Origin of the sequence: Dickeya parazeae Ech586, from assembly GCF_000025065.1 — a bacterium.
Classification (GTDB): Bacteria; Pseudomonadota; Gammaproteobacteria; order Enterobacterales; family Enterobacteriaceae; genus Dickeya; species Dickeya zeae.
In genome coordinates, this window is the sequence record NC_013592.1 from 1,441,788 (window position 1) to 1,557,130 (window position 115,343).

Here is a 115,343-nt window from a genome sequence, read left to right on the forward strand (position 1 = left end):
CGCTGCCGGCGGAACTGAAAATCCGCCCGGATTCGTTCATGCTCAATTGTGTACCGGCTATCAACCTGTTCCGCCATGACAGCGAACCGATCAACCTGGATGGTCGCCAGACGGACTACCCGTTGAAAGCCAGCTACCGCCACGCCGACAGCTTCGAGATTTTCTCCATCGATAAAGTGGAGGGGTGGGTGGAAGGTAACAGTGGACGCGCGCGCGGTATCCCACGGCTTTACCAACCTTTCGAGAGTTTTCAGCACCAAATCGAGCGGGCCAAAGGTCGACTGGCGCTGTATTACCGCATTCGGGTGCGCGAAGCCGTCAATGGTGATGGTTTCGATCACTTATTGTCGTTCGTGCGGGGCGACGAAAAAGAAGTCATCGACCTGGACGAGTCCATTTCGGTGAGCCTGACCTGCACCAACCGTTCGCGGGCGGCGCAGTTGCCTGTGGGGGCGATTTGCGTGCCGACCGGCAGTTCACCGTCCTTTGCCACCTTCCGTAACCTGATTCGGCCGACCCGTCCATTGCGCCCGGCACTCGATGGCAGCCTGCACTGGACGCTTATCTCCAACCTGTCATTGAACTATGTGTCGCTGCTGCGACGCGATGCGCTGGTGCAGATCCTGCGTACTTACGACTTCCCGGCACTGCATGACAAGCAGGCCGAGCAGGCATCGCGTAAACGGCTGGCGGGGATAGAAACGATCGAGACCACACCGGTAGACCGGCTGGTACAGGGGATGCCGGTACGCGGGCTCAAGTCAGTTCTCTCCGTGCGGCAGTCGGCGTTCGCCAGTGAAGGCGAGCTCTATCTGTTCAGCACTGTGCTGGCGCATTTCTTCTCGTTGTATGCCAGCGTTAACGCCTTCCACCTGCTGGAAGTGGTCAACATCGATAACAAGGAGCGCTACCGATGGCCGGTGCAGATAGGTCAGCACTCGATGATGTGACCGCAGGGCAGGCGATGTTTCGCCAGGATGCGCGCCACTTCAACTTTTTCCAACTGGTGGAGTTACTCAACCAGATGGAAGGCGTCGATCTGGAGCAGGCGCTCGACTTCCGGCCAGAACTGGAGCGCATTCGCTTTCGCTCCACCGCCTCGATTGGCTTTCACCCCAGTGATGTTCTGCGGGTAGGGGAAGATACCGACGGCAGGCAGGAGCTGGAAGTGGCGTTCCTCGGGCTGCACGGCAGCCAGTCGCCGATGCCGGGGTACTACCTTGAAGAGCTGGCGTGGGAATACGCCCAGGGCGAGCAGAAACTGGGGGTGTTCCTCGATTTCTTTCATCACCGCTTGCTGACGCTATTGCACCGTGCCTGGCGTAAGTACCGCTATCACGTGCGTTTCCAGAATGATGGCGAGGATGGCTTCTCCCGGCTGATGTTCGCGCTGGTGGGGCTGGGTAACGACGCGGTGCGCGACAGTCTGCCGGTCAACCGCGCCAAGATGCTGTCTTACGCCGGTCTGCTGGCCAGCCCCAGCCGCTCGCCGGAAGTGGTGGCTGGTCTGGTGATCCACTGCTTTGACCTGGAAGACGTCGAAGTCATCGCCTGGCAACACCGCAAAGTACCGATTTTTGAAGACCAGCAAAACCGCCTTGGGCGCGCGAATAGCCTGCTGGGTGGGGATTTTGTCATCGGCGACAAAGTAAACGACTGTGCCGGTAAATTCCTGCTCAAGGTGGATAACCTCAGCTTTAGCCGTTTTCTCAGTTTCCTGCCCAACGGCGAACATTTTCAGCCGCTGGTGCGTTTTGTTTCCTTCATTTTGCGTGATCAACTGGCCTGGGACTTACGCCTCGGTTTCGCCGAAGGGGAGGCCAGAGGGCTAAGACTGGGCGATGACCAGAGCAGCCGTCTGGGATGGAGCAGCTTTCTCGGGCAGCCGCCCGCCGACCCGTATGTGACGATTTGTGTGCAGGAGTAATTGTGAACGAAAACAACCCACTCACTCTGGTGGTGCTCAACAGCGAACAACTGGATATCAACTCGCAGGTGCAACACCGCTTTGACCACCGTGGCGGCACGCTGGGCGCATCGGAAAAAGATCAATGGCAGTTGCGCGACCGGCTCGGCGCAGTTTTGCCGGAGCATGCACGTATCGAATTACAGGATGGCTATTTCTGCGTCTGCGACTTGAGTGGCCAGACCTTCATCAATGGCGCGTTGTCGCCCATCGGTCGTGATCGCCGGGTGCGTTTGGCGCAGGGTGACGAACTGGTGATTGGCCCATTCCGGCTTGGGGTTTACCTCGACGATCCCGCTTTCGAGCAGGATATCGATCAGGTGCTGGGGCAACGCCCCGGTGATGTGCTGGAAGGGTGGCTTGGGGAAGAACAACGCCGTGCGCCCGCCGATGACACGGCGGCGGACCGATTTAATGACCCGTTGTGGGCGCTGCAGCAGGAACAGAGCCGCTCGCTACTGGCAACGGAGGCTGAGCGCGGTGATGAACTGCCGACCTCGCTTTCTTCTTTTTCTGCCGTTGAGGACACCATGGATCAGAAATTTGTGGAATTACCGACCATTGACAATCCGCATACCGGTACCGCGTTTGGCGCATCGGTGGATGCGGTGACGCTGGCACCGCTGTTGCGCGGGCTGGGCGTATCACTCAATACCGGCGATGAGCAACAACTGCGCGAGATGCTCGAAGAGATGGGCAAAAGCCTCAAAGCGATGGTGGAAGGCTTGCTGACGTTGCAGGCCGATCAGGCAGCGCTGGCGGATACCCATTTGCGGCCAATCGAAGATAACCCGTTGCGTCTGGGGCTGGATTACACCGACACCCTGTCGCTGCTGTTCGCCGACGATAAAAGCCCGGTGCACCTGTCCGCCCCGGCGGCTATCAGCGAAGTGCTGAGTAATATGCAGGCGCATCACCGGGCTAACCAGCAGGCGATCGCCGTGGCGCTGGAGAGCATTTTACAGGCGTTTTCACCGGCGGCGCTGCTGGGGCGTTTCGAGCATTATCGCCGCAGCGGCGAGCGTCAGGCGCTGGATGACGGTTGGGCGTGGCAGATGTATCAGCACTATTACCGCGAACTGACCTCACCGCGTCAGCAAGGGTTCCAGAAACTTTTCCATCAGGTGTATGCACAGGCGTATGACCGCGCCGTTCGTCAGCAACAGGAGCAGAAATAATGCTGCGAGCCTTAATGCTGCGAACCGGGTGGTTATGCGTCCTGATGCTGCTGCTTCCCGGTTGTACCACGCTCGGCAAAATGGCGAAGGTGGCGGCCAATCCGGACATTCAGATTGGCAGCAATGATAACCAGCCTTCGACCGTCGGCTTTAGCCTGCTGGCCGAGCCGGACGTTAACCCCAGTGAGAGCGGCGACGCGGCACCCATCGAGTTTCAGGTGGTGATGCTGGCGGAAGACTCCCGCCTGCTGGCGACCGACTATGACCAGGTGACCGGCGACATCGAAAAAGCGCTGGCTAAAAACTACGTCAGCCACCAGGACTACACGCTGCTGCCAGGGCAGTTCAAATACCTGCCGCCGGTCAAACTGGACGAGAAAGTGCATTACATCGGGGTGATTGCCAAATACGCCGACCCGGACAGCGCCGAGTGGCGCAAGGTTATCAAACTGAAAAACACCGGCCGCACTTATCAGCTTCTGGTGCATCTGCGCCGTGAAGAAGTCGAAATCAAGAAAGATCAAGAAGAAGAATAACTATGTCGAGCCGAAATCGGATTATTTGGCGGGAAGGGCTGTTCATCAAGCCGCAGCATTTCCAGCAACAGCAACGACACACCGACTACGCGCTGCACGCCCGTCTTAGCGCGCTCAGTGATTATTTCTACGGCCTGCAATCGCTGGCTATTAACGAAGAATACCTTAACTTCGGGCGTATCGCGCTGGTGAACGCCACCGGCGTGATGCCGGATGGCACGGTCTTCAATATCCCAGGGGATGACGCGCTGCCGCAACCGCTGGAGATTACCGATGTGGCGCTGGCGAACCAAAAGGTCTATCTGGCGCTGCCGTTGGCGGTGAACGGTGTGAGCGAAGTCGGGCAGGCCGGTGCCGGTATTGCCACCCGGTTGCAGTCGCACCGGCATGATGTGCGTGACTTGCACAGCGAAGGTGGTGACGTGGTATCGGTGGAAGTGGGCAAGGTCAGTCTGCGGCTGATGCTGGAGCGTGATGACCGTAGTGCCTACGCGTCGCTGGCGATCGCCAACATCCTCGACAAACGGCCGGACGGTGGGCTGGTTCTTGACCCTAACTTTATGCCGTGCAGCATCAGCGTCACGGCGATTCCGAGCCTGAAACGCTTTCTGGGGGAATCGGCCGGTCTGGTGGCAGAACGCGCCCGCAGTCTGGCTCAGCGTATCGCCGCGCCCGGTCAGCAAGGGGTGGCGGATGTGGCGGAATTCATGATGCTGCAACTGCTTAACCGCGCCCAGCCGCAACTGTCGCATCTGGCGCGCCTCGGCACGTTACACCCGGAGCGGCTGCATGAAGCGCTGGTGCAACTGTGCGGTGAGCTGATGACCTTTACCGATGAATCGCGCCTGCCGCCGGAGTTTCCCGCTTATCGTCATGAGCATCAGCAATCGAGCTTTGAGCCGCTGATGATGGCGCTACGTCAGGCGTTGAGTACCGTGCTGTCGCCACGTGCGGTGTCGATTCAGATGAAGGCACAGCCTTACGGCGTCAGGGTGGCGCTGGTGGGCGATGCCGAACTGATGGCCAGTGCCGAATTTGTGCTGGCGGTGCGCGCCCGTATGCCGCAAGAACATTTGCGCAAGCAACTGCTGCAACAAACCAAGATCGCCTCCAGCGACAAAATCCGCGAGCTCATCAGTCTGCAACTGCCTGGCGTACCGTTGCTGCCGCTACCGGTGGCACCGCGTCAGTTGCCGTACCACGCCGGTTACAGCTACTTCCAGTTGGACAGGCAAAGCCCGGCCTGGAAATCGCTGGTCACCAGCAACACGCTGGCGTTCCACATCGCTGGCGAGTTCCCGGAACTGGATATGCAACTGTGGGCCATCCGCGGCCAGTAGTTAACAGGAGGAACCTGTGAGTACCGACATCATTAAAAATGACCAGTTAGGCGACCTGCTGTATGACAACGCCCGGCAACTGGATATGGATTCCGATTACTGGTTCCGCCTGCGCGGGCAGAGCATCAACCCGATGATCGATGCTGTGACCCCGCTGCTGGGCATGGTGGAGCGGGTGCGCCAGCTGTCTGAATACGATGGCGTGGCGGAGCTGTACCAGCGGGTGCAGTCCGAAATTCAGGCCATCGAGCAGGAACTGCATTCCCACGGTTACGAAAACGGCGTGATCCTGTCGTTTCGCTACATTCTGTGCACGTTTATCGATGAAGCGGTGATGGGACGGGAGTGGGGAGGCCAGAGCGTGTGGTCGGCCCATTCGCTGCTGACCCGTTTTCACAATGAAACCTGGGGTGGCGAGAAGGTGTTCGTGCTGCTGGAAAAACTGCTGGATGACCCGGTGCGTTATCGCGACATTCTGGAGTTTATCTACCTGTGCTTGTGCCTTGGCTTTGAGGGCCGTTACCGGGTGATGACGCAAGGGCGAGAAGAGCTGGACCGGGTGGTGCGCCGCTTGCATGACACCCTGCGACCAGAGCCGGAAAACTCGCCGACGGTGTTTCACCTCAATCTGGGACAGCAATCTTCCCGTTACCACCTGCGTAAACAGATTTCGCTGCGCGCCTTGTTCCTCGGCCTGTGCGTGGTGATGGCGGTGGCGTTTGGCCTGTATCACTACCAGCTAACCAACCAGACCCAGGACGTACTGCGTCAACTGGGCGAATTATTACAATAACAGGAGCGTATTCTCGTGATTCGAATCGAACTGCCGATCCTGGTTGAGCGACTCAACCCGCTGTGCCGCCACATGATGGAAGAAGCGGCCGCGCTGTGTATTCAGCATCAGGGCGCGGAGATCCGCATTGAGCACCTGTTGCTGAAAATGCTGGAAACACCGTTGTGCGACGTGCGCCAGATCCTCAAACGCGCTGGGGTAGAGGCCGACGAACTGGCGGCATTGCTGCAACCCAATGCGGCGGATAAAGGCTTTGAGTCAGGCTACCCGTCGTTTTCACCGCTGCTGGTGGAGTGGTTACAAGACAGCTGGTTGCTGGCTTCGGCTGAGCTTCAACACGCCCGCCTGCGCAGTGGCGTACTGCTGCTGGTGCTGCTGATGACGCCGACGCGTTATCTGACGGCCGCGGTAACTCGCCAGCTGGCACAAATTAACCGTGAGCTGCTGCGCCAGCAGTTTGACGAGTGGGTGAAAGACTCGGCGGAAACCGAGGTGGTGACCGCCGCAGGCGTCGCACCGGAGCAGGCTGCGACGGCGACCACCCAGCTCTCCCGTTACACCCAGAATGTCACCGAGTCGGCCCGTCAGGGCAAGCTGGACCCGGTGTTGTGCCGCGATCACGAAATCGACCTGATGATCGATATCCTCTCGCGCCGCCGTAAAAATAATCCGATTGTAGTCGGTGAGGCGGGGGTAGGGAAAAGCGCGCTGATTGAAGGGCTGGCACTGCGTATCGTCGCCGGACTGGTGCCGGAACGGCTGCGGGATGTGGAATTGCTGACGCTGGATCTGGGTGCCATGCAGGCCGGTGCGTCGGTGAAAGGCGAATTCGAGAAGCGCTTTAAAGGGGTGATGCAGGAAGTCAAAGAGGCACCGAAGCCGATTGTGCTGTTCATTGACGAGGCGCACACACTGATTGGTGCGGGTAATCAGGCCGGGGGGCTGGATGTATCCAACCTGCTGAAACCGGCGCTGGCTCGGGGGGAGTTGCGCACCATCGCGGCGACCACCTGGAGCGAGTACAAAAAATACGTGGAAAAAGACGCCGCGCTGTCGCGCCGTTTCCAACTGGTGAAGGTGGGTGAGCCGAACGTCGAACAAGCCACGGTGATCCTGCGTGGGCTGCGCAGAATTTACGAACAGTCACACGGCGTGTTGATTGACGAGGAAGCGTTGCAGGCGGCGGCCAATTTGTCTGCGCGCTATATCTCCGGGCGTCAGTTGCCGGATAAAGCTATCGACGTGCTGGACACCGCCTGTGCGCGTGTCGCCATCAATCTGACCACACCACCGCGCGCGGTCAGCCAGTTGCAGACCCGTCTGCACCAGCAGGCGCTGGAAATCGCCCAGTTGGAACGGCAGGGCCGTATTGGGTTGGGTGATACGCAGGAGCGGCTGGTCACGCTGCGTGAGGCTCGTGAAACCGATGCGGCGACACTGGCGCAACTGGAAGCCGACTGGCAACACCAAAAAACGCTGGTGCAGCAGATTGTTGCCTTGCGTACCGCGCTGCTCAATGATGCGCCGCCGGAGGATTTTGATGCCGCCGCCGCGGCGGCGGAGCTGGCCGATAACGAGCGGGCGCTGGCTGAACTACAACAGCCGTCAGTACTGGTGTCACCGCATGTGGATAAAACCCAGATTGCCTCGGTGATCGCCGAGTGGACCGGTGTGCCGCTAAACCGCATTTCCCAGGGGGAACTGGATGTGGTCACCCGCCTGCCGGATTACCTTGGCGAGAGCATCAAAGGGCAGCAACTGGCTATCGCTCAGTTGCACAAACATCTGTTGACCGCCCGTGCCGACCTGCGCCGTCCCGGCCGACCGCTGGGGGCCTTTTTGCTGGTGGGGCCGAGTGGGGTCGGTAAAACCGAAACCGTGGTGCAGATTGCCGATCTGATGTTTGGCGGTCGTCATTACCTCACCACCATCAACATGTCCGAATACCAGGAGAAACACACGGTATCTCGCCTGATCGGCTCGCCGCCGGGGTATGTCGGCTTTGGCGAAGGCGGGGTGCTGACCGAAGCGATTCGCCAGAAACCCTATTCGGTGGTGCTGCTGGATGAAGTGGAGAAAGCCCACCCGGATGTCCTCAACCTGTTCTATCAGGCGTTTGATAAAGGCGAACTGGCCGATGGCGAAGGGCGACTGATCGACTGTCGCAACGTGGTGTTCTTCCTGACCTCCAACCTCGGGTTCCAGACGATTGTCAATTTTGCCGACCGGCAAAGCGAACTGCTGGATGCGCTCTACCCGGAACTGGCGGCGTTCTTCAAACCGGCGTTGCTGGCGCGTATGGAAGTGATCCCATACCTGCCGCTGGACCACGACACGCTGGTTGAGATCGTACAGGGCAAGCTGTCCCGTCTGGTGACGTTGCTACAACAGCGCTTTGGTGCCGAGGTAGTCATCGACGATGCCGTGCCGGAAGAAATTCTGCGTCTGGCCAACCGCAGCGAGAACGGGGCGCGCATGCTGGAGTCGGTGATCGACGGTGCGCTGCTGCCGCCGGTGTCGTTGCAGTTGCTGCAACGTCTGTCAGCCGGTCAGCCGGTCAGCCGTATTCATTTCCGGGTGGAAGACGGCCAGTTCCGGTCTGAGGTGGAGGGCTGAGCATGCAAGCGGCCCTCTCTCTGGCGTTCTCGCTAACCCGTCACCGGGACGAAGCCGGTCTGTGTGACTGGCTGCTCGGCACGCTGCGCTCGGCATGGCAGCCGCAAGGGGTGTTGCTGGGAATGGTGGACGTTAGCGGGCGTCAGTTGGTTTGTAACGGCTGGGTGCATCGCACTCCATTGTCGTTGTCGCTCGGTGTGGATGATTTCAGCCATCCGCTGGCCTATGTGCTGCTTAAGAATCAGGTGCGCAGTTGGGCCTCGCTGTACGGCGGTGCCCGTGTTGAGCACGAAGGGTTTCGCCAGTTACTGGCTGATGCAGGCACCGCCTGTGGCCTGCACGCCATGCCGTTGCTGGCCGAGGATGGCCGTGCACTGGCGGTACTGGCGTTGCTGGATACGCCGGAGCGGTTGCAGGCGCTGGGGCGACGTGATGACTACGTGCAACTGGCACAGATATTTTGCAGCCAGCTGGCGTTGATCCGCGATCTGGGGCGCAGCCAGCGTGAGCAGACCGCGCTGCGCGATTCGTTACGCCAGATGAAAGACGAAGGCGCACTGCGGCAGGAACGGGAAAAACGGGTGGCGGACGCGTTGATTGGGCAGTCCGTCGCGGTGCGGCAGCTGCATCAACAGATTTGTCAGGCAGCCGCTCATCGCCTGGCGGTGTTGATTCACGGCGAAACTGGGGTGGGCAAAGAGGTGGTAGCACGGTTGTTGCACCAGTGCTCCGATCGCGCCGGGCGGCCGTTTATCGCCATCAATTGTGCCGCTATTCCGGAAAACCTGATTGAAAGCGAGCTATTCGGCTATGAGAAAGGGGCGTTTTCCGGCGCGCAGAGCAACAAAATCGGGCTGGTGGCGCAGGCCAACGGTGGCACGCTGTTTTTGGATGAAGTGGGCGATATGCCGCCGTTGATGCAGGCCAAATTGTTGCGGGTGCTGGAAACACACAGCTTCCGCCCGCTGGGAGCCGGGAAGGAGAGTCACTCCGATTTTCGGCTGATCGCCGCCACGCACCAACCGCTGGAGCAGCGGGTCGCTGAAGGGCAGTTTCGCCAGGATCTCTATCACCGGCTGTGCCAGTGTCTGGTGCAGGTGGCACCGCTGCGCGATCGCCCGGACGACATCAGCCTGTTGTGCGAGCACTTTATCGGGCAGTTCGCCCAACAACAGCAAAAACCGTTGGGGCCGCTGCATCGCACTTTTCTTAAGCAACTACTGGGGTATGACTTCCCCGGTAATGTGCGCGAACTCCGCAACCTGCTGGAAGTGGCGTGCGCCCATACGCCGGAAGGTGAGCCGATCCGCCTGGAGTCGTTGCCGCCTGAATTACACCAGCGGGTATGCAGTAGCGCTGCCGCCGACAGCGACGCGTTCCACCATATTCAGGACCTGCGTATCGCCACCCAACAGTACGAGGCGGCGGTGATTGCCGCGCGTCTGCGCCAGTTTCAGGGTAACCGCCTGCTGGTAGCGGAAAGCCTGAATATTCCTAAACGAACCCTGGATCACAAGTGCCAGAAACTGGAGGTGAATTGATGATGCTGACGATGGTGCCGTTGCTGATGGCGGCAGTCGGCTCGCCCGACCCTGCCTGGCAATCGCTGTGGGAACAGTGCCGTAATGAGACATCGCCGCAGGTGCGTCTGGCCTGTTATGACGCGTTGGGACGCGAGAGCGCGCGAGCAAACGACCCTTCGTCCGCGCTGAATCATGGCGGTACGGCGGAGAATGCGTTTCGTCTTAACCGTGAGGCGGCCAATGGCGATATCACCCTGACGCGCACGCTGGCGGATGGCAACACGCTGGTGATCAGTTGCGCCAGCAGCATTACCCACCTGCGGCTGACGCTGAGCCAGCCGTGGTCAGGTGACAACGTGACCTCTCAGTTGGATGGGGCCAGCGCACCGGATAACTGGTTCGTGCGTAATCGCGGCACCTTGCTGGAGTTTGGCCGTGGTCTGCCCGCTATCGATGCGCTCAAGCGTTGGGTCGGCCATCAGGAACTGGTGCTCAACGGCGAACAAAACCAGATAGTGCGTATCGACCTCACCGGGTTGGGTGACGCGTTGACACCGCTGCGCCAGCAGTGTCGCTGGTAGGGGCGATGAGTATGCATGCACACCCCTGGTGTAAACGATTACTGACGTCATTGCCTGATGAGGCGCTACGTGCGGCGGTAGCCGCGGATGACCCGTTGTGGGAGCAGGTGGAAACCGAGCTGGTCAAGTTGGGGTCGCTGGCGCACAGCCAGGTGGATCTTAACGCGGTTGCCGGTCAATGCCTGACGTTGCTGGAGAGCCGAACCAAAGACATGCGGGTGCTGGTGCAACTGCTGCGTTGCCTGCAACACCCGGCCAAGGCGACACCATTCGCCACCGCCATCATGTTGCTCGATAGCTGGCTGGAGGCTTACTGGACGGTGGCGTTTCCGGCCAGTCCGGCACAAAAACAGAAGCTGATGGTGCAAATCATCCGCCGTTTTGAAGGCGTGCTGCCCCGTATGACGGAGCAGGCCTCGGGGGCGGAATTAGGCCAGTTGCATCAGCTGGCGGAACAACTGGCCTCGCGCTGGCGTGGGCTGGCGTCCAGCAATGCGGACCTCACCGATGAACTGGTGGCAGCGCTTCACCGTGCCCGGCAACGCCATCAGGCGCAGGAGAAAGCCAACCAAGCGGCGACGGCACCGACGTCGGGCGCGCAAGGCGCAACCAGCGCGGAGGGGGGCACCGGGAACAGTGGTCACAGCAGTACAGCCAGTGTGGCGGCGACGGTCGATATCAACAGTTCGGACGATCGTAGCTGGAAGCAGACGCAACTTACCGTAGCGACGTTGCTGATCGAGCGCCAGCCGGAAGCGCCGGTGGGATATCGCCTGCGCCGTAATGCTATCTGGGCGGGGATTACCACCCCACCGATGGCGGCGAGAGGTAACAAAACCCAGTTAGCGCCGGTATCGCCTGACCGGGTGGATGAATACCACAGCGCGCTTGGACAGGCAGATCTGGCGCTGTGGAACAAGATTGAACAGAGCCTGACGCTGGCACCGTACTGGTTTGACGGCCACATGCTGTCAGCGACGGTAGCGACCCGGCTGGGGCATGGCGCTGTCGCCAGTGCCATCGCCGATGAACTGGCGGCGTTTCTCACCCGGCTGCCGGAATTACGCGAGCTGTCGTTTAGCGATGGGTCGCCGTTTCTGTCGGCCAAATGTGCCCAGTGGCTGCAATCCGCCCAGCCAGGGCGTGGTAGCGGTGGCATTCAGCGACAGGACGACCTGGCGGCAGAGGCGGCGGCGTGCTGCGCCGAGCAAGGGCTGAGCGCCGCGCTGTCGTTACTGGATGAACGCATTCGACGTTTGAAAGAACCGCGTGAGCGTTTTTTGGCCGAGCTGGTATTGGCGGATTTACTGGCGGAAGAAGGCATGAAAGCACTGGCGGCACAGCATTATCAGCACCTGTGGCAGGAAAGCGAGCGATTGGGCCTGATGCAGTGGGAACCGGGAATGGTCAGTCGACTGGAGCGGCTGAGCGCGTCCCGCAGGAAATAAGACATTCGGAGTTGAATGGTCACTTATGTTGAAAATAATCATTACCTTTCTGCGGCAACAGCTGCCGAAACTGAAACCGTCCTGGCTGCTGTTGGGGGTGGTGGTATGGGTAGTTGCGTTGGTGCTGGCTTGGTGGCTGGGGCCGCGTCTGCTGCTTGGCGAGATGCGCCCACTGCAAAGCGTGTGGGGTCGCGTGGTGTTCACGCTGGTCTGGCTGTGGCTGGGGTTTGCCTACAGTGCCTGGCGTGTCTGGCGTCGGGTACAGCAACTGCGTGCGGAACGCCGTGAACAGCAGACTATCGAGCAAGACCCCTTGCAGGTATACGTTGATAGCCAGCAAACCTTTCTGGACCGTTGGCTACAGGCGTTTCAAACCCAGCTCGGCAAAAAGGCGTTGTACGCCATGCCCTGGTATCTGGCGATTGGTTTGTCCGGCAGCGGTAAAAGCAGCCTGATCCATCGTGCTAACCCGGCCAATAAGCTCAACCCGAAGCTGGATGCGGAGTTGCGTGAAGTCGCTGGCGGCCAGCAGGTGAACAGTTGGGTTGGTGAGTCAGCGGTTATCTGGGATCCGAGCGGTCACTTGCTGGCGCAACCGGAGATCGGCGCAGAGCCGTCGGCCGGGCGTCACGCGCGTCTGTGGCAGCATCTGCTGCAATGGCTGAGCCTCAACCGTCGTCGCCAGCCGCTCAACGGGCTGGTGCTGACTATCGACCTCTCCTGGTTGTCGCAGGCCAGCGTGTCGGAGCGCAAGGCCTATGCGCAGGTGATGCGCGCCCGCCTGCAGGAGATTGCGGTCAACATCAATACCCGTTTGCCGTTGTATGTGGCGCTGACCCGTCTGGACATGCTGCGCGGTTTTGACGTGGTGTACCGTTCGCTGAACCGGGAGGCACGTCAGGCGGTGTTGGGGGTGACGTTTACGCCACAGGCCAGCCACGGCAAAGGCTGGCTGGAAGAGCTGGAGCGCTTCTGGGATGAGTGGATCACCAGCCTTAACAATAACCTGCCGGAAATGCTGCTGACGCAGTCGGACAGCGGTGTACGCAATACGCTGTTTACCTTCGTGCGTCAGTTGGCCGGGCTTAAGGATTATGTGACGGAAGTGTTGAACGAAACACTGGCGACCGGCGACGACCGTGCATTTTTGGTACGCGGCGTTTACGCCAGTTCGGTGTATCAGCAGGGGGTGCCGTTTGACGCCTTCGCTCAGTCGGCTTCGCGCCGTTACCAATTGCCGGAGCCGATTAATGCGGCGATGCGCGGCGAATCTAATACCTTCTTCGTACAGAAACTGTTCCCAGAGGTGATTTTCCCGGAGGCCAGTCTGGCAGGGGAAAACCGGCTGCACAGCCTCTATCGCCGTCGCCGCATGAGCATTGGGGTGACCTGCATGGTGCTGTTTGGGCTGGCGATGATCGGTAGCTGGCACCATTTCTACCGGGTCAACGAAGAGGCCGGTCGTAACGTGCTGACCAAAGCGCAGGCGTTCATCGGCACCAACGAGCTGGAAGGGCAGGCGGGATACGGCTACCAGCAGTTGCCGCGTTTGAATTTGATCCGCGACGCTACTCTGTCGTTCGGTAACTACCATGAACGTACGCCGATGCTGGCGGATCTTGGCCTGTATCAGGGCGATAAGATTGGCCCCTACGTGGAAGGTTCGTACCTGCAAATGCTTAACCAGCGCTTCTTGCCTGCGGTGATGCAAGGGCTGCTGGAAGACCTGAATCAGGCTCCGGCGGGTAGTGAACAAAAGCTCACTATTTTGCGGGTAATGCGGATGCTGGACGACGCCTCCGGGCGTAACAAGACGCTGGTGGAGCAGTTTATGGCGCTGCGCTGGCAGAAGGCGTTCCCCGGTCAGGGCAAGGTGCAGGAACAACTGATGCAGCATCTGGATTACGCGCTGGATCATACCGACTGGCATCAGTCCCGCGAGCAAAAGGATACGGTGGCGATCTCGACGTTTGCACCGTTTGTCGACCCGATCGCCAGTGCCCAGCGCGAGCTGAGCAAGCTGCCGATGTACCAGCGTGTCTACCAGAGTCTGGTGATGAAAGCGACGCAGGTGCTGCCGCCGGATCTGGCGCTCCGCGACGAGGTCGGGCCGACGTTTGACTCGGTATTTAGTTTGCGTAATGACAAGGCAGGCACCGTACCCCGCTTGTTGACCTATCCCGGTTTCAGCGATTTTTACCTCAAGCAGGATAAGACACTGCTGGACCTGACCGCGCTGGATGCCTGGGTATTGGGGCAGCGTGAGCGTGCTCACCTGAGCGAGGCAGACCGTAAGGAAATTCTGCGGCAGGTGAATGACCGCTATATCACCGACTACATCAACCAGTGGCAAAAAGCGCTGGCGAATATCGATGTGCAGCCGTTGGAAAGCCCGGAGCAGGCGCTGAACATACTGACCGACATTACCGGTAATGATCAGCCGTTCCAGCGGGTGCTGACCACGGTGAGTGACAACACCCGTATCCGCAAGCTGGCGGATGACGAGAACGACACCGCGCAAGGCATCAATACCCGTATTGGTCGTCCGTTCATGACGATTAACGCCGCGTTGAGCGGGCGGGGTGAACAGGGGCCGCTGGTGCAGGAGGTCAATCAGAAGCTGACCGATCTCTACCACTATCTCGATCAGATTGTGAATGCGACGGATCCGGGGCAGGCAGCACTGAAAGCGGTGCAGGCGCGTCAGGGCAACAAGTTCGCTGACCCGGTGTTCGCGTTGCAGCAGTATGCTCGCAGCCTGCCGTCGCCGCTCGATCGCTGGGTCGGTCAACTGGCGGGAGAAAGCGCCAGTCTGGTGACCGGTCTTGCCATGTCGTCACTGAATCAGGAATGGCTGGACAAGGTGGTGACGCCGTTTAATGAAAAACTGGCGGATCGCTACCCGTTCAACCCATCCTCTGACAAGGATGTTCCGCTCTCCGAGATGGAACGCTTCTTCGCGGCTGGTGGCACGCTGGATAACTTCTACCAGACCAACCTCAAATCCATCATGGAAGGCGGGATGCTGGAAGGGGAAGGTGCGTCGGTAATGCAAACCGATCTGGTGAAACAGCTTGATCGCGCGACCCGTATCCGCCAGACGCTGTTTAACGCACAAGGCAGCCTGGAAATCCACTTTGTGGTGGAACCGGTGGAACTGACCGCTAACAAGCGTCGCAGTGTTCTGAACCTTGACGGACAGTTGCTGGAATACAGCCACGGACGCCGCACCAAAACGCCGCTGGTGTGGCCGAACAGCATGCGTGACGGCGCTGAAAGCAAGCTGACGCTGGTGCCGGATGACCGCGAGCGCTCGCCACGTAGCCTGAGCTTCACCGGACCGTGGGCCATGTTCCGCCTGTTGACCAACGGCCAGCTAACCCAGGTCAACGACAATACGTTCGACGTGCGCTTCTCACTGGAACAAGGTGGCATGACCTATCGGGTGTATACCGATGCCAGCCATAACCCGTTTGCCGGTGGCCTGTTTAGCCAGTTCAAGCTGCCTGATTCTCTCTATTAACCCAGAGGGCGAGCGGGCATCGGCCTGCTCGCCCGTAGCCGGATGACGTGATATGCAAGATGCACAACAGGCCCTGAAAGTGGGCCGTGATCCACGGATGCTGCCTGAGTACGAGGCGTTACGCGCGGAAATCAACAAGCTAAGCCATGCATCCCGCCCGGAAGTGGACTGGATGCGGGTGCACGATATGGCGACCGCGATTTTTGAAAAGCAGGGCGTCGACCTGCAAACCGCTATCTATTTCACCCTGGCGCGCTCGCGTCTGGCCGGGTTGAACGGTTTTACCGAAGGGTGCGAGTTTCTCGCCAACCTGATCGTGACCCAGTGGGAGAATTTCTGGCCGCCGGTGCATCAGGAACGGGCGCGTATCGAAGTGTTGGACTGGTTTATCGCCCGCATCAGCGAGGTGATCCGCCAATACGCTATCAGCCACGAACATAAGCGGCTGGTGTATCGCTGCGAGCGCGCGCTGCAATTAATGAGCGAAAAGCTGCATAACTCGGGCCTGAGCCGTATTCCGCGGGTGGAAAACCTGCTGCACTTTATCGAAGGCTATACCCATCTGTTCGATGAAACCGAGATTGTGATTGTGTCTGACGATCAGACACTGAAGAAACAGCAGGACATGCAGATCCCGCCGATGGTGTTCTTCCAGTCTGATATGGAGCCGGGCGGCATGGCGTCTGCGGCCGCCGCCGCCCAGCCAGCGCTGCCGTCGGGCAGTATTTTGGTCGGGCGGGAGAAAGGGCAGATGAAACCTACCGTATTGAAAATTGAAGCGCACCGTAAGCCGAAACCGGGCTGGTTCTGGTTTGCTTGCGGTGTGCTGAGCTGTGCGCTGCCGGTAGCGGCCATCACCGGCTGGCAGTACTGGCAGAATCAGAAAGCCGAGGCGCTGGCGCTGTTACAGCAACCAGCGTACACGCTGCCTGCTGCACCGGATCATAACGACATTCGCCGGGTACGCATCGTGCTGGGTGAGCAGAAGCTGCAAAGCATGGAAGGCGAACTGATCAACCGCTATCAGGCGCAACTGGAGCAGGTGAAAAACGCCTCGTCGTTCTACCTCTACCAGTATGGCGAGGGGCTTAAAGGCGTGATGCAACAACTGTATCCCGATTCGCTGGCGGTGAAAGAGATGGACCGACAGTGGCAGATAGCCCTCGACCGTCAGCAAGGTGACAAGCCGCCGCGTGTCAGCGGTTACGAGCTGGCGCGCGCCGAAGTGGGCGATACCCTGCAACAGTTGCTGGATTTGGAAAAACAGCGCCGGACGGTAACCATTTCGTACCTGAAATCTCAACTTTATGATATCCAAAAAGATTTGTCCTCCGACGTGCCTTTTGGCATTCGCCTGCGGACGCTGGAGGCGCGCAAAGCCGCCAGTCAGTCGCTGACCCCGGCGGAATTACGCGGTATGGAAGACGAACTGCGTGCTTTCACCATCCGGCTGTACCGCTTGCAACAAGGCGAGAGCGGCAGGTAAAGACTGTCGTGAAGTAAATACTGGCGCGCCGGGCGGCATCGTCGGCCGCCCGCCGGATATCACCAGGGTAATGACGGTAACATGATGAGAAAAATACGATTAGTGGCGGCGCTGTCCTGTAGTTTGCTGGCCGCCTGTCAGGCACCGGTGTCGTCGCTGTCCGACGCGGATTTGCGCCAGTCGGCGGAGCGGGGCAACGGTGAAGCGCAGTATCGGCTGGCGAAGCAACTCGCTTCCCACTCGCATTACGTTGAAGCGATGAAGTGGATGCAAAAAGCCGCCGCCTTGACGGATGTCTCCGCTGCCAGCAAAGACACCCGCGCCGCAGCGGCATTACAGGTGGGTGACTGGTATCAGGCCGGATTGGGTGAGCCGAAAAATACGCCGCTGGCACGCCAGTGGTGGCAGAAAGCCTCACGGCTGGGGAGTGGCGAGGCGGGTTACCGGCTGGGGACCGATTGTCAGGCACAGCATCAGGGTAAACTGGTTGCCGCCTGTCTGGATGCCTTCGAACGTGCGGCGGATAACCAGTATGCACCCGCGCAACTGGTGGTCGCACAGTGGTATACGGCGCATCCCGGTGCGGAAAAAGAAGCGACCGGATGGATAGAGAAGGCGGCGGATTTGGGCGATCGGGACGCGCAGTACCAGCTTGCCCAGCGCTATGAGCAAGGCAAAGGTGTCGCGAAGCGTACCGATCTGGCCGAGCGCTGGTATTTCCGGGCGGCAGACCGGGGGCAACCGCAGGCCCAGTTGTGGATGGCAAAACATGCCGAGGGGAAAGACGCGCTCGACTGGTACCAGAAAGCAGCGGCTAACGGCGAAGCCGATGCACAGCTGTGGCTGGCACAGGCTTACCGTGACGGCAATAAAGGGCTGGTGAAGAACGACAAACAGGCGCACTACTGGCTGGATCGCGCTTCTGGCAAGGGCAATGGCGAGGCGGATTACAAGCTGAGCCAGATGCAGTCAGACGCTACTAAACGGGAATACTATCTGGTGCTGGCGTCGGCGGCGGGGTATGTCCCGGCGTCGCGAGAACTGGGCAACTGGCTGCTCAAACGCGGCGAACTGGAGCGGGCCCGCGAGGTGTTCGCCAAAGCGGCGGCGACCGGTGATACCGAATCCCGGCTGGCCTATGGCGAGATATTGCGACTGGGGCAGGGCGGTAAAGCGGATTATGTGGAAGCGATGAAGCAATATCGCTTCGCGGCGCATGACGGCAACCGCATGGCACAGTATCGTATGGGCATGATGCGCCAGGATGGGCTGGGCGCGTCACGTAATCGTATCCACGCCTACGCCTGGTATTCGCTGGCGGCGACCGAAGGCATGGCGGAGGCGCTCGCTGCCCGTAATGACCTGGAAGCGACCATGCAACCGGATGAGATTAAGGCTGCCCAAAAACTGGCGATGCACTGGTCAAGCGGGAAAGAGACCGATACGCAGTGATGTGTGCGCTATGCCGTCGAAGGTGGGTCGGTAGTAATGATAAAATCAACGTTGCCAGCAATAACGTTGCCAGCAATAACGTTGCTAAAAATAAAACCAATAAAACCAATAAAACCAATAAAACCAATAAAACCAATAAAACCCAAGGAAATTGTATGAAACGGAACGGATATCTTGCTTTGCTGCTGGGTATGACGGCGTTGTCGTCGCAGGCGGAGGTGAAGACACCTTATCAGGTTGAACAGGGTAAGGTGGTCTACCGGGTGTCGGTGAATGCCGATCCGCAGGTGTTGGCCGGTGCAAAACCGGACGATTTTCGGGTGTTACTGCGGGAAAAGCGCGTTGCGCTGGCGGTATCCGGCTCACGTTACTACTGCAATCAGCAACCGCTGCCGAATGGCTTCAAGCCGGAAAGCGCCAAATTGCGCTATGACACGTTTCTGATTACCAATGTCGGGTCCTATGTTGGTTGCGAGCGCATGAAACAGGACATTGACGCCGACAGTTTTCAGGCGCTGGATTTTCCGTTTTTCCGCGATCGTCACCACATCTGGTTGCCTGATGGTGAAGAACTGAGTGGTGTGGATGTTGCCAGTTTTAAAACACTGGCCAGAAATCAGGCGTTCGACAAGCAGAATTATTATTTTGTGGAGAACGAAACCAGCGTCATTCCCTATCAGAAATCGGCACCGAGCGCGGGTCAGTGTTTTGGCTGGGCGACTATCGACGGCAACCTGTATTACCGGGGTGAGCCGCGATCCGATGGTGATGCCGCCAGTTTCCGCTGTCTGACATTCAATACGGCGCTGGATAAAACCGGGTTCTATGTATTTGGGCGGGCGTATCCCGGCCTTCCTGACGGCGTGAAAGCGGCGGATATCCACATGTTGCCGAATAATGAAAAACTGGCGACCGACGGCGAACACCTCTGGTTTTTGGGTGTGGAGCCGGTGCAACTGGCCGGGTTGAGCCTGCGTGATGTTAAGGTCGAGCCGGACGCCAACGGTTATACCATCACCGATGGCAAGGCCCGCTGGTTGTGTGGTTCCGGTAAGGTCAATGGTCGTCCACTGTGCCGCAAGGGATAGCATAGCGGCTGTGCAGCAAGAGAAGTCATCATCCGCTCATTGATGATTGAGCGGATGATAGCAATGTTACCCGGCGGTCTGCTCACGGATCATGGCGATATAGATGTCCCGCAACTGCCGTGCCAGTTGGCCGGGGCGACCTTCCCCGATGGTGACACCGTCTATCTCCACCACTGGCCAGACAAAGGTGGTGGCGGAACTGATAAACGCCTCTTTGGCGACCCGTGCTTCCTGTGGGCTAAACGCCCGTTCTTCTACCGTCAAACCGTGTTCGGCGGCAAGTTGCAGTAATGCCTTGCGGGTGATGCCGTGCAGGATGTCGTTACTCAGCGGTCGGGTGATCAGGTGATTGTGGGTATCGACGATAAAGCAGTTACTGGAGCTGCCTTCGGTAACCATGCCGTTTTCCACCAGCCAGGCGTCATCGGCACCCTTTGCGTGCGCCCACTCTTTCGCCATGCAAGCCATCAGCAGGCTGACGGTTTTGATGTCGCGCCGGTGCCAGCGCAGGTCCGGGCAGGTGATGACGCGAATACCTTTCTCTGCACACGGGTGATGAATCACCGGGCGTGACTGGGTAAACAACACCAGTGTCGGCGCGGCGTCAGTCGGGAAGGCGAAATCACGATCACCGGTACTGCCCCGCGTGAGTTGCAGATAGATACCGCCTTCTTCCAGCCGGTTTTGCTCGATAAGCGTCAGATGAATCTCCCGCAGCGCGGCCTGGCTGACGGGCAGATGCAGGTTCAATTCACGGCAGGATCGTGCCAGCCGCGCCATGTGGCCGTCATATTCCGCCAGCCGACCGTTGACCACGGCTGTGACCTCATACACCGCATCAGCAAACAGAAAACCACGATCGAACACCGAAACCGTCGCGTGTTCCTCAGGCAGATAGTGCCCGTTGACATAAACAGTACGTGACATTACACCGCTCCCGTTAAACAAGGGCGAGGGTGGCCCCACAGCCCGGTTTCAGATAAATACAGTTGGCTGCCACGCCACTCCAGCCCGCCGACCCGGTCTTCCGCCAGCAGTAACGGCCCGTCAAGGTCGACAATATGCGCACCCTGCGCCACCAGCGAGGCCGGTGCCATCGACAGCGAGGTACTGACCATGCACCCCACCATGATTTTCAGCCCCTGCGCCCGTGCCGCCTGACGCAGCAATAGTGCTTCGGTTAGTCCACCGGTTTTATCCAGCTTGATGTTGACCATATCGTAGCGTGTCGCCAGCCCCGGTAATGTCCGGCGGTCATGGCAGGACTCGTCGGCACACAGCGCAATAGGGCGTGGCAGCGTGGCCAGTACTTCATCGTCGTGAGCCGGCAACGGTTGTTCAATCAGGCTCACCCCAAGACGTTGCAGTTCGGGTACCAGCTTCAAATACAGATCGGCGGTCCAGCCTTCATTCGCATCCACGATGAGCTGTGCCTGCGGTGCCCACTGGCGTACCGCCGCGACGCGCTCGATATCGTGTTCATCCGCCAGTTTCAGTTTCAGCAGTGGGCGGTGTGCGTGACGTTGCGCGGCCTGCGCCATCCGTTCCGGGGTATCCAGCGACAGGGTGAAGGCACTGGCAACAGGCTCCGGGCGCAGTAACCCGGCCAGTTGCCAGACCGGTGTTGCCTGTCGCTGGCTGTCGAGATCCCACAATGCGCAGTCCAGCGCGTTACGTGCCGCACCCGGCGGCAGCAGTGTCTGTAAGGTTTGCCGGTCGAGCCCTTGCCGAACCTTGCCTTGTAACGCCGTCAATTGCGCTGTCACATCACTGATACTTTCACCGTACCGGGCGTAAGGGACGCTCTCGCCATGTCCTTCAAGATGCCCGTCACGTACCGTGACTTTGATGACATCGGCGTGGGTTTTACTGCCACGTGAAACGGTGAAGGTTTCTTTCAACGCCCACCGCTCATGGGCGACGATTAACTCTGCCATCATGCGGTCCTTACAGTTGGTCGACGATGCGGCCCACACCCTGACGGAAGGGGTCAACCACCGGCAATCCCAGTTGTTGTTCCAGTTTCGCCATATAAGCCAGCGCGTCCGCTTCGCTTAACTGCGCACTGTTGATAGAGACCCCAACGAAGCGGGCGTGTGGGTTGGTTAACCGCGCCATCGCCAGATTGAGGTCAATACAGGCTTGCAGGTCCGGCAGCGGATAGTCCACGCCCCGCATATGGGTGCGGGTTGGCTCGTGGCACAGCACCAGCGCGTCGGGCTGGGCGCCGTGGATAATCCCGGTGGTTACCCCGGCGAAAGAGGGATGAAACAGCGATCCCTGACCTTCGATAATATCCCAGTGGTCAGCGTCGTTATCGGGGGCGAGGGTTTCCACCGCACCGGCGATAAAGTCAGACACCACCGCGTCAATACTGACTCCCGCACCAGAAATCAGAATGCCGGTCTGGCCGGTGGCTCGAAAGGTGGCGTTAGCGCCGCGAGCCAGCAGTGCCTGTTCAATTGCCAGCGCGGTGTACATTTTCCCGCAGGAGCAGTCGGTGCCGACCGGCAACAGACGTTTGCCGCTGCGTTTGCGGCCACTGGCTACCGGGAAATGCTGGTTCGGATGGCGCACATCAAACAGCGAACGTCTGAGCTGGGTCGCCAGCGTGTTGATGGCTGGCACGTCCGCCAGTTTATTGTGCAGACCGGCCGCCAGGTCCATGCCGTACTCCAGCGCCTGACGCAGTATGGCTACCCAGGCATCAGAAATGATACCGCCTCGGTTTGCTACACCGATCACCAGTGTGCGTGCGCCTGCTGCCCATGCCTCCTCAAGTGTCATATCCGGCAGGCCGCAATCCGCCTGGCATCCTGACATGCGATACTGGCCGACACAGTATTCCGGATGCCATTGTTTAATGCCTATCGCCACTTTGGCGGCCAACTGGTCATGGGCATCACCCAGAAACAACAAATACGGTTTTTTGATTGTCATCGCCAACTCCATCATGAGAATAAAAAACAAAAAGAACCAACGCAATGCGCTGTATTCATCAACTCAAATTATTTTGGGTGTGGATAATTAAAACCATAAAAATAATGAGCACTCGCGTCTTTTCTTTAAAAGAATAAGACGAAGGCATAGGACCAATGTGCTGTTGTTTGATGCTATCAAACAGTTTTATATTGTCAATGATGGTTAAAAATAAGAATCATATTCTGTCTTTTTGGTTTTTTATTTTGTATTTATGGTTTAATTTCTTTTTTATGTAATGTAAAAATCTGCCAGGTGTTGAAAATGAAATGGTCGACAGTTTTTTATAAAACGAGATGTCGGGAGAATTTAATTTGATTATTTCAGTGCGCTAATTGCATTATTTTAGTGCCGCTGCACATTATCAGAAAAAAACATCTGTCCTTTTTCTTGAAATGTTAAAATAATCTAAAACAGCTATCATTGTTGGGTTAATAAAAGGCACGGATAGCGTGCAGATGTGAGTGCTGACGATGATATCGGGCGAATGGACTGCACCGAGATGGTTCAGCACTGCATCGCGGGCAGAAAATAAATCCTGATGCAGGATGATGAGAGCATGATGGCCGCCTTGTGTTTACGCATCTGAAAGGGTGGCGGTGTCAGCGCTAGCACCGACAGGACACCGGCTGAAGTATCAGGTAGCATGACGAGTAGTATGACGAGTAATGGGAAGTATGACGGGTATAGATAAGTTGTTGCCCCATTGAGAACGCCTATGTCAGATAATAATCATTTTCAGTCCAGTGTTTTGCGTTTCCTTCGCGCATTGCCTTTTCGTTCTTCTCCCGGCATGGCTACCGTGGTGTTTCTGGTGGCCTGTAGCCTGATTTTTATTACCAGTAGCGTCTGGAATTTCTGGAACTCGTATCACCGTCTGTTGATGCATGCAGAGAAAACGGTCGTCAATTTATCCGTGGCAATGTCACGTCAGGCACAGGATACCTTTGTGCCCATTGAAGTGGCTATTGACGACATGCTGCGGGAATTATCACAAACCGGCATGCTGGATTCCATGCAGGTCAAAAGTGTACTTGATGCCCACCGTTCGGTATTGCCGCAATTAGTCGGGTTCTACCTCTTTGACAAGAATGGGACGCTGGTTTCATCTACCGGCAAAGGGCCGCTGTATATCTATAATGCCAGCCGACGGGAATATTTTTCCTGGCTCAAGGAACATAATACGACATCGCTATTTATCGGTAAGGTGACGACCAGCGCGCTGACTGGCAAACGTATTATCCCGGTGGCAAAACGAATCAATGGGCCGAACGGTGAATTCAAGGGCGTTTTCCTTGCCTCTATCGATCACAATTACTTCGGTAATTTCTACAGTTATTTCATTTTGGATTATAACGGTGTGCTGTCATTGATGAATGCTGACGGGCATGCCATCTACCTCTATCCCAATAGGGAACAATACATTAACAGTAACTTCTCTGATGGTGGCCTGTTTGAAAAATCCCGGCTGGAGCAGGGCAGCGGCACGGGGATCTGGCGCACTACGTTGGACAACAAGGTGCGTATTGTCGGTTATGTCAAACTGGATCGTTATCCGCTGGTGGTGGCGGCAAGTCTGGAGCGAGAGGCATTACAGGCTCGCTGGCTGAAGGAAAATATATCGGCGATAGTGATTAATCTCATGGTGTTACTCGCCATGTTTTTCCTGGGGAACTTTGTTTTAAAGCAAGTCCGGCAGACGGTAAAGAACAAGGATGCGATTAGTCGTCTGCATCAGGAGGAAAGCGACAAGAATAAAATTTTGCAAAAACTGGCCCTGATCGACCCACTCACCAAGCTGGCTAACCGTCGGCGTTTCGATCTCTACCTGGAGCAATCGCTGAACCGTGCTCGTGATGAAGGCGGGCCGTTGTCATTGATTATGTTGGATGTGGATTTCTTCAAGCGTTACAACGATACCTACGGTCATGTTTTAGGCGACCGTTGCCTTAACCAACTGGGCAGCGTATTGAACAGCCTGCCGTTGCCGGACAACGCGCTGGCGGCCCGCTATGGCGGTGAGGAGTTTGCGATTATTTTGCCTGGGATGAATGGTGAACAGGCCGCGGTATACGGTGAGAAAGTGGTGGAGAATATACGCTGTTGCGCATTGCCGCATGAGGCGTCGCTACTGCCTGAGCAGGTGGTGACGGTGAGCGTAGGCGTCTATTCACATTCCAACGATAACCCCTGCGATATTCAGCGCCTGAAAGAGGGGGCTGATCAGGCGTTATATCTGGCGAAGAAGAAAGGCCGCAACCGTTGCGTACGACTGTAATGTCGGTGGATAATTGCCAGACGTGTTCATCGGTTTTTCATATAATATATTGATTAATAATAAATTATTATGCCATTAACTGGTCGTAATGTCCGCATTGTCGCTGACCAGTATCACTGACCGCATTGAAATATTTGATTAGAAAAAATTGAGTTACCCCCTCCTTCCCTTTTTATATTAATAAGAACTATTATCATTCTTTGTGTGATTCGCATCATTTGCGGCTGCAGGTATGTGCAGGCTGCTTAAGGAGTATCCATCCATGTTTGTGCCGTTACTGATCATGTTCCGTGAAGGTCTGGAGGCCGCACTGATCGTCAGCCTGATTGCCAGCTACCTAAAACGTACCCAGCGCGAACAGTGGCTGGGAGCCGTCTGGGCGGGGGTGGTACTGGCGCTGGCGTTATGTCTGGCACTCGGGGTCTTTATCAACGCCACCACTGGTGAGTTTCCGCAAAAACAGCAGGAACTGTTTGAAGGGATCGTGGCGGTGGTAGCGGTGGTCATCCTCACCTACATGGTGTTTTGGATGCGCAAAGTCTCTCGCTCGGTGCGCGTTCATCTGGAAGGGGCTATCGATCAGGCACTCAATGCCAGCAAACGTCAAGGGTGGGCGCTGGTGGCGATGGTGTTCTTCGCCGTGGCGCGTGAAGGGCTGGAATCAGTGTTCTTCTTGCTGGCCGCTTTCCAGCAGGATGTCGGGATTTACGCACCGATCGGCGCGGTACTTGGGCTTGTGTGCGCCATTGCGGTCGGCGTGATGATCTACTGGGGCGGGGTGAAACTGCATCTGGCCCGTTTCTTCAAATGGAGCAGCCTGTTCATTTTGTTTGTTGCTGCCGGTCTGGCTGCCGGGGCCATCCGCGCCTTTCACGAAGCCGGGTTGTGGAATCAATTCCAGCAGATTGCGTTTGATTTCAGCGCCACGCTGTCGACCCACACCCTGTTTGGCACCGTGTTAGAAGGCCTGTTCGGTTATCAGGAAACCCCGACGGTCAGTGAAGTGGTGGTCTATTTCCTGTACCTGATCCCGGCGCTGGTGTGTTTTTTCCTGCCCCAGCGTATGGAGCCGAGTGCGATGGCAACGGCACGTAAGCATCATCACTAATCATTCGAATTTTAAGAAACTATCACCATAAACAATGAATGCAAAAAGGGATACGTCTATGTCTACACCTGTTTTTCGTCGTACGGCGCTGTGCGCCGCTCTGCTGGTTATGCCTGCGTTTGGTGTGCTGGCTGCGGATATTGCGCAGGTTAAGATAACCGTCAATGACAAGCAGTGCGAGCCGATGCAGGTGACGGTCGCAGCAGGTAAAACACAGTTTGTGGTCACCAACGCCAGCCAGAAAAACCTGGAGTGGGAAATCCTCAAAGGGGTGATGGTGGTGGAAGAGCGTGAGAACATCGCGCCAGGCTTTACCCAAAAGATGACCGCGAATCTGGAGCCGGGTGAGTATGACATGACCTGCGGGCTGCTCAGCAACCCGAAAGGTAAGCTGGTGGTCACCGCCAGCGCCGAGGCGACTACGGCCAAAACCAACGTACTGGACCTGGTTGGGCCTATCGCCGAATACAAGGTGTATGTGACCAAAGAAGTGGACGGGTTGGTTCAGCAGACCAAGCTGTTCACTGCCGCCATCAAGGCCGGTAAGCTGGATGAAGCGCGCAAACTGTATGCGCCGACCCGTCAGCACTACGAGCGTATTGAGCCGATTGCCGAACTGTTCTCTGATCTGGATGGGAGTATTGACGCCCGCGAAGACGACTACGAGAAGAAAGCCGACGACCCGAAATTCACCGGTTTCCACCGGCTGGAGAAAGCACTGTTCGCCGATCATTCCACCAAAGGGATGGAGCATTACGCCGATCAACTTAATGCCGATACGCAGGAGTTACAAAAACGTATCGCCAGCCTGACCTTCCCGCCGAATAAAGTGGTAGGTGGTGCCGCGGGCCTGATTGAGGAAGTGGCGGCAACCAAGATCAGCGGCGAGGAAGATCGCTATAGCCGTACTGACTTGTGGGACTTCCAGGCCAACGTTGATGGCGCACAGAAGATTGTTAACCTGCTGCGTCCGTTGCTGGAGAAGGCCAATCCGACGTTGCTGGGCAAAATTGACGCCAATTTCAAAACCGTTGATAGCGTACTGGCGAAGTACAAAACCAAAGACGGGTTTGAGTCTTACGAGAAGCTGAGTGATGCCGATCGCACGGCGTTGAAAGGGCCGATCACGACGCTGGCGGAAGATTTGGCACAGTTGCGCGGCGTGCTTGGGCTGGATTGAGGCGAGCGATCATGAGTCATACCACGGGCCCGCAAGGCGGGCCGAAGTCTTCTCATCCCTCTGCGTGTCCGGCTCATCCTGACCTGGCCTCACCGTCACGCCGCCGCTTATTGCAAGGGCTGGGGATGATGGGCGGTGCGCTGGTGCTCGGTGCGGACCAGCTGGCGCAGGCACAAGAGAAGCCGCAGGCAGTGCAGGATGAACGCTGGGAAAAGCAGCCGTTCCTGGGCGAACATCAGGCGGGTGTCGTCACGCCACAACAGGCGGCGATGATGCTGGTGGCGTTTGATGTACTGGCGACCAACAAAGCCGACCTGGTTCGGTTGTTTCGGTTGCTGACCCAGCGTATTGCGTTTTTGACGCAAGGGGGCAACGTGCCGGATGTAGACCCGCGCTTACCACCGCTGGATTCCGGCATCATGGGGCCGGAAATCTACCCGGATAACCTCACCATCACCGTGTCGGTCGGTGGATCACTGTTTGACGAGCGTTTTGGTCTGCAGGCACTCAAGCCGCTGAAGCTGCAACGCATGACCCGTTTTCCCAACGATTCGCTGGACGCCAGCCTGTGTCATGGTGATCTGTTGTTGCAAATCTGCGCCAACACCAACGAAACGGTGCTGCACGCGCTGCGTGACATCATCAAACAAACGCCGGACCTGCTCAGCGTGCGTTGGAAGCGCGAAGGATTTATCTCCGCACATGCTGCGCGCAGCAAAGGCCAGGAAACGCCGGTTAACCTGCTGGGTTTCAAAGACGGCACCGCCAACCCCAATACCGGGGATGACGCCTTGATGAACCAGATAGTGTGGGTCGATGCGGCATCCGGCGAGCCAGCATGGGCGACAGGTGGCAGCTATCAGGCGGCGCGTATCATCCGTTTTCATGTTGAATTCTGGGACCGCACACCGTTGCAGGAGCAGCAAACTATTTTCGGGCGGGACAAGCACAGCGGTGCGCCGTTGGGTATGGTGAATGAACATGATGAGCCGGATTACAGCCGTGACCCGGAGGGGAAAGTGATCCCGCTGGATGCGCATATTCGTCTGGCTAACCCGCGCACGCCGGAGACCCGCGCCAACCTGATGTTGCGTCGTGGCTACAGCTACTCGCTGGGGGTATCCAATTCCGGCCAACTGGATATGGGGCTGTTGTTCGTTTGCTATCAGGCCGATTTGGAAAAAGGTTTCCTGACGGTGCAAAAACGGCTTAATGGCGAGCCGCTGGAGGAGTACATCAAACCGATCGGCGGTGGCTATTTCTTCGTGTTGCCGGGGATAAAAAGCACGGATGACTGGCTGGCGAGCGGCTTACTGAACGCGTAAAGTCAGTGATCATGAATCATCCCTGAAAAACCGGAGAGCACACACCATGCTGGAGTTACGGCCCAACTGCGAATGCTGTGATGTCGATCTGCCGCCGGACTCATTGCTGGCGCGGATTTGTTCGTTTGAGTGCACGTTTTGCGCCGATTGTGCGCAGGATAAACTCAACGGGCACTGCCCCAATTGTGGCGGTGAACTGGTTCGCCGCCCGATCCGACCGGCGGAAAAGCTGGTGAACAACCCGGCATCGACCCGACGGGTACTTGCTCGCTAGTGGGGGTATGGCATGGTGGCAGGTCGCATGGGCTTTCAGGATGGCCGTTGATGGTGAGTTAGCCTGTAACATGTGCGTTAACGCGTAAACATGCCCGTCTTCCTTTTGGCCGACGGGCATGTTTTATACTGGCAGATGTTTTATACGGACATGCTGTTTTATATAGGCATGTCTGCTAGCCATTAATCCGCGGATGCTGTGCTATCAGCAGGTTGCGTTTCTCTTCCAGCTCGGCGATCTGTCGGGCGAGCTCGTCAATTTTCTGTTCAATACTGTCGTGATGCTCTCGCAGAATCGCTTTGGCTTCTGACAGGTCGGATGCGGCCGGGGTGGCACCTTTCAGCGGTTTGTTGGCCGTTTCTTTCATAAACAGGCCGGTCAACAGGCCGATGACGGCGATAACCATCAGGTAATACGCAGGCATATACAGGTTATGGCTGATCTCGACCAGCCAGGCGGTGAGGGTCGGTGTCAGACCGGCTATCAAGACCGAAATGTTAAAGGCGCTGGCCAGTGCGCTGTAACGAATCGGGGTGGGAAACAAGGCCGGTAGGGTTGATGCCATCACCCCGGTAAACGCGTTCAGGATCACCGCCAGTAGGAGCAGACCGGCGAAAATCAGGCCGATCATGTGGCTGTTGATCAACATAAAGCTCGGTATCGCCAGCACAAACAGGGCGATGCTACCGATAATCACAAACGGCTTGCGGCCGAAGCGGTCGCTAAGCAGCCCCATCATCGGTTGTACGAACAGCATGCCGATCATAATCGCGACGATGATCAGCACGCCGTGGTTTTCTGAATAATGCAGGCTGTGTGACAGATAGCTGGGCATGTAGGTCAGCAGCATGTAATAGGTCACATTGGTGGCTATCACCAGCCCAATACACACCAGCAGGCTTTTCCAGTGATGGGTCGCAATATCCCGAAACGAGGTTCCCGGCCCGCTGGTTAGCCCATCGCGGCTGTCTTGCTCCAGTTTGTTGACATGTTGCTGAAAAGCCGGGGTTTCTTCCAGTGCATGACGCAGATACAGGCCGATGATGCCGAGCGGCAGCGCCAGGAAGAACGGCAAACGCCAACCCCATTCCAGAAACGCCTGTTCGCCGATAAGTGTAGAAATCAGCACCACGACGCCAGCACCCAGCACGAACCCGGCGATAGAACCGAAATCCAGCCAGCTTCCCATAAAACCGCGCTTGCGATCGGGTGAATACTCCGCCACGAAAATTGACGCGCCGGTATATTCGCCGCCGACGGAGAACCCCTGCGCCATTTTAGCCAGCAGCAGCAGGATAGGGGCCCAGATACCGATGCGTTCATACGAGGGAATCAGCCCGATACAAAAGGTACTGATCGACATGATGATGATGGTGATAGCGAGGATTTTCTGGCGGCCGTACTTGTCCCCTAATGCGCCGAAAAACACGCCACCCAGTGGACGGATCAGAAACGGTACCGAGAAGGTCGCGAGTGCGGCGATCATCTGTACACCGGGGTCGGCACCGGGGAAAAACACCTGGCCCAGTGCATAGGCAACGAAGCCGTAGACGCCAAAATCGAACCATTCCATGGCGTTGCCGAGTGCGGCGGCGGTGATGGCTTTACGCAGACGACTGTCATCAATAATGGTGACATCGTCCAGCGCAATGGGTTTTACACGTTTTCTCTTCAATTTCATAAAGTAACTAACCTTTTTATTATCGTGACATGAAAAGGGAGGTGAAGCGTGGGGAAAACACCGTCTGGCCGGGTATGACGTCAGGTGCTATCGGGTAGTGTGGTGAGAGAGTTTTGCGCGCTTGCCGGTGGCATGCGCTTCCCATCGGTGATGGTGGTACGACACCCTCTCATCCTCCCCCTTGAGCATCCGCCGGGTCGGGTCATCAGGGTGATGTTGACCTGGCGTGATCGCGTATCACGTCCTGCGGTGATACCGCTCTGGCAGGCATCGTCAATACGCAATATCGTTAATAATATCATAATTTTTTAATTTATAAAAATAATAGACATTTTTTGATATTTTATGTGGTTTTAAATGTTGGTTTATTGGTTTTTTATTGGTGTTTTATGCTGGTGTTGAGTGGGGTTTTCTGGTGGTTCAAGTGGGGGGATAACCACGGACTTGGCTGGAAAAGCTTGTTGAATGTCTCAGGGCGTGAAGCTGACGTGCTCCTGAGTCTCAGTTAGAGTCAGCTTTGCATCTGATTAGGGTTAATGATGAAGAAGCAGGGTTAACCTTATGGCGGCTGCTATCTGTCAGCTTGGGGAAAGAGTAACCCAAAGGCATGAGCTGGACACTGCGAGAATGTGTCTCGTTGAGTAATCATGTGAATTCACAATATTCATTTGAGTTCCTGTATAAAATATTCCTCCACTAAACAGCGGAGGGGATATGGGGAATTACTCAAAGGCAGCCATCGCTGCATATAGCATGATCATTGAGAGAGCGCTTACACCGCGTGATGCCTGGAATGAAGCTATCGCTTCGGTAACTAAAAGCCTATCAGCGAGAAAGAAGGGATGTCCTCGAGCAACGTTTTTAGCGTTGGCTTACTGTGGGTATTTAAAAGACGTCATTTCCCACCAAACCTTACAACGTCATACGGTTCTTGCTTCCAGGGCGATTGCAGCTGCTGATTTGGTTCTCTCACATCCTGCTGCGACGCATCGCTATCTTTCGGATGCTTTGGGTTATGTCGATAAGCAAGGGGCATATGACATTGTGATTGAATTGGCTAAAAATGGATTTCTTACGCAACCGAGGTGACAATACATCACAACGGGCATTCACTGAGCGCCTATGATAATGTCACTCCCTTAATGTAATTGTTCAACTTATCCTCGGTGCAATTAGATGATAATGAAAAAGTCAGAGCGTGGGGTTGGGGTATATGAGCGTGCTTTTTATGATGAAAATGCAAATCGTGATTTTTTTAGTGTCATAAAAGATGACATAGAGAAAACGTTATCTGTAATACGAGAAGAGGATGGTGAAATTAAATGGTATGAGCCTAGGCTCATGTTCCATGGGATCAACGGCAAGAACTCTGTTGGTGTTTGGATATACGCCGTTCTGAAACAAGATTAAATTCATATTTAATTCCATTCTGGCCCCAGCATCTTCTGGGGCTTGCTGTTTTCGACAATTATTACTCAATGCATGTATTATGATTTACGGTAATCATGTCTGTTGCATTTGGTAACTATTATATGATTAATAATTTATTTGTTTAGGTGCTCAGGGGACGTGTTAGATTGTGCAGTCATGTCTTGGGATTCCGTCAGGTCTTGTATCTGCGCAGATTCGATAGTTTGAAGTATATTATTAGTTTGACTATTGAAACCTTTGAATTTTATGACCCTTTTGGTTATCTTTCGTCCGTCCCCCTGCAAACCAATAGAGGTCGATTCTTTGCTGACTTTTGCACCAGCGTTTGCTGACCCCGATGCATCATAAAATTCTTCGATCTCGACCTCTTCGGCAATTAAAATACGTCGAGCAATTGATAATTCTTGTTGGACTTTTGCCTGTGTTTGTAAAACTGCTGACTTAATTTCAGCTTTTTGAGCTTCGTCTAGTAGTTCTGTCGATGTTTTTGAGGCGTCATCAGACTTTTGAGTGAATGCTTCAATTGCTTTTTTTATTGCGAGTTCAATGACAACGCCAGTTGCCCCGAATCCTATAGACCAAGGTGAGATGGACACTTTTGTATTCCTCTAATAATTATCACGAATTTTGATATCGACTTATTCTTTTAAAACTTGATACATCAGGTGTTGATTCTCACATTAATTTTCCATTTTCAGGAGCGCTATCGCTTATGTAGCTTCCCGACCAGTGCTGTACCACGGGGCTGGCGTGTGAGCATCCCGGTAAATAGAACCATTCACTTTTAGAGATCTTCCGACATACTGATTATGTCCCTTTGAGGAGATCGCTATGCGCAAGGCTCGATTCACTGATGAACACCAGATTATTGCCGTTCTCAAGTCCGAGGAAGTCTGACGTACACACTATAGTCCGCAGTTTATTTGCATGCACCGAGTATTCGTTATCGAGCGTGGAGCACTTACTGGCTCGAAAGCAAAGCGGCAATCATCAAGTCACATGATTCTGGCTCAATATTCGTAACCAGTAAGCGCATACCCTGAATCACTTAAAAGTGTAACTCTCCCTGGCTCGAAGCAGAGTCTGCTCCAAACACACAAAAATCGTACCTGCGGTCATAGCGTAATGGGATAACCGCACAATGAGAGCGGCGACGTGCCGTTGCTTTCCAGCCTGTCGCCGCTCCGATGGGGTTAGTGTGGGGCGTTTACGTGCGTTGTCCTGCGTTTTTCACGCCAGTGGTTGTAGCGCTCTTGTATCCGCATCACCGTCACAAAAAACACCGGGACGAAAAACACCGCCAGCACGGTAGCGCTGATCATGCCGCCGAACACGCCGGTGCCGATGGCGTGCTGGGTTTCGGCGCTGGCACCGGATGCCACCATCAGCGGCACCACGGCCAGCACAACTTTCTTCACCTGATTGTTCCTCTGAAAAAGAAATCCATAAATTCCTGACAGCAGGCAATGGTCCAGCCCTGCCACGCTAAAAACATTCTGCTCAGGCTGCGTCCAGAGCGGCGAAAAAGTTTGCAGAGATTGTTTGCACAGGATTTCAAAAAATAAACGTCCCTTCGACAACAGCAAACTTACCGCTGCGTGAAGCAGTAAAAAAGCCCGCAATATACATTCAGTTCTACTAAATTGCGGCCAATAAGAAATAAAACCTTGAAGATTTGATTCCAGTCGCATAATGACAGGCTAACCTGTCATTAGTCTGTTATCCCTTATTAAGCGCCTGCTTTATATGCAGAAGATTTGAGAGAGTAATATCAGATTAACGCGATATCAGCCCATCAGTAGTTTATGCTCTGAGATCTCAGGGGGTGTTATATTACGCCCGTAAAATGAGGTTTTGTATCTTCAGGCACATTAAGGAAAGGGAACGTTAACTTATTTCAACGTAATTAAACCGGAGTCTGAAATGAGCACCATAGGAATGATTTTCGCCATAAACAAGTTCTGCGGCTTCACTGTGTAACTCCATAATTTTTCTGACCAGATCGAGACCTAAACCGGCCCCTTTGTCGTCGTGTATCAGTCTGTGAAATAGCTCAAATACTCTTTCACGCTCAGAGACGGGAATGCCTTTACCTTCGTCCCGGACGTCAATAGAGCCTTCAGACCCGACAGATACCGATATCAGGCCAGAATGGCCTCCGTATTTAATGGCATTCTGAATGAGGTTTGTCAGGGAATGCGTGATCTGATCCTTCAACTCAGCAAAAGTTAGATTTATTCAACAAAGTCGATATACAGGAAAGTTTTCATCGCAAAATACATAACAGATTAGTGGCGATATCGGAGCGTTTCTACGAGTAAAGAGAACGCAGAAGAGTGGTGCCTGCGATTAGGATAGTAAAGATGATAACCCGGTATGTCCGGCGTGAATTTATCGAGTACCTGGATAAGTTCTCCGCTGTCTATAAAACCCTGCACCTGGTCAAGGTGGATATATCCCAGACCATGACCATCAAGCACTGCGTTGACCAGTAGCTCAATAGTATTCACGACCAGTTGTCCTTTACCTTTAACTTTTATTTCACGTCCGTCACTCATAAGGCGCCATCCTATTACTGTGCCAGATGTTGGCAGCCGGAAGTTGATGACGTTATGATTGACTATCTCAGTGGGTATTTTTGGCGCTGGAAATCTTGTCAGATAGGCCGGACTGGCAACGATTGCCATTGGGATGTCTGGACCAATTCGCATAGCAATCATGTCCCTGTCGATCTCTCCTCCAAGGCGGATGCCAGCATCAAACTGATTGGCCACAATGTCCACCAGTGCATGATCAACATTGATTTCAATATGAATTTCTGGGTTTTCTGGTAGCAATCTCTTAATGGCAGGCATGAGTATCGTCTTTGCCGCATGTTCCACCGTCGTGAGCCGAATCGTTCCGGAAGGCCGGTTGCGCAGATCACCGAGAGAGCTAATCATAAGGTCGAGGTCATGAAGCATCGGGCCAAGCTTCGCAAGCAGGCGCTCTCCAGCCTCTGTTGGCGCAACACTTCGTGTCGTGCGTGCCAGAAGTCGTAGACCCAGGCGTTCCTCAACACGGCGAATTATCTGGCTCAGGGCTGATTGCGCCATCCCCAGGCGGAGGGCAGCTTTGGTAAAGCTACGTTCTTCAGCAACAACCACGAACGCTGTCAGATCTGCAATTTCGTCGCGACGCAAAGCTTCCTCTCTATATCATTTATCATTTAAATGATAAGGCTAAGTGTTTTTATGCATCTAGTCTACTTAATCAATCCCCTTTATGTTAAGCGAATGCATTGTTTCCTGGCCCTCCCGGGTCAAAAAATTTAACAGCTCTAATACCGAGAAAATCTTGTGAATTATTTAAATTCCCTCTTTGATGCTTTTCGCTTAAAGAATGGTATGACGCTCAGAAATCGCGTCATCATGACACCGATGACAACCTGGTCGGCAAACCCAGACGGGACCATCTCCGATCAGGAAATAGCCTTTGTACGAGCGCGTGCAAAAGATGTTGGTATGGTCATTACGGGATGTACGCACGTCACCCCGGAAGGCGTCGGCTTTACCGATGAGTTCGCTGCCTACGATGATCGCTTCATCCCCAGCCTGCGCAAGCTGGCACAAGCAGCGAAGAGTGGTGGTGCTCCCGCCATCCTGCAGATCTTTCATGCCGGCAGTAAGGCTGTGCCAGAACTCGTTCCGAACGGTCGGATAGTTGGCCCCAGTGAGATGGACGTGCCCGCCGGTCTGTTCAACCGAGGAGGAAACGCTGTCACTGCTCTGGAACATAGCGAGATTGAAAGCATAATCAAGGCATTTGGTGATGCAACACGGCGGGCCATCGAAGCTGGCTTTGATGGCGTTGAGCTGCATGGCGCGCATGGATTTCTCCTTCAGGACTTTTTCTCACCCCTGGCTAATAAACGTGACGACAAATGGGGCGGCTCTGTGGACAAAAGGCTTCACTTCCCTCTGGCGGTCGTTCAGGCCATTAAGCAGGTCATTGAGGTTCACGCGGATCGGCCATTTGCTTTGGGATATCGTATTTCGCCAGAAGAACATGCTGATGGAGGCTTACGGATAGCCGATACGAAGGTGCTGCTTAACGCTCTGGTCAACGCTGGTGTTGATTATATCCACGCCTCTTTGCACGACGTACTCAATGGAAAGCCGAAAGAGGATGATCGCGGTAAGACGACCACACAATTACTTATTGAGCATGTGGACAACCGCGTTCCTTTGATTGCAGCAGGAGGATTGAGGACACCTGCGCAAGCTCAGGCAGCATTAGACCTGGGCCTCTCATTAACAGCAATCGGCCAGGCACTGGTTATTAATCCGGATTGGGTCGCACTGGCCAAAGCTAATCGCGCAGATGAAATTGTGAATACCCTCAATACATCCTCTGTACCGGCTCTGAGTATCCCGGACAAACTTTGGGGGATGATTCAGAAGTCAGAGGGCTGGTTTCCACTGGCTGAGAATGAGCAGGCAACCAAGTAACGTTTATCAAATCCAAATCATTTCTTAGCAGTGCAGATACTGAATAGAAGACACACGGGGTTGCACTGCAGCATAAATTTATCGGGTATCGTGTCCAGCGAGTTTTAAGTCGCCAACACTCATGGCTGCCAAAATCAGGGTCCCGATACCACTCGCACACTTAGTGAGGAATAATAATGAGTAAGACATTGAATGAAGAGCTGGTGAAAATTGAAGCGGCAGCAGTAGCTTACCTGACTGCATTCAATCGTACCGACATCCCTGCTTTAATCGAAACCTATACTCATGATGGCGTGCTTATGGGGCCGGGCAGGCCAGCGTCAATAGGCAAGGATGAGCTTGAGCTGGCCTATCATAGCGTATTTGAAACAACCGGCTTCAGTATGAAATATGAAATAAAGGAAGTGGAGCAAATCAGCCCCGACTGGGCATTCGTTCGAAGCGCGACGGAAGGAACAGAAACAGACAACGCGACGAGCATCGTCACTCCAGCAGCTTATCAGGAACTGTTTCTGCTACATAAGCCCGCTGCTGGAGCATGGAAGATTGCGCGATACTGCACTACCAAGATAAGTTCATAAGTATGCCCTAGGACTGACGGTAAGATGAGTAGCGGACAAGGCAGCAACAGCCTATGCTATCTCAGTAATATCAGTACGTTAAAGCGTCCGTTTTATGATTTTTCATAAAACGGACGCCCTGTTTATGGAATGACTAAATCTGTGTTTCCGAAATATTTGGTACTGAGCAGACAGTCAACGCGGGAATATTGGGTATATACATGCATTCAGAATCATTTTTTCCTGCCTTTACCCAGAGAATGGTTCTCCGGGTGGTATTAAACTTCCGCGCAATGGCGCTTATACTGACCCCAGCCTTAATACGCACATGAGCGGAAGTTGGCGCTAAAAAGATGACTACCGATGCCGTGTCGATTCACTGCTCAAAGCAAAAATTACAGGGTAAAACCACCATCACCCACTTGCGCCAGTGCATACCATTTCATCAACTCAGCCGTTCCCGGCTCGTTTTCGGCGGGGGCCCATGGGGCCATATCTTGCTCAGCTACTGGCTGGTAACCCCCGTGTTTTACCTCAAAAATAACGCCTCCTTTATCCATCGACAACACTGCATGCCAGGTCCCAGCATCCATTTCCAGCACCTTGCAGTCTTCACCTAACACAACGCGGTGGGTCACGTTGCCTTCGTCATCAAAATTCAATACCAAAAAGCGTCCGATGAGGGATGTCAGCAGCTCAAACGTGTGCGGGTGGCGGTGAGGGCGAACATAGGTACCCGGTTCCATAGCGATAGCCAGGCGCTGAACTGGATCGCTCAATTCAGGGTGGAGATTACGATGAGCACGTAAGCGAGGGGAATTTTCAGCCTGTTCGCTTTGTTCTTGTAGATCACTGAACGTAATTTGTTTCATATTAGCCTTTGTGAATGTAGGTCGCTCACAGGAACCCGGATGCCGTGAGGTTTTATGCTATCAATATCTTTTAATCATGAGTGTTTCAACTTTCCAAAGCAGAAACAGGATTTGTTACTTTTACTGAAAATAGCTTATCAATTTTTCGCCTATGTATCAGATCATTCATTGCATGGTGTCAACGGGGTATGTTCTGCTCTTCGGTGAAAATTACATATTATCGATAGTAATGTCCGCTCATGGCACGCAGCAGACAGAGGCAGAGGGCCTGCTTTAAACATACAGCGATGGTCCCTGGCGATCATTGGTCATGGCGTGATGATAACCGCACAATGAGAGCGGCGACGTGCCGTTGCTTTCCAGCCTGTCGCCGCTCTGCTCGGGTTAGTGTGGGGTGTTTACGTGTGTTGCCCGGCGTTTTTCACGCCACTGATTGTAGCGCTCTTGTATCCGCATCACCGTCACAAAAAACACCGGGACGAAAAACACCGCCAGCACGGTAGCGCTGATCATGCCGCCGAACACGCCGGTGCCGATGGCGTGCTGGGTTTCGGCGCTGGCACCGGATGCCACCATCAGCGGCACCACCCCCAGCACAAACGCCAGCGAGGTCATCAGGATGGGGCGTAAACGCAAACGCGCTGCCGTGACGGCGGCATCCACTAACTCATATCCTTGTTCGCGCAACTGTCTGGCGAACTCGACGATCAGGATGGCATTCTTGGCCGATAAGCCGATAACGGTAATCAGCCCCACTTTGAAGAACACGTCGTTAGGCATACCACGCAGGACGACGGCCAGCACCGCGCCGAGCAGCCCCAACGGTACCACCAGCATCACCGAGACGGGGATAGACCAGCTTTCATACAGCGCTGCCAGTACCAGAAACACCACCACCATCGACAGCAGCAGCAACATCGGCGCCTGGGCGACGGATTGCCGTTCCTGCAATGATTGCCCGGTCCATTCAATGGTGAAGCCGGGTGGAAGCTGCGCCGCCAGTCGTTCCATCTCGGCCATGGCCGCCCCGCTGGATACGCCGGTGGCGGCCATGCCGGAGAGGCGGGCTGCCAGCACGCCCTGATAGCGTGTCAACTGCAACGGGGTATCGCTCCACACCGGCGTGACCACTTCTTTGAGCGAAACCATACCGCCTGAGCTGTTACGCACGTAGAGTTTGAGCACGTCATCCAGTTGCATACGCGCTGGCGCATCGGCCTGAATGATCACCTGTTGCATACGCCCGGCATTGGGGAAGTCGTTCACGTACAGTGAGCCGATCGCGGCAGACAAGGTGTCGCTGATAGTACTGAACGAGACGCCAAGTGCTTCCGCCTTTTGGCGGTCGATTTTTAGCTGAACCGCGCTACCGGGCGGCAGGCTATCCGGGTAGACACTGGTGACAATCTGGCTGTGGGCCGCCAGCGTCAGCAGTTGTGCTTCCGCCGCTTTGAGCGCCTGATAACCCCGGCCGGTGCGATCCTGCAGACGCAGGGTAAAGCCTGACGACGTGCCAAGCTCATCGATAGCCGGTGGCATCAGTATCATGCTGGTGCCTTCACGGATGGTCGACATCGCCTGTTGCGCCAGCGCGATTTCAGCGCGCGTGGTGGTGTCGCCACGCTCAGACCAGCCTTTTAAGGTGGTAAAGGCCATGGCGGCGTTAGGGCCGGAACCGGAAAAGCCAAAACCGAGAATCGACATGTTGGATTCGATATCCGGGCGCGAGGCAATGTGCTGTTCGTAGGTGTTGACCACATCCAGCGTTCGCGCTGCTGTGGCGTCCGACGGTAACTGGAATGACGTCATAAAGTACCCCTGATCTTCTTCTGGCAGAAAATCGGAAGGCAGCTCACGGAGGATCCACGCCAGTGAACCGGTCAGTACGGCAAACAGCAACAGCATACTGCCGCAACGGCGCAGTAGCGCACGGGTACCGGTGGCATAATGATGCGTCAGTTGCTCGAAACGGCGGTTAAAACCGCCGAAGAAACCGCGTTTGGTGTGGTGGTCATCGGCGACGGGCGTGAGCAGTGTGGCGCACAACGCAGGCGTTAGCGTCAGTGCCAGAAACGCCGAAAACAGGATCGACACCGCCATCGATAAGGTAAATTGCCGGTAAATCACGCCTACCGAACCACTGGCGAATGCCATGGGGATGAATACCGCCGACAGTACCAGTGTGATAGCGATAATCGCGCCGGTGATCTCCTTCATGGCACGGGTGGTGGCCGCCTTGGGGGATAATCTCTCCTGCGCCATTAATCGCTCAACGTTCTCCACCACCACGATGGCGTCATCCACAATGATGCCGATCGCCAGCACCATGCCGAACATGGTCAGCACGTTGATGGAAAATCCCGCCGCCAGCATCACAGTGAAGGTGCCGAGCAGGGCGATAGGGGCCACAATCGCTGGGATCAGGGTATAGCGTACGTTTTGTAAAAACAGATACATCACCAGAAACACCAGCACCATCGCCTCAATCAGCGTCCTGAGCACCTGCTCGATGGAGAGTTTGACGAAAGGCGCGGTGTTGAACGGCAACGAATAGTCCATGCCCGCTGGCATGGATATTTTCAGTTCGGCCATCCGTTGGGCGATGGCATTGGCGGTACGCACCGCATTGGCGCCCGGTGCCAGTTGCACCGCGGCAGCGCTGGCATCTTTGCCGTTTTCTCGCACAGAAAAGCCGTAAGACTGGGCACCCAGTTCAACGCGTGCCACATCGGCTAACACCACCCGGGAACCGTCTTCTCTGGCGCGCAGCACGATAGCGGCGAATTGCTCCGGGGTTTCCAGTTGCCCTTGTACCGTCAGTGGGATCGTCACCTGCTGCCCTGGCAAGGTAGGGGCATCGCCGAGCCGCCCGGGAGCGATTTGCATGTTTTGCTGGGTAATGGCGGTCGACAAATCGTTCATGGTCAACCCGTAAGACAACAGCTTGTTGGGATCGACCCAGATACGCATCGCCTGTTCCGCGCCAAATAGCTGGATGCGGCCCACCCCGTCAATCCGGCGCAATTCCTCGACAATGTGGCGAGCCAGATAGTCACCCAACTCAACCTCATCGTAGCGCCCGTTATCCGAGGTCAGGCTGACCATCAGCAGAAAGCCAGAGTCGGCAGATTCCACCTGCATACCGTTTTGTCTGACGGTTTGCGGTAACCGCGGTTCTATCGACTTGAGGCGGTTTTGCACATCCACCTGTGCCAGCTCCGGGTCGGTGCCCGGTTTGAAGGTGACGTTGATCTGCGCCAGTCCGGCTGTATCTACCGATGACTCGAAGTACAGCAGGTTTTTCACACCGGATAACTCGCGCTCCAGCAGCCCGACCACCGCATCGTTGAGCGTTTTGGGTGTGGCACCGGGATAAGACGCGGTAATGGAAATGGTTGGCGGTGCCACCGACGGATAACGGGCAATCGGCAACTGGGGAATGGCGAGCGTTCCCAGCAGCACGATAAACAGGGCTATCACCCAGGCGAACACCGGGCGCTGGATAAAAAATTGCGGCATGGTACCTAACTCCTTTGCGCTTAGCGTGAGGCCATGTCAGTGGCGGACGGCACTTTTTTCCAGTGCTGGGTTGCCACCCAGGCACCGTCGTTCAACCTGTCGCCACCTTCGATCACCACCACTTGACCGGCGGTCAACCCGGCGCGGATGCGGTATTGCCGGTTGACCAGCTCGCCAGGCTCAACCGTGACGATGTGCGCTTTGCTGCGGCCATCAACCACCCAGACTTTGGCCTCGCCGCCATTGCGTGTGACGGCCTGTTGCGGCACCAGCAAGGCATCGGTGTAATGGCTGAGCGGCACGCGGGCGCGAACAAACATCCCCGGTAGCAGTTGTCGTTGCGGGTTGTCGACCAGAATCCGCAGCAGCACGTCGCCGGTGCTCGCATCCACATTGATGCCGGAAAACAGAATTCGTGCCGACATCGGGTAGGGCTGGCCATCGCTACGCAGGATCTCCACCGGTATACCGTCACTGTCTTTAGCCCGCTTGTTCAGCATGTCGCGTAGCTGTTCGAGCGAGGAGGCGGGCTGGCGCACATCGACGTACACCTGATCAATTTGTTGAACCCGTGCCAGTGGCGTGGCGTCGCTGGTGTTGACCAGCGCGCCTTCAGTAACCAGCGCCTGATCGATACGCCCGGTAATGGGGGAGTCGACCGTCGCGAAGCTCAGATCAAGCTGGCGACGCGCCAGTGTGGCGCGTGCCTGTGCGACATCGGCGGCGGCCTGTTCGCGCTGTGCCGTCGCATCGTCGTAGCTCTGCTGGCTGATAGCGCCGGTGCTGAGTAAGGGCTTAAGGCGAGCGACCTGAATCTGTGCCCGGTTTAATACCGACAGGGCACGTTGCAGCGTGGCGTGGGCGGTATCGACCTCGGCTTTGAACGGTGCAGGGTTAATCTGGAACAGTGGTTGTCCGGCACGGATCTCGGCACCCTGTTCAAACAAGCGGCGCTGGATAATGCCGCCCACCTGCGGGCGGATTTCCGCTGTTCTTACCGCCGTCACCCGGCCGGGCAGATCGTCAGTCAGGGTGATGGGGGTCGGTTTTACGGTCATGATGGTGACCTTTGCCGGTGGCGCTTCGACCGGGATCTCGGGTTGGTCGCAACCGGTGAGCAGCATGCCCACCAGTGCCAGCAGTACGCCGTGTCGGCACAACTGTTTGAGCGACACCGGCAGGCGCGTCGTTGCGCCATTCGCTTCGGTTTGACCCGGTACGGCCAACAGCAAGGCCGATAACATGCAGGCGATCGAATATTGATGCGATTTCTTGGTATTCATATAACGTCGTAATCCCTGTTTACCGGCCATAAGGTGGCCAGACTGCGGGAGTGTGCGACAGCTGTGTGCGGTTTCCGTTGGGGAAATATGGAGATATGATGGAGAACCTGCATTTTTTATGATGAGTCGACTAATGACTGTTCATGCGCAATCCATGCCGATGAACGACGAAATTCATGGGGTGGTGCTTATTGCCGAAGATGAGCCGGAAATTGCGGATATTCTTCGCGCTTACCTGACTCGCAGTGGTTTACGCACGCTTCACGCCGCCAATGGTCGTCAGGCGCTGGAATTACACCTCGCCATGAAACCGGATCTGGTGCTGCTGGATGTACAGATGCCACTGGTTGATGGCTGGCAGGTGCTGTCGGGGATTCGCCTGCGCGGAGATACCCCGGTTATCATGCTGACCGCCCTGGACCAGGATATCGACAAGCTGATGGGGTTGCGTATTGGGGCGGATGATTACGTGGTTAAACCGTTTAACCCGGCTGAGGTGGTGGCGCGCGTGCAGGCGGTGTTACGCCGCGCCGGGCTGCGTGCCGAGCGTCAGGCCCCGCAAACGCCGCGCTTTTTGCGTACCGACCTGTTTCAGATAGACCTGGAAAACCATGAGGCGACGGTAGCGATCAGCGGGGTCAGCCAGTCGCTGGAACTGACGCTGACCGAATTTCGTCTGCTGGCTCATATGGCACGCGCACCGCGTCGCGTCTTCAGCCGTGAGGAACTGCTGGTAGCCTGCCTGCCGGAAGGGGATTCGCTCGAACGCACGGTGGATAGCCACATCAGCAAATTGCGTAAGAAACTCGAGCGGTTGGGGTTAAACGGTGTCCCGTCCAGCGTGCGCGGTGTCGGTTACCGGTTAGGCGAATCGTCATGAAGCACAGCGGTAGCCTGAGCCGACAGATTATACGTTCCATGATCCTGCTGGCGCTGTCCGTCACGCTGATGATGGTGGTCGGATCCTACCTCTTCTATGGGCTCATGCTGAGTGTTTCGCCGGAAAGCCTCTCGCCAGACAATCAGTGGATGCCGACGACGGCCGAGTGGTTCTGGATGGGCGGAACGTCCTTACTGGCGTTGCTGATAGCGGTGGTGTTAGCCGTTCGACTGGCCCGCCGCATTCTGGTGCCGTTGAATTCGGTGGCGCACAGCCTGCGCCAAATCGCTGAAGGCGAGTTGAAGGCGCGTGCCGAAACCGATGATTACTCACTGGGGGAAGCGGCCTTACTGGTGCGCGACTTCAACACGATGGCGGAACGGCTGGAGCGCATGGAGCAAGAGCGGGCGTTCTGGAACGCGGCCATCGCCCATGAGTTGCGCACACCGGTCACGATTTTACGCGGCCGTTTGCAGGGGTTGACGGAAGGGGTGTTCGAACCGGATATCGGGTTATTTCGCAATCTGTTGACGCAAGTGGAAGGGCTGGGACGGCTGATTGAAGATTTGCGAGTGGTGGGGCTGGCAGAGAGCGGTCATCTGGAACTGCGCTGGATGCCGACCCGTTTGTCTGATGAGGTAACAGCGGTGGTCAATGCGTTCGGCCCGGTACTGCAACAGGCGGGATTTACGCTGTCGCTGGCGTTGGATGACCACCCGGTGCCCTGCGACCCGGTACGCATCCGCCAGGCTGTGCTGGCACTGCTGGAAAATGCGCAAAAACACGCCACCCCCGGCCCGTTAGGTATTCAGGCCGGTGTGGAGCAGGAACAGGCATTTCTGCGCGTGGAAGACAGCGGACCGGGTATTGCCCCTGATTTTGCCGGGCGCATTTTTGAGGCGTTTACTCGTGGGGAACCCTCGCACCCGGATAACACCAAAGGCAGCGGGCTGGGGCTGGCGGTGGTGCAGGCGATTGCACAGGCGCACGGCGGACAGGCACGTTGTTACCCGGCACCGTCCGGTGGCGCAGTGTTTGAACTACGCTGGCCGATTGCCGGTCGCCAACCGTGAAGGCCCGACCATGGCGCGATAACACCTTTATCACTCAATCACGCTCTGGTGACGGGGTGGGGGCGGCATCACCAGCGCGTGTTGGTACTGGCTGGCGCAGGTGTGCCAGCAAATTGGCGGCTTCAGGCTGCAATATCGCACCGGATTTAATGCCCAGCCACAGTTTGCGGGTGGCCCAGTCATCGGTCAGCCGAATGGCGTGCAGCCCGACGCCGAGAATTTCCGGGCGGACAGCGCCTTCAGGCAGAATGCTGATACCAAGCCCGGCTTCGATCATACGGCACACGGCATCGAAGCTGCTGACCTGAATGCGCAGGCGCAGCAGGTTTCCGTATTCTTCGGCGGTGTCCTGCAACAGTTTTAGCAGTGAACTGCCGTCGTTGAGGCCGACGAAATCGTACGGCAAGGTGTCGGCGAAGGGGATGTCCCGGCAACCGGCGAGCGGATGCTGAGGGGAGACCAGCACCACCAGTTGATCCTCCCGGTAGGGCATTTTTTCGACGCCGGGCGAGGGGACGTTATCAGCGAAAATGCCGATGTCGGCTTGCCCGGTGAGCAGCGCGGTGACCACCGTTTCACTCAGTTTTTCTTCCAGATTGATACGCACCAGCGGGTGACGTTGCAGAAAATCGGCCAGTTCCTGCGGCAAAAATTCGATGATGGCTGAGGTATTGGCCCAAATATGCACGTGGCCGCGTACGCCCACCGCGTAATCCTGCATTTCGCCCGCCATGCGATCGACGCTGTTTACCACCTGACGCGCGTGGTGTACCAGCTCTTTTCCCGCCGCAGTCAACGCCAGACCGCGCGGCATGCGGATAAACAACACACAATCGACGGTGCGCTCCAGCTCCGCCATGCGCTTGCTCAGGGCGGACAGCGTCATGTGAAAATGGGCGGCCGTTTTGGTCAGGCTACCGATTCTGGCGACCTGCAAAAACAGGCGTAGTGACTGCAAGTCAAAGTGCGTGGGATTGATCATGAGCGGGTGACGGTCCTTGAAAGCGTGAGCAGAGTAAGCCTACCACAGCAGTGACCCTTTCCTGACAGGAAAGGGTGATTGACGATTAAGGCATTATCAAACGTGTCGCCAACGCTTAGGATGTCATTCTATTGCCTTTGATCTTAGTTCCTTTGATCTTATAGCCTTAACGACAGGAAACGTCTCGTTGATTAGTCACATTGACCATATTGTGCTGACCTGTGTTGATCCGGCGGCGACGCAGCAGTTCTACACGCAGGTGTTACAACTGCGGCAGGAAACCTTCGGTAATGGCCGCATTGCGTTTTGCTTCGGGCAGCAGAAAATCAATCTTCATGTCAGGGGAAGTGAGTTCGCGCCGCATGCTCATCTGCCTGCTCCAGGGGCGCTTGATCTGTGTTTTATTGCCAGCGAGCCGCTGACGCAGGTGATTGCGCATGTGCAGCGCTGTGGCTGGCCGATTATCGATGGGCCGGTTGAGCGCACCGGTGCGACCGGGAAAATCCGCTCGATTTACCTGCGTGACCCGGATCTGAATTTGATTGAGATAGCCGAACCGTTGTCAGACAACTCGTTATCAGATAACTCATTATCAGACAGCGCGCGCTAAGCGACGCCTGTTTTTTATTCAGGGTATGAATGGGTATTCCATGCTCTATTTCTCACCAACGATTTTTCATCAACGGTTTTTACCAACGATGTAACAGGATGCAGTAGCGGTCTATGACGAGTGTATTGATAACCCAGGTGGCAGTGTGCCTGATACTGGGAATGGGGCTTGGGGTGTGTGGCGGTATGTTGGGCATTGGCGGCGGGTTGATAGCCATCCCGGTGCTGGGAATGCTGTTTGGTATGAACCAGCATCTCGCGCAGGGAACGGCGCTGATCATGATTACGCCGAATGTGCTGATAGGGTTTCTGCGCTATCGGCAGCGCAACAAAATCGATACCCGAATGACATTGATGTTGTGCGCCTTTGCCACCGTATCGGCCTATATCGCCGCGCACATGGCGGCGGCTATTCAGGTTGATAACCTGCAACAGGCGTTTGCCATTTTTCTGCTGGTGCTGGCGGCTTACTACATCTGGCAGTGGGTGAACAGCCAACGTAGCCGTACACCGACGTCAGTATTATCAGCACGTTATCTTCCAGTGCTGGGGGTGGCGAGTGGTTTTATGTCCGGTATTTTTACCGTCGGCGGCGGGCTGGTGGTGGTCCCGGCGCTGGTAACGCTGTTTGGTTTCACCCAGACACAGGCACAAGGTATCGCGCTGGCGCTGGTGGTCCCCGGCGCGCTGGCGGCGCTGGTGTCGTACACGCAGGCCGGGAACGTCGACTGGGCGACCGGCATTCCGCTGGCGATTGGCGGCATTCTCAGCGTGTCATGGGGCGTGGCGCTGGCGCATAAGTTGCCGGTGGTGGCGTTGCGATTGACGTTCTGTCTGGTGCTGGTTGGCGTTGCGGTAGTAATGCTGGTAGGAAAATAACGCGCGGAAAATGTCGCGGGCGGGTGGTGTCAACCGCCCGTTGCCGCTACAATCCGTTCATCGATTAACCTTTGGATAACAATAAGGAGGACTATTATGCTGCGCTGTGAAATGTTTAACACTTCACATCCTTTTGGCGATCGCCGCTGCTCAAGCGTTATCGATATCGTGCTGCGATAACGGTGGCTTGAGCGAAGCAAACCGCATTTTCCCTTCTCTCGGGCTTACCGGGTTATCGTCAGCGTTGTGTTGACGAGGCACACTTGTGCCTGTAACTCTTGAGTAAGCAATGAGCACTTTACTGACTGTACACGCCCTGAGCGTGGATACCCCTTTCGGCCCTCTGCTGAACGACATTTCTTTTACCCTGAATCAGGGTGATCGCCTCGGTCTTATCGGCCATAACGGTTGTGGCAAAAGTACGCTGTTAACGCTACTGGACGGTACGCTATCGCCAGGTCGCGGCAGTGTGACGCGCGCTAATCATTGCCTGCTGGCTCGTGTGGAACAGCATCTGCCGATGGATCTGCACCCGTTGACGATGCTGGAGGCGGTGCTGGCCCGCCTTCCCGAGACGGAACGCCTCAGCGAACGCTGGCGGGCGGAAACCTTGCTGGCGGAGATGGGCTTTGGCGAACACGACTGGCGACGGTGTGCCGGTACCCTCAGCGGTGGACAGCATACCCGACTGCTGCTGGCGAGAGCCTTGATCACCTCGCCGGACCTGCTGTTGCTGGACGAGCCGAGTAACCACCTGGATTTGCCGACGCTATTGTGGCTGGAGCAGTTCCTGCAACACTGGAGTGGCAGCTTTGTGCTGGTTTCCCACGACAGCCAGTTGCTCGATAACGTCACCAACGGCAGCTATATCCTGCGCGACCGACAACTGCATTACTTTGCACTGCCTTGTAGTGCGGCCCGCGCGGCGCTGGTGGAGCGCGATCGCAGCGATGCCTTGCGCCACAAAGCGGAACAGAAGGAAATCGACCGCGTGACCGCCAGTGCTAAACGGCTGGCTATCTGGGGCAAGGTCTATGATAACGAAGACCTGGCGCGCAAGGCCAAGCAGATGGAAAAACGCATCGAGCGGCTAAAAGAGGATCAAACCGAACTGAGCGCCGGTAGTCAGTGGCGGCTGTCGCTGAAAGGCGAAGCACTGAGTGCCGATCGTCTGTTGGAGATGACAACGCTGGACGTCAGCCCGGCACCGCAGCACCCGCCGTTATTCACTGTGCCGTTACAGCGGGTGAAAAGCGGCGACCGGGTGGCGATTATCGGTCGCAATGGCTGTGGTAAGTCTTCGTTGTTGCGTCTTTTGTGGCAACAGTACTCGAGTACGATGCCGGATGGGGCGATTCGTCTGCATCCCCGTGTTCGACTGGGGTATTACGACCAGACGCTGCATCAACTGCGTGATGACGACACGCTGTTCGATGCGCTGGCACCGTTCGCACCGGTGGCGCAGGACCGCAAGATGGCCTTAATCAGTGCCGGTTTCCCGTGGTCGCGCCATCAGCAAACCGTTGCCACCCTGAGTGGCGGCGAGCGTGCCCGGCTGTTGTTTGTCGGGCTGTCGCTGGCGCGTTACGGATTACTGATGCTGGACGAGCCGACCAACCACCTGGATATGGAAGGCAAAGAGGCGCTGGCCGATACGCTGCAAGATTTTGACGGCGGTGTATTGCTGGTGACGCATGACCGGGCGCTAATCAGCCGCAGTTGCAACCGTTTCTGGCTGATTGAGCACGGTGTGTTGAGCGAGTGGCACGATCTGGACCTGATCTATCAGCGTCTGGGGGCCGCGCCTGCTGACACCGCACCCTCTTTGGCACCGCCACCAGCGGCGGCGTTGCAGGTGACATCAGAGCGTATCGATGAAGCTGACAGGCTGCTGGCGCAACTGGTTGAACTGGAAAACCGGCTGGCTGAAGACCTGGCGCGCAAGGCGAAGCACCAGAAACCCGCGCTACAGACGCAGTGGCGGCAAGAAATCGCCCGCCTCAACGCCTTGCTGGGATTGGCACAACGTTGACCGTGCCTGTTTGCAGAGGCATAAAAATACCGACGAATTATTTTGGTTACACGGTATTGGGTTTTCTGGCGTAAAAAACTGCGCTGAGGTGGGTGGCTTCGCCGGGTGAGCGGCAGGACGCCGCGAAAGCCCGTGCCGCGTCTGGAACGCGTCACGGGCGGCCCGAACAGCGAAGACGAACACCGAAGGTACCGCGAAGCGGCACAGTTTAGCCCTCAAGCCAGTGGTCAAGGAGAGGTGGCGCTTGCACCTCTCCTTGTCGTGCGTGCGATGATGTTACAAAGGAAGGCATGAAATCATCACGCACGAAACCTCTCACTGTTCCACCATAACCCGACACCTCATGCCGCAGGCAGACTATCAGCAATCCTCAATAATCAGGTACGCGGCATTTAACGGCCCGTGTACCCCCACCACCTTAATCAGTTCGATATCGGCGGTAGAACTGGGGCCCGCTATCAGGTTGATACACGACGGTAAAGGTTCACCCCGTTGCGCCCGCTGGCGCAAATGCTGGGCCAACTGTGCAACTCGCGGCAACAGGCAGCTTTTGCGGACAATAAACAGTGTTGATTCTGGCAACAGGCTCAGGCCGCGTCCTTGTTGCGGGGTAGAGAACAGCACCACACCACCAGATTCAGTCAGGCCATAATCGGCGTACACCACGCCGATACGCGCCTGTGTGGCGAGTTTTAGGTTGTCTTCCCCGGCAGCCGGGTCCCAGCACTGTGCCTGATAGTGCTGTTGCAGGTAGTCGGTGACCCCCAGCTCTATCAGTCGTTCATCGCCACTGATCAGTACCGGCGCGCCGCCATAATGCTGGCACAGCTTTCCGGCGGCCTCTGCGACCTGATTAAGCGGCGTGACCTCGCAATGCGCCAGCATCACGTTACTGGCGTAATCAATGAAGGCATCACAGCGCTGTTGCGCTGTCAAATCGGTCAGACGGGTCGGGGCCGGGTTATTGTCCAGCGGCGGCAACGGCAGCGGTGTTTGACGTGGCTCGCGCCCCAGTCGCCGGGCCAGGTTAGACAGAAAGGCGTCACGGTTTTCCATTAGCGTTTCTCCTTAGTCTGACGCTGATGCTGTTTGAACCAACTGCGGAAGCTCTGACCATCGGCATCCGGCAGGTCGCGGGCTTCGGTCCACTCGCTGATCGCACCGATGTTAAACGGTATCTTGCCGTTACGAATGAGCAAGCGGGCGGCACGCGCGCCTGCCACCATGCCGACTTTCCACAGGCCAGGGTGGCTATTGGCGTAGTTGAACAACCCGACGATGCGCCGCTCGGCGGCAGGCGTCATCCCATTTTCTGCCAGCGTGCGTCGGTGTTGCACAATCAGTGAGGACAGCGGAATGCGTACCGGACATACGTCATCGCAGGCGGTACACAGCGAACAGGCGTAAGGCAGGTTCTTGAAGTCTTCATAGCCACCCAGTAGCGGTGATAATACTGCGCCGATAGGGCCGGGATAGATAGAACCGTAACCGTGACCACCGATATGGCGGTAGGCCGGACAGGTGTTGATGCAGGCACCGCAACGAATACAACGCAGAATATCCTGGAACGGCGACCCTAGGATCTGCGAGCGGCCATTATCGACGATCACCAGATGAAACTCTTCCGGGCCGTCAACGCCGCCCGGGTCGCGGGGGCCGGTCAGCCAGGTGTTGTAACCGGTCAGACGGGCACCGACTGCACTGCGCGCCAGCATGGTGAGCACCACATCCAGTTCCTCAAAGGTCGGAACGATACGCTCCATGCCCATCACGGCGATGTGCGTGCGGGGCAGGGTGGTGCATAAGCGGGCGTTGCCTTCATTACTCACCAGACTGACGGTGCCGGTTTCCGCGACAGCAAAGTTACAGCCGGTGATCCCCACGTCGGCGCTGAGGAAGTCGGCACGGATTTTCTGGCGAATAAAGCGGGTCATGGCTTCCGGCGTTTCCGGGCCGTCATAGCCCAACTGTTGTTGCAGTACGCGCTGGATTTGGTGGCGATCTTTGTGGATGGCCGGTACTACTACATGGGAGGGGGCATCTTTGTCCAGTTGCAGGATGTATTCGCCGAGATCGGTTTCGATGACCTCGATACCGGCATTCTCCAGCACGGCATTCATCCCGATCTCTTCGGTCACCATCGATTTGGATTTCACTACCTTGCGGGCTTGTTTAGCCTGTGTGACTTGCAAGATGTAACGGGTAGCGTCTTCGCGTGTTTCGGCAAAGAATACCTTGCCGCCGCGAGCGGTGACCTGTTCGGACAACTGATACAGGTAGGCGTCGAGGTTATCGAGCACATGGGCGCGAATCTGCGCCGCACGGGTGCGCCAGACATCCCACTCGCCCAGTTCATCGACCATCTTCTGGCGGTTGGCGCCGATACGCTCCTGCGCGTTGGCAACCGCCTGGCGCATGATGGGGTCGTCTATCTGCTGGCGGATACGCTCATGAAACGGGGTATTGCTGGTCTTGAGGTACATGGCGTCTCCTTAGCGGCTCATCAGTACTTCTGCGATATGCATCACCCGAACGGCATGCCCTTCGCGCTGTAGTCGCCCGCCGATGTTGAGCAGGCAACTGACGTCGGCACCGATCAGGTAGTCCGGTTTGGCCTCCATGATGTGCGCGACTTTTTCTTTCACCATTTCACCGGAGATCTCCGCCATTTTGACGGAAAAGGTACCGCCGAAACCGCAGCAGGTTTCCTGTCCATGAAACGGCAGCAATTCCAGGTCACGTACCTGATGCAATAACGCCAGCGGCTCTTCCCGCACCCCCATTTTACGAAACAGGCTACAGGATGGGTGGTAAACCGCTTTGCCCGGCAGACGGGCGCCGACATCGGTGACCCCAAGGCGGTTAACAATAAACGAGGTGAGGTCTACCATGCGGCTGGCGACCTGGGTGGCGCGTCTGGCCCACTCCGGCTCGTCTACCAGCCAGTCGGCATAGTGTTTGATAGCGTTGGTACAGGAACCAGCAGGCGACACGATAGGGTCATCGTTCTCTTCCAGGGCGGCGATCAAGTTTTTCATGCCCGGCCGCGCGTCGCGGATATATCCGCTGTTGATGGCGGGTTGACCGCAACAGCCTTGTCGCTCGGGAAAGTGAATATGGCAGCCGAGCTGCTCCAGCAACAGCACGCTGTCACGGGCCATACGCGATTTGAGCGCATCGCCGATGCAGGTGACAAAAAAATTCACATTCATGTTGTTTTAGCTTCCTGTTTGTAGGGGGTAACCACTCGGGTGAGTCACTCGGGTTAAACGTCAGTAGGCGCATTATTGTCGTATGTTCATCAGCCTGCGCCTTGTAGCCTGAACATGGGTCACACTCAACGGGGGACGTTCAATCCCTGTTCGACGCCCCGGCTAAAAAGAACCTGCCATAGCTGGATATTTCTGGCCCGAAAAGCACCGGCGCAGGCGGTCAGATAGTAACTGAACATGCGCCGGAAGGCGGGTGAATACTCGTCAGCCAGATGCGGCCAGGCGGTGTTAAAGCGAGCCAGCCAGGCCATCAGGGTTTTATCGTAATCGGCACCGAAGTTGTGCCAATCTTCCATCACAAAATAGGATTCACTGGTGTCGGCAATTTGTTTAATGGATGGCAGGCATCCGTTGGGGAAAATGTATTTATTGATCCACGGGTCAACGTTATGCGCCGTTTTATTCGACCCGATGGTATGTAACAGGAACAGGCCGTCCGGCTTCAGGCACCGATTGACCACGTCAAAATAGGTGGCGTAATTTTTCGGTCCCACGTGTTCAAACATGCCGACGGAGACAATACGGTCATACTGTTGGTGCAGATCGCGGTAATCCTGCAACAGAATATGGATATCCAGCCCGCCGTTGCGCGCTTCCACAAAGGCCTTTTGCTCGGCAGAAATGGTGACGCCATGCACGGTGACGCCGTAATGCTGAGCGGCGTATACCGCCAGTCCTCCCCAGCCGCAGCCGATATCCAGCAGCGTCATGCCGGGTTTCAACTGGAGTTTTTCGCAGATCAACGCCAGTTTGTGCTGCTGTGCGTCATCAAGGGTGTCGGCCTCTTTCCAGTAACCGCATGAATACTGCATGTAGGGGTCAAGCATATGGCAGAACAGGTCGTTGCCGAGGTCATAGTGGACTTTGCCGACCTGCCAGGCGCGTTTGCGCGACTGAAGGTTGACCAGCCGTGCCAGCCCGATACGCATCAGGTCGCCCCAGCGTGCCGGACGCTGTTCATCTAGCCGGGCGGCGAGTATCCGGTGAAAAAACATATCGAGCCGCGCACAGTTCCACCAGCCTTCCATGTAACTTTCACCTAATCCCACGGAGCCTTGCTGTAGTACCCGTTTGAAAAAGCGTGAGTCGTTAACCTGAATATCCCAGGGTTCGGTGCCGTTAATGGTTATCCCAGCCTGATGTAACAGTTCCTGCGCAATACGCCGCCATTCATTTTTTTCGCTGATATCATCAACGATGCACACATTACTCATGATGTCTCCTTAAATAACAGTTAGTTCAATGACTTATTACAGGTGCTAATCACTACTGGGGTACTGTTATTTCGGGACATCTTGTTTCGTGACATCTGTGGTTGCCGCAAAAATGACGTATTCCCTCAAAACATGGACAAGGTATGACTAAAAACGGCGGGTAGCCGTGATATAAACGTAATGTCGCTTCCATGAAGTGTTCCCCAATCCATTTTCTGGTTTGAAAAATCGTATGCTCACAGAGACTTCGGTCATCAGGTCATGGGCTGGCACCTGCTGAATAGGTGTTGATTATCGGGTAAATCAGGCTGGCCTGCGTTACCCTATCAAGACAAACTTCATCGAGTAGAGGTCAGGTCGTTATATGTCTCATTCGCTAGTGTCATCCCCCCACTTGCCGATAGCAGGGCAGCCTGCGCCGGTATTGCTGTCTTTACCGCGTCCGGTCTACTTTCGCTCTTATCCACTGGTGAAAGGGACTGAGGTGGCGCAGCATCAGCACCCGTTTGTCGAGTTCCTGTATGCGCGTGAAGGGGGAATGCGGGTAGAGATTGAGGGCAAAACGCTGATCGTACCGGTACTGTATGGCGTGTGGATCCCGGCGCATGTGCCGCACTGTATTCTGTCAACCAGTGATGTGATGCTGGAAAGCCTGTATATCGAGCCGGATTATGTGGCCATCGACCACAGCAGTTGTAAGGTGGTGCTGGTCAGCGATTTTATTCGCGAGTTTATCCACTATGCCACCAAACACGTGCCGGAACAGTATGACTACGATGGCGATGACGCCCAGTTGGTCAAAGTACTGACCACCTTGCTGCGGCAGTTGCCGGATGCGGGGTTTTCGCTGTCGTGGCCGTCTTCCGCCACCTTGATGCGGGTATGCCGCGATATCCAGCAAACGCCGGATGCGCCTCACGGCATTGAGGAATGGTCGGCACGCACCGGCATGTCGGTGCGTACGTTTTCGCGTCGTTTTAAGAAAGAGACCGGTGTGGCGTTCAGTGAGTGGAAGAAACGCATGCGGTTACTGGAATCCGTGGTGATGCTGAAAAACAACCGCAGTGTCACGCAGGTGGCGCTGGATCTGGGGTATGCCAGCACCGCCTCATTTACCTTCGCGTTTCGCCAAATGTTTGGCGTACCGCCGACGCGTTATTGACCGGTTTCTCGCGCCTCTTACAGTACGGATTAGTGAGTCAGCGCCATCATCATCGGGAACAGCAGCGGTGCCATCAGCGACGTCATGATGCCGCAGATAACCAGCGCCAGTGAGCTGAACGCGCCTTCTTCATAGTCCAACTCGGCGCAGCGGGCCGTACCGAGTGCGTGAGATGCGGTGCCCATTGCCAGGCCGCGCGCCGCTTTGGTGTGAATGTGCATCACATTCAGCAACATATGACCGAATACTGCGCCAAGAATACCGACAAAGATGACGCACACCGCACTGATGGCTGGAATACCACCGATGCTGCCACCCACCGCCATGGCAATCGGCGTGGTGACCGATTTGGGCATAATGGAAGCGGCAATCGCTGGGGTGGCCCCGAGACGCAAGGCAATCCAGGTGCCGCTCACCATCGCCACCAGACTACCGATAAAACAGATGCTGATGATCGACTTCCAGCGCATGCGGATTTGATGCAATTGCTCATACAACGGAAACGCCAGCGCGACCACCGCCGGTTGCAACAGGCTGTTTAACACCGAGCTACCCCGGAAATAGCGTTCGTACGGGATATGGCAAAGCAGTAAAAACGCAATCAGTACCACCATCGACACCAGCAGGGGGTTTAACAACGGTGAATTCAGCCGTTGTGCCAGCCGACGCGCCAGAAAGAACACCAGCAGCGTTAACGGCAGCGACCAGACGATATCATGCCACATGGTTGGCTCCTTTTTCCTCGTCAGTCGGATGACGGGCCGATTTACGCCCGTGAACCAGATGCGAGCAGCTGCTGACGGTGATCAACACCACCAGCGTACTGGCGGCGCACGAGAGGATCACCGGTGCGAACTGGGCGCGTAGCAAATCAAAGTACTGCATTACGCCGACGCCAATCGGCACAAACAGCAACGCCATATAGCGGATCAACACGTGACAGCCCGGTTTGACCCACTGCGCCGGAATAATCTGCAACGACAGCAGCAAAAACAGGATCAGCATACCGATGATGCTGCCCGGCAAGGTGATAGGCAGCACGGCGGCAATGCCGATACCGAGGTACAAACAGGCGTAAATCAGTAAGAACGCCCTGGCCTGGTGCCAGAAGTGGGTCATAAAGGTATTCATGAACGCATTTACCACGGATAAAAGTTGCCACTGAAGCAGTGGGGGGATAACGGTGTTGATTATCGCTCGCTTAGCCGTGGCGCTTATTATCAAATCAGGACGATGTTTATCGATTATGTGACGAAGTTAAACGACAAGCGTAGTGGTTACCCCTGCACGCTCTTTTTCAGGGCATCGTACAACCGCACCAGCTCGGCCAGCGAGTCGGCGTTCATCTTGCGCATCACCGCCGCGCGCCGCACTTTCACTGTGATTTCGCTGACACCGAGTTGGGCGGCTACCTGTTTGTTCAATTGGCCGGTGACCACGTGTTCCAGCACCTGTTGTTCACCGGTAGTCAGGCTGTCGTAACACGCTTGTAGCTTAGCCTGCATATCGGCATGACGGCGTTGTTCGCCATCACGCTCCAGCCCTTTCTGGATAGCATCGAGCAAGTCCTGCTCGCGAAATGGCTTAGTCAGGAACTCCAGCGCACCCGCTTTCATGGCGCGTACCGACATGGGAATATCGCCGTGGGCGGTAATAAAAATCACCGGTAGCGTGATGCCATGACGGTGCATCTCATCCTGAAAATCCAGCCCGCTCATGCCCGGCATGCGCACATCCAGAATCAGGCAACCAGGGCGGTCAGGCCGTGATGCGCTGATGAAGTGTTGCGGTGACTCGAAGGTGCGGCTTTCCAGCCCGACCGATGCCAGCAAATCTTCCAGTGCCGCGCGCACCGAGGCGTCGTCATCCACGATATAGACCAGCGGCGCGGGGTCATTCGCTAAGGTGTTATTCAGTAAGGCGTCATTCATGGTGCTTTTTTTCCGTCCCCGGCAGGGTGAAGTAAAACGTTGCGCCGCCGTCGCTATTGGCGCTGGCCCAAATCTGGCCGCCGTGGGCTTCGATGATCGAGCGGCTGATGGTCAGGCCCATCCCCATTCCGGTCGATTTGGTGGTGAAAAAGGTTTCAAACAGCCGCTCACGTTGTTCCGGTGTAAAACCCACACCGTGATCGCAAACCGCAAAACGGATATCGCCGCTGATATCGCGCTCCACGCTAACCGACAGTGTGCGTTGTTCGGCCCCGGTGGCCGCGATGGCATCCAGCGCGTTCAGCATCAGGTTCATCAACACCTGCTGAATCTGGATTTTGTCAGCCAGAATGGGCGGCAGCCCTTCCGCCACATTGAGACTAAACAGAATATGCTGTTGCATCAGTTCAGTACGGATCAACAGCAGCATTTCATCAATGGTATCGGTGATGTTCAGCCACGCTTTATGCGGTGGGGTGCGGCTGGCGAAGCCACGGATACGGGCGATAATTTCGCTGGCGCGCGTCGCGTCGTTGATGATGCGCTGCACTGCCAGCTCGGCGCGAGCCTGGTTGGGCGGCGAGGCGTTGAGCCAGCGCAGGCAGGCTTCGCCACTGGTGACGATGGAAGCCAGTGGCTGGTTAACTTCATGGGCGATTGAGGCGGTGAGTTCTCCCATCAGGTTAACACGGGAGATTTGTACCAGTTGGGCGCGCGCTTCGTGAAAAGCATTAATCGCAGCGGACATTTTCAACGCCAGATAGGTCGACAGCGTGATCGCCAGCAGGCTGATGCCGCAGTTAATCAGGCTGGATTCGCTACCGTCAGGCTTGCTGAGCTTGTAACTGAGCAGGGTCAGGATAATACACAACGTGGCGATGGCGGTGACGCCGCGTGGCGGTAAAAAACGCACCGCCAGCAGCACAATGGCAATCTGAAATACCCCCACCGCGATCTCCAGATCGGTGAGGGTATCCACCACGGCGATGCCCACGGCCATCAGCACCAGCGGGATAGCCCGCAGTGTGGTGGCTGCGTGACCGACACGTGTTTTCTCACTCATGTTGTTTCTCTCATGAACAAGGGCCTTTTCTGTGTCGATCACACCACGATGAGTCTGTGATTACGACGGATTTTCCAGGCTGAACTGGTCGTGGATATCGTCGTAAGCGAACAGTTCCGCATAACGTCCCCACTGTGTGACGGCATTCAGCGTTTGCGCTGCGTCGATTTCCGACATGAAATCCTCCAGCTCGTCACGGAAGCGACGCGCCGGGGCGGTACGCGACGAACGTTCGTCCAGTACCCGCCGGATGTGCGCGACCAGCGGCACATAATTGAGCAAATGCTGGGCGAACAGCTGTTTACGTTCGTCCACACTGGCATTGGCGTACCGGGCGGCGGCAGGCAACAGCCGGATATCGCCCCCTTGCAGTTCGGCAAAGCGCAACAGTTGCAAAATTTCCCCTACCGGGAACAGCTCGTCAGCCGTGTACTGCAAGGCGTTAGCCAGTTCAGGCAGGTCGGCTTTGCCCGCATAAGGCGCGGCGTGTACGGCTTCAATCAGGCCCGCCAGCGAGTTGGTAGAGACCAACGGCAACACCATACCCAACCCTGAACCGGGGAAAATCCCCTGACGTGCGGTACCCGCACTGTTATCCGTTGTCATTTTAACGTAAATGTCTTCAACCAGCGCGCGAAACGCCGGATCCTGACGGTTACGCGGTTGCGGCAGGTCGACACGGATTTCACACGCGACCCGGCCGGGGTTGATGGAAAACAGCACGATACGATCGCACATTAACACCGCTTCTTCGATGTTATGCGTCACCATCAGGATGGATTTGATCGGCATTCTGCCTTCGCCCCACAGATCCAGCAGGTCGGTGCGCAGGGTTTCAGCGGTCAGCACGTCCAGCGCGGAAAACGGCTCGTCCATCAACAGGATGTCCGGGTCCACCACCAGCGCACGCGCCAGTCCGACGCGTTGACGCATCCCGCCGGAAAGTTCTTTGGGGTAGGCGTTTTCAAAGCCATCAAGACCGATCAGGTCGATGGCGGCCAGTGCCCGTTTGCGACGTTGCTCCACCGGTACGTTTTGCGCTTCCAGCCCAACTTCGACGTTTTGTTGCACCGTCAGCCAGGGAAACAGGGCGAAGCTCTGGAAGACCATGCTGACAGTCGTCGGTCGGCCATCTGGCCCCGGCGGGAAATCCACCTGACCGGCGCTGGGCGTCAGCAGACCGGCTATCGAACGCAGCAGGGTCGATTTGCCGGAACCGGAGCGGCCGAGCAATCCGACGATTTCGTTGTCGTACAACGTCAGGTTAACGTCATCCAGCACCAGTCGTTCGGCGCTGCCGGATTTGCCATACAGATGCCGAACGTGTTGTACATTCACCAGACAGTTTTGCTGATGAGCCAGATTGATTGGCTGAAGAATAGTCATCATGTTCTCCTTAACCGAGGCGCAGGCGGCGTTCGGCGAATTGGTACAAGGGGCGCCACAGCAGGCGGTTAAACGCGATCACGAATACCGACATCACCGCGATGCCCAGCGCGACCTGATGAAAATCGGCGGCGGTGGTCGCGTTGGCGATGTAAGCGCCAAGGCCGGTGGCTTCCAGATGTTGTTTCCCCCAGGAAATGGATTCGGACACGATACTGGCGTTCCAGGAGCCGCCGGAGGCGGTGAGCGCTCCCGTCACGTAGTAGGGAAAAATGCCCGGCAGCGCGACCTGACGCCACCACTGCCAGCGCCGGATACCGTAAATACGCGCGGCTTCCAGCAGGTCGGTCGGCAGGGCTGCCGTGCCCGCGATGACGTTAAACAGGATGTACCACTGGGTACCCAGCACCATCAGTGGCGACAGCCAGATATCCGGATTGAGGTTAAAACCCGCAATCAGGATGACGGCGAACGGGAACAACACGTTGGCCGGAAACGCCGCCAGAAACTGCGCCAGTGGTTGCAGACGTTCCGCCACACTGGGTTGCAGGCCAATCCACACACCGATTGGCACCCAAATAACACTGGCCAGCGCAATCAACACCACCACGCGAGCGAGTGTTGCCAGCCCCATGCCAAACACGGCAATCACATCCGCCATACCGAGCGAGGCACCGATGTATTGCACCAGCTGTACCACGCCTGCCAGTACGCCGATAATGACCAGCGCCAGCCACAACCGGTCGGTGATTTTGTTGTAGCGAGGGCTGGGCGTATGGCGTAAAAACCGCGGCACTGACGGCCAGCGCAAGGCCGCCAGCGTGTAGAACGGCCAGCTCAGCACGTTGATGATTGCCGTCGAGATGTGGGTACGGCGAACAAGGTCGTATACCCAGGAACGCGGTCTTTTCTGCGATGCGGTTTGTTCAAAGCGGAATTTATCCGCCCAGGCCACCACCGGCCGGAACAGCAGTTGATCGTAAAGCACAATCACCACCGTCATGGCGACCACTGCCCAGGCGATAGCCGTCAGGTTTTCCTGAGCGATAGCCAGCGCCAGCCAGGAGCCGATCCCCGGCAGGCTGACGGTGGTGTTGCCGACGGTAATGGCTTCTGAGGCCACCACGAAGAACCAGCCGCCGGACATTGACATCATCATGTTCCAGACCAGTCCGGGGATGGCGAATGGCAACTCCAGCCGGATAAACCGCCGCCAGGGCGAAAAGCCGAATTGCTGGCTGACTTCACTCAGATCGCCCGGCAGGGTGCGTAACGACTGGAAAAAACTAAATGCCATGTTCCACGCCTGACTGGTGAAAATCGCGAAAATCGCGGCACATTCCACCCCCATCTGGCGACCGGGGAATAGCCCCATAAAAAAGGTGACAGTGAAGGTTAAAAACCCCAGTACCGGCACCGATTGCAGAATATCCAGCGCTGGGATAATCACCATTTCGGCTTTACGGCTTTTGGCCGCCAGCGTGGCGATAACCAGCGTGAACAGTAACGACACCGCCAGCGCCACGAACATGCGCAGCGTGGTGCGTAATGCGTATTCCGGCAGCAGGGCGATATCCAGCCTGACCGGGCTGGCATCGAGAATAGACAGCGGCAGGCTCATTTGCTCCATGCCGTACACCACCAGCGCAACAACCAGCGCCAGCAGGGTAAAAAATAGGATATCGGCCCGATAAGACGGTGTCGCGCGCTGTCTGGTGAGCAGCGCACGGTTATCCGTCATGATGTCCTGGAGTGGATGGCGCATGATTTTCCTCCCGGTAAGTCAGGCAGTAGCTGGAAAGTGATTCCTGTGCTATTTGCCAAATCTATTAGCCAAATGATACCGGCATTGTCAGTGTGCTCTGAGCAATACGACGATGGTGCGGCGTTATTCTTTAATGCGTGGCAGGAAAGTAAAATAATCGAGACAGAGCGTCCACGATTAAAAAGTATAGGTCATGTATACCAAAGTATATTCGTGAAAAGGGAGGGTATTTTCTGCGTGGGAATTTAAATTTTTTTATTAAAAATCAATTGATTAAATTTGTTTATTTTGTGTTATATATTTGTATTTAATAATCGCTACGGATGTTTTTTATCACCCGATGGATAAACAAATTCGGCGGCGTATTTATTTTTTACTTACTGTGAATCTTTTATGAATATTTAGCACGTATAGAGACTGCGGAAAACAGTATTCTGACACCCGAAGAGAAAATACAAGCGAGAGCATCGCGATACGGAATGGAAGGATACGCCGAGGGAAGATACATTAGCGGGAGATACCCCGGCGTTAAACACGCCGGGGTAGGGTGATGATTACGCCAGATCGAAACGGTCGAGGTTCATCACTTTGGTCCAGGCGGCGATGAAGTCGTGGACAAACTTCGCCTGCGCGTCTGTACTGCCATAGACTTCGGCCAGCGCGCGTAACTGCGAGTGTGAACCGAAGACCAGGTCGACACGGGTGCCGGTCCACTTCAGGTCACCGCTTACGCGATCACGCCCTTCAAACACACCTTCTTCTGCTGCGGTGGCTTTCCAGACGGTGCCCATATCCAGCAGGTTAACGAAGAAGTCATTGGTCAGTACGCCGGGTTGTGCGGTGAACACGCCATGGGATGCCTGAGCGACATTCGCGCCCAGTACACGCAGCCCGCCGACCAGCACCGTCATCTCCGGCGCACTCAGCGTCAGTAACTGCGCCTTATCCACCAGCAGCGCTTCGGCCGCCACGCTGTAATGGCCTTTCAGGTAGTTACGGAAACCATCGGCGATCGGTTCCAGTACGGCGAATGACTCAACGTCGGTTTGCTCTTGAGAGGCATCCATCCGGCCGGGGGTGAACGGTACGGTTACCGCATGACCAGCGGCTTTCGCTGCCTGTTCCACCCCAGCGGCACCCGCCAGCACGATCAGGTCGGCCAGTGAAATCCGCTTGTTGTCGGACTGTGCGCGGTTGAACTCGCTCTGGATGCTTTCCAGCGTACCCAGCACTTTCGCCAGTTGTTCCGGTTGATTAACTGCCCAGTCTTTCTGCGGGGCAAGACGAATGCGCGCGCCGTTGGCACCACCACGCTTGTCAGACCCACGGAAGGTGGAAGCGGATGCCCAGGCGGTGGAGACCAACTGGGAAACCGTCAGGCCGGAAGCCAGGACTTTGGCTTTCAGGCTGGCGATATCCTGTTCGCTGACCAGCGTGTGGTTAACGACCGGAATTGGGTCTTGCCACACCAGCTCTTCAGCCGGGACTTCCGGGCCGAGGTAGCGAGCGCGTGGCCCCATATCACGGTGCGTCAGTTTGAACCAGGCACGGGCGAAGGCATCGGCGAACTGATCCGGGTTTTCATAAAAACGACGGGAGATCTTTTCATACGCCGGGTCGACGCGCAGCGACAGGTCAGTCGTCAGCATGCTCGGAACATGACGTTTGGATGGGTCATGCGCGTCCGGCACTTCACCCGCACCGGCACCGCCTTTCGGCCGCCACTGGTGCGCACCTGCCGGGCTTTTGGTCAGTTCCCATTCGTAACCGAACAGGTTCTGGAAGAAATAGTTGCTCCACTGGGTAGGCGTTTGTGTCCAGGTCACTTCCAGCCCACTGGAGATGGTATCACCGCCTTTGCCGCTGCCAAACGAGCTCTTCCAGCCCAGGCCTTGCTCTTCGATACCTGCGGCTTCCGGTTCCGGGCCAACTTGCGCGGCATCGCCTGCGCCGTGGGTTTTCCCGAAGGTGTGGCCACCTGCGATCAGCGCGACGGTTTCTTCATCATTCATCGCCATGCGACTGAAGGTTTCGCGGATGTCTTTCGCTGCGGCCAGCGGGTCTGGGTTGCCATTCGGGCCTTCCGGGTTGACGTAAATCAGGCCCATTTGTACCGCTGCCAGCGGGTTTTCCAAATCCCGTTCGCCGGAGTAACGTTTGTCGCCACCCAGCCAGGTGGTTTCCGAGCCCCAGTACACATCTTCTTCCGGTTCCCACACATCTGCGCGGCCACCGGCAAAACCGAAGGTTTTGAATCCCATCGATTCCAGTGCGACGTTGCCGGTGAGGATCATCAGGTCAGCCCATGAAATTTTCTGGCCATATTTCTGTTTAATCGGCCACAGCAGGCGACGCGCTTTATCAAGGTTGACGTTATCAGGCCAACTGTTGAGCGGTGCAAAACGTTGCTGACCGGCACCGGCTCCGCCACGACCATCACCAGTGCGGTAAGTCCCGGCACTGTGCCAGGCCATACGGACAAACAGTGGGCCGTAGTGACCGAAGTCGGCAGGCCACCACTCCTGTGAGTCAGTCATCAGGGCATGCAGGTCTTTTTTGACGGCGTCCAGATCAAGGCTGTTAAAGGCTTCGGCATAGTTGAAGTTTTTATCCAGCGGGTCAGACAGGGATGAGTGTTGGTGCAGAATGTTCAGATTCAGTTGATTGGGCCACCAGGCGCGGTTATCGGTGCCGCTACGGCTGGCGGTAACCGGCGTACCTTGATGATGGAACGGGCATTTGCTTTCGGTTGTCATGCGTTCTCTACCTTATGCTATGTGTCCCCATTGACCCGGCCTGCACAGATTGCCGGGCAGTGAGCGGTGGACAAGAAATTGCTCATGGTGCTTGCCGTGGGTGTTGCGTCAATATTTAACGCAATACATTGAATTTCATGAGTGAGTTAATCGCTCTCTACTGTGTGCTTAGCGTCCGCTGGCTGAAATTCATTATTCATCTTAGTCGCCGCTTGCTCAGAGATGAAATCGAATTACATGAATATTGTGATAGATGGTGGCTATTTAACTGTGAAAATTAATAAGTAAAATAATTGTTAAGTAGGTGTGGGAGGAGGGCGTTGATGCCTGTTTTTTCGTCACCGGGTGTTTTCATCTGTGTCTTTCATTTCAATGATTAATGAATTACGTGAGGATGTTTCCTGCTTCTGTTCCGCTTACCGATGTCATTTATAGTGCCGCCACAGGATAAATCAGTATTGTTATCGGGTGCGTTTCGCCGCGGTGTACCGCATGGCGAGACGTAACCTCCGTTCAGTTGGCGTGGTGTATGCTCAAAAGACGTTCTGTCAGTGTGGTGGCGGCGACCTATTTTCAGGGACGCTTTGTTTTACTGTGTGTTGGCATCTGTGTGTGTTTGGTGTTGCTGGTGGCTCGTGTCGGGTATTTGCAGGTGGTGACCAGCCTGCAACTGGAAAAAGAAGCGAATCAGCGTTCGTTACGTGAACTGGTGATGCAACCGTTGCGCGGCAGCATTACCGACCGTAACGGGCATCCGCTGGCGGTCAGCGTGTCGTCTAATGACGTGGTGGCCGACCCTATCCATGTGCTGGAGAGTGACCCGTCGCTTGCCAGCGCGCAGTGGAGCGCGCTATCCACCGCATTGTCGCTGCCGCCCGGCACCATCAAAGAGAAGATTCAGGAAAATGCGCACCGCCATTTTCTTTATATCGGGCGTCAGGTCGAATCCAGTATCGCTGACTATATCCGCCAGTTGCATATCAGCGGTATTTCCACCCCGGCGGACGCCAGCCGCTATTACCCGATGAGTGACGCGGTATCCAACCTGATTGGCATTGTGGGGGTGGACGGGCAAGGACTGGACGGCATTGAGCGGAGTTTCAACAAGTTGCTGCAAGGCAAACCGGGGCTACGGGTTTACCGCAAAGATCGCTACGGCAATGTGGTGAGCCTGATGGCTGACGATCCGGCGCAGCAGGCACCGACGCTGACCCTGAGCATCGACAGTTATCTGCAATTCGTTCTCTATTCGCATCTGCGTGACGGCGTGCAACTGAACAAGGCGGACTCCGGCGCGGCGGTGTTGATTGACATTAACACCGGCGAAATTCTCGGTATGGCCAGCTATCCGTCCTATAACCCCAACAATTACGAAGGCGAACCGCAAAAGAACATGCGGAATGTGGCGATTTCGGACAGCTTCGAACCCGGCTCCACCGTTAAACCGCTGGTAGTGATGGCGGGGCTGCAACGCCATCTGATCCGGCCCGATTCGGTTATCGATACCACCCCTTATCCGGTAAATGGCCATTTGATTAAAGACGTTGGGCACTGGACCCGACTGACCATTACCGGCATCCTGCAAAAATCCAGCGACATTGGGGTGTCTCATATTGCGCTGGCGATGCCGGCAAACGTGCTGGTCGATCTCTACCATCGTTTTGGGCTGGGCGTTGCCAGCGGCTTAGGCATTGAAGGAGAAACCAGCGGTTATTTCCCGCTGCATCGTGAGCGATGGTCTGACATTGAGCGGGCAACCTTTGCGTTCGGGTACGGGCTACGTGTCACGCCACTACAGATTGCGCGTGAGTACGCCACTATCGGCTCATTCGGCATTTACCGCCCGGTTTCCATCACGAAAGTGACGCCGCCGGTGCTCGGCACCCGGGTTATCGATGAAGATGTGGCAAGAACCGTGGTGCACATGATGGAGAGCGACGCCTTGCCCGGCGGGAGTGGGGTGACAGCCGCGGTGCCGGGCTATCGTCTGGCGATTAAGACCGGTACGGCGGAGAAAATGGGGTCAGACGGTAAATACGACGGTGGCTACGTCAACTACACCGCCGGTGTGGCGCCTGCCAGTAACCCGCGTGTGGCACTGGTAGTGATGATCAACCACCCCGATGCAGGAAAACACTTCGGCGGCTCAGTCGCCGGCCCCGTCTTTGGGCAGATCATGGGTGAGGTGTTGCGCCACATGGATATCCCACCAGACGCGCTCACCCAATAATCCGTAACCGTGATGAACGTCGCGCCGACAGGAAATTAACCTGTCTGGCGCGTTATTGCTTTCATGATCTACCTCAATGAAGTGTGATTTTTTTATAAAAGTTCATACGCGGTGCGGGTATCTATTTTTTTCACGGTGTATTATCTCCTCGCGGTCTATTATTCCTTGATGGTGAATTCCCCGCACAGTTTTTTTATGGATGTTAATTTGTCGTAATCATTTAATTTGTCGAATAGGGGTGACCCGTTGTGACGCAATTAATAACACATAACATCGTCATGGACGATATAGCCGGTGATGGTTTGCTTAATGATGTCAAACATTACTGGAATAATAGAGCAGAAGGATATAACGACGTTAACGTCGCTGAATTGGCATGCGCTAAACGTCACTTATGGCAAACGACGATTTTACGTCATGCGCCGAAAAAAGCGGTATTAAATATACTGGATGTGGGTACCGGGCCGGGTTTTTTTGCCGTGACACTGGCCATGGCGGGGCATAACGTTACCGCCGTGGATGTGACACCCGCGATGCTGGCGCAGGCCCGGAACAATGCCGCGCACTATGGTGTTGATATCCGGCTAGTTGCAACAGATGTGCATACTCTGCCGTTTCCCGATAATCACTTCGACCTGCTGGTTACCCGCAACGTGACCTGGAATCTGAAACACCCACAACAGGCCTATCAAGAGTGGCAGCGGGTATTAGCACCCGGTGGACGGTTAATTAACTTTGATGCTAACTGGTACGCTCACCTTTTTAATGCTGAGGCGCGGGAAGGCTATTTGCGTGACAGACACAACGCCCGTCGATTAAAAATTGATGATCATTACGCGAATACCGATACCGTTGCGATGGAAAATATTGCCAGAGCACTGCCGTTAAGCCAGGAAATACGGCCAGAGTGGGATCGTCGCACTCTGTTAGCCAGTGGTTTTCAGCAGATTTTCATTGATGAAAATATTGCTGAAAACCTGTGGGATGACGACGAAAAAATTAATTACGCCTCTACACCGATGTTTATGGTTGTTGCGGAAAAATAAACTGCGATCGTCGTCATATCTTTCATTGCAGACTTTTCGTCGCAGAGGTGTCGACGCTGTTTTTTTGTTGGCTCAGGGTGACATGTCATGGCTAGGGTACATCCCATCATTAGGGTACATCCCATCACACTGGTAGCGCTGGTACTGTGTTTGTTATTCAGCGCATTTTCCGTTTCTGCCGATATGCGCGACAATCAGTTGGTTTATGCCAGTACCAAAGATATTCGTGATATCAATCCTCATCTTTATGCGGGTGAAATGGCCGCTCAGAATATGGTGTTTGAGTCGCTGGTCATCAATACGCCCGAGGGCGTCAAACCCTGGCTGGCGGAAAGCTGGACGATATCACCCGACGGCAAACAGTATACTTTCACGTTACGCCACGGCGTGCGCTTTACTGATGGCGAACCGTTTACGGCAGATGCGGTTAAACGCAATATCGACGCGGTGTTAGACAACTATCAACGCCATGCCTGGCTTGAATTGGTACAGCAGATCGATAAGGTCACGGTGCTGGATAGCCACCGCGTCGAGATAACACTCAAAAACCCCTATTACCCGACGTTAATCGAACTGGGTTTGACCCGACCTTTCCGTTTTGTGTCACCGAAAGCGTTTATCAACGGTAAAACCAAAGAGGGCATCAGCGGGTATGTCGGTACCGGCCCCTGGGTGCTGGCGGAGCATAAACCTAATCAGTATGCGCGCTTTGTCGTCAATCCCGATTACTGGGGGCGCCGACCGCATCTCGACAGTGTGCTGTGGCGGGTGATGCCTGACCAACAGTCGATGCTGATGGCGTTGCAAAAAGAAAGCGTCCAGCTCATTTTCGGGGCGGACGGCGACATGCTGGATATGGATAGCTTTGCCGCACTTGAGGCGTCGGGGAAATACCGGACGTTGATAAGCCCGCCGGTTGCCTCCCGTGCACTGGTGCTTAATAGCGGTCGCCCTATCACCGGCGATAAAGCCGTGCGCCAGGCGCTGCAATACGCGATGGATAAAACGGCTATCGCCAGCGGCGTCATGGGTAATACCGAAAGTGTCGCCGATACCTTACTGTCGCGCCGTGTGCCGTACTGTGACATCGATTTGCCGGTTTACCGGTTTAATCCGCAGCAGGCGAGTGCGTTGCTGGACGCCGCAGGCTGGCATCTGACGGCAGGAAAAACGGTGCGGGAAAAAGACGGCAAGGCGTTGGTGTTGATGCTGTCCTATAACCGCAACAACGCGGCGGAGCGGGAGATTGCCGAGCTGATTCAGGGTGATTTTAAGAACGTCGGCGTGCAACTGACTATTCTGGGCGAAGAAAAGCAGGCGTTTTTGGACCGCCAGAAATCCGGTGATTTTGACCTGCAATACTCGCTGTCGTGGGGAACGCCTTATGACCCGGCATCGTATATCTCCTCGTTCCGCATTCCTGCACATGCGGATTATCAGGCGCAGAAAGGGTTACGTCGCAAGGCCGAGATCGACACGTTGATTGGCGATATTTTACTGACGCCGGATGAAAAGCAGCGTCAGGCACGCTACACGCAGTTATTCGCCCTGCTGGCGGAGGAAGCGGTGTATATCCCATTGACGTATTCAAGGACGAAAGCGATTTATGCACCGACGCTGAAAGGGGTGTCATTTAATGCCTCACAGTATGAGATCCCTTTCGAGAACATGTCGTTCTGAATACCGGGCGATCATGCTGATGGCGCTGTAACGGGGATGGAATCGGCGAGTGGAAGAGGAAAACGACGCGGATGCGTGCTTATTTCATCAAACGACTACTCATGATGGTGCCGCTGGCTGCGGTCATCTCGTTTCTGGCTTTCTCGTTGCTGAATCTGGTGCCTTCCGACCCGGCAGAGGTTGCCCTGCGTGTCAATGAGATAGTCCCGACCGATGAAGCGATACGGTTGGTGCGCCATGAACTGGGGCTCGATAGGCCATTCCTCCAGCGTTATGTGTGGTGGCTCTGGCGGGCGCTGCACCTGGATTTCGGCACGTCATTTATCACCAGAAAGCCGGTCTGGTATGAGTTTATGCAAGCACTGCCTGCTACCTTGCATTTGGCGTCGGTCACGCTGGCACTGATCGTGACGCTGTCGCTGGCCTTCGGCATTACCTGCGCGATAACCGAGCATTCCGTATGGGACAAGCTGGTGCGTAGTCTGGTGTTTTTAACCGTGTCCATACCCAATTACTGGCTTGGCCTGTTGCTGATGTGGGGGCTGGCGGTCAGGCTAAACCTGTTCCCGGTTGGCGGCATGCAGGAAACGCATGCCGTGATCCTCCCCGCGTGTACCCTGATGTTGGGGTATATCGGCACCTATATCCGCCTTATCCGAGGCAGTATGCTCGGCAATCTGCAGCAAAATTACGTGTTGTACGCCAGAGCCAGAGGGCTACCTGAACCGCTGATTATCACTAAGCATGTGCTGGTGAATTCGCTGCATGCGTCGCTGGTGGCGATAGGCATGAGTATTCCCAAACTGATTGCCGGTACGGTGGTGATAGAAAATATTTTTGCCTGGCCCGGTGTCGGGCGGCTGTGTTTGTCCGCGATTTTTAACCGCGACTACCCAATGATTCAGGCCTACATGTTGCTGATGGCGCTGCTGTTTCTGGTGGGGAATTTTGCGACCGATGTGATGCAGGTCAGGCTTGACCCGCGCATGAAGGAGGCCCGCGAATGAGACGGCCGGGTATCGCTGCGAGAATCAGGCAGGACAAGCTGGCGTTGTGTTGTAGCCTGTTGTTGCTGATGGTGTGTCTGGCAGGCGTGTTTGCCCCTATTATTGCGCCGCACGACCCGACGTTGATATCGATAAAAGACAAATATCAGGGCGTCAGCCTGCTTTATCCGCTGGGTACGGATAACCTGGGGCGGTGCGTTTTTTCGCGCCTGGTGTTTGGCGTGAGAACCACGGTGTTTTATAGCGTCGCCGCTATGGTACTGACCGTACTGACCGGGGGGATCATCGGGGTAATCGCCGGTTATTTCAAAGGTCGCATTGACGGCGGTTTGATGCGCCTGTGCGATGCCATGCTCGCCTTTCCCAGTGAGGTGATGATTTTTGCCATCGTCGGTATTCTTGGGCCGGGTATGCCCAATATCCTGTTGGCAGTGGTACTGGCGAAATGGGCCTGGTATGCGCGGATGATCCGCGGCATGACGCTCAGACACAGCAGCAAAAACTATATCAACTACGTTCGCGTTATCGCCGCTCCGCCAACGTACATCATGCGACGGCATTTGTTGCCCGCCGCCGCCGCTGACAGCGTTATTCTGGCGTCAGCGGATATTGGCAGCGTGATCCTGATGATTTCCGCGCTCTCTTTTCTGGGGTTAGGCGCTCAGCCACCGTTACCGGAATGGGGAAATATGCTGAGCGAAGCAAAAAATGTCATGTTGACTCACCCGACGCAGATGTTGCCTGCCGGTATCGCCATCGCCGTGGTGGTGGCGGCCTGCCATGTGGTCGGCGACTTCTTGCATGACGCACTGGAGCCCGCCGGTTACGTCAACCGGGAGATGTCACCATCATGACGCGGCCGGTACTGCTTGATGTCAATCGGCTGTCGGTGGCCGACAAGCGTACCGGCTGCTTGTTGGTGCAGGATGTAACGCTGGCGCTCCACCACGGATGCTGTACGGCGATAGTGGGGGAGAGCGGTAGCGGGAAAACCCTGTTATGCAAGAGCCTGCTTGGCTTGTTGCCGCCCTGGTTGCAGTCCAGCGGTGAAACGATATTCAACGGTTGCGACATGCAACGTCTTTCACCCAAAGCATGGCTTTCGCTGCGTGGCCGGCAGATTGCGCTCATCATGCAAGACGCCCCCAGCGCGTTTGACCCGCTGTATACCGTGGGCAACCATCTGGATGAAACGCTCAGGCAACATACGTCATTATCACGTGTGCAGCGTCGCGCCCGCGCTCAGCATATGCTGGACAGTGTGGGGTTACGGGAGGTGGACAGTGTGCTGGCCGCTTACCCCCATCAGCTTTCCGGCGGTATGTTGCAACGGGTGATGATTGCCATCGCGCTGGCGTTGCAACCGGCGTTAATCATTGCCGATGAGCCGACGGCGTCACTCGACAGTATTACGCAATTCGATATCGTTCAGCAGTTTATCGGGCTGCAAACACGCACGCAGAGTGCGATGTTGTTTGTTTCCCATGACCTGGCGTTAGTCAGGGCGCTGGCACAGTATGTGGTGGTGATGAAAGACGGTCGGGTGGTTGAACAGGGCGAGACCGAGCGGGTATTTACCTGCCCCGAGCAGGACTATACACGGGCATTGATTGAGACCCGCAGGCGGTTGAGTCAGGCGTTTCACCGGATTATGGGGACATAGCGTATGTTGCTGGAGGTACGGCAGGTTGAAAAAAGTTATTGGCAAACGCGTGGCCACTTTTTCCGTAAACGAGAGCGTAAAGTGATAAAACCGCTGTCGTTCTCGCTTGCGCCGGGGGAATGTCTTGGCATTGTGGGTGAAAGCGGGGGCGGGAAAAGTACGCTGGCCCGCCTGATTTGCGGGCTGGAGCAGCCGGATCGAGGAAGTGTGTTATTGGCGGGCGAGCCGGTTTCCTCAGCCCCAAACCGGAAACACCGTATCAGCGCGGTATTTCAGGATTACTCCTCGTCGATTAACCCGCTGATGACGGTGTATCAGGCGTTATCCGAGCCATTGAGACTACAGGGAACTCTCCATCGTGCCGAGCAAGAGCGACGAATCACCGAATTGCTGGCATTAGCCGGATTAGCGCCGACGTTACGCGAGCGTTATATCCATGAGCTGTCAGGCGGTCAGATCCAGCGTGTGTGTATTTGCCGCGCGGTGGCAACTCAACCTCAGCTATTGGTACTGGATGAGGCCATCAGCGCGCTGGATGTCTCTTCTCAGGTACAGATTCTGGATTTGCTCATCGCGTTGAAAACACGCGTTAATCTCGCGTGCCTGTTTATTACGCACGATATTCAGGCGGCGGCGTATCTGTGCCATCGCGTGATGTTTTTCCGTGAGGGTGAAATGGTTGAAAGCTGCGCGGTTAATGCGTTGCCCAACGTCTCTCACCCTTATGCGCAACGGCTGTTGCAGTCGGTCATGACCTTTCGCTAAACCTCACAACTCCACTGAACGGCGTCGTCGTTCGGGTTCACCTGATTCATCATAATGGGATCTCTGCCAGGCCTGTTTGCCTGCGGCGGCGTGGTCGGCGCTACAACAGAAAATGTACCAGTGAAGAATCCATGTTGACATTTTGCTGACTAGGCATTAATTTCTTGATCAATTAATGCCTAGTCAGTTTTTTATCAAATGAACAATATCAGCGATGAAACGTTTTACCCGATTGGCTTGCTGATCCACCTGGCAAACCAGTTCAAGGATCAGTTGTTGAATGACTATTTTGCTGACAGCGACATCACCGCTCCTCAGTTCAAGGTCTTGATCAGTATCTATAAAGGCTTCACCAGCCCGGTGGACGTGAGTAGGCACGTGATGATGGACGGCGGCGCACTCAGCCGCATGATTGAGCGGATGGTGAAGCGGGAACTGATTTTGCGGCAGCCTCACCCCGGTGATAAGCGTCAGGTAATTCTGGGGCTGACGGAAAAAGGGCAGGCGATCTGCCAGCATTTCGAGCTGGAGGGGATGCGGATTGTGCTATCGCAAACCACCGCACGCCTGACTCCTCAGGAGGTGGAACATCTGATGCAACTGCTTATCAAGATGTTGCCGGATGACGTGATAGCGCGTTATTCCCCTAATTTAATCAACCCACAATCGTAAGGAGCACGAGTTCCATGGACACGACCTCCACGCTGCACAACGGCCGCCGTAAACGTCAATTCGCCATCCTGCTGCTGGTGTTGCTGCTGGTCGCGGCAGGCAGCGGGGCTTATTACCAGCGTTACCTACGCTTTTACGAAACCACCGACGATGCCTATGTGGGCGGCAACCTGATCACGCTGACGCCGCAGGTCGGTGGCACCGTAACCCAGGTCAGCGTGGACGACGGTGACTATGTGGAAAAAGGGCAGTTGCTGGTGCAGCTCAGCCCAAGCGATACCCTTATCGCGTTGCAGCAATCGGAAGCGCAACTGGCCAGCGTCGTGCGTCAAGTACGCGGTCTGTACAGCACCGTTGATAACTATCAGGCGCAGGTCGCTTCCAAACAGGTGGCATTGCAACAGGCAATTGGCGACTACAACCGCCGCAAGGGGCTGATGGCGAAGGGGGCTATTTCCGCTGAGGATCTGGCGCATTATCAGGACGCGGTCAACAGCGCCCGCAGCGCGCTTGATGCGGCCGAACAGGCGCTACGCACCAATCGGGCGATGGTTGATAATACTGTGCTGGACGAGCATCCCGAGATTAAAAACGCAGTAGCGGATCTGCGCAGTAAATATCTGGACTGGGCGCGCAGCGCCATCGTCGCGCCGGTCAGCGGTTATGTCGCCAAACGTGCGGTTCAGGTGGGGATGCGCGTCAGTACTGGCGCGACCCTGATGACGATCGTGCCGCTCGATCAGATCTGGGTCGACGCCAATTTCAAAGAAAGCCAGATGCTGCATATGCGATTGGGGCAGCAGGTAACCCTGACGGCGGATATCTATGGCGACAAGACTGTATACCACGGCACCATACAGAGCCTGGGTATCGGTACCGGCAGCGCGTTCTCTCTGTTGCCGGCGCAGAATGCCAGCGGCAACTGGATCAAAATTGTGCAGCGTCTGCCGGTGCGTATCGCGCTGGACCCGGAAGGACTGAAACAGCGCCCGCTACGTATCGGCCTGTCGATGCTGACTAAGGTGGATGTGCACAATACGCAGGGTGAATTGCTGCCGGTCGCACCGGTTAGCGAGCCGCGTTATCGCACCGATGTGTACGACGATCCGCTCCGGCAGGCCGACAATCTGGTCGCGAAAATTCTTCGCGACAACAACAGCCAGCCGTTGACGAACTCGCGTGGCTGAGGTGCCGATGATGAACGATAAAGCTGACTTTACACCGCCGAATCCGGGACTGGCGACGCTGGCGATATCGCTGGCAACCTTTATGCAGGTGCTGGATTCTACCATCGCCAACGTGTCGTTGCCGACGATAGCCGGTAATCTCGGCGTCAGTTCGGATCAGAGCACTTGGGTGATTACTTCGTTTTCCGTATGCAACGCCATTTCCCTGCCGCTGACCGGCTGGCTGATGCGCATTGTCGGTCAGTTGCGGCTATTTGTTGTTTCAGTGTTGCTATTCAGCCTGACTTCCTTTCTGTGCGGTTTCTCAAGCAGCATGACCGAACTGGTTGTTTTCCGCGCCTTGCAGGGCTTTTTCGCTGGGCCGATGTACCCGATGTGCCAGACGCTGTTGCTGATGATTTTCCCGCCATCACGCCGTAACATGGCGTTGGCGTTATTGGCGATGGTGACGGTGGTGGGGCCGATTGTCGGTCCGATTACCGGCGGGTGGATCACCGACAACTACGCCTGGCCGTGGATTTTTTATATCAACGTGCCGATCGGCCTGTTCGCTGCTGGGGTGGTGATGGCGCAACTGCGCGACTTGAAGGTATCGACGGAGCGCGCCCGCGTTGATTATGTCGGCATCGGGCTGCTGGTTCTCGGCGTCGGCCTGCTACAGGTGGTGTTGGATAAAGGCAACGACCAGGACTGGTTTGCTTCCTCAGACATCGTGGTGATGTCTGTGATTTCCGCCGTTGCGCTAGTGTCGTTTGTGATCTGGGAACTGGGAGAGCGTGATCCGCTGGTCAATCTCAGGCTGTTTGCCGATCGGAATTTCACTATCGGCACGCTATCACTGATGTTCGGCTATGCCGCGTTTTTCGCTATTAACGTGATTTTACCTCAGTGGCTACAGACCTGGATGGGATACACGTCGACCTGGGCGGGGCTGGCGGCCGCGCCGATGGGCATGTTGCCGCTGCTGCTCACGCCGATTATCGGCCGTTACGGCAACCGGGTGGATTTGCGCCTGCTCGCCACGTTGTCGTTTGTGGTCATGGGGCTGTCGTGCCTGATGCGTGCCCGGTTCACCATTGATGTCGATTTCATGACGATAGCTGGCGTACAGCTGTTTATGGGGATTGGCGTAGCGTTTTTCTTTGTGCCGCTGACGTCCATTTTGCTGTCGAACCTGAACGGCAAGGATGTGGCGGAGGGTTCCGGGCTATCGACCTTCATGCGGGTGCTGGGCGGGGGATTCGCGTCGTCGCTGACCACCTGGATCTGGTCGCGCCGCGAGATCTATCACCACGCGGTGCTGAGCGAAAGTGTGTCCGTCTACAACCCGGCGGCGGTGGGTTACCTCAATCAGATGGGCGGCATCAGCCAGACCACGCTGGCGCAACTGGACAAAACGGTGCAGCAGCAGGCGTGGATGGCGTCCACTATCGACTATTTCTACCTGTTGGGTTGGGGGTTTATGGGGCTGGTGGTGATTATTTGGTTCGCCAAACCGCCGTTTACCACAGCAGGGCCGGCCGTCGCCGGGCATTAGGTTGTACGTACGAGCGCCGATGCCGATTCGGCGGGGTGTGAGTGTTCCTGGTAGTCAGTAAGGAGGATTTTGCAATGATGTTATCAACGATGCCATCGATGGTGAGATTTACTACTGAGCTGGTTGGCTGGATAGAAAACCATCTTGAAAGCCCACTGATGATCAATGACGTCACCGCGAAATCGGGTTACAGCAAATGGCATTTGCAGCGGTTGTTTAAGAAGGAAACCGGTGTTTCCCTGGGAACCTATATTCGCAACCGGCGTTTGAGCAAAGCGGCGGTTGAGTTAAAGCTCACCAGCCAAACCGTTCAGGATGTGGCGTTACGTTATTGCTTTGACTCCCAGCAGTCGTTTACCCGGACCTTCAAAAAGCGTTTTGGTATGTCGCCGGGCCATTACCGCAGAACCTCATTCTGGGATTTCTCCAATCTGCAACCGTCATTAGGCGCGGGTGTTGACTGGCTGCCGATCCCCGAACTGGTTAATTTACCGGCCAGACCGGTGGAGACGTCTTCGTTTGAACACTCGCAAAATATTGATGATTTTATCGCGGGGAATGACATTTCACACCGTGTCCGCTGGTGGGAGCAGGTAAGCCAGCAGCATGATGGCAACGACGTGGTCATTTATTCCTTTTCGACCGTGACCCCGGACGAAAATCGGGTTAATCGCCATGTGCGCGTAACATACCAGATGAGTACGTTAGACCAGCATGAACGCATTCTGGCGGATGACGTTGACAGTCAGGCGCCAACGTCAGACGGCCGTTATTTACGCTTCGCCTTTTCCGGCGATGAGCAGGAGTATCAATCGTTTTTGACAGCGATTTACCATCACATCTTACCCGGCCAGGACTATACCCATGTCAATGGTGGCGTACTGGAGGTTATCCGGTGCAGGAAAGATGAAAACGGCAAAATAGATACCGGGTATTTTGAAGTGGAATACTACGCGCCGTTTGACAGGAAATAAGCCTGACTTGTCTGTCCGCTGGCGTATTGTCTCGGTTGTCGCAACGTGATGACGACGCTTTCTGTTTCAGTTTTATCGGATGGTGGCTTGCCGCAGTGCAGGTATACTGCATCGCAGTTTTCGATAACAAAGAAGAGCAAGCGTGTTATGACAGTAATCAAACGAGCAGTGAACATGGCGGGTATTGCCGCCCTGATGGCAGTTTCTGGTTATGTTCAGGCGGCCAGCTGGCAAGATTCGCTTTCCAGCGCGGCCAGCCAGTTAAGCCAGCATAATGCTTCGGATGGCAATGCCAGTGGGCTTGGCAGCCTGCTCAGTAGTGATGCGAGCTCGCTGAGTGCTGGCAGCATGCATAATGCGGCGGGTATTTTGCAATACTGCATAAAACAGAAATTGGTTGCGGCGACGAACACCGAAAATATCAAAAATCAGTTGATGAGCAAGCTGGGACTGGCTTCTCAACCGGAACAGAAAAAACCGACGGATTATATGCAAGGATTGTCGGGTTTGTTAAAGACCGGTGAGGGGAAACAGATTGATCTGAATGCGATTGGCAACAGCCCACTAGCAGAAAAGGTCAAAACCAAGGCGTGCGATATCGTCTTAAAGCAAGGCGTGAAATTCATTTCCTGATGGATATTCCAGCCGTCGTGTGAGAGCTGCTGCTCCCCTAAACACAGTTGCAGGACAATGGCGATATGGCATTGTCCTGCAATCTCAAGTATGACGGGGAAGCGTGGCGATTAATGCCCGTATTTAAAATTAAAGCCTAATGCGTCGCCTGTTGTATCGTATTCACGGAAGTTGTAGATCAGCGGCTTCCATTTTGATGAGTCGATAACATCATTCTGACCTAATAGGTGGTTTTCCACCCAGACAGTCAGAATATCGAGTTCCGCGAGTATAAAACGCCCTTTATCCGTTGTGCTTGCGGTCTTACATTCCACCTGAATCGGGCATTCAACCACGCGCGGTGGTACAACGCGGGTGGCTTGTTCCGTATGAAGTCCGGTCTGGGTGAATTTATCATGACAGACCTGGACGCCCCATTTTATTTGGCTTTCAGAAAGTACTTCTCCTCCCGTCAGCTTGCCGAGTGCTTCCACTTTCTCCCACAGATTATAATCAGGAATATTGATGACGACGTCAGAACCTGACAGTAAGTTACTGTGAGTTTTACTTCCTTTACTAATGCCTATAATAATTTTATCCCCCAGTGAAATGGATGACGATACTGGGGAAATATTGGTACTCCCATTGCGGGTGTCTATTGTGGTGACGAGAAATACCGGGAAGCCATAATAAAACGAATTTAATTTTACGTTCTTCTTCATCGTAGCGATGCCTATTGCTAACAGAACTATGGCGCCAATTTCTACTCTTCCTGTGTCCATTTCACAATAACTAAAATTGAGTATTTATGGGGTAGATCCATTGGGGGGAAAGGCCTATTGATAGCAGGCTATTAAATGAGGCTTATTAATTTTAAGTGATTTTCTTTATAGATGAATCCCATGGTATCTTTATTCTATCTATTTGATATTTATTATTTTTATTTTATTTTCCCAATCGAATATAAAAAGTAATCCACAAACACAAAAAGAGGTATATGATATGCATCATATTGTTTTATCTTCCCGTCATTTCAATCTTATCGGGGAAAGAGAGGCTGAACTATGCAACGAATCGTCATACCCGCTCATTATATTCACACGCGAACCACACCGTTTTGGACAAAAGAAACAGCTCCCGCGTCTATTTGGCAACGTCACCTAGATGCCGGAACCCGGCAGGGCGTTTACCCTCGGTTATGCGTGATGCAGGGGACCATCCGCTATTACGGTTATGCGAACGAAACCAGTCAGGACCCTGTTGATACGCTGACTATTGAAGCAGGGCAGTTTGGTGTCTTCCCGCCAGAAACGTGGCACCGAATAGAAGCATTATCCGATGACACGTTATTTAACGTCGATTTTTATGTTGATCCTAAAATTTTAATCGAAGGGTAAGGGCGTTATCGTGGATATCGAGAATAAAGGTTATTGCTTAGCGTTATCGGGCCGTGAGCATCATCAAAGAGAAGAACGGGTGTTTCTTAAACCGATGGCGTTGTATGTGCCGGATGTAGCCGCCCAGGCGGTGACGGATTTGATCAGTGCGCTGTCGGGAAAAACGGGCGATGACAGCGAAGTGGTACTGAGCGTGACCAACAACAATAATGGTGTGTCAGTTGATAAAGATTTCGCGACCCTTGCCGCGCTAAAAGACCCGGCAGTGGCGGCGGATGCTGTCAAAGAATTGATTAATATCGTGAGAGGCTACGAATCCGACGAGGAGACGAACGTGTGCGGCTGGTGAGGCCCTCTCCACGCGCTTAAGACGCCTGTTAGCGAATACCCACCACATTACTTACACTTACTCTCTCTGATGCAGATATCAGCGCGGAGGTTGTCTGAGTGCATCTCAGGGACTCGGTGTGATCGGAGTCCCTGCTCCGACTGGATTGACCAACCACGCTATTCCTTCACGGCTAGTTTTTTATAACGCCAGAATATAATACATGAACGAAGGGTAAAGAAACCGACGACGCCGCCGGACGACACCGCTAATAATAGAATCAACGGAATACTGAGAGCATGGTCGGCCGCCATTGCCTGACGATAACCGATGTAATAGCGAAAAGGGAAGTAGAGCAAAAAAATGATAAAAACAGACCAGGTTCCGGGCACGGCAATGGTACCGGCTTTACGACCAGGGTAATAAGTTTGAGGTGAGAATATCCGCCTTGCCGCCAGGCCACCGACAACACAACCGACAAGCCACATCAAGCCAGTAATAATAACATCACCTTGCTGCAATAAAGAAATAATCGATAAAATCATAAAGCAGCCGGGAATAATGAGCAGAAATTTAATACTCACCTCTTTTTTAAAGCAAAAACTTATACAATAAAGCGTGGAAAATACTAAAAGTATAATTACCCATACTGGCATGTCCGTTACAATTTCTAACATAATAACTCCATTTAAAATGTTTTGGTCATAGAAGGTAATCAATCATTATCAATAACGAGGGTGGTTGTGTTTATGGTATCCGATATTCTCTAACTAAATGAAATTATATTTTATTGACTATTCTTCAAAGTGGAATGGCTAATATATTAGCTTGATAATTATTTTTATTTAAAACAATTATTTCATTATCCAGTTTTATTGCATTTTTATTGCATTAAATCGATGGCATGATTTGAATGATATTCATTTCATTTGAAATGAATTTTTATATTGTTAAGGGATTTAACAAAAATTTTTCAATATAATGCTTTATTTTGGTTATTTATCTGAATCATTTATTTCACTCTGTTTTTATCCTAAGTTATGTATATTTGTAACGCTTAATTGTTTTGATAAATCAATGCGTTGATTTGTTTTTAATTTGTTTTTTGTTGTATTTATAGGGGGGGCGGTAACATCCTGACAAAAAAATTTTTTGATAGTATTAGATGCGAGAATGTTTTTGATGCAATATCCATCAGAATCCTCCGTTTAATGGTAATGGAATATCAAATTCATTGTTCTACGATTGAAACCGTTGTCAAAAGGGCTATTTGACCGGCTATCTCGCATCCTTTTTGCGAGAAAGAATAAACATAATCATATGGATATGGGTGATGGGTATGGATATTGCAATTATAGGGATCTCTTGTCGTTTTCCTGATGCCAATAACTACAGCGATTTCTGGGAAAATATAATCCATCAGCGCAATTCGGTTTCTGAAATTGCTGATGTTAACCGCGATACACAGCCTGATAACCGCAGATCGTTACATTGGCCTGATGCCAGTGAAAAACGATGGGCCGCGTTTGTTAATAATGTTGAGGGTTTTGATAACCAATTCTTTGGCGTCATCCCAAAAGTCGCCGAAACGATGGATCCTCAACAACGGATCATGCTGGAACTGACCTGGTCTTGCCTGGAAGATGCGGGTATTGCGCCCTCAACCTTACGTGGGCATAAAGTCGGCGTTATTCTCGGTGTTTTCAATAACGATTATAAAGAATTACAGGAAAATACCCACGCGCCGATAGAAGCGCATCATTCCACGGGTACCGCCACATCGATTATTGCCAACCGTATTTCACACTTCTTTGGTTTTCGCGGCCCGAGTGTCGCCATTGATACGGCCTGTTCGGGCTCATTAAATGCCATTCATAATGCTATTCAGGCTATCGTCAGTGGTGATTGTGATATTGCCATCAGCGGTGGTGTTAACCTTATTTTAACCTCTACCCGGCATCAGTCTTTTGCAAAAATGGGAATGATGTCGCCTACCGGGGCCTGTCACTCTTTTGACAGCCGGGCCGATGGGTATGTTCGTGGCGAAGGCGCGGGTGTGCTGTTATTAAAGCCGCTGGATAAGGCACTGGCTGACGGTGATGTCATCCACGGGGTGATTAAAGGCAGTGCGGTTAACCATTGCGGCACCACTTACACGCTGACGTATCCCAGTGCAGAAGCTCAGGCTGATGTCATTGTTGACGCGCATACAAACGCGGGCGTACCGGTTGATTCGATTGGTCTGGTGGAAGCGCATGGCACCGGGACGCCCAAGGGCGACCCGATTGAATTTTCCGGGCTTACCCATGCTTTCAGTACGCTCGCCCAGCAACAAGGGGCGACGTTAAATGAGGCTTATTGCGGTGTGACATCGGTGAAGAGCAACATCGGTCACCTTGAAGCCGCGGCCGGTGTGGCTGGTATCATCAAAGTATTACTGGCATTTAAACACCGCACGTTACCGCCATTGCGCCATTTCCAGTCGCTTAACCCCAAAATTGACACCACCGCAACACCATTCTTCTTCGTCGATAAGGCCCGTGAGTGGCCGCGACTGGCACAAGACACGCCGCGCCGCGCGGGGGTGAGCTCGTTTGGCTTTGGCGGGACCAATGCTCACATCGTACTGGAAGAAGCGCCTGAGCCGGTAAACGCCGCGCATCAGGAAAACCAGCCTGCGACAGGAACCCCCTATTTAATTGTACTGTCTGCGAAAAGCCCGGCCGCGTTGTTGCAGCGTCAGAAAGATTTGATCGACTGGTTGCGTGAGCATGCTGACGCGTCGTTAAGCGCGGTAAGTGCAACATTGCTGCTGCGCCGTGATCACCTCGCTTATCGCTATAGCTGTGTAGGCAGTGACCGTCAGGCCATTATTCAGGCGCTGACGCAGGCAGTGGAGCAAGGCCCGGTGTCGTTGCAAGAGCATGTGGCAGATGACGCACAGGCACTGGAAAATGCCCGTATCGAGGGGGAATCCCTGCTTGATGCGTTGCGCGAAGCGGATATGACCACCGCGACTCACCTGTTGCAGCAATTGGGCGCGTGTTATGTGCGAGGTGTGCAACTGGATTGGTCCCGGTTATTTGACGGCGTGAACCCACCGCACGTGGCATTACCCGGCTATCCGTTTATTCATACGGCATTTTGGCTGAGTGACAGCTATCGTGCCGATTCATCCTCTTGTGCGTTACGTGGTGCGCGTCACCGTGTCGTCAATGTCGGCAGTTCCCGCTATCAGGCCCGGCTTGCGGGGGATGAGTTTTTTATTGCCGGTCATCAGATTGGCGGCCAGACCATACTGCCGGGTGTAGTTTATCTCGAACTGGTTCGCGCCGCGTTTACCGATGCTATCGCGCTAAACGATGCTGACGCCCTCAGTTTCTCTCAGGTGGCCTGGTTAAAACCGCTTGAGTTTCATCATGCCGCAACCGATCTGTTTATTCAGCTTGATCCGCATCAACCGGGCAAACAGTGGCTGTTCCAGGTCATCGATAACGACCAGGCACTTTACTGTCAGGGGATGGTCGGTTTTTCCGACGCAGAACATCCGGCGTTACCGGCGGTAGCGCTTACCGACGACGCAGCGGTGCGTGATGCGCCTGCCAGTTATCAACTGCTTGATAGTTTGCAGATGTGTTATGGCGCACCGTTGCGTGCCATTCAACAAATCCGATTCAATGAGTATGCCTGTATCGCCCAATTGACGTTACCGGATGCCCCGTTATCGGATGCACATAGCAACGACTTTGTTATCCACCCGTCGCTGGCGGACGGCGCATTGCAGTCCGCGGTGGTCTGGGCAACGGAAAAACTGCGCGCTTCGCGTCAGGACAATCAGCAAGGGGCGCTCGTCATCCCCTTCGCACTGGAAGCGCTGGTGTTATTACGCCCTTGCCATTCCGCTATGACCGCAACCATCACCGTGTCTGACGAGCATCTGCTTCATGATGGCGTATTCAAGGTAGATATCCATGTTTGCGAGGCAAACCACCCTGAGCGCGTGGCGCTGGTATTCCGTGGTTTAAGCCTGCGCGTGCTGGATGACAGCCTTACGGCCGCTGATCGCTCGACGTCGGAACAGCGGTTACCGGCGTTATCTGACGGCATCAACCTGTATCAGCCGTACTGGATTGAAAAACCGGTGTCAGAGGCGGATGAGCCGATGACGCAACTGGTGCTGGTGGGTGAAGAGCAGGATGTCGACCGGCTGGCAAGCCTGCTGGCGCAGTCAGAAAACCCACCGCAGATGCAGCGAATCCTGCTGGCTTCAGCGCTGGACGTAAACCGTGAAGTCGCAAGTGGCTGGGTTCGCCCCGGTCATCATGATGACTTTATCGCAGCGGTGGATGCCCTGTTGTCGCAGGGGGCTACCTTTGAACGGGTACTGTGGGTCAATGCGCCGCAGGCCAGCGCCGATTTTGCCACTCGCCTGAATCAGGGTCCGCATAGCCTTTTTGCCCTGACGAAAGCAATGATGCGTAAGGTGAAGAAGGCCCGCTTCGTTCACTTCCATCTTGCCGACGAGAACCTGCCGGATGTCGCTGCCATCAGCGGTTTTTACCGGACGTTGCGTGTTGAAAAACCCGCGTATATCGGTCGGGTGGTGCAGTACGAGGCGGTGGCGGATGGCGAGCTGGATGCATCCACCGCTATCGCGGCGTTGATTAAAACCGAATTCAGTGACGTATCTAAAGATGCAGATGTGCGCTATCGCCAGGGTGTGCGGCTGGTGCGTCGTTTTGTCGTCGATACGCCGTCATCTGCCTCGGCTCACCCGTCATCGCGCGCTATCGCGGCAGTGGATACGGCAAGTGTGGCCGATGCGGTAAACCGGCCGGTGTCCGCACCGACGGTGTTGCGCCAGCAGGGAACGTATCTGATCACCGGTGGACTGGGTGCGCTGGGGCTGATTTTTGCCCGTTTCCTGTGCTCACGTTACGGTGCCACCGTCTATCTGAGTGGCCGTTCGGCGCTGGATGAACAACGCCAGCAACAGCTTGATGACCTGAACACGCTGGGTGGCAATGCCATTTATCAAGCGTGTGACATGAACGACCCCGCTAGCGTGCAGGCGCTGATTGGCGCTATTCGCACGGCCGGGCATGAGCTCAACGGTGTCATCCACTCCGCGGGTGTTATCGAAGATAACTTTATTCTGCGTAAAAGCCCGGAAGCCTTTGAGCGTGTCATCACCCCGAAAGCCATCGGCACCTGGTTGCTGGATGACGCGACCCGTGAACTGCCGCTCGACTTTTTCGTGCTGTTCTCGTCCGTCACCGGTGTTCTGGGCAACATGGGGCAGTGTGATTACGCCTTTGGTAATGCCTTCGAAGATTATTTCGCCTTCCAGCGTAATGTTCGGCAACAGCAAGGTGAACGCAGCGGCAAAACCCTCTCGCTGAACTGGCCGTATTGGCAGGACGGTGGCATGCGCCTGACCGAGAAAGAAGCGGGCTTCCTGAAAAGCCAGTTCGGGATTGTGCCGCTACTGACCGAGGACGGCATCGCGATTTTCGACTATGCCCTGCAAAGTCAGGCATCGCAGCTGGTGGTTATGCCAGGTGTGCCGGGCGAACGTGCGCGTATAGACGAGGTACTGGGCGTCGTTGAACCCACCACCGCATCCTCTCAACAGCCTGATGCAGCGGCGCTAGCCTCGACGGATGTGACCGACCCGCACGCCTTGCAGGATGTGGTGATCCGTTATTTGTCCGAGCTGTTTGCCAGAAAACTCCAGATCCCGCCGCATTTCGAACGTCACGGTTTCTTCCGTGATTATGGTTTTGATTCGGTGGTGGTCATTGATTTGGTCAATGAGCTGAAAAAGACATTTGGCAGCGCATTGCCGATGACGCTGTTTTTTGAATACCAAACCATGGATGAACTGAGTCGCTTCCTGCTGGAAAACTGTCAGGATGCCTGCCGTGGTTTGCAAGGGAATGCCCCGTCAGCGGCGGTGGTACCGCCTGCGCTTCATGCCGCCGCATCCACATCGACTAGCGTGCGTGCCGTGGCACCGGCCCCCCGCGCGGCGCAACCGACGCTAAACGATGATGACATTGCCATCATCGGTATCGCCGGGCGTTACCCAGAAGCTCAGAACCTTGAACAGTTTTGGGCCAACCTGAGTCAGGGACGTGACTGCGTCATCGAGATCCCCGCCGATCGCTGGGATGATCGCTGGTTCCAGCAAGGGGCGGCCACACCGGGGAAAAGCTATAGCCGTTGGGGCGGATTCCTGAGTGATGTGGAACGCTTTGATTTGCGCTATTTCAATATTTCGCCGAAAGAAACGGAAATCATGGATCCGAATGAGTGGCTGTTCCTTGAGAGCGTCACTCACGCCATTGAAGATGCCGGATACACGGCAGATAAGCTCGCGCCCGCGCACGCCGGACGGGAAAATCGCGTCGGTGTGTATGTCGGTATGATGTGGGGGGATTACCAGCTTCATGCGGTCACCAGCCCGGAACAGGAATGGACCACCTCGCATTCGTCTTACTGGTCGGTCGCGAACCGGGTATCGCACTTCTTTAATTTCTCAGGCCCGAGCATGGCGCTGGACACGGCGTGTTCCTCGTCGCTGACCGCTATCCATATCGCGTGTCAGGCGCTTCGCAGCGGTGATATTCCGGTGGCGATTGCCGGTGGCGTCAACCTGTCGCTGCATCCTTATAAGTATCACCTGCTATCCAATATGCATTTCCTCTCCTCGGACGGTCGCTGCCGCAGTTTTGGCGAAGGCGGCACCGGGTATGTGCCGGGTGAAGGGGTTGGCGCCGTGGTATTAAAACCGCTGTCGCGTGCGCAGGCAGAAGGTGATCACATCTACGGCATTATCCGCGGTACGGCGGTTAATCACGGCGGTAAAACCTCTGGCTTCACGGTGCCTAACGCGAAACGTCAGGCAGAGCTGATTGCCGAGGCGCTGGAAACCGCCAGGGTGAACCCACGCCATATCAGCTACGTCGAGGCGCACGGCACCGGCACCAAATTGGGCGATCCGATTGAAATCAGCGGCCTGAATAAAGCCTTTTCGATTGCCGGGGACAGCAGTAAATACTGCGCGATCGGTTCGGTGAAAGCCAATATTGGGCATCTGGAGGCGGCGGCGGGCATGTCGGCGCTGACCAAGGTGTTGCTGCAAATGAAGCACCAGACACTGGTGCCGTCTATCCAATCCGATGTGATTAACCCGTTTATCGATTTTCAGAGTGGGCCGTTCCGGGTTCAGCAATCGCTGGAACACTGGCAGCGCCCGGTGCTGGAAGTCATACAGCAGGACGGTCAGTCCGTGACCCGGGAAATCCCACGTATCGCCGGTATCAGTTCGTTTGGCGCAGGCGGCAGTAACGCCCATCTGATCGTCGAGGAATACATTGCACCACCATCAGCCAGCGTGGATGCCGATAAAGGTAAACCGGCGTTAATCGTGTTGTCTGCACGTCGTGAACCGGCGTTGCAGGCGATGGCCGGGCAACTGGCCGATTTCATCGCGCAACACCCGGCGCTGTCGTTACAGGATATGGCCTATACGCTGCAAGTTGGGCGTGTGGCACATGAGTATCGTCTGGCGTTTGTCGCTGAAACGGCAACCGAGGCGGTCAACCTGTTGCGCGCCTATACCCAACAGCAATTATCGGGCCTGAGCACCGGACATCGGGACAATCTACGTCAGGCGACGTCGACGCCACCGTTGGCCGAGTGGTTAAAACAAGGACGTCTTGGCGCGCTGGGTGAGGCCTGGGCTAACGGACACGAGGTGGACTGGAGCCAGTTGCATGTGGCAACACGCCGCCAGCGCCTGTCTCTGCCCGGTTATGCCTTCCAGCGTCAGGATTGCTGGGCACCGGCATTGCCTGCCACGGCACCGCTGACTAACGCTGCGTCAGGGGTTGGCGTGCTGCACCCGCTGATCGACGCCAATATCTCCACGCTGGCCGTGCAGGCATTTCGCAAGCGGCTGCGGGCAGAGGAGTTTTTCCTGAGCGATCACCGTCTTGGCGATAACCGTATTTTGCCGGGTGCCGCGTATATCGAGATGTCACTGAGCGCCAGCGAACTGGCGTTGCAGGGCCGGGCGTTGCCTGCCTCAGGCGAACGGCCGCTGTTGTCGCAGGTACAGAATATTCAATGGCGTCAGCCTATTCTGGTTGCAAGTGATGATATGGAGGTGGAGATCGCGCTGACACCATCGCAAGGGGGGCTGGATTTTGACATCTACCGTGCGGATGGCGATCAACGTCATGTCTACGGCAGCGGCCGCTTGTGCGAAGACGCGTCTCCCCAGCCGGAACCGGCTAACCTGCACCGCTTGCAGGCAAATGGTCAGGTTTACCAGCGTAACGATATTGACGCGGCGTTCCGGCAACGTGGTTTTACGTTGGGCCCGACCTTTCAGGTCATTGAGTGTCTGTATGCCAATGCCGAAGAAGCGCTGGCGGAACTGAAGTTTCCTGATGGCTTGTCAGCCGCGTCGGTTGTGCAGCCCTTTATCCTGCCACCGTCACTGCTGGACGGCGCGCTGCGCACCGCGCTGGGTATCGGTGGCTTTAGCGCCACGGCGAATACGTTGGAGGTGCCGGTCGCGCTGGCAAAATTGCAGATATTCAAGCCGATTGACGGGATTTGCTATGCCTATGCCCGTCGTGATAACGCCGTCGGTGGAGCGACGGCGAGCTACCACATCGATTTGCTCGATAGCATCGGTAATGTAGTGGTCAGGCTCACCCAATTACAGACGCAGGCGGTGCCGCATCTGGGGATGAAGTCTTCACGGGCGGTGAAAGTGACATCCAGCGCGCCGATGGGTGCCGACGTCACCCGTGCACCTCAGCCGGTTGCTATGGCATCGGCCATGCCTGTTGCATCGCAGCAATCCGCGGGGGCGGTGTCTGCCCATGACGCTCTGGTCAGTACGCTGATTGCTCAGGTTGTCGATGTGACCAAACTGGACATCGGCGAAGTTACCGCCAGCGGGCCGTTATCGAATTATGGTCTGGATTCGATGATGATCCTGGCGTTGAACGAGAAACTTGCCGCGGCGTTTGAGGGCTTGCCGCAAACGCTGTTCTATGAATATGAAGACCTGGCCTCGCTGGCGGACTATCTGTTGGAGAATTACCCCGATCAGGTAACGGCGTTCACGGGCGTCGTCGCGGCCGCACCACAAGCGGTGGCGCAGAGTGCCTCAATAGACGCCACTATACCGGTTGCACCAACCATCGCATCCGCAACAGCACCAACCCGCCCGGTGCGTGACAGCGTGCTGGAGTATCTGATTGCCAACATTGTGGAGGTCACGAAGCTGGATGCCAGCGAAGTGAGACCGGCCACGCAACTGTCAGATTACGGCCTGGATTCGATGATGATCCTGGCGCTGAACGGTAAGCTGGCGGCCACCTTTGGCGAGGTGTCGCAAACCCTGTTTTATGAGTACCCGGATATCGACTCGCTGGCTGATTTCCTGTGTGAAAGCTATCCGGAACAGGTTGCCGCGTTGCAGCCAACGACAGCGGTTGCCCCGGCACCGGTGGCATTAACGCTACCAGAAGAAAGCCGGGTGTCTGCTGCGACAGGCGATACCGAGGGGGACGATGATGCGTCCAGCCGTGGACTGTTCGACAGTCTGACGGCGGCGATCGGCCCGACGGCGGCCAACCTGTCGGTATTGACGCCGCTGTGGCAATGGCCGCTTGATACCGTCAACCTGATTCGTCTGCAACATGAACTGGACGCGCGCTTTACCGAAGCGCATGCCAGCGACGTCTACCGTTATCAGTCGTTGGCGGAGTGGGCCGAGACCGTACAGGTTGCACCGCAGCCAGCATCGGCACCCGCGCGCACCAACGAGGTATCGGCAGCGCCTGCGCGCCCGACGTTGGCCAGTTTGTTAAACCATTCGCGTATCGATGCGCTGAAACGCCATACCTCGGGCGAAGCCGGTGCGAGCAGCGATATTGCCGTGGTCGGGCTCAGTGGCCGTTATCCGGGCGCTCGCAATGTCGATGAGTTCTGGGCCAATTTGACCGGCGGCGTTGATAGCGTTACCGAAATTCCGCTGTCGCGTTGGGATTATCACCCGCATTTCTCGCCAGAGCGGGGGCCGAAGAACAAGGTGTACAGCAAATGGGGCGGATTTATCGATGATGTGGATAAGTTCGACAGCCAGTATTTCAATATATCGCCGCGTGAAGCTGAGCTGCTGGACCCACAAGAGCGACTGTTCCTGCAAACCGCCTGGGAATGTATCTCAGACGCCAGCTACTCTCGCCAGGCGCTGAGTAAGGCACAGGTCGGCGTCTATGTCGGGGTGATGTGGTCGCACTACCAATGCATTGAAACGACAGAAAAACAGCATGAATCGGGCTGGGCGATGTCGCTGCATTCCTCGGTCGCTAACCGCGTGTCGTTCTATTTCAATCTGAATGGCCCGAGCGTGGCGCTGGATACCATGTGCTCGTCCTCGCTCACGGCGCTGCATATGGCCTGTCAGGCGATCCAAAACGGCGATTGCAACATGGCGATAGCCGGTGGCATCAATCTGATTGTGCACCCGATGAAGTACTACCAACTGGGGCAAAACCAATTCCTGTCCAGCGATGGGCGTTGCCGTGCCTTCGGCGAAGGCGGCGATGGCTATGTTCCCGGTGAAGGGATGGGGGCCGTGTTGCTCAAACCGTTACAGCAGGCGATTGCCGATGGCGACCAGATTTATGGCGTTATCAAGGCAACGGCGCTGAATCACGGCGGAAAAACCAGCGGCTTTACCGTGCCGAATCAGGCGGCGCAGAGCAACGTTATCAGTACTGCGCTGTCGCGTGCAGGCTGGGATCCTGCCAGCGTCGATTACATCGAGGCGCACGGTACCGGTACCATGCTGGGCGACCCGATTGAAATTTCCGGCCTGACCAAAGCCTTTTCACGCATCAGTGCTCAACATTACCGTGATCAACATCACGCACAGCAAGGCGCCACGCCAGCGCTGTTGCCGGGGCAGTGCCGCATCGGTTCGGTGAAAAGCAATATCGGGCACCTGGAGTCTGCCGCCGGTATCGCCGGGTTGACCAAAATCCTGCTGCAACTGCGTCACCGTCAGATAGTACCGTCGCTGCATTCACGCACGCTGAATGAAAAAATTAACTTTGCCGCATCGCCATTTCGCGTGGTGCAGTCGCTCGAACCGTGGGATGCCGCGCTTGATCACCCGCGCCGTGCTGGCCTGAGCGCCTTCGGGGCGGGTGGCTCCAACGCCCACGTGTTGATAGAAGAAGCACCGACGCGGGCTCCGGCCCACCTGCTACCGGGCGAACCACGGCTGTTTGTGCTCTCGGCGGATAGCGATGCACGTTTAGCGCTGTATGTTGAGCGAATGGTGCACTTCCTGCGCCAGGCGGTACGTGAACCACACACCGCGCCGGATTTTGACTCGCTGGCCTTCTCTTCACTGGTCGGTCGCGATGCCATGACGGAGCGTCTGGCGGTGGTGGCAAGCAGTCTGGACGACCTGCTGAACCAGCTTGAGCAGTACCAGCGTGAGGGCGCGGCGAAGCAACTGTTCCGCGGGCATATTGCGGGCGGTGGCGAGCGTCTGGATACCATTCTGGAAGGCAAACAGCTTGATGAACTGATCACCAGTCTGGTGCAGGAACGTCAACTGCTGCGTTTAGGGCGGTTGTGGACCACGATGCTGGATGTGAACTGGCAGCAGTTTGCACCGTCACTTTTTACTACCAAGGGAATGACCACCAGCGGCAGCACCACCAGCACAACAGCAGGAACGGTGCGTCGGGTGTCGTTCCCGCCGCTGCCACTGATGCTGCGTAGCCACTGGCTGGCGTTGCCGTCGGCTCAGGACGCTTTACACCGTGCGACATCGCTGCATCCGTTGATCGATCAGAATATTTCAACGCTGGCGCAGCAGAAATTTACCAAGCAACTGACCGGGCAAGAGCGTTACCTGCGTGACCATGTGGTCGGCAGCCGCGACGCGCGGATGATTTTACCCGGCTCGGCCTACATCGAAATGCTCCATGCGGCCGGTCAACTGGCGATGGAAAGCGACTGGACGGTAGCGGCAATCCGCAATCTGATGTGGATGAACGCGCTTGAGGTGGACAGCGAACCGGTGGATGTGGAGATCGCACTGGCACATACCGGCGACGACAACGTACAGGTCGCTGTGCGTAACCGCCATACCGATGTGCTCTCACTGGAGGCCGAACTGGTCTACCGTCCGGAAGCGGAACAGCCTGAAGAAGAGTGGATCGATCTTGAGGCCTTGCGTAGCAGCGGTAAATGCGAAAGCGATCAGGCTGCTATCTACGCCGACTTTGCCCGCATGGGCTTCGCGTATGGCCCGAGCTATCAGGTGACCCGTGAGCGCTATCGCTTTGCGGACGCCGCGTTGAGCCACCTGTGCCTGCCGGAGGGCGTGCATGCCGATGCGTTTTATCTGCACCCGTCACTGTTGGATGGGGCACTGCGTACCTGTCTGGCGGTCGGGCTGGAGCCGGTGGAATACGCCACGCCTATCGTGCCGTTCTCGCTGGGGGAACTGGAGTTCCGCCATCCGCTCGGTACGGAGTGCTATGCCTATGTGACACCGGCCCAGTCGCAAGCGGGCAGCACCATTCAGAAGCACGATATTACGCTGGTGGATGCCACCGGTCGGGTGCTGGCGCGGCTGCGTGATTTCGCCGCCCGCAGACTGGAACAGGATATCAGTGCGGCACCGCCTTCGGCGTCGCAAGACGTGCAGTACTATGCCTACGAATGGCAGGCATCACCGTTACCGGCGGTTGTTTCTGATGCGTCAACGCGTACCGCGACGACGCGGGTGTTGGTGCTCAGCGATAACGAGAGCCTGGCTGAAGCGCTGCGTGCACGCTATGGCGATGACACCAGCATCATTACCGCGACAGCGGCCAGCGCGTTCGCCCAGCATGATAGCCACCGCTTTAGCGTTGATACCCAATCGGCTTCCAGCATGCGGGCGTTGTGTGAGCAGTTGGCCGAACAGCAATGGTGGCCGACCCACATCGTGCAGGCGATTGGCACCGATAACCATTTTGATGATGTCACCGCCATTGGCAACGCATCGCCATTGCATGCGCCATTACAGGCGTTACGGCACCTGTTTGTGGCGCTGGAAACGGTCAATCCGGGGCAAGCGCTGCGCTGCGTCAACGTCTATACCGCGTCTGATGACCAGGTGGAACCGCAGCAGGATGCGGTCAGCGGCTATGCCCGTTCATTGCTGACCATCAACCATCGTTTCGAGCTGTTCACGCTGCGTAGCGATGCGAATGACGCCGCGTCGCTGGCCGATGCAGTGTATCAGGAGTTCGTGCAACGTCCGCAGGCGCTTGCCGGGCTTGAAGTGGCCTATCGGCAGGGGGTTCGCTATCAGCGTCAGGCTGGCGCAATCACGCCGCCGCCAGCCGATGGTCAGGGCAGCCAGCCGCAATTGCGTTTCGTCCAGCACGGCCACTATGTGATAACCGGTGGCGCTGGCAAGCTGGGATTGCTGATGGCGCAGTATCTGGCATCCCGCTATCAGGCTCGCCTCGTGCTGAGCGGCCGTTCGGCCCAGCCCAGTGAGGCGGTCATGCAGCAACTGGCTGCGATGCGTGAGCTGGGGGCGGAAGTCTGTTACGTCGCAGCCGATGTGGCGCAGGACGGGCAGGCCGACGCCTTGATTGCGCAGGCAAAAGCGGCGTTCGGTGCACTCGATGGCGTGCTGCACTGCGCCGGTGTCGCCAGTGCCACGCCGATGACGATGCTCTCGGATGACGAGTTTGATGCGCTGATCGGACCGAAAGTTGACGGTCTGGTGGCCCTTGACCGTGCTACCGCACAAGAGCCACTCGCTGTCTTTATCAACTTCTCCTCCGTTTCTGCGGTGCTGGGTGATCTGGGGTCTGGCGCGTATGCCGCCGGTAACCGCTTTATGGATAGCCATGCGCTATGGCGTACCCAGCAGGTGAAAAAGGGACAACGCAGCGGTCAGACGCTCTCCGTCAACTGGCCATTGTGGGCCAGCGGGCAGATGAACATCGAACAAGACGATGCCAGTCTGTTCGAGTTTTCAGGGATGGCGGCGTTAGGCCAGGAGGCCGGTATTATCGCGCTCGAACGCGCACTGCTTGAACAACGCCCGGAACTGCTGGTAGCGGTTGGCGATCGCAACAAGGTTGCACGTTCATTACGCATTCAGGTTGAGGAAACCGTGCAGCCCGCACCGTCAGTCGCCGTGCCGACGCTGACACAGGCACCGCGTCCGCAACCGACAGCGGTGATAGCGACACCGGCTGGCGACAGTGCGTATGCACGTAGTGAGAGCGCGCTCAAAGAGATGATTTCAGCCATCACCAAGCTGCCTGCCAGCGATATCGCGGTGGATGCCACCTTTGAACAGCTCGGGATGGATTCCGTCATGCTGATGGAATTGCGTGCGGTACTGGAAAAAGAGTACGACGGGCTGCCGAAAACCGCGCCGTTTGAGTACAACACCACCGCTAAGCTGGCGGGATACCTGTGCGAGCGTTATGGCGCGACACCGGTGGTCCACACCCCAGAAGCCGCGCCGCAGCGTACAGACACTGTCAGCCACCATCACGCCAGTGCACCTGTTGCGCCGCCTGTCAAACGGACGGTACCTGCTGCGGCTACGGATGCGTTGCGCTCACGAGCGATGCGTACACCGATGCGTTCATCGCTGTCGTCAACGGCCAGCATACAGGCCGATAGCGACGCCGTAGCGATTATTGGTATGGCGGGTGAGTTCCCCGGTGCTGCGAGTCTGGCGGATTTCTGGGCCGACATTCAGGCGGGCAAAGAGAGCCTGAGTGCCATTCCGGATGCACGCTGGACGCTCCCTGCAGAAGATAACGGCAACCCGCGTTATGTGAATCGCGGCGGCTTCCTCAGCAACGTGGACGTCTTTGATCCAGCGATGTTCCGGATGAGCGGTGAAGAAGCCAGTCGTCTCGATCCACAAGTGCGTGTGTTACTGCGTAGTGCCTGGCACGCGTTGGAGAATGCCGGTTATACCCCGGCGGCGCTTAACGATCAGCAGGTCGGCGTCTATGTCGGGGCAATGAACGAAGACTTCACCTGGGTGATGGCAGAGATTTATGCCCGCACAGGTCGTTACCCCGGCGCCGGTTCGGTCGTCAGTGAGCTGGCGAATCGCATCTCATTTTTGATGAACCTGCGTGGCCCGAGTTTCAGCATCGCCACCACCTGTGCGTCATCGCTGACAAGTGTACATATCGCCCGTAAAGCCATCCTCGGTGGGGAGTGCGACATGGCGCTGGCAGGCGGCGTCAACCTGAGTCTGCATCCCAGCAAATACATGCTGTTGCAGGAGATGAAGGTGCTGTCTGCCGATGGCAAGGAGCACACCTTCGATGAACGGGCCAACGGTCTGATTCCGAGCGAAGGCAGCGGCATTGTGGTGCTTAAACGTCTGAGCCGTGCGCTGGCCGATGGCGATCACATCTACGGTGTGTTGCGTGGCTCCAGCATTGGGCATGCCGGTACCGGTGCAGGGCAATACCTGCCGAACCTGACGGTAATGGAAGAAACCGCCGTGCGGGCTATCAACGAAGCACGTATCGATGTTAACGAACTGACTTACATCGAAAGCCACGGTGCGGCGACGGAACTGGGCGACCCGATTGAGCTGAAGGCGCTGTCTAACGCGTTACGCCGCCAGACTCAGGCGCAACATTTCTGCGCGCTGGGTACCAAAGCCAACCTGGGGCATATGGAAGCGGCATCGGGCATCTGCTCGCTGATTAAGGTGCTGCTGAGCATGCAGCACGGGCGTGTGTCACCGTGCGTCAACCTGCAGCGCATCAACACCTCGTTTGAGCATGAAACATCCGCTTTTGTGTTCCCGCGTGAGGCGCAGGAATGGCAGACCAATGCCAGAGGTTCTCGTCTGGCCGGGATTAACGCCTATGGCATGGGCGGTTCGACCGCCTTTGTCGTGGTGGAGTCGGCCGATGCGCTGGTCAGACTGCACGCACGCCAACTGGCGAGCAGAGAAGAAAACGCGTCTGCCCATGCACAGATTACCCATACACAAATAGTGGTGCTGTCGGCTCAGCAGGCGGAGCGTGTCGTCGCCTATGCCACCGAACTGCGTGACTTTATCCAGCAGCAACAGCAACAAGGGCGTGCGCTGTCGCTCGCGGACCTGGCCTACACCAGCCAGATGGGGCGCGTCATGCTGGATCACCGTTTGGCTATCGTCGCGACCAGTCAGGAGGACCTGCTGGCGAAACTGGAGGGCTTTATTGCTGAACCGGGTGCCGACCATAGCCGCCGGGAGACCTACAGCGGCAACGTCCACGACAGCAAAGAAGTGTCACAGCTTATTGCGGGCGAGGCCGGTAAGCACTTTGTCCGCGAACTGGTGCAAAACCGGCAGTTTGCCAACGTTGCCACGCTGTGGATTCGCGGCTGCGATATCGACTGGAGCCTGCTGCACGACGGCGAGCCTCGTCAGCGTGTGCCGTTCCCCGGCTACCCGTTTGCCAGCCAGCCTTGCGACCTGTACGCCGCGTTGCGTCTTGATGCCCCGGTGCGACAAACACCACGGCAGGAGACCGCCGCGCTGGACGCTGAGGCGACAGCCTCGCCGGTTGTGCCGCAGGCATGGTTTGCGTATGCCGTGCCAGTGGACAGCACCTCAACCCAGGATGTTTCAACCCAGGATGACGCGTCATTGCAGGCGTTCTGGCGTGGGCTGTTGCAGGCCGACGAGGACGTCGGCTCGCTGACAGCATCAGCCTTGCTCGGTGACGCCGCCGTACTGGATGACGACGCGGAGCAGCCACTCCTGTCAGCCGAGCTGCACATCGATCCTGACACCGTGGTGGCGATGCAGACCTGCACGCAACGTCAGGACATTGCGGTGGAAACGTTATTAACCGCCGGTTGGGCACTGCTCATCAATCGCCATGCGCGGGTCAAACAGGCGCAGTTTGGTCTGATTCGACACCTTGAGAGCGATGAACCCCGCCTGATTCCTACCCGCATTCAGGTGGTGGGACGTCATAAGACCGCCGCCTGGCTCAAGGGTGTTGAAAAACAACTGAGTCAATGTCTTGAACATGGCGGTGCTACGTCAGAGCAACTGGCTCAGTGGGGCGGTGATGTGGCGTTGTTCGACAGTACGGTGGCGCTGTTGACGGACGATGTCGCCGTGAACCCGGCGGTATCCGCGTTGTTTGCGACACACCCGTCACTGCGTCTGGCGCTGTTGGTGCGGCTTGAAGGGAATGGTGTACATGTGCGTCTGGTATGCCGGGGTATGGATATCCAGGAGACGCAGCTTAATCACCTGCTTGAACAGTTCGTGCTGCTGCTGGATGGCGCTGCCCGCCATCCGGATAAAAATCCGGCCGCATTGCCGATGCGCAGCAAAGGGGAAGGGCGTAAGGCCTTTTTGAAAACGCTTGAGAAACTTAACCAGCAAGATCAAACACCATGAAAATACTGATCACCGGAGCAAACGGATTTGTCGGGCTCAACGTGGTAAAAGCGCTGCTGGCGGCCAACCATCAGGTCACAGCGTATGTGCGCGCGTCTTCCAATGTGAGCTTTCTGGAGCCTTTCGGCGTCACCCTGGTGCGTGGCGAATTGCATGACGGCCAGCGTCTGCGCGCTGCGATGGAAGGGCATGATGGGGTTATCCATACGGCGGGCAATACCAGCAGTAATCCACGCGATTGGCCGCTGCTGGCGGCGGTGAATGTGGAAGGCACGCGCACCGTGATTGACGCGGTGCTGGCCTGCGGGATACCCCGTCTGGTTTATACCAGTACCAGCTCGACGATAGGGGCGCATAACGACCCTGCGGCGCAAGCCACCGAAGACACGGCGCTGTCGGGTTTTCGTGCCACAAACCCGTATGCCAAAAGCAAATTGCAGGCAGAGGAACTGGTGTACCGGGCCTGCGATCGCGGCTTGTCCGCCGTCATCCTTAATCCGGCGGAGGTGCTGGGTGAGTATGATTATTCCATGCAGTGGGGGCGTATGGTGCTGGCGGTTGCCTATAACCAGTTACCGTTCCTGCCTCCCGGCGGCGCCAGTTTTTGCGGCGCAGGCGATGTTGGCGAGGCGCACGTCAGCGCCTTAAGCAACGGTAAGGTTGGCGAGCGCTATCTGATTGCCGGGGCCAATACGCGCTATAGCGAACTGATTAACACGATTGAAGCGGTCGTGCCCTGTAAAGCCGACCGGCCTCAAACCCCTTATTCATCTGTCTATCTGAAAACGTGGCTTCAGGAAAAACTGCCCTGGCTGGTACGCGGCGAACCGGTGGTGGATGCCTACCGCCTGCGTGTTTTTGGTGGCGTTTATTACTTTAGTAGCGCAAAAGCGGAGCGTGAGTTGGGCTATCGGCCCTCTCCCTTAAGCCAGATGGTGGATGAGTGTGTGTCCTGGTATCGGGTCAACGGCTTTATTGCGTCTTAGCAGGCGGAGTCATTCTCTGAAAGAGAATAAATCATCAAGGAGGTTTTTATAATGGATTTTCATGATCTGATCGAACTTGAACGTAAGCCCTTCAAAGAGCGTGTAAAATTACGCTATGGCACCTATTTAAAAGAACTCGAAAAAGGGTTTATGTTCAGCCGCCAGGGGATGGGGCCTGTCGATGCACAGATGCAATACAAAGATCTGTACAGCGATGACTTCAGAAGCGTTCTGGTGTTTGGCTCGAATAGCTACCTGGGGCTGGCTAATCACCCTTACGTCAAAAGTAAGGTGATGGAAGCCGTAGAAAAATACGGCATTGGCACCGGTGGGTCACCGGCGTTTTCCGGTTACACCAAGCAGCATCGTGATCTGGAGTTGCGTCTGGCGGCGTTAGCGGGCCACGAAGATGCGGTGCTGCTGCCAAGCGGTTACATGGCGAACCTGTGCTGGGTGAATGGGCTGATGAACCGTAACGATATCATCATCTATGACCAGAACAGCCACGCCAGCGTTATCAACGCGGTCAAAATGACTAACGTGCCGTTCTTTACCTTCGACCCGGAACGTCTGGATGACTTTGAAGCGATGCTGCCTAAAATTCGGGCACGCTCCAAACCGAATACCCAGATCTTCTCTACCGTGGAAGGGGTGCGTTCTACCGACGGTTCGATCATCGACCTTAAGCGTTACATCGATATCTGCCGCAAGCATGACATCATCATCATTCTCGATGACGCGCATGGCCTGGGCACCATGGGGCCGACCGGTAAAGGCACGCTTGAGCATCTGGATTTGTTAGGTCAGGTCGACTTGCGTATGTCCACCTGTAGCAAATCGTTGGGCGCGCAAGGGGCGTTTATTTCCGGCAGCCGCGAGCACATCTTTATGCTGCGCAACTTCTCTTACCCCTATTTGTTCACCTCCGGGTTAGCTCAGCCGACGATTGCGGCGATTTCCGCAGCGCTGGACGTGATGGAGCGTGAGCCAGAGCGTATCGCCCGTTTGCACGACAATGTGCGTTACATGCAAGACCAGCTGGAAGCGAAGGGGTTCAACATCCTGCGCGGCGAGTCGGGCATTATTCCCATTTTCTTTAGCAAGCTCTCTGTGGTGGGCAACATCAATCGCCGCATTTTCGAGCGCGGCGTGTTTGCCAACATCATGGAATACCCGATGGTTCCCCCCGATAAAGAACGTCTGCGTATCTCGGTCATGTCGACCCATACCCGTGAAGAGATCGATCAGGTCGTTGAGATTATCACTGAGGTGGCGCGCGAGTTTGACGCGCTCTAACGGACTGGATGTAAGGAGAGAAGAAATGGACGCTCAGACAGATGTTCTCGCGGTGGTGCTCGACATCATTAATGGCATCAAAAACACCGGGTTTACGCCCGATGTGGTGGAGCTGGATGCCTTTATTGGCGGTGAGCTCGGGGTGGATTCGGTTGAGATGCTGGAGTCGTGGTACGAGATAGAAAAGCGGCTCAACATCAAGGTCAATGACGGCGATAAACGCGGTATTTACACGCTCGGCGACCTGGTCAGCACGATTGAAGCTAATCTACCGGAAGACGCGCTCAAGTCCTGATCCCGCGTACGGAAGGCGGGAGCAACAAGCAACGTTAAGTGACAATACTGGGGAACAGTAATAGGGGATTTATGCCTTCTTCAATTTGGGTATTTCCTGGTCAGGGATCGCAGCAGAAAGGGATGGGGAGTGCGCTGTTTGAGCGTTTTCCCGAACGTGTTCGGGAGGCTGACGAGGTACTCGGTTTCTCGATTCGTGATCTGTGCCTGAGCGATCCTCAGGGCGTACTGGGTGAAACGGAATTCACCCAACCGGCGTTGTTTGTTGTCTCAGCGCTCGGCGTTCTGGCTAATCGGCAAGACGGCGCAGACGCGCCGGATTGCTACGCCGGTCATAGTCTGGGTGAGTTTGCTGCGCTATTTGCAGCAGGGGCGTTTGACTTTGCCACCGGCGTTGCACTGGTCAGAGAGCGCGGCATGCTGATGTCGAAAGCGCCGCGCGGGGCGATGGCGGCGATTTTGGGTATCGACCTGAATCAGGTGATGGCGCTGCTGGCGTCGTCACCGTTCAGCGGTATTGATATCGCCAATATCAACTGCGCGCAGCAAATCGTCATTTCCGGGTTGTACGATGACATCGTTGCCTGTGAGTCGCTGTTTACCTCAGCCGGGGCGCGTTACATCAAGCTGAACGTGAGCGCGGCGTTCCATTCCCGCTATATGCGTGACATCGAAACCCAATTCGCGCAGTTTGCCAGCCGTTTTACCTTCAACCCGCTCAAGGCGCGGGTGATTTCCAACTACACCGCGCACGACTACCCCACGTCCGATTATCTCGAACTGCTGACGAGCCAGATAAGCCATCCCGTGCGTTGGTACGAAAGTATGTCACGGCTGCTGGCATCGGGTGAGGTCAGGCAACAGGAGATTGGGCCGGGGCAAGTGCTCACCGGGTTGTTTGCGAAAATCAAAGCACAACCGATGGCGCTTGACGACGCGAAAGCCCCCGCAGTTCAACCCACTCGCCACTCGTCTGCATCAGATGCCACTGGCTCTGGGGTGGTGTTTATGTTCGGCGGACAGGGCTCGCAGTATTACGGCATGGGCCAGGAGCTGTATCGCCGTAATGACGCGTTCCGCCGCCAGATGGATCGCTGCGACGCGCTGTGCCGTAAACACACCGGCTACAGTCTGGTGGAAACACTGTATGACGACAGCCGCCGTCAACTGCCGCTCTCCGATGTGGCGTTGTCGAATGTGGCGCTGCTGAGCATCGGGGTGAGTCTGACCCACCTGTTCAACGCCGAAGGCATCAAACCCGACGCGGTACTGGGATACAGCCTGGGTGAGTGTATCGCCGCTGTCGTGGCGGGCGTACTGACGCTGGATGACGCCATGAAGCTGGTGGTGTCGCAGGCGCATATGCTGCATAAGAAAACGGCTGGCGGCGGCATGATGAGTGTGCTGGCACCGGTGTCACACTTTCATAGCAACCCCGCGCTGTATCAGGGGACTGAGCTTGCCAGCATTAACTTCCAGAATAACTTTGTGGTTAGCGGCGACAAGGCCAGCCTGTCGGCACTCAAAACGCGTTTGACGCAGCAGGATGTGATTTCGATGTTGCTGCCGGTTGAGCAACCGTTCCACTCGTCCGGCATTGCCGCCATCGAGACAGAGTTCCGCGCACTGGTCGATACCCTGGCGAAAAACGCACCGCAAGTGACGGTGTACTCCTCCTTGTTGGGCACCTCAGTTGAACGGTGGGACAGCGAGTATTTCTGGCGTGTGTTGCGCGAACCTGTCGACTTTTACCGCCTGATGCAATCGCTGAAGGTGAAAGACGGCACATTCTTTGTCGATCTCAGCCCGACCGGCACCTTGTCGACATTCATTAAATACGGTTTTGCCGGGCGTTTTCAGCACGGCGCGGCCATCAATCAATTCGGCAGGAACGCTGAAAGTATATCCAACTTACTGAATACGTTAAAAAATAATTCTATAAAAGTTGTCACGGAGGGAGCGTAACCGATGGTTATCACGCAGGAAAATATGCTCTTGTCGCGTAAGGAAACAGCTGTGGCGTATTGGCAGCATCATCTTACCGGCGCGCAAAGGACGGCGAACGCCAACTTTGTCAATACCACTGAGAGTGGGGAGGCGGCTTCCTCCCCTACGCAGGAGAATCGTGTGCTCGTTTCTCACGTTGGGCGGGCGCTGAATTCAGAATTACTGGCGCTGGTGCAGCGTGAATCCACCTCCTGGGAGGTGTTGCTGACCGCCGCATGGGCGCTGTTGTTGAGTAAGTACAGCGGTGAGGATGAGGTGCTGTTCGGCAAGCGCTTTGCCATCGGTGAGGCCGGGGACGTGTGTGCGTTGCCGTTGCGGTTGACGGTGGATGGCGGGCGCACGTTACATCAGTGGTTTCGTGATATCGCCGCCGTGTTTGAGCAGCATCGGCAACACGCCGGAATGCTGCCAGAGGCCTTATCGCAAGGCGTGGGCGGTTCCCCGGCGGCGTCGCTCTTTGAGTCACTGCTCAGTGTGCGTGACGAGCAATCCCCGGAACCGGAAAATCTGGATGAGTCTGCGCCGCTGCATCTTGTCGCGCACACCGGGGATAACCTGTTGCTGGCGTTGCATTACCGCGTGGGTGATATCAGCGATGCGGATGCGCATAACATTCTTGATCGCCTGCAACAACTGTTGGTGAGCGTTGGTCAGGGCGCTGAGCGCACGGTGGGGGCGCAGTCGCTGCTTAACAGTGCTGAAATTGAACGCGTTGTCCACGAATGGAATGCCACACAACTTGATGTGGCGCTGGATCGCTCACTGTATGCGTTGTTTGCCGAACAGGTGGCAGCCAGAAACGAGGCCACTGCCGTGGTGGCCGATGATGAACGCTTAAGCTATCGGCAACTCGCCGAGCGTGCCGGTCTTATCGCCGCAGGGCTGCGTCGTGTCGGTGTGACGAAAGGCGATCGCATCGTACTGAGTATGGATAAAACACCGAACCTGATTGCCGCCATGTTGGGCATCATCAGGCTGGGGGCGGCTTATGTGCCTGTCGCTCTGGATGCGCCGAGCGAACGTCGCGCGTTTATCATTAACGACGCGAAAGTGCGCTGGACGCTGACCAGCCGGGCCAATCAGTCTGATTTCAGTGACGATGAAAGCAGTACGCTGCTTTTTGTCGAGGACTATCTCCATCAGCAACCGCAGGGTGACTTGCGTGACGATACCGCGTTTGACGCTATCGACTCACACACCATTGCCTACGTTATCTATACCTCCGGCACGACCGGCACGCCAAAAGGTGTGGAGATCGCCCATCGCAGCCTGATTAACTTCTGTGCCTGGTGTGAACACATCGGTATTTTTAGCGTCGGGCAGCCGATTACCCAGTTCGCGCCTTATACCTTTGATGCGTCGGCGGGGGAAATTTTCGGTACGTTGACCCGCGGGTGTGAATTACATCTGCTGTCGAATGCGTTGATTCAGAATCCACCGGCGCTGATGAGCTACATGACGGCAAACGACATCCGTTTCTCGGCATTTCCGCCGCCATACCTTACGCACCTCGATCCGGCTTTGGTGCCACAAGGCATGACTATTTTGACCGCCGGTTCAGCGCCGACACTGGGGCTGATTGAACGCTGGAGTGAACGCTGTCGTTACATCAATGGCTATGGTCCGACAGAAACCACCATTATGTCGTCGGCGTGGATGCGTGGCTTTGAGAAAAGCCAGGATACGCGCCTGAGTATCGGACGGCCGATTGCCAACACCCGGATGTACGTTGTCGATCATTTTGGACAGCTTTGCGCGCCGGGGATGGCGGGCGAAATCTGGATCGGCGGTGAAGGTGTTGCGGTTGGGTACATGAACCGCCCTGAGCTGACGGCCCAGCAGTTTATCGACGACCCCTGGGTTGCCGGAGGCCGCGTCTACCGCACCGGTGATATCGGTCGCTGGTTTGATGATGGGCGTATCGAGTTCCTCGGTCGGCGCGATCACCAAATCAAATTGAGCGGATACCGCATCGAACTGGGGGAGATCGAGTCACGTATTACCGCACTGGAGCATATCAAAGACGCGACGGTTATCGGTATCACGCCGGATGGCGGCGAGGCGCGTTTGGTGGCCTATGTGGTACCCGAGGACGGTTACCACAGCGATGGCGCGATTACGCAATGGCGCGACGTTTTAGCCACGCAACTGCCCGGCTACATGATCCCGGCGGCATTTGTGGTGATGGCATCACTGCCGCTGACCGCTAATGGCAAGATTGACCGCAAAGCCTTGCCGTTACCGGATGATAACGCCTACGTGCAGCGTGACTTTGAAGCACCTCATGCCGGTATAGAAACCGTGCTGGCGCAGTTATGGCAGACCATACTGGGCGTGCATCAGGTCGGGCGGCAGGACAACTTCTTCGAGCTGGGTGGCCATTCGTTGATGGCGATGCAGTTGCAGGCGATGCTGCGTGAGCAGCAGTACTACACCGATGTGCCGACAATCTTCGCTCACCCGGTGCTGGCTGACCTGGCGCAACAGGTTCGCGATGAAGACGACGCCTCGCAGGCATGGGTGATGCCAGAAAATCAGGTGACGCCAGAAACCACCGCGCTTCACCCGGCGCTTTTCCCGCTGGTGTCGCTGTCGCAACAGCAGATAGACCAGATTGTGGCCCGGATACCGGGTGGTGTGGCCAATATTCAGGATATCTATGCACTGGCACCGCTGCAGGAAGGCATCCTCTTTCACCATCTGTTTGATGAAGCCGGAGACCCCTACCTGCAGTGTGGTCACCTGTCGTTTGCACACCGCGAGACGCTGGACCGCTACCTTGATGCTATTCAGTGCGTCATTGACCGCCATGATGTGTTGCGTACCGCTTTTATCTGGCAAGGGGTGGAAACGCCGGTACAGGTTGTGCTGCGTCATGCACGCTTGCACGTCACCACACTCAACCTGGACGCGCAGCAAGGCCCGGTGGTCGGGCAACTGCCTGTAGTCGATCAACTAAAAGCACAGTTCGATCCTCAAACCCATCGCATTGATCTCACGCAGCCGCCATTGCTTCGCATGGCGGTGGCTTACGACGACCAGCAGGCCCGCTGGGAAGCGCTGATGTATATCCATCATTTGGTGGATGACATCCCGTCGTTGCAGATTTTGCTCTCTGACATTCAAACGTTCCTGACTGGCAAGGGCGAGAGTTTGCCCGCGCCGGTACCGTTCCGTCATCACGTGGCGCGTTTGCAACACGGTCGTGATACGCAACAAGAACTGGCCTTTTTCCGTGACATGCTGTCGGACATCACCGAGCCGTCGGCCCCGTTTAATCTGCGTAACGGCCACCTCAACGGCCAGCGAATCCATGAGACCCGGCGTCCGCTGGCGGGCGCGCTGGGTGAACGGTTGCGGACACAGGCACGCCGTCTTGGCGTCAGTGTCAGTAGCCTGTGTCATGTGAGCTGGGCGCAGGTGCTGAGTGCTGCCTGTGGCAACGATACCGTGGTGTTCGGCACCGTGCTGTCAGGGCGTATGCATGGTGAAAACAGCGATAAAATCATGGGCCCGTGCATTAATACCTTGCCGCTGCGTATTGATGTCGGTGACGTCTCGGTCGTCGATGCGGTACGCCAGACCCATCAGCGCCTGACTGCGCTGATAAAGCATGAGCACACCACCTTGTCGCTGGCGCAACAAGGCAGCGGGATTGTGGCGCCGACGCCGATGTTCAGTACCGTCTTCAATTACCGGCGTAACCGCCCGACCGATGTGGACGTGTTAGGCGGGATCGAATTTGACGGCGTGGCATGGCACGGTTTTGACGAGCGTACCAACTATCCTATCTCCGTTTCGGTGGATGATGCGGACACCGGCTTTGATATTGGCATTCAGGTGGTGGAATCACTGTCGGGCGAGCGTATCTGGGGTTACTTCCAGCAGAGTATGCTGAGCCTGGTGACCGCGCTGGAAGCCGCCAGCATCGCGTCTTCTGCCGCCACGCCGTTGTATGAACTGACGGTGTTGCCGCCTGAAGAGCACCAGCAACTGCTGAAAACCGTGAACAACACGGCGCTGGCCTTCCCGGCGACCACGATGATTCACCAATTGTTTGAGCAGCAGGTGGTACAACAACCGCAGGCGCTGGCGTTGCAAATGGGCAATGTGCGTCTGAGCTATGCCGAATTGAATCAGCGGGCTAACCGTCTGGCTCACTACCTGATAGCGCAGGGGGTTGTGCCGGATACACGCGTCGCGTTATGTACTGAACGCTCGGAAACCATGCTCATCGCCTTACTGGCGATCCTCAAGGCGGGTGGCGCGTACGTGCCGCTTGACCCGGAATACCCGGCTACACGACTGGCGTATATTCTCGATGATGCCACACCGAAGGTACTGGTGGTCGACCGACGTGGACGTGAGGTCTTTGGGGAGCAGACAGGGCATTATGTCACCGTGGTGGATCTGGAGCGTGACTGTGCGCGCTGGGACGAACTGCCCGGTGGCAATCCGGAGGTGGCAACGCAGCATAGCCGACATTTGGCGTATGTGATTTACACCTCAGGGTCTACCGGCAAGCCGAAAGGGGTGATGGTTGAACATCGTCAGGTGGTCAACTTCCTTACCGGGATGCAGGAACTATTCCAACTGGGCACCCGCGATTGCCTGCTCTCTGTGACCAGTATCTCGTTTGATATCGCCGGGCTTGAGCTCTATTTGCCGCTGATGACCGGGGCATCGATTGTGCTGGCCAGCCGCACACAGGCGATGGATCCCCACGCGCTGCTGGCGCTGCTGCAAACCCTCAACATCACCATTATGCAGGCGACCCCCACCACCTGGCGCTTGCTGGTGGATGCTGACGCGACACCGCATAAACAGTTGAAGATTCTGTGCGGCGGTGAGGCGTTACCCAGCGATCTGGCCACACGCCTGCATGCCTTCGGCGAGTCCCTGTGGAACCTCTACGGGCCGACGGAAACCACGGTGTGGTCAACCTGTAATCGCGTGAATGCCGGGGATGTGACGCAATACAACCAGTCGATTGGTCGCCCGATTGCCAACACCCAGGTCTATCTGTTGGACAAGCATGGCAAACCGGTGCCGATGGGGGCTATCGGGGAGCTGTATATCGGCGGGGACGGGGTGGCCCGTGGTTACCATCAACGCCCTGAACTGACCGCCGAGCGCTTTATTCCCGATCCCTTCTCAACCGATTCGGCGGCACGCCTTTACCGAACCGGTGATTTCGCGCAACTGATGGACGATGGGCGGCTGGTGTTCCTCGGCCGTACCGACCACCAGTTGAAATTACGCGGGCACCGGATAGAGCTGGGGGAAATTGAAGCCCGGCTGTTGAGTCACCCGTCAGTGCGTGAAGCGGTGGTGGTCGCCAGAGAAGATATGTCCGGAGCGACCCGACTGGTGGCCTACGTGGTGCCCGGCCGCGGCGAAAAAGGCGAGCAGGAATCCGCTTCCCGCTCTGAACGCCTTGATTTCAGTCTGTTTTTATTCGGTGCACATACCGACGCCCAGCAAGGGTATCACTATTGCACCGAGGTGACGGAGTTCGGCGATTCGCACGGCTTTACCGCCGTCTGGACGCCGGAGCGTCACTTCCACGGCGTGGGTGGGTTGTTCGCTAATCCGGCGTTGTTAAGCGCGTCGCTGGCGGCCAGAACACGCCATATCCAGCTGCGTGCGGGCAGTGTGGTACTGCCGCTGCACGATGCACTCGGCGTGGCGGAAGACTGGTCGATAGTCGACAACCTGTCGAACGGCCGTATCGGTATCGGCATCGCGTCCGGCTGGAATCAGCGAGATTTTGTGCTGGCTCCGCAGCATTACGACGACCGCCGCGCGGTCATGCAGCACCGTATTGAGGAACTGAGAACGCTGTGGCAGGGCGGCAGCGTTTCTCGCTGGGATCACCACGGCAATGACATCGACGTCCAGATTTACCCGGCGCCGGTGCAAAAAGAATTGCCGATTTGGATAACGGCGGCGGGTGCGCCTGAAACCTTTGAGTATGCCGGGCGTAGTGGCGCGCATTTGTTGACCCACTTGCTCACGCAGAACATCGAAGGGCTGGCCCAGCATATCGCGATATACCGTGAGGCGCGTGAAAAAGCCGGCTTTGATCCTCGCACCGGCATCGTGACGGTGATGATTCACACCTATCTGGGAGAGAACCTGGACGAGGTACTGACACAGGCGAAAGGGCCGTTCCTCGGTTATCTGGAAGGTCATCTCAGCTTGCTGTCTGGGTGGCTTAAAGAACAGAACATCAACCTCGACACGCTGCCCAGTGAAGACAAACACCGCATCCTGGAGTTCGCGTTCAGGCGTTATACCCGTGAACTGTCGTTTATCGGTACGCCGGAATCCGCGCTGTCTGTGGCGGAAAATCTGCAGGAAGCCGGTGTCAACGAGGTGGCGTGTCTGATCGACTGGATTGTGCCTGAGAACACGTTAGCGGCGCTGGAACACGTGGCAACGCTCAAAGACATGGTGCAAAGCCACTTCAGCCGTAAGGCGCTGCGCAAGCACCTGCAGGATGCCTTGCCGGACTACATGGTGCCCGCGGCCTTTGTGACGCTCAAGGCGTTGCCGCTGACGCCGAACGGCAAGATAGACCGCAATGCGCTGGTCGCGCCGGATGAGATGTCGTTCGCCCGCCGCGCTTATGTGCCTCCTCAGGGGGAGATGGAAATCACGATGGCTTCTATCTGGGAAGAACTGCTCGGCGTCGAGCGGGTCGGCCGTCAGGATCATTTCTTCGAGCTGGGAGGTTATTCGTTGTTAGCCGTGCGTTTGATTGAGCAGTTGCGCCGCAGGGGGCTGAGCATCGAGATACGCACGCTGTTTGATACACCGGTTCTGGCAGACATTGCGGCCAGAACCATTGAACTGGCGGAGACTCGACTGTGAGCAGGCTGTTTCCCGTAGGTTGGCTGCATAGCCCTGGCTGTTTTGTTGCATTGCATTACGTCAAGCACCATCGACTACACGTTATGATCACGGAGGATAAAAAATGAGCGATTTCGAACAATTACTGGTGACCCTGGAAGAGGCAAAGATCTCGATATCGCTGGATAACGAGGACCTGGTTATTACCTCAGCCAAAGGTGCGCTCACCAGCGAGATTAAAAGTGCGCTACGCGAGCATAAAGCCACTATGGTGCATGCGCTGCGTAATGGGAAACGCCTGTCAAACGCGTTTGAAGTGGTGGTTCCTGAAAACAAAATTACGCCGCAAACCATGGCTATTACCCCTGAACTGCTGCCGCTTATCGACTTGACCCAAAAAGATATCGACCACGTGGTGGCACAGGTACCCGGCGGCGTGAGTAACATTCAGGATATCTACTCGCTGGCACCCTTGCAGGAAGGGATCCTGTTCCATCATATGCTGGCCAGCAAAGGCGACCCGTACCTGCAAACCGGGCAGATGACGTTTGATAGCCGTGAAAAAGTCGACAACTACCTTGCCGCGGTACAAAAGGTGGTCGATCGCCACGATATCATGCGTACCGGTTTTTACTGGGAAGGGGTATCGACACCGTGTCAGGTGGTTCAGCGTCAGGCGACACTGCATGTGCTGGATGTGGATCTGGACCCAGCCGATGGTCCGATCGCCGAACAACTGGCCGAACGCTTTGACCCATCACACTACAGCATCGATCTGGCTAAACCGCCGTTGTTGCATGCGTTTGTCGCCTATGACAAACGTAACGACCGCTGGGAAATGTTCCGCGTATTGCATCACCTGATCGATGACATTACCTCCGTGCTGATTTTGTCCGCCGAGATTCATACCTTCCTGGCGGGCCGTGGTCACACGCTGCCCCCGGCGCAGCCGTTCCGCCGCCTGATTGCACAGGTACGGCTTGGCAAGAGCCCGCAGGAACATGAACGCTATTTCCGCTCGACGCTGGGCGACATTGATGAACCTACCGCGCCTTACGGCCTGGTCAACATGCTGGATGACTTCGAGATAGTCGAAGTTAACCGCAAGGTACCCCAGCGTTTGAACGACAGCCTGCGTGCGCATGCGCGTCGTCTGGGGGTGAGCCTCGGCAGTATCTGCCATCTGGCCTGGGGGCAAGTGTTGTCCTGCGTGAGCGGTCAGGATTCGGTGGTCTTCGGGACTATCCTGTTTGGCCGTATGCATGCCGGTGATGGCGCGGACCAGATCATGGGGCCGTTCATTAACACGCTGCCTATCCGCCTGGATATGCAAGGTGCCAGCGTTGAGGAAAGCGTGCGTACCACCCACAAACGGCTGGCGGAATTGCTGAGTCATGAGCATGCCTCGCTGGCGCTGGCTCTGCGTTGCAGTGGCGTGAATAGTTCTACGCCGCTGTTCAACACCTTGTTTAACTATCGCCATAACCGCGAGTCGGAAAGCAATTCGCTGGATTTCGTGGTGCCGGAAGCCGACCAGTGGGATGGGTTTGAAGAGCGCACCACCTACCCGATCACGCTGTCGGTGGATGACTACGGCAACGCGCTGGGCCTGAATATTCAGGTGGTGGAGTCGCTGGACCCGGAACTGCTGTTCGCTTACACGCAACAAGCGCTTGAAAACATCTCCACGGCACTGGATAACGCGCCCACTACGCCGATGCAGCAGATTGATATTTTGCCGGCTGCAGAACGCAATTTGCTGTTGAAAGAGTGGAATAACACCGACAAGGTTTACCCGGCGGTTGCCTATACCCACCAGATGTTTGAAGAGCAGGTGAAACGGACTCCCTCGGCGACGGCGCTGCGCTTTGGCGACCGTGAACTGAGCTATGCCGAACTGAACGCCCTGTCTAACCAACTGGCGCACCATTTGCACCAGCAAGGGGTGAAACCTGATGACCGCGTAGCGATTTGTCTGGACCGCAGCATCGAGATGGTCGTAGGCCTGATGGGGATTATCAAAGCCGGTGGTGCGTATGTACCGCTTGACCCCGATTACCCGCAGGAACGTCTGGCCTACATTTTGCAGGATTCCGCGCCGAAACTGTTGCTGCTCGACAAACGTGGCCGGGAAGTGACCGCTGAGCTTGATACTTCCGGTATCGTCACGCTGGAGCTGGATGCCGCGTCTTTGGCGGATTCTGCCTTGTCGAAGGAGTCGCTGTCGCCTGCTGAACTGGGCCTGACATCGCGCAATCTTGCCTACGTGATTTACACCTCCGGCTCAACCGGTAAACCGAAAGGCGTAGAAAACGAACACCGTGGTCTGATCAACCGTTTGCAGTGGATGCAAGACGCCTATCAGCTCGACAGCAGCGATGCCGTATTGCAAAAAACCACCTTCAGCTTTGACGTATCGGTGTGGGAGTTCTTCTGGCCGCTTTCCGTTGGTGCAACGCTGGTCATGGCTCCTCCGGGCGCACACAAAGACACCCAGGCGTTGGCTGAGGTGATTCAGGCCAACAACATCACTACCATGCACTTTGTGCCGTCGATGCTGAACCTGTTCCTGGCAAACGACAGCGTGGCGGCTTGCCGTTCACTGCGCCGTATTGTGTGCAGCGGTGAGGCGCTCAGTTCCGCCAGTGTGGCCCGTTGCTACAAACTGCTGCCGGACACGGCGGTACATAACCTGTACGGACCGACCGAAGCGGCGATCGACGTGACGGCGTGGACCTGTCCGAAAAACTTGCCTGAAACCGCCACCGTACCGATTGGTCGTCCTATCGCTAATCTGCGTATCTATTTGCTGGACCAGCACCTGCGTCCGGTACCGCGTGGCGTCGTCGGCGAGCTGTATATCGGTGGGGTCGGTGTCGCGCGTGGGTACCTCAACCGTCCTGATCTGACGGCGGAACGCTTCGTGCACGACCCGTTTGCCGCCAACGCCGATGCGCGGATGTACCGTACCGGTGACGTGGCGCGCTATCTGTCGGACGGCGATATCGAGTACCTGGGGCGTAACGATAATCAGGTCAAGATTCGTGGTTTCCGTATCGAGTTGGGCGAAATCGACGCGGAACTGCTCAAACAGCCGTCTATCGGTGATGCCGTCGTCGTGGCCCGTGCGGATGCCCAGGGTGATCTGCGTCTGGTGGCCTACGTGGTGCTGAGCGCAGAAGGTCAGGCTGATGGGGTGAGCACGTCTGAACATATCGCCCAGTGGCGTAGCAGCCTGGCGGCACAGCTGCCGGAATACATGGTGCCTGCGGCATTCGTCACGCTGGAACAACTGCCGCTGACCGCCAATGGCAAGCTCGATCGCAAAGCGTTACCGCAGCCGGATGACTCGTCGTTCTCCCGTCGTGCTTATGAAGCCCCACAGGGTGACATTGAAATCGCGATGGCGGAACTGTGGCAGGAACTGCTGGGTGTCGAACGCATCGGACGTCACGACAACTTCTTTGAGTTGGGCGGGCATTCACTGTTGGCGGTGCAACTGATGGAACACCTGCGCCAGCGCGATTTGAGCACCGAGATCCGTGCCCTGTTCGATAGCCCGACGTTGGCGGAACTGTCCGCTCGTACCATTGAACTCGACGAGATGAGATTATGACCGATTTTGATGACATGTTGCAGATACTGGATCAGGCCAACATCGCCTTATCACTTGACGGTGATGCACTGGTCATCAAGGCAGCAAAGGGGTCGTTGACCCCTGATATCAAAGCGGCGTTGCGGGAGCACAAAGCGGCTCTCGTTGACGCCCTGCGCCAGGGAAGAGCGCTCTCCTCGCAAGACGGGAGTGGTGGTTCAAGGGTGCCGGCGAACCTGATCACGCCGCAGACGACCCACCTGACGCCAGATATGTTGCCGTTGATCGAGCTGACCCAGGAAGATATTGCGCATATTGTGGCCAATGTGCCGGGTGGCGTGGCGAATGTGCAGGATATCTATGCATTGACGCCGTTGCAGGAAGGGATCCTCTTTTTGCACCAACTGAGCGAAAAAGGGGACCCGTACCTGCAGTTTGCCCGCATTTCGTTGGCTAACCGTGAGGTGATGACGCGCTATATCGAGGCGGTTCAACAGACCGTGGATCGGCACGACATTTTGCGTACCGCTTTTTTCTCGCACGGGGTATCGCGTACCGCGCAGGTGGTGCTGCGTCATGCGCCAGTGCAGGTGACGGAAATTGAGCTTGATCCAGCCAATGGCCCCATCATGGCGCAATTGGTGGAGCGCTATAACCCCGCGCACTACCGTATTGACCTGACCCGGGCACCGTTGCTGAGTTTGTATACCGCGCATGACCCGCAAAGCGGGCGTTTTGAGATGTTGATGCTGTTGCATCACCTGATCGACGATATCGCCTCGTTGCAGATCATGATCCGTGATATTCGCGCCTTCCTGATGGGACAGGGGCAGTCATTGCCAGCACCGCAACCGTTCCGCCGGTTAATTGCCAGTGTGCGCAACGGGACGACGCAGGCGGAGCACGAGCAATTCTTCCAGCAGATGCTGGGTGATATTGATGAGCCGACGCTGGCATTCGGTATGTCGACCGGCACGGCGGATAACACTGGGGTGGCGGAGCTACGCCAGAATGTCGAGCCGGCTGTCGTCGCCCGTTTGCGTGCGCAGGCGCGCCGTCTTGGCGTTAGCATGGGCAGCCTCTGCCATCTGGTGTGGGGACAGGTGATGGCGCGTGCCAGCGACAGTGATACTGTCGTGTTCGGCACCATCCTGCTCGGCCGTTTGCAGGCCGGGGAAGGGGCCGACCAGATCATGGGGCCGTTCATTAACACACTGCCGATTCGCCTTGATTTGGGCGACGTCGGTGTGGAAGAGAGTGTCCGTCAAACGCACAAACGTCTGGCGGCATTACTGGGTCATGAACACGCCTCACTCAGTCTGGCTCAGCGCTGTAGCGGAATTGCACCGCCAACCCCGTTGTTCAATGTGTTATTCAACTACCGTCATAACCAGCAGTCTGAAGACGAAAGCGTGGATACCACTGGTGAGCGTGATGAGGTGGAATGGCACGGTTTTGAGGAGCATACCGACTATCCGCTGACCGTATCGGTGGATGATTTTGGCGAAACGCTGCGTATGAGTGTGCTGGCTGCACCATCGTTGTCGGCACAACGGATTGCAGGGTATTTCCAGCAGGCGATGAAAAGCCTGGCTGATGCGCTGGATAACGCGCCGGCAACACCGATGCATGCGCTGGATATTCTCCCGCCTGACGAACGCACCCAACTGCTGGTTGACTGGAACGCCACGACGGTACCGTATCCGGCGAATACGCCGGTTCATCGTCTGTTCGAGCAGCAGGTAGCGCACAGTCCACATGCGATAGCGGTCATCGAAGGTGACGCACAGATTAGCTATTGCAGCCTCAATCAGTGTGCTAACCGACTGGCGCAGGTGCTGGTTGCCCGTGGTGTAAAACCCGGTGACGTAGTGGCCTTGTTGCTGCCGCGTGGCAGTGCCTTGCTGGCGGCGACGATTGGCATACTCAAGGTGGGAGCGACTTACGTGCCGCTGGATCCGCAGGCACCGCAAGAGCGTGTGCGGTGGGTTATTGAGGATTGCTCCGCCCGGTTTTTGGTCAGTGATGCACATCAGGCGCTGGCGACGGATGCCTTCGTGCCCGCTATCGATGGCACCGTCATTGATATCACCGTCATTGATATCAACAGTGACGAAGTGATGCAGGCGAGTGATGACGAGGTCAATGTGCAGGTTTCTGCCAACGCCCCGGCCTATATCATTTACACCTCCGGCTCCACCGGGATACCGAAAGGCGTGATGGTGCCGCATTACGCCATCAATCGGCTGGTGATAAACAGCGGCGTTGGTGTGTTTGCGCCGGGCGATCGTATGGCGCTGGCAGCCAATACCGCCTTTGACGCCAGTACGCTGGAAATATGGGGGCCGCTGCTCAATGGCGGCACCTGTGTGGTTATCGATCAGGATACCCTGCTTACCCCAGCCCGGCTGGTGCGCACACTGCATTCTCAGCGTGTGAGCCAAATGTGGCTGACGGTGGGGCTGTTCAACCAGCTTTATACCGAACTGACGCCGGTTCTCGCACAGTTCACCGCGCTGTTTATCGGCGGGGATGCGCTTGATCCCAACATCATTGCACAGGTACGGCGTGCGGTTCCTTCAGTGAAACTGGTCAATGGTTACGGCCCGACGGAAACCACCACCTTCGCCACCACCTACCCGATCAATGAACTGACGGATACCGCCAGTAGCATTCCTATCGGACGGCCTATCGGCAATACCCGGCTCTATGTGCTGGATAAACACCAGCATCCGGTGCCAGTCGGTGCGGTCGGCGAGTTGTACATCGGTGGGGATGGCGTTGCGCTTGGCTATCTGAACCGGGAAGATTTAACCGCCGAGCGTTTCATCGCCGACCCGTTTGTCGATGACCCGCACGCCCGGCTGTATCGTACCGGCGATCTGGTGCGTTATCAGGACGACGGTAACGTGCTGTTTATCGGGCGTAACGATCAACAGGTCAAGTTGCGTGGTTTCCGTATCGAACTGGGCGAGATAGAAGCGCGCCTGGCTGAACATCCGCACGTCGAGAAAGCCCTGGTGCTGGCGGTGGATAATGGCAGCGGCAAGCGTCTGGTGGCTTACGTTGTAGGGGAAGGGCTAGCGGCAGCAGCATCGACATTCTCTGAATCAGCGGTGCAGGATTATCTTGGTCAACGCTTGCCTGATTACATGGTGCCTTCACGGATTGTTGCGCTGTCACAGTTCCCTCTGACAGCTAACGGAAAAGTGGATCGCAAAGCGCTGCCTGCGGTGGAATTTAGCGATACTGCGGTCTATCGGGCACCGCGTAATACGCGCGAAGCGGTGCTGTGCGAGCTGTATGCCGAATTGCTCCAGCAGCCGCAAATCGGCATTGACGATGACTTCTTTGCGCTGGGTGGGCACTCCATTCTGGCTACTGGATTAATCGCCCGTATCCGTGGTCGATTGGGGATTGAGCTGCCGGTGCGGTTACTGTTTGAGAACCCGACGGTGGTGAAACTGGCGAAACAGCTTGATGAGCACGTCAAAGTGCGCAAACCGTTGACCCGCGTGGAACCGCGACCGGATCCGCTGCCTATCTCTTACAGCCAACAGTTGATGTGGGTGGGGCATACTGTCCGTGGCGGTTCGTCACTCAATACACCGATTGTGGTCTCGCTTGAAGGCGAGCTGGATGTGGTCGCGTTAACGGCCACGTTGTACGACCTGGTGGAACGGCATGAACCGCTGCGCACCCGGTTTGCGGTGGTGGACGGCCAGTCGGTTCAGGTCATCGAGCCCTTTGCTCAGGTTCATCTCGATATCCCGTATACGCACGTGGAAGCCGAGCAGGTACCACAGGCGGTGTTTACGGCGATTACCTCGCTATTCGACCTGTCGACAGATTTGCCGTTCCGTCCGTCAATACTGCGGGTTGGGCCGCAAAAACATATTCTGGTGCTGCTATTTCACCATATTGCCTGTGACGCCTTTTCACTGGCACCGCTGACGCGGGATCTCACCCTGGCCTACAAGGCGCGTCTTGCCGGTCATGCACCGCAGTTTACGCCGCTGCCTGTTCAGTATGCCGACTATGCGGTGTGGCACCACGAGCTGCTCGGTGACCCCGACGATGCGAACAGCCTGTATGCGGAACAACTGGCGTATTGGAAAAACACCCTTGCAGGGGTACCGCAAACGCTGGCGCTGCCGCAAGACTACCCACGCCCGGCTAAACCCAGCTATCG

75 protein-coding genes and 1 pseudogene (2 of these 76 cut by a window edge) are annotated in these 115,343 nt (G+C 56.1%); 51 read left to right on the top strand and 25 right to left on the bottom strand.

All coding sequences use genetic code 11. From position 1 onward, the window contains the following. The 14 genes from tssF to DD586_RS06535 all read left to right on the top strand — a co-directional run. Positions 1–950 carry the 3' portion of a type VI secretion system baseplate subunit TssF gene (tssF, locus tag DD586_RS06470; RefSeq protein WP_012884009.1) on the top strand. It extends 817 nt beyond the left edge of the window, so only the last 950 of its 1,767 coding nucleotides appear in the window; its start codon lies beyond the left edge, outside the window; it ends in the stop codon at positions 948–950. After that, positions 914–1,927 carry a type VI secretion system baseplate subunit TssG gene (tssG, locus tag DD586_RS06475; RefSeq protein WP_012884010.1) on the top strand — a complete coding sequence of 338 codons (1,014 nt, stop codon included), beginning with the start codon at positions 914–916 and terminating at the stop codon, positions 1,925–1,927. Before tssF ends, tssG begins: the two co-directional genes overlap by 37 nt. A gap of 2 nt (positions 1,928–1,929) precedes the next feature. Further along, positions 1,930–3,144, top strand: coding sequence for a type VI secretion system-associated FHA domain protein TagH (tagH, locus tag DD586_RS06480; protein ID WP_012884011.1), 1,215 nt, complete (start codon positions 1,930–1,932; stop codon positions 3,142–3,144). Beyond that, positions 3,144–3,680 carry a type VI secretion system lipoprotein TssJ gene (tssJ, locus tag DD586_RS06485; protein ID WP_012884012.1) on the top strand — a complete coding sequence of 179 codons (537 nt, stop codon included), beginning with the start codon at positions 3,144–3,146 and terminating at the stop codon, positions 3,678–3,680. The genes tagH and tssJ overlap by 1 nt, the downstream gene beginning before the upstream one ends. Before the next feature lie 2 nt (positions 3,681–3,682). Beyond that, a complete protein-coding gene (gene tssK, locus DD586_RS06490) occupies positions 3,683–5,020 on the top strand; it encodes a type VI secretion system baseplate subunit TssK (RefSeq protein WP_012884013.1) in 1,338 nt (445 codons plus the stop codon). Between the two features lie 16 nt (positions 5,021–5,036). After that, entirely contained in the window at positions 5,037–5,813 is a 777-nt protein-coding gene (gene icmH, locus DD586_RS06495) for a type IVB secretion system protein IcmH/DotU (protein WP_012884014.1), read from the top strand. A 15-nt stretch (positions 5,814–5,828) separates the two neighbouring features. Further along, positions 5,829–8,429 (top strand): type VI secretion system ATPase TssH, encoded by a 2,601-nt coding sequence (gene tssH / locus DD586_RS06500; RefSeq protein WP_012884015.1) that lies wholly within the window; start codon positions 5,829–5,831, stop codon positions 8,427–8,429. Positions 8,430–8,431: 2 nt separating this feature from the next. After that, positions 8,432–9,970, top strand: coding sequence for a sigma-54 interaction domain-containing protein (locus DD586_RS06505; RefSeq protein WP_012884016.1), 1,539 nt, complete (start codon positions 8,432–8,434; stop codon positions 9,968–9,970). Then, positions 9,970–10,533, top strand: a complete 564-nt coding sequence (gene vasI, locus DD586_RS06510) for a type VI secretion system-associated protein VasI (protein WP_012884017.1) — start codon at positions 9,970–9,972, stop codon at positions 10,531–10,533. The genes DD586_RS06505 and vasI overlap by 1 nt, the downstream gene beginning before the upstream one ends. Positions 10,534–10,544: 11 nt before the next feature. After that, positions 10,545–11,981 carry a type VI secretion system protein TssA gene (tssA, locus tag DD586_RS06515; RefSeq protein ID WP_012884018.1) on the top strand — a complete coding sequence of 479 codons (1,437 nt, stop codon included), beginning with the start codon at positions 10,545–10,547 and terminating at the stop codon, positions 11,979–11,981. Positions 11,982–12,006: 25 nt separating this feature from the next. Then, the gene (gene tssM, locus DD586_RS06520; RefSeq protein WP_012884019.1) at positions 12,007–15,504 is read left to right on the top strand and encodes a type VI secretion system membrane subunit TssM; all 3,498 of its coding nucleotides are present in this window, start codon (positions 12,007–12,009) and stop codon (positions 15,502–15,504) included. Positions 15,505–15,556: 52 nt separating this feature from the next. After that, the gene (locus DD586_RS06525; RefSeq protein ID WP_012884020.1) at positions 15,557–16,990 is read left to right on the top strand and encodes a VasL domain-containing protein; all 1,434 of its coding nucleotides are present in this window, start codon (positions 15,557–15,559) and stop codon (positions 16,988–16,990) included. 81 nt (positions 16,991–17,071) lie between these two features. Beyond that, on the top strand, positions 17,072–18,442 hold the full coding sequence (locus DD586_RS06530; RefSeq protein WP_012884021.1) for a tetratricopeptide repeat protein: 1,371 nt from the start codon (positions 17,072–17,074) through the stop codon (positions 18,440–18,442). Between the two features lie 155 nt (positions 18,443–18,597). After that, positions 18,598–19,530 carry a DKNYY domain-containing protein gene (locus DD586_RS06535; protein ID WP_012884022.1) on the top strand — a complete coding sequence of 311 codons (933 nt, stop codon included), beginning with the start codon at positions 18,598–18,600 and terminating at the stop codon, positions 19,528–19,530. 66 nt (positions 19,531–19,596) lie between these two features. Here the strand turns inward: DD586_RS06535 and DD586_RS06540 are convergent, their stop codons facing one another. The 3 genes from DD586_RS06540 to dgcN are packed head-to-tail and all read right to left on the bottom strand — an operon-like array spanning position 19,597 to position 22,470. Then, the gene (locus tag DD586_RS06540; protein WP_012884023.1) at positions 19,597–20,457 is read right to left on the bottom strand and encodes a D-amino-acid transaminase; all 861 of its coding nucleotides are present in this window, start codon (positions 20,455–20,457) and stop codon (positions 19,597–19,599) included. Further along, on the bottom strand, positions 20,457–21,467 hold the full coding sequence (gene dgcA, locus DD586_RS06545) for an N-acetyl-D-Glu racemase DgcA (protein WP_012884024.1): 1,011 nt from the start codon (positions 21,465–21,467) through the stop codon (positions 20,457–20,459). The genes DD586_RS06540 and dgcA overlap by 1 nt, the downstream gene beginning before the upstream one ends. Positions 21,468–21,477: 10 nt before the next feature. Further along, complete coding sequence (gene dgcN / locus DD586_RS06550; RefSeq protein WP_012884025.1) at positions 21,478–22,470, bottom strand: N-acetyltransferase DgcN; 993 nt, start codon at positions 22,468–22,470, stop codon at positions 21,478–21,480. Positions 22,471–23,227: 757 nt separating this feature from the next. Between dgcN and DD586_RS06555 the strand changes: the two genes are divergently transcribed. From DD586_RS06555 to DD586_RS06575, 5 genes are all read left to right on the top strand, one after another. Then, the gene (locus DD586_RS06555; protein ID WP_012884026.1) at positions 23,228–24,787 is read left to right on the top strand and encodes a sensor domain-containing diguanylate cyclase; all 1,560 of its coding nucleotides are present in this window, start codon (positions 23,228–23,230) and stop codon (positions 24,785–24,787) included. 262 nt (positions 24,788–25,049) lie between these two features. Next, positions 25,050–25,895, top strand: a complete 846-nt coding sequence (gene efeU / locus DD586_RS06560; protein ID WP_012884027.1) for an iron uptake transporter permease EfeU — start codon at positions 25,050–25,052, stop codon at positions 25,893–25,895. Between the two features lie 58 nt (positions 25,896–25,953). Further along, positions 25,954–27,075 (top strand): iron uptake system protein EfeO, encoded by a 1,122-nt coding sequence (efeO, locus tag DD586_RS06565; RefSeq protein ID WP_012884028.1) that lies wholly within the window; start codon positions 25,954–25,956, stop codon positions 27,073–27,075. Between the two features lie 11 nt (positions 27,076–27,086). Then, positions 27,087–28,400, top strand: coding sequence for an iron uptake transporter deferrochelatase/peroxidase subunit (gene efeB / locus DD586_RS06570; protein ID WP_012884029.1), 1,314 nt, complete (start codon positions 27,087–27,089; stop codon positions 28,398–28,400). 46 nt (positions 28,401–28,446) lie between these two features. Beyond that, the gene (locus tag DD586_RS06575; protein ID WP_012884030.1) at positions 28,447–28,674 is read left to right on the top strand and encodes a DUF1272 domain-containing protein; all 228 of its coding nucleotides are present in this window, start codon (positions 28,447–28,449) and stop codon (positions 28,672–28,674) included. Between the two features lie 175 nt (positions 28,675–28,849). On the opposite strand, the gene proP is transcribed toward DD586_RS06575, so the two are convergent. Beyond that, positions 28,850–30,355, bottom strand: coding sequence for a glycine betaine/L-proline transporter ProP (gene proP / locus DD586_RS06580; protein WP_012884031.1), 1,506 nt, complete (start codon positions 30,353–30,355; stop codon positions 28,850–28,852). Between the two features lie 714 nt (positions 30,356–31,069). On the opposite strand from proP, the gene DD586_RS06585 reads away from it, so the two are divergent. Further along, the gene (locus DD586_RS06585; protein ID WP_012884032.1) at positions 31,070–31,444 is read left to right on the top strand and encodes a DUF6979 family protein; all 375 of its coding nucleotides are present in this window, start codon (positions 31,070–31,072) and stop codon (positions 31,442–31,444) included. Positions 31,445–31,537: 93 nt separating this feature from the next. Further along, positions 31,538–31,765, top strand: coding sequence for a hypothetical protein (locus DD586_RS06590; protein WP_157668885.1), 228 nt, complete (start codon positions 31,538–31,540; stop codon positions 31,763–31,765). 134 nt (positions 31,766–31,899) lie between these two features. Here DD586_RS06590 and DD586_RS06595 read toward each other — a convergent pair whose 3' ends face one another. The 4 genes and pseudogenes from DD586_RS06595 to DD586_RS06605 all read right to left on the bottom strand — a co-directional run bounded on the left by DD586_RS06595 (position 31,900) and on the right by DD586_RS06605 (position 34,968). Continuing rightward, entirely contained in the window at positions 31,900–32,382 is a 483-nt protein-coding gene (locus DD586_RS06595; RefSeq protein ID WP_012884033.1) for a hypothetical protein, read from the bottom strand. 597 nt (positions 32,383–32,979) lie between these two features. Then, a pseudogene (locus tag DD586_RS22455) lies at positions 32,980–33,189 on the bottom strand (efflux RND transporter permease subunit); the annotation flags it as partial. Positions 33,190–33,673: 484 nt separating this feature from the next. Further along, entirely contained in the window at positions 33,674–34,003 is a 330-nt protein-coding gene (locus DD586_RS22460; protein WP_071818921.1) for a sensor histidine kinase, read from the bottom strand. Between the two features lie 71 nt (positions 34,004–34,074). Next, positions 34,075–34,968 carry a LysR family transcriptional regulator gene (locus tag DD586_RS06605; protein ID WP_012884034.1) on the bottom strand — a complete coding sequence of 298 codons (894 nt, stop codon included), beginning with the start codon at positions 34,966–34,968 and terminating at the stop codon, positions 34,075–34,077. Positions 34,969–35,124: 156 nt separating this feature from the next. On the opposite strand from DD586_RS06605, the gene DD586_RS06610 reads away from it, so the two are divergent. Next, positions 35,125–36,276 carry an NADH-dependent flavin oxidoreductase gene (locus DD586_RS06610; RefSeq protein ID WP_012884035.1) on the top strand — a complete coding sequence of 384 codons (1,152 nt, stop codon included), beginning with the start codon at positions 35,125–35,127 and terminating at the stop codon, positions 36,274–36,276. Positions 36,277–36,452: 176 nt separating this feature from the next. Next, positions 36,453–36,857 carry a YybH family protein gene (locus DD586_RS06615; RefSeq protein ID WP_012884036.1) on the top strand — a complete coding sequence of 135 codons (405 nt, stop codon included), beginning with the start codon at positions 36,453–36,455 and terminating at the stop codon, positions 36,855–36,857. Between the two features lie 374 nt (positions 36,858–37,231). Here the strand turns inward: DD586_RS06615 and DD586_RS06620 are convergent, their stop codons facing one another. The 3 genes from DD586_RS06620 to DD586_RS06630 all read right to left on the bottom strand — a co-directional run bounded on the left by DD586_RS06620 (position 37,232) and on the right by DD586_RS06630 (position 42,510). Continuing rightward, on the bottom strand, positions 37,232–37,708 hold the full coding sequence (locus DD586_RS06620) for a WbuC family cupin fold metalloprotein (protein ID WP_012884037.1): 477 nt from the start codon (positions 37,706–37,708) through the stop codon (positions 37,232–37,234). Between the two features lie 384 nt (positions 37,709–38,092). Then, positions 38,093–41,227, bottom strand: coding sequence for an efflux RND transporter permease subunit (locus tag DD586_RS06625; protein ID WP_012884038.1), 3,135 nt, complete (start codon positions 41,225–41,227; stop codon positions 38,093–38,095). Positions 41,228–41,247: 20 nt separating this feature from the next. Beyond that, a complete protein-coding gene (locus DD586_RS06630; protein ID WP_012884039.1) occupies positions 41,248–42,510 on the bottom strand; it encodes an efflux RND transporter periplasmic adaptor subunit in 1,263 nt (420 codons plus the stop codon). Between the two features lie 133 nt (positions 42,511–42,643). Here DD586_RS06630 and DD586_RS06635 point away from each other — a divergent pair, with 133 nt between their 5' ends. Both DD586_RS06635 and DD586_RS06640 read left to right on the top strand, forming a co-directional pair. Then, positions 42,644–43,390: a response regulator gene (locus DD586_RS06635; RefSeq protein ID WP_012884040.1), complete on the top strand. Its 747-nt coding sequence runs from the start codon at positions 42,644–42,646 to the stop codon at positions 43,388–43,390. Beyond that, complete coding sequence (locus DD586_RS06640) at positions 43,387–44,463, top strand: ATP-binding protein (RefSeq protein WP_012884041.1); 1,077 nt, start codon at positions 43,387–43,389, stop codon at positions 44,461–44,463. The genes DD586_RS06635 and DD586_RS06640 overlap by 4 nt, the downstream gene beginning before the upstream one ends. 34 nt (positions 44,464–44,497) lie before the next feature. On the opposite strand, the gene DD586_RS06645 is transcribed toward DD586_RS06640, so the two are convergent. Next, positions 44,498–45,445 (bottom strand): LysR family transcriptional regulator, encoded by a 948-nt coding sequence (locus DD586_RS06645; protein ID WP_012884042.1) that lies wholly within the window; start codon positions 45,443–45,445, stop codon positions 44,498–44,500. Between the two features lie 187 nt (positions 45,446–45,632). Between DD586_RS06645 and DD586_RS06650 the strand changes: the two genes are divergently transcribed. The 3 genes from DD586_RS06650 to DD586_RS06660 all read left to right on the top strand — a co-directional run bounded on the left by DD586_RS06650 (position 45,633) and on the right by DD586_RS06660 (position 48,965). Continuing rightward, positions 45,633–46,055: a VOC family protein gene (locus DD586_RS06650; protein WP_012884043.1), complete on the top strand. Its 423-nt coding sequence runs from the start codon at positions 45,633–45,635 to the stop codon at positions 46,053–46,055. A gap of 113 nt (positions 46,056–46,168) precedes the next feature. Further along, entirely contained in the window at positions 46,169–46,933 is a 765-nt protein-coding gene (locus tag DD586_RS06655) for a sulfite exporter TauE/SafE family protein (RefSeq protein WP_012884044.1), read from the top strand. Between the two features lie 289 nt (positions 46,934–47,222). Beyond that, the gene (locus tag DD586_RS06660) at positions 47,223–48,965 is read left to right on the top strand and encodes an ABC-F family ATP-binding cassette domain-containing protein (protein ID WP_012884045.1); all 1,743 of its coding nucleotides are present in this window, start codon (positions 47,223–47,225) and stop codon (positions 48,963–48,965) included. Positions 48,966–49,325: 360 nt separating this feature from the next. On the opposite strand, the gene DD586_RS06665 is transcribed toward DD586_RS06660, so the two are convergent. From DD586_RS06665 to cfa, 4 genes are all read right to left on the bottom strand, one after another. Beyond that, the gene (locus DD586_RS06665) at positions 49,326–50,021 is read right to left on the bottom strand and encodes a LutC/YkgG family protein (protein WP_012884046.1); all 696 of its coding nucleotides are present in this window, start codon (positions 50,019–50,021) and stop codon (positions 49,326–49,328) included. Continuing rightward, positions 50,021–51,448: a LutB/LldF family L-lactate oxidation iron-sulfur protein gene (locus DD586_RS06670; RefSeq protein WP_012884047.1), complete on the bottom strand. Its 1,428-nt coding sequence runs from the start codon at positions 51,446–51,448 to the stop codon at positions 50,021–50,023. Before DD586_RS06670 ends, DD586_RS06665 begins: the two co-directional genes overlap by 1 nt. 9 nt (positions 51,449–51,457) lie before the next feature. Further along, positions 51,458–52,177: a (Fe-S)-binding protein gene (locus tag DD586_RS06675; RefSeq protein WP_012884048.1), complete on the bottom strand. Its 720-nt coding sequence runs from the start codon at positions 52,175–52,177 to the stop codon at positions 51,458–51,460. Between the two features lie 125 nt (positions 52,178–52,302). Next, the gene (gene cfa, locus DD586_RS06680) at positions 52,303–53,451 is read right to left on the bottom strand and encodes a cyclopropane fatty acyl phospholipid synthase (RefSeq protein WP_012884049.1); all 1,149 of its coding nucleotides are present in this window, start codon (positions 53,449–53,451) and stop codon (positions 52,303–52,305) included. 364 nt (positions 53,452–53,815) lie between these two features. Here cfa and DD586_RS06685 point away from each other — a divergent pair, with 364 nt between their 5' ends. Then, the gene (locus DD586_RS06685) at positions 53,816–54,613 is read left to right on the top strand and encodes a helix-turn-helix domain-containing protein (RefSeq protein ID WP_012884050.1); all 798 of its coding nucleotides are present in this window, start codon (positions 53,816–53,818) and stop codon (positions 54,611–54,613) included. A 29-nt stretch (positions 54,614–54,642) separates the two neighbouring features. Here DD586_RS06685 and DD586_RS06690 read toward each other — a convergent pair whose 3' ends face one another. The 7 genes from DD586_RS06690 to katG form a co-directional block, all read right to left on the bottom strand. Then, positions 54,643–55,338 (bottom strand): CidB/LrgB family autolysis modulator, encoded by a 696-nt coding sequence (locus tag DD586_RS06690; protein WP_012884051.1) that lies wholly within the window; start codon positions 55,336–55,338, stop codon positions 54,643–54,645. Beyond that, positions 55,328–55,744, bottom strand: a complete 417-nt coding sequence (locus tag DD586_RS06695) for a CidA/LrgA family protein (RefSeq protein ID WP_012884052.1) — start codon at positions 55,742–55,744, stop codon at positions 55,328–55,330. Before DD586_RS06695 ends, DD586_RS06690 begins: the two co-directional genes overlap by 11 nt. 146 nt (positions 55,745–55,890) lie before the next feature. Continuing rightward, positions 55,891–56,544 carry a response regulator transcription factor gene (locus tag DD586_RS06700; protein ID WP_012884053.1) on the bottom strand — a complete coding sequence of 218 codons (654 nt, stop codon included), beginning with the start codon at positions 56,542–56,544 and terminating at the stop codon, positions 55,891–55,893. Further along, the gene (locus tag DD586_RS06705; RefSeq protein ID WP_012884054.1) at positions 56,537–57,607 is read right to left on the bottom strand and encodes a sensor histidine kinase; all 1,071 of its coding nucleotides are present in this window, start codon (positions 57,605–57,607) and stop codon (positions 56,537–56,539) included. Before DD586_RS06705 ends, DD586_RS06700 begins: the two co-directional genes overlap by 8 nt. 60 nt (positions 57,608–57,667) lie before the next feature. Continuing rightward, the gene (locus DD586_RS06710) at positions 57,668–58,996 is read right to left on the bottom strand and encodes an ABC transporter ATP-binding protein (RefSeq protein WP_019844721.1); all 1,329 of its coding nucleotides are present in this window, start codon (positions 58,994–58,996) and stop codon (positions 57,668–57,670) included. Positions 58,997–59,003: 7 nt separating this feature from the next. Beyond that, the gene (locus DD586_RS06715) at positions 59,004–60,758 is read right to left on the bottom strand and encodes an ABC transporter permease (protein WP_012884056.1); all 1,755 of its coding nucleotides are present in this window, start codon (positions 60,756–60,758) and stop codon (positions 59,004–59,006) included. 554 nt (positions 60,759–61,312) lie between these two features. Beyond that, a complete protein-coding gene (katG, locus tag DD586_RS06720; RefSeq protein ID WP_012884057.1) occupies positions 61,313–63,514 on the bottom strand; it encodes a catalase/peroxidase HPI in 2,202 nt (733 codons plus the stop codon). Positions 63,515–64,043: 529 nt separating this feature from the next. Here katG and ftsI point away from each other — a divergent pair. The 12 genes from ftsI (at position 64,044) to DD586_RS06780 (ending at position 76,908) form a co-directional block, all read left to right on the top strand. Continuing rightward, the gene (gene ftsI, locus DD586_RS06725; protein ID WP_012884058.1) at positions 64,044–65,744 is read left to right on the top strand and encodes a peptidoglycan glycosyltransferase FtsI; all 1,701 of its coding nucleotides are present in this window, start codon (positions 64,044–64,046) and stop codon (positions 65,742–65,744) included. A gap of 248 nt (positions 65,745–65,992) precedes the next feature. Continuing rightward, on the top strand, positions 65,993–66,790 hold the full coding sequence (locus tag DD586_RS06730; RefSeq protein WP_012884059.1) for a class I SAM-dependent methyltransferase: 798 nt from the start codon (positions 65,993–65,995) through the stop codon (positions 66,788–66,790). An 87-nt stretch (positions 66,791–66,877) separates the two neighbouring features. Continuing rightward, positions 66,878–68,470, top strand: a complete 1,593-nt coding sequence (gene nikA, locus DD586_RS06735) for a nickel ABC transporter substrate-binding protein (protein ID WP_012884060.1) — start codon at positions 66,878–66,880, stop codon at positions 68,468–68,470. Between the two features lie 71 nt (positions 68,471–68,541). Then, positions 68,542–69,477, top strand: coding sequence for a nickel/cobalt ABC transporter permease (opp1B, locus tag DD586_RS06740; RefSeq protein ID WP_012884061.1), 936 nt, complete (start codon positions 68,542–68,544; stop codon positions 69,475–69,477). Next, positions 69,474–70,331, top strand: coding sequence for a nickel/cobalt ABC transporter permease (gene opp1C, locus DD586_RS06745; protein WP_012884062.1), 858 nt, complete (start codon positions 69,474–69,476; stop codon positions 70,329–70,331). Before opp1B ends, opp1C begins: the two co-directional genes overlap by 4 nt. Further along, positions 70,328–71,140 (top strand): ATP-binding cassette domain-containing protein, encoded by an 813-nt coding sequence (locus DD586_RS06750; protein WP_012884063.1) that lies wholly within the window; start codon positions 70,328–70,330, stop codon positions 71,138–71,140. The genes opp1C and DD586_RS06750 overlap by 4 nt, the downstream gene beginning before the upstream one ends. A 3-nt stretch (positions 71,141–71,143) precedes the next feature. Beyond that, positions 71,144–71,905: an ABC transporter ATP-binding protein gene (locus DD586_RS06755; protein ID WP_012884064.1), complete on the top strand. Its 762-nt coding sequence runs from the start codon at positions 71,144–71,146 to the stop codon at positions 71,903–71,905. Between the two features lie 198 nt (positions 71,906–72,103). Next, positions 72,104–72,577 (top strand): MarR family transcriptional regulator, encoded by a 474-nt coding sequence (locus tag DD586_RS06760; RefSeq protein WP_012884065.1) that lies wholly within the window; start codon positions 72,104–72,106, stop codon positions 72,575–72,577. A gap of 14 nt (positions 72,578–72,591) precedes the next feature. Next, complete coding sequence (locus DD586_RS06765; protein ID WP_012884066.1) at positions 72,592–73,764, top strand: efflux RND transporter periplasmic adaptor subunit; 1,173 nt, start codon at positions 72,592–72,594, stop codon at positions 73,762–73,764. A 10-nt stretch (positions 73,765–73,774) separates the two neighbouring features. Then, positions 73,775–75,301: a DHA2 family efflux MFS transporter permease subunit gene (locus tag DD586_RS06770; protein ID WP_041164340.1), complete on the top strand. Its 1,527-nt coding sequence runs from the start codon at positions 73,775–73,777 to the stop codon at positions 75,299–75,301. A 74-nt stretch (positions 75,302–75,375) separates the two neighbouring features. Next, positions 75,376–76,275, top strand: coding sequence for a helix-turn-helix domain-containing protein (locus tag DD586_RS06775; RefSeq protein ID WP_012884068.1), 900 nt, complete (start codon positions 75,376–75,378; stop codon positions 76,273–76,275). A gap of 147 nt (positions 76,276–76,422) precedes the next feature. Further along, complete coding sequence (locus DD586_RS06780) at positions 76,423–76,908, top strand: DUF2501 domain-containing protein (RefSeq protein WP_012884069.1); 486 nt, start codon at positions 76,423–76,425, stop codon at positions 76,906–76,908. A 110-nt stretch (positions 76,909–77,018) separates the two neighbouring features. Here DD586_RS06780 and DD586_RS06785 read toward each other — a convergent pair whose 3' ends face one another. After that, positions 77,019–77,609 carry a flavin reductase family protein gene (locus tag DD586_RS06785; RefSeq protein WP_012884070.1) on the bottom strand — a complete coding sequence of 197 codons (591 nt, stop codon included), beginning with the start codon at positions 77,607–77,609 and terminating at the stop codon, positions 77,019–77,021. A gap of 342 nt (positions 77,610–77,951) precedes the next feature. Here DD586_RS06785 and DD586_RS06790 point away from each other — a divergent pair, with 342 nt between their 5' ends. Continuing rightward, positions 77,952–78,284 carry a DUF1971 domain-containing protein gene (locus DD586_RS06790; RefSeq protein ID WP_012884071.1) on the top strand — a complete coding sequence of 111 codons (333 nt, stop codon included), beginning with the start codon at positions 77,952–77,954 and terminating at the stop codon, positions 78,282–78,284. A gap of 10 nt (positions 78,285–78,294) precedes the next feature. Beyond that, positions 78,295–78,633 (top strand): DUF1869 domain-containing protein, encoded by a 339-nt coding sequence (locus DD586_RS06795; protein WP_012884072.1) that lies wholly within the window; start codon positions 78,295–78,297, stop codon positions 78,631–78,633. 158 nt (positions 78,634–78,791) lie between these two features. On the opposite strand, the gene DD586_RS06800 is transcribed toward DD586_RS06795, so the two are convergent. Further along, on the bottom strand, positions 78,792–79,289 hold the full coding sequence (locus DD586_RS06800) for a hypothetical protein (protein ID WP_012884073.1): 498 nt from the start codon (positions 79,287–79,289) through the stop codon (positions 78,792–78,794). 662 nt (positions 79,290–79,951) lie between these two features. Between DD586_RS06800 and DD586_RS06805 the strand changes: the two genes are divergently transcribed. From DD586_RS06805 to DD586_RS06840, 8 genes are all read left to right on the top strand, one after another. Continuing rightward, positions 79,952–96,118, top strand: a complete 16,167-nt coding sequence (locus tag DD586_RS06805; RefSeq protein WP_228669759.1) for an SDR family NAD(P)-dependent oxidoreductase — start codon at positions 79,952–79,954, stop codon at positions 96,116–96,118. Further along, positions 96,115–97,104: an NAD-dependent epimerase/dehydratase family protein gene (locus DD586_RS06810; protein WP_012884075.1), complete on the top strand. Its 990-nt coding sequence runs from the start codon at positions 96,115–96,117 to the stop codon at positions 97,102–97,104. Before DD586_RS06805 ends, DD586_RS06810 begins: the two co-directional genes overlap by 4 nt. A 51-nt stretch (positions 97,105–97,155) precedes the next feature. Beyond that, positions 97,156–98,400 carry an aminotransferase class I/II-fold pyridoxal phosphate-dependent enzyme gene (locus DD586_RS06815; RefSeq protein ID WP_012884076.1) on the top strand — a complete coding sequence of 415 codons (1,245 nt, stop codon included), beginning with the start codon at positions 97,156–97,158 and terminating at the stop codon, positions 98,398–98,400. Between the two features lie 25 nt (positions 98,401–98,425). Continuing rightward, complete coding sequence (locus DD586_RS06820) at positions 98,426–98,695, top strand: acyl carrier protein (RefSeq protein ID WP_012884077.1); 270 nt, start codon at positions 98,426–98,428, stop codon at positions 98,693–98,695. Between the two features lie 71 nt (positions 98,696–98,766). After that, positions 98,767–100,659 (top strand): ACP S-malonyltransferase, encoded by a 1,893-nt coding sequence (gene fabD, locus DD586_RS06825; RefSeq protein ID WP_012884078.1) that lies wholly within the window; start codon positions 98,767–98,769, stop codon positions 100,657–100,659. Positions 100,660–100,662: 3 nt separating this feature from the next. Further along, positions 100,663–107,577 (top strand): non-ribosomal peptide synthetase, encoded by a 6,915-nt coding sequence (locus DD586_RS06830; RefSeq protein ID WP_012884079.1) that lies wholly within the window; start codon positions 100,663–100,665, stop codon positions 107,575–107,577. 103 nt (positions 107,578–107,680) lie between these two features. Beyond that, positions 107,681–111,172, top strand: a complete 3,492-nt coding sequence (gene solG, locus DD586_RS06835; RefSeq protein WP_012884080.1) for a solanimycin non-ribosomal peptide synthetase SolG — start codon at positions 107,681–107,683, stop codon at positions 111,170–111,172. Next, positions 111,169–115,343, top strand: partial view of a non-ribosomal peptide synthetase gene (locus DD586_RS06840; RefSeq protein WP_012884081.1) — the 5' portion only. 1,618 nt of this gene lie beyond the right edge of the window; 4,175 of the gene's 5,793 nt are visible here — the first part of the coding sequence; its start codon is at positions 111,169–111,171; its stop codon lies beyond the right edge, outside the window. Before solG ends, DD586_RS06840 begins: the two co-directional genes overlap by 4 nt.

Excerpts from the sequence above, each read along its gene's own strand:
- dgcN (WP_012884025.1), bottom strand. The coding sequence starts at position 22,470 with ATGACAATCAAAAAACCGTATTTGTTGTTTCTGGGTGATGCCCATGAC.
- DD586_RS06820 (WP_012884077.1), top strand. The coding sequence starts at position 98,426 with ATGGACGCTCAGACAGATGTTCTCGCGGTGGTGCTCGACATCATTAAT.
- DD586_RS06815 (WP_012884076.1), top strand. The coding sequence starts at position 97,156 with ATGGATTTTCATGATCTGATCGAACTTGAACGTAAGCCCTTCAAAGAG.
- DD586_RS06715 (WP_012884056.1), bottom strand. The coding sequence starts at position 60,758 with ATGCGCCATCCACTCCAGGACATCATGACGGATAACCGTGCGCTGCTC.
- nikA (WP_012884060.1), top strand. The coding sequence starts at position 66,878 with ATGGCTAGGGTACATCCCATCATTAGGGTACATCCCATCACACTGGTA.
- tssG (WP_012884010.1), top strand. The coding sequence starts at position 914 with ATGGCCGGTGCAGATAGGTCAGCACTCGATGATGTGACCGCAGGGCAG.
- DD586_RS06670 (WP_012884047.1), bottom strand. The coding sequence starts at position 51,448 with ATGTACCTCAAGACCAGCAATACCCCGTTTCATGAGCGTATCCGCCAG.
- DD586_RS06755 (WP_012884064.1), top strand. The coding sequence starts at position 71,144 with ATGTTGCTGGAGGTACGGCAGGTTGAAAAAAGTTATTGGCAAACGCGT.
- katG (WP_012884057.1), bottom strand. The coding sequence starts at position 63,514 with ATGACAACCGAAAGCAAATGCCCGTTCCATCATCAAGGTACGCCGGTT.
- DD586_RS06535 (WP_012884022.1), top strand. The coding sequence starts at position 18,598 with ATGAAACGGAACGGATATCTTGCTTTGCTGCTGGGTATGACGGCGTTG.
- DD586_RS06810 (WP_012884075.1), top strand. The coding sequence starts at position 96,115 with ATGAAAATACTGATCACCGGAGCAAACGGATTTGTCGGGCTCAACGTG.
- DD586_RS06590 (WP_157668885.1), top strand. The coding sequence starts at position 31,538 with ATGAAAAAGTCAGAGCGTGGGGTTGGGGTATATGAGCGTGCTTTTTAT.
- opp1C (WP_012884062.1), top strand. The coding sequence starts at position 69,474 with ATGAGACGGCCGGGTATCGCTGCGAGAATCAGGCAGGACAAGCTGGCG.
- DD586_RS06780 (WP_012884069.1), top strand. The coding sequence starts at position 76,423 with ATGACAGTAATCAAACGAGCAGTGAACATGGCGGGTATTGCCGCCCTG.
- opp1B (WP_012884061.1), top strand. The coding sequence starts at position 68,542 with ATGCGTGCTTATTTCATCAAACGACTACTCATGATGGTGCCGCTGGCT.
- DD586_RS06690 (WP_012884051.1), bottom strand. The coding sequence starts at position 55,338 with ATGTGGCATGATATCGTCTGGTCGCTGCCGTTAACGCTGCTGGTGTTC.
- proP (WP_012884031.1), bottom strand. The coding sequence starts at position 30,355 with ATGAAATTGAAGAGAAAACGTGTAAAACCCATTGCGCTGGACGATGTC.
- DD586_RS06575 (WP_012884030.1), top strand. The coding sequence starts at position 28,447 with ATGCTGGAGTTACGGCCCAACTGCGAATGCTGTGATGTCGATCTGCCG.
- vasI (WP_012884017.1), top strand. The coding sequence starts at position 9,970 with ATGATGCTGACGATGGTGCCGTTGCTGATGGCGGCAGTCGGCTCGCCC.
- fabD (WP_012884078.1), top strand. The coding sequence starts at position 98,767 with ATGCCTTCTTCAATTTGGGTATTTCCTGGTCAGGGATCGCAGCAGAAA.
- DD586_RS06630 (WP_012884039.1), bottom strand. The coding sequence starts at position 42,510 with ATGAATACCAAGAAATCGCATCAATATTCGATCGCCTGCATGTTATCG.
- DD586_RS06830 (WP_012884079.1), top strand. The coding sequence starts at position 100,663 with ATGGTTATCACGCAGGAAAATATGCTCTTGTCGCGTAAGGAAACAGCT.
- DD586_RS06620 (WP_012884037.1), bottom strand. The coding sequence starts at position 37,708 with ATGAAACAAATTACGTTCAGTGATCTACAAGAACAAAGCGAACAGGCT.
- DD586_RS06645 (WP_012884042.1), bottom strand. The coding sequence starts at position 45,445 with ATGATCAATCCCACGCACTTTGACTTGCAGTCACTACGCCTGTTTTTG.
- DD586_RS06675 (WP_012884048.1), bottom strand. The coding sequence starts at position 52,177 with ATGAATGTGAATTTTTTTGTCACCTGCATCGGCGATGCGCTCAAATCG.
- ftsI (WP_012884058.1), top strand. The coding sequence starts at position 64,044 with ATGCTCAAAAGACGTTCTGTCAGTGTGGTGGCGGCGACCTATTTTCAG.
- efeU (WP_012884027.1), top strand. The coding sequence starts at position 25,050 with ATGTTTGTGCCGTTACTGATCATGTTCCGTGAAGGTCTGGAGGCCGCA.
- DD586_RS06555 (WP_012884026.1), top strand. The coding sequence starts at position 23,228 with ATGTCAGATAATAATCATTTTCAGTCCAGTGTTTTGCGTTTCCTTCGC.
- DD586_RS06775 (WP_012884068.1), top strand. The coding sequence starts at position 75,376 with ATGATGTTATCAACGATGCCATCGATGGTGAGATTTACTACTGAGCTG.
- DD586_RS06760 (WP_012884065.1), top strand. The coding sequence starts at position 72,104 with ATGAACAATATCAGCGATGAAACGTTTTACCCGATTGGCTTGCTGATC.
- cfa (WP_012884049.1), bottom strand. The coding sequence starts at position 53,451 with ATGAGTAATGTGTGCATCGTTGATGATATCAGCGAAAAAAATGAATGG.
- solG (WP_012884080.1), top strand. The coding sequence starts at position 107,681 with ATGAGCGATTTCGAACAATTACTGGTGACCCTGGAAGAGGCAAAGATC.
- tssM (WP_012884019.1), top strand. The coding sequence starts at position 12,007 with ATGTTGAAAATAATCATTACCTTTCTGCGGCAACAGCTGCCGAAACTG.
- efeO (WP_012884028.1), top strand. The coding sequence starts at position 25,954 with ATGTCTACACCTGTTTTTCGTCGTACGGCGCTGTGCGCCGCTCTGCTG.
- tssJ (WP_012884012.1), top strand. The coding sequence starts at position 3,144 with ATGCTGCGAGCCTTAATGCTGCGAACCGGGTGGTTATGCGTCCTGATG.
- DD586_RS06655 (WP_012884044.1), top strand. The coding sequence starts at position 46,169 with ATGACGAGTGTATTGATAACCCAGGTGGCAGTGTGCCTGATACTGGGA.
- DD586_RS06660 (WP_012884045.1), top strand. The coding sequence starts at position 47,223 with ATGAGCACTTTACTGACTGTACACGCCCTGAGCGTGGATACCCCTTTC.
- efeB (WP_012884029.1), top strand. The coding sequence starts at position 27,087 with ATGAGTCATACCACGGGCCCGCAAGGCGGGCCGAAGTCTTCTCATCCC.
- DD586_RS06785 (WP_012884070.1), bottom strand. The coding sequence starts at position 77,609 with ATGAAGAAGAACGTAAAATTAAATTCGTTTTATTATGGCTTCCCGGTA.
- DD586_RS06700 (WP_012884053.1), bottom strand. The coding sequence starts at position 56,544 with ATGAATGACGCCTTACTGAATAACACCTTAGCGAATGACCCCGCGCCG.
- dgcA (WP_012884024.1), bottom strand. The coding sequence starts at position 21,467 with ATGGCAGAGTTAATCGTCGCCCATGAGCGGTGGGCGTTGAAAGAAACC.
- tssK (WP_012884013.1), top strand. The coding sequence starts at position 3,683 with ATGTCGAGCCGAAATCGGATTATTTGGCGGGAAGGGCTGTTCATCAAG.
- DD586_RS06750 (WP_012884063.1), top strand. The coding sequence starts at position 70,328 with ATGACGCGGCCGGTACTGCTTGATGTCAATCGGCTGTCGGTGGCCGAC.
- DD586_RS06640 (WP_012884041.1), top strand. The coding sequence starts at position 43,387 with ATGAAGCACAGCGGTAGCCTGAGCCGACAGATTATACGTTCCATGATC.
- DD586_RS06615 (WP_012884036.1), top strand. The coding sequence starts at position 36,453 with ATGAGTAAGACATTGAATGAAGAGCTGGTGAAAATTGAAGCGGCAGCA.
- tssA (WP_012884018.1), top strand. The coding sequence starts at position 10,545 with ATGCATGCACACCCCTGGTGTAAACGATTACTGACGTCATTGCCTGAT.
- DD586_RS06805 (WP_228669759.1), top strand. The coding sequence starts at position 79,952 with ATGGATATTGCAATTATAGGGATCTCTTGTCGTTTTCCTGATGCCAAT.
- DD586_RS06585 (WP_012884032.1), top strand. The coding sequence starts at position 31,070 with ATGGGGAATTACTCAAAGGCAGCCATCGCTGCATATAGCATGATCATT.
- DD586_RS06665 (WP_012884046.1), bottom strand. The coding sequence starts at position 50,021 with ATGGAAAACCGTGACGCCTTTCTGTCTAACCTGGCCCGGCGACTGGGG.
- DD586_RS06705 (WP_012884054.1), bottom strand. The coding sequence starts at position 57,607 with ATGAGTGAGAAAACACGTGTCGGTCACGCAGCCACCACACTGCGGGCT.
- DD586_RS06540 (WP_012884023.1), bottom strand. The coding sequence starts at position 20,457 with ATGTCACGTACTGTTTATGTCAACGGGCACTATCTGCCTGAGGAACAC.
- DD586_RS06635 (WP_012884040.1), top strand. The coding sequence starts at position 42,644 with ATGACTGTTCATGCGCAATCCATGCCGATGAACGACGAAATTCATGGG.
- DD586_RS06695 (WP_012884052.1), bottom strand. The coding sequence starts at position 55,744 with ATGAATACCTTTATGACCCACTTCTGGCACCAGGCCAGGGCGTTCTTA.
- DD586_RS06625 (WP_012884038.1), bottom strand. The coding sequence starts at position 41,227 with ATGCCGCAATTTTTTATCCAGCGCCCGGTGTTCGCCTGGGTGATAGCC.
- DD586_RS06710 (WP_019844721.1), bottom strand. The coding sequence starts at position 58,996 with ATGATGACTATTCTTCAGCCAATCAATCTGGCTCATCAGCAAAACTGT.
- DD586_RS06790 (WP_012884071.1), top strand. The coding sequence starts at position 77,952 with ATGCAACGAATCGTCATACCCGCTCATTATATTCACACGCGAACCACA.
- DD586_RS06505 (WP_012884016.1), top strand. The coding sequence starts at position 8,432 with ATGCAAGCGGCCCTCTCTCTGGCGTTCTCGCTAACCCGTCACCGGGAC.
- DD586_RS06685 (WP_012884050.1), top strand. The coding sequence starts at position 53,816 with ATGTCTCATTCGCTAGTGTCATCCCCCCACTTGCCGATAGCAGGGCAG.
- DD586_RS06800 (WP_012884073.1), bottom strand. The coding sequence starts at position 79,289 with ATGTTAGAAATTGTAACGGACATGCCAGTATGGGTAATTATACTTTTA.
- DD586_RS06530 (WP_012884021.1), top strand. The coding sequence starts at position 17,072 with ATGATGAGAAAAATACGATTAGTGGCGGCGCTGTCCTGTAGTTTGCTG.
- DD586_RS06770 (WP_041164340.1), top strand. The coding sequence starts at position 73,775 with ATGAACGATAAAGCTGACTTTACACCGCCGAATCCGGGACTGGCGACG.
- DD586_RS06765 (WP_012884066.1), top strand. The coding sequence starts at position 72,592 with ATGGACACGACCTCCACGCTGCACAACGGCCGCCGTAAACGTCAATTC.
- DD586_RS06525 (WP_012884020.1), top strand. The coding sequence starts at position 15,557 with ATGCAAGATGCACAACAGGCCCTGAAAGTGGGCCGTGATCCACGGATG.